This window comes from Methanococcoides burtonii DSM 6242 (assembly GCF_000013725.1).
In the GTDB taxonomy this organism is placed as follows: Archaea; Halobacteriota; Methanosarcinia; order Methanosarcinales; family Methanosarcinaceae; genus Methanococcoides; species Methanococcoides burtonii.
In genome coordinates this window covers 1,495,926-1,609,755 of the sequence record NC_007955.1, presented here as the reverse complement: position 1 = coordinate 1,609,755, position 113,830 = coordinate 1,495,926, and the positions used below count along the sequence as shown (strand labels likewise).

At 42.3% G+C, this 113,830-nt stretch carries 130 protein-coding genes, 3 tRNA genes, 1 other RNA gene and 2 pseudogenes (1 of these 136 running past the window's edge); 71 read left to right on the top strand and 65 right to left on the bottom strand.

The window, feature by feature from the left end:
• The 3 genes in view from MBUR_RS07915 to MBUR_RS07905 are tightly spaced (each overlapping or abutting the next) and all read right to left on the bottom strand, a layout consistent with a single transcriptional unit that may run on beyond the window.
• Positions 1-185 carry the 5' end (the start) of a DEAD/DEAH box helicase family protein gene (locus tag MBUR_RS07915; protein ID WP_011499587.1) on the bottom strand. Its footprint begins 2,014 nt before the window's first position, so the window shows 185 of its 2,199 coding nt (coding positions 1-185); its start codon is at positions 183-185; the stop codon falls past the left edge of the window.
• Positions 178-918: a YkvA family protein gene (locus MBUR_RS07910; protein WP_011499586.1), complete on the bottom strand. Its 741-nt coding sequence runs from the start codon at positions 916-918 to the stop codon at positions 178-180. Before MBUR_RS07910 ends, MBUR_RS07915 begins: the two co-directional genes overlap by 8 nt.
• Positions 911-1,585 (bottom strand): DUF1232 domain-containing protein, encoded by a 675-nt coding sequence (locus MBUR_RS07905; RefSeq protein ID WP_011499585.1) that lies wholly within the window; start codon positions 1,583-1,585, stop codon positions 911-913. Before MBUR_RS07905 ends, MBUR_RS07910 begins: the two co-directional genes overlap by 8 nt.
• A gap of 122 nt (positions 1,586-1,707) precedes the next feature.
• Here MBUR_RS07905 and MBUR_RS07900 point away from each other — a divergent pair, with 122 nt between their 5' ends.
• Positions 1,708-2,151: a very short patch repair endonuclease gene (locus MBUR_RS07900; RefSeq protein ID WP_198003717.1), complete on the top strand. Its 444-nt coding sequence runs from the start codon at positions 1,708-1,710 to the stop codon at positions 2,149-2,151.
• 474 nt (positions 2,152-2,625) lie between these two features.
• On the opposite strand, the gene MBUR_RS13510 is transcribed toward MBUR_RS07900, so the two are convergent.
• Positions 2,626-2,772 (bottom strand): HIT family protein, encoded by a 147-nt coding sequence (locus MBUR_RS13510; protein WP_083754957.1) that lies wholly within the window; start codon positions 2,770-2,772, stop codon positions 2,626-2,628.
• Positions 2,773-2,935: 163 nt separating this feature from the next.
• Between MBUR_RS13510 and MBUR_RS07895 the strand changes: the two genes are divergently transcribed.
• Positions 2,936-4,225: a Fic family protein gene (locus MBUR_RS07895; protein ID WP_198003716.1), complete on the top strand. Its 1,290-nt coding sequence runs from the start codon at positions 2,936-2,938 to the stop codon at positions 4,223-4,225.
• Positions 4,226-4,268: 43 nt separating this feature from the next.
• Here MBUR_RS07895 and MBUR_RS07890 read toward each other — a convergent pair whose 3' ends face one another.
• On the bottom strand, positions 4,269-4,679 hold the full coding sequence (locus MBUR_RS07890) for an HIT family protein (RefSeq protein WP_011499582.1): 411 nt from the start codon (positions 4,677-4,679) through the stop codon (positions 4,269-4,271).
• Between the two features lie 381 nt (positions 4,680-5,060).
• A complete protein-coding gene (locus MBUR_RS07885) occupies positions 5,061-5,618 on the bottom strand; it encodes a hypothetical protein (protein WP_011499581.1) in 558 nt (185 codons plus the stop codon).
• 440 nt (positions 5,619-6,058) lie between these two features.
• Between MBUR_RS07885 and MBUR_RS07880 the strand changes: the two genes are divergently transcribed.
• Positions 6,059-6,469, top strand: a complete 411-nt coding sequence (locus tag MBUR_RS07880) for a universal stress protein (RefSeq protein WP_011499580.1) — start codon at positions 6,059-6,061, stop codon at positions 6,467-6,469.
• Positions 6,470-6,482: 13 nt separating this feature from the next.
• Here MBUR_RS07880 and MBUR_RS07875 read toward each other — a convergent pair whose 3' ends face one another.
• Positions 6,483-7,292: a sugar phosphate isomerase/epimerase family protein gene (locus tag MBUR_RS07875; RefSeq protein ID WP_011499579.1), complete on the bottom strand. Its 810-nt coding sequence runs from the start codon at positions 7,290-7,292 to the stop codon at positions 6,483-6,485.
• 93 nt (positions 7,293-7,385) lie between these two features.
• Here MBUR_RS07875 and MBUR_RS07870 point away from each other — a divergent pair, with 93 nt between their 5' ends.
• The 10 genes from MBUR_RS07870 to mtrH all read left to right on the top strand — a co-directional run bounded on the left by MBUR_RS07870 (position 7,386) and on the right by mtrH (position 13,910).
• The gene (locus MBUR_RS07870) at positions 7,386-8,420 is read left to right on the top strand and encodes a peptidase U32 family protein (RefSeq protein ID WP_157196679.1); all 1,035 of its coding nucleotides are present in this window, start codon (positions 7,386-7,388) and stop codon (positions 8,418-8,420) included.
• Entirely contained in the window at positions 8,417-8,803 is a 387-nt protein-coding gene (locus tag MBUR_RS07865; RefSeq protein ID WP_011499577.1) for a DUF5402 family protein, read from the top strand. Before MBUR_RS07870 ends, MBUR_RS07865 begins: the two co-directional genes overlap by 4 nt.
• Before the next feature lie 187 nt (positions 8,804-8,990).
• Positions 8,991-9,896 carry a tetrahydromethanopterin S-methyltransferase subunit E gene (gene mtrE, locus MBUR_RS07860; RefSeq protein WP_011499576.1) on the top strand — a complete coding sequence of 302 codons (906 nt, stop codon included), beginning with the start codon at positions 8,991-8,993 and terminating at the stop codon, positions 9,894-9,896.
• On the top strand, positions 9,893-10,612 hold the full coding sequence (gene mtrD, locus MBUR_RS07855) for a tetrahydromethanopterin S-methyltransferase subunit D (RefSeq protein ID WP_011499575.1): 720 nt from the start codon (positions 9,893-9,895) through the stop codon (positions 10,610-10,612). The genes mtrE and mtrD overlap by 4 nt, the downstream gene beginning before the upstream one ends.
• A 1-nt stretch (position 10,613) precedes the next feature.
• Complete coding sequence (mtrC, locus tag MBUR_RS07850) at positions 10,614-11,423, top strand: tetrahydromethanopterin S-methyltransferase subunit MtrC (protein ID WP_011499574.1); 810 nt, start codon at positions 10,614-10,616, stop codon at positions 11,421-11,423.
• Positions 11,420-11,743, top strand: a complete 324-nt coding sequence (locus MBUR_RS07845; protein ID WP_011499573.1) for a tetrahydromethanopterin S-methyltransferase subunit B — start codon at positions 11,420-11,422, stop codon at positions 11,741-11,743. Before mtrC ends, MBUR_RS07845 begins: the two co-directional genes overlap by 4 nt.
• A gap of 1 nt (position 11,744) precedes the next feature.
• A complete protein-coding gene (gene mtrA / locus MBUR_RS07840) occupies positions 11,745-12,470 on the top strand; it encodes a tetrahydromethanopterin S-methyltransferase subunit A (protein ID WP_011499572.1) in 726 nt (241 codons plus the stop codon).
• A 5-nt stretch (positions 12,471-12,475) separates the two neighbouring features.
• On the top strand, positions 12,476-12,715 hold the full coding sequence (locus tag MBUR_RS07835) for a tetrahydromethanopterin S-methyltransferase subunit F (protein ID WP_011499571.1): 240 nt from the start codon (positions 12,476-12,478) through the stop codon (positions 12,713-12,715).
• A complete protein-coding gene (gene mtrG, locus MBUR_RS07830; protein WP_011499570.1) occupies positions 12,712-12,939 on the top strand; it encodes a tetrahydromethanopterin S-methyltransferase subunit MtrG in 228 nt (75 codons plus the stop codon). The genes MBUR_RS07835 and mtrG overlap by 4 nt, the downstream gene beginning before the upstream one ends.
• A 14-nt stretch (positions 12,940-12,953) precedes the next feature.
• Positions 12,954-13,910 carry a tetrahydromethanopterin S-methyltransferase subunit H gene (mtrH, locus tag MBUR_RS07825; RefSeq protein ID WP_011499569.1) on the top strand — a complete coding sequence of 319 codons (957 nt, stop codon included), beginning with the start codon at positions 12,954-12,956 and terminating at the stop codon, positions 13,908-13,910.
• Between the two features lie 557 nt (positions 13,911-14,467).
• Here the strand turns inward: mtrH and hdrB are convergent.
• The gene (gene hdrB / locus MBUR_RS07820; protein WP_011499568.1) at positions 14,468-15,388 is read right to left on the bottom strand and encodes a CoB--CoM heterodisulfide reductase subunit B; all 921 of its coding nucleotides are present in this window, start codon (positions 15,386-15,388) and stop codon (positions 14,468-14,470) included.
• Entirely contained in the window at positions 15,381-15,875 is a 495-nt protein-coding gene (gene hdrC / locus MBUR_RS07815) for a CoB--CoM heterodisulfide reductase subunit C (protein WP_011499567.1), read from the bottom strand. Before hdrC ends, hdrB begins: the two co-directional genes overlap by 8 nt.
• Positions 15,876-16,116: 241 nt before the next feature.
• Between hdrC and xseA the strand changes: the two genes are divergently transcribed.
• The 3 genes from xseA (at position 16,117) to MBUR_RS07800 (ending at position 19,097) form a co-directional block, all read left to right on the top strand.
• Positions 16,117-17,340, top strand: a complete 1,224-nt coding sequence (xseA, locus tag MBUR_RS07810) for an exodeoxyribonuclease VII large subunit (protein WP_011499566.1) — start codon at positions 16,117-16,119, stop codon at positions 17,338-17,340.
• Between the two features lie 6 nt (positions 17,341-17,346).
• A complete protein-coding gene (locus MBUR_RS07805; RefSeq protein ID WP_011499565.1) occupies positions 17,347-17,616 on the top strand; it encodes an exodeoxyribonuclease VII small subunit in 270 nt (89 codons plus the stop codon).
• Positions 17,617-17,717: 101 nt separating this feature from the next.
• Positions 17,718-19,097: an ATPase domain-containing protein gene (locus tag MBUR_RS07800; RefSeq protein ID WP_011499564.1), complete on the top strand. Its 1,380-nt coding sequence runs from the start codon at positions 17,718-17,720 to the stop codon at positions 19,095-19,097.
• A gap of 50 nt (positions 19,098-19,147) precedes the next feature.
• On the opposite strand, the gene MBUR_RS07795 is transcribed toward MBUR_RS07800, so the two are convergent.
• Positions 19,148-19,387: a hypothetical protein gene (locus MBUR_RS07795; protein ID WP_011499563.1), complete on the bottom strand. Its 240-nt coding sequence runs from the start codon at positions 19,385-19,387 to the stop codon at positions 19,148-19,150.
• 115 nt (positions 19,388-19,502) lie between these two features.
• Here MBUR_RS07795 and ffs point away from each other — a divergent pair.
• The 3 genes from ffs (at position 19,503) to MBUR_RS07780 (ending at position 20,290) form a co-directional block, all read left to right on the top strand.
• Positions 19,503-19,817, top strand: an RNA gene (ffs, locus tag MBUR_RS07790) — signal recognition particle sRNA.
• A 78-nt stretch (positions 19,818-19,895) separates the two neighbouring features.
• A tRNA-Ser gene (locus MBUR_RS07785) sits at positions 19,896-19,980 on the top strand.
• A gap of 67 nt (positions 19,981-20,047) precedes the next feature.
• Entirely contained in the window at positions 20,048-20,290 is a 243-nt protein-coding gene (locus MBUR_RS07780; RefSeq protein WP_011499562.1) for a hypothetical protein, read from the top strand.
• Between the two features lie 4 nt (positions 20,291-20,294).
• On the opposite strand, the gene MBUR_RS13505 is transcribed toward MBUR_RS07780, so the two are convergent.
• Positions 20,295-20,615, bottom strand: coding sequence for a ribonuclease P protein component 4 (locus MBUR_RS13505; protein WP_232221883.1), 321 nt, complete (start codon positions 20,613-20,615; stop codon positions 20,295-20,297).
• 35 nt (positions 20,616-20,650) lie between these two features.
• Entirely contained in the window at positions 20,651-21,307 is a 657-nt protein-coding gene (locus MBUR_RS07775; RefSeq protein WP_011499560.1) for an MBL fold metallo-hydrolase, read from the bottom strand.
• 256 nt (positions 21,308-21,563) lie between these two features.
• On the opposite strand from MBUR_RS07775, the gene MBUR_RS07770 reads away from it, so the two are divergent.
• Positions 21,564-21,959, top strand: a complete 396-nt coding sequence (locus tag MBUR_RS07770) for a DUF1699 family protein (RefSeq protein WP_011499559.1) — start codon at positions 21,564-21,566, stop codon at positions 21,957-21,959.
• A 239-nt stretch (positions 21,960-22,198) separates the two neighbouring features.
• Here the strand turns inward: MBUR_RS07770 and MBUR_RS07765 are convergent, their stop codons facing one another.
• Positions 22,199-22,468, bottom strand: a complete 270-nt coding sequence (locus MBUR_RS07765) for a hypothetical protein (RefSeq protein WP_011499558.1) — start codon at positions 22,466-22,468, stop codon at positions 22,199-22,201.
• An 11-nt stretch (positions 22,469-22,479) separates the two neighbouring features.
• On the opposite strand from MBUR_RS07765, the gene MBUR_RS07760 reads away from it, so the two are divergent.
• Together MBUR_RS07760 and MBUR_RS07755 are read left to right on the top strand one after the other, a co-directional pair.
• Positions 22,480-22,980: a hypothetical protein gene (locus tag MBUR_RS07760; protein ID WP_011499557.1), complete on the top strand. Its 501-nt coding sequence runs from the start codon at positions 22,480-22,482 to the stop codon at positions 22,978-22,980.
• Positions 22,981-23,000: 20 nt separating this feature from the next.
• Positions 23,001-24,386, top strand: a complete 1,386-nt coding sequence (locus tag MBUR_RS07755; RefSeq protein WP_011499556.1) for a DHHA1 domain-containing protein — start codon at positions 23,001-23,003, stop codon at positions 24,384-24,386.
• A gap of 3 nt (positions 24,387-24,389) precedes the next feature.
• Here the strand turns inward: MBUR_RS07755 and MBUR_RS07750 are convergent, their stop codons facing one another.
• Complete coding sequence (locus MBUR_RS07750) at positions 24,390-25,148, bottom strand: DUF128 domain-containing protein (RefSeq protein WP_011499555.1); 759 nt, start codon at positions 25,146-25,148, stop codon at positions 24,390-24,392.
• Positions 25,149-25,234: 86 nt separating this feature from the next.
• Positions 25,235-25,966, bottom strand: coding sequence for a glucose-6-phosphate isomerase family protein (locus MBUR_RS07745; RefSeq protein ID WP_011499554.1), 732 nt, complete (start codon positions 25,964-25,966; stop codon positions 25,235-25,237).
• Between the two features lie 184 nt (positions 25,967-26,150).
• On the opposite strand from MBUR_RS07745, the gene MBUR_RS07740 reads away from it, so the two are divergent.
• The 9 genes from MBUR_RS07740 to thiC all read left to right on the top strand — a co-directional run bounded on the left by MBUR_RS07740 (position 26,151) and on the right by thiC (position 40,025).
• Positions 26,151-27,608, top strand: a complete 1,458-nt coding sequence (locus MBUR_RS07740) for a metallophosphoesterase family protein (protein WP_011499553.1) — start codon at positions 26,151-26,153, stop codon at positions 27,606-27,608.
• Positions 27,605-30,271: an AAA family ATPase gene (locus MBUR_RS07735; protein WP_011499552.1), complete on the top strand. Its 2,667-nt coding sequence runs from the start codon at positions 27,605-27,607 to the stop codon at positions 30,269-30,271. Before MBUR_RS07740 ends, MBUR_RS07735 begins: the two co-directional genes overlap by 4 nt.
• 106 nt (positions 30,272-30,377) lie before the next feature.
• On the top strand, positions 30,378-31,154 hold the full coding sequence (locus MBUR_RS07730) for a hypothetical protein (protein ID WP_011499551.1): 777 nt from the start codon (positions 30,378-30,380) through the stop codon (positions 31,152-31,154).
• A gap of 19 nt (positions 31,155-31,173) precedes the next feature.
• Entirely contained in the window at positions 31,174-34,698 is a 3,525-nt protein-coding gene (gene smc / locus MBUR_RS07725) for a chromosome segregation protein SMC (RefSeq protein ID WP_011499550.1), read from the top strand.
• Entirely contained in the window at positions 34,695-35,552 is an 858-nt protein-coding gene (locus MBUR_RS07720) for a segregation and condensation protein A (protein WP_011499549.1), read from the top strand. The genes smc and MBUR_RS07720 overlap by 4 nt, the downstream gene beginning before the upstream one ends.
• Positions 35,553-36,656 (top strand): SMC-Scp complex subunit ScpB, encoded by a 1,104-nt coding sequence (scpB, locus tag MBUR_RS07715; protein ID WP_011499548.1) that lies wholly within the window; start codon positions 35,553-35,555, stop codon positions 36,654-36,656.
• A 174-nt stretch (positions 36,657-36,830) separates the two neighbouring features.
• On the top strand, positions 36,831-37,382 hold the full coding sequence (locus MBUR_RS07710) for a TATA-box-binding protein (protein WP_048063593.1): 552 nt from the start codon (positions 36,831-36,833) through the stop codon (positions 37,380-37,382).
• Positions 37,383-38,309, top strand: a complete 927-nt coding sequence (gene aglJ, locus MBUR_RS07705) for an S-layer glycoprotein N-glycosyltransferase AglJ (RefSeq protein WP_011499546.1) — start codon at positions 37,383-37,385, stop codon at positions 38,307-38,309. It begins immediately after the preceding gene.
• 432 nt (positions 38,310-38,741) lie between these two features.
• Entirely contained in the window at positions 38,742-40,025 is a 1,284-nt protein-coding gene (thiC, locus tag MBUR_RS07700) for a phosphomethylpyrimidine synthase ThiC (protein WP_011499545.1), read from the top strand.
• Positions 40,026-40,352: 327 nt separating this feature from the next.
• On the opposite strand, the gene MBUR_RS07695 is transcribed toward thiC, so the two are convergent.
• Positions 40,353-40,613: a hypothetical protein gene (locus MBUR_RS07695; RefSeq protein WP_048063315.1), complete on the bottom strand. Its 261-nt coding sequence runs from the start codon at positions 40,611-40,613 to the stop codon at positions 40,353-40,355.
• 271 nt (positions 40,614-40,884) lie between these two features.
• A complete protein-coding gene (locus MBUR_RS14155; protein ID WP_048063314.1) occupies positions 40,885-41,202 on the bottom strand; it encodes a hypothetical protein in 318 nt (105 codons plus the stop codon).
• On the opposite strand from MBUR_RS14155, the gene MBUR_RS07685 reads away from it, so the two are divergent.
• Complete coding sequence (locus tag MBUR_RS07685) at positions 41,201-43,567, top strand: vWA domain-containing protein (protein WP_048063313.1); 2,367 nt, start codon at positions 41,201-41,203, stop codon at positions 43,565-43,567. The two genes, MBUR_RS14155 and MBUR_RS07685, sit on opposite strands and share 2 nt — an antisense overlap.
• A gap of 39 nt (positions 43,568-43,606) precedes the next feature.
• Positions 43,607-47,383: a DUF7594 domain-containing protein gene (locus tag MBUR_RS07680; RefSeq protein WP_011499542.1), complete on the top strand. Its 3,777-nt coding sequence runs from the start codon at positions 43,607-43,609 to the stop codon at positions 47,381-47,383.
• Between the two features lie 171 nt (positions 47,384-47,554).
• Here the strand turns inward: MBUR_RS07680 and MBUR_RS07675 are convergent, their stop codons facing one another.
• The 5 genes from MBUR_RS07675 to MBUR_RS07655 are packed head-to-tail and all read right to left on the bottom strand — an operon-like array spanning position 47,555 to position 50,624.
• Entirely contained in the window at positions 47,555-48,295 is a 741-nt protein-coding gene (locus tag MBUR_RS07675) for a DUF7289 family protein (protein ID WP_011499541.1), read from the bottom strand.
• Positions 48,276-48,722 (bottom strand): DUF7266 family protein, encoded by a 447-nt coding sequence (locus MBUR_RS07670; protein ID WP_011499540.1) that lies wholly within the window; start codon positions 48,720-48,722, stop codon positions 48,276-48,278. The genes MBUR_RS07675 and MBUR_RS07670 overlap by 20 nt, the downstream gene beginning before the upstream one ends.
• Positions 48,719-49,177, bottom strand: a complete 459-nt coding sequence (locus tag MBUR_RS13020; RefSeq protein WP_011499539.1) for a DUF7261 family protein — start codon at positions 49,175-49,177, stop codon at positions 48,719-48,721. Before MBUR_RS13020 ends, MBUR_RS07670 begins: the two co-directional genes overlap by 4 nt.
• Positions 49,165-49,680 (bottom strand): DUF7288 family protein, encoded by a 516-nt coding sequence (locus MBUR_RS07660; RefSeq protein WP_011499538.1) that lies wholly within the window; start codon positions 49,678-49,680, stop codon positions 49,165-49,167. Before MBUR_RS07660 ends, MBUR_RS13020 begins: the two co-directional genes overlap by 13 nt.
• Positions 49,677-50,624, bottom strand: coding sequence for a DUF7287 family protein (locus MBUR_RS07655; RefSeq protein ID WP_011499537.1), 948 nt, complete (start codon positions 50,622-50,624; stop codon positions 49,677-49,679). The genes MBUR_RS07660 and MBUR_RS07655 overlap by 4 nt, the downstream gene beginning before the upstream one ends.
• A gap of 257 nt (positions 50,625-50,881) precedes the next feature.
• Between MBUR_RS07655 and MBUR_RS07650 the strand changes: the two genes are divergently transcribed.
• On the top strand, positions 50,882-51,307 hold the full coding sequence (locus MBUR_RS07650) for a peptidylprolyl isomerase (protein WP_011499536.1): 426 nt from the start codon (positions 50,882-50,884) through the stop codon (positions 51,305-51,307).
• Positions 51,308-51,456: 149 nt separating this feature from the next.
• Positions 51,457-52,182: a hypothetical protein gene (locus MBUR_RS07645; RefSeq protein WP_011499535.1), complete on the top strand. Its 726-nt coding sequence runs from the start codon at positions 51,457-51,459 to the stop codon at positions 52,180-52,182.
• Positions 52,183-52,433: 251 nt separating this feature from the next.
• On the opposite strand, the gene MBUR_RS07640 is transcribed toward MBUR_RS07645, so the two are convergent.
• Positions 52,434-52,790 carry a winged helix-turn-helix transcriptional regulator gene (locus MBUR_RS07640; protein WP_011499534.1) on the bottom strand — a complete coding sequence of 119 codons (357 nt, stop codon included), beginning with the start codon at positions 52,788-52,790 and terminating at the stop codon, positions 52,434-52,436.
• Between the two features lie 86 nt (positions 52,791-52,876).
• On the opposite strand from MBUR_RS07640, the gene MBUR_RS07635 reads away from it, so the two are divergent.
• From MBUR_RS07635 to MBUR_RS07610, 6 genes are all read left to right on the top strand, one after another.
• Complete coding sequence (locus tag MBUR_RS07635) at positions 52,877-53,536, top strand: NAD(P)/FAD-dependent oxidoreductase (protein WP_011499533.1); 660 nt, start codon at positions 52,877-52,879, stop codon at positions 53,534-53,536.
• A 112-nt stretch (positions 53,537-53,648) separates the two neighbouring features.
• On the top strand, positions 53,649-54,401 hold the full coding sequence (locus MBUR_RS07630; protein WP_011499532.1) for a DUF166 domain-containing protein: 753 nt from the start codon (positions 53,649-53,651) through the stop codon (positions 54,399-54,401).
• A 25-nt stretch (positions 54,402-54,426) separates the two neighbouring features.
• Positions 54,427-54,768, top strand: coding sequence for a CGGC domain-containing protein (locus tag MBUR_RS07625; protein ID WP_157196678.1), 342 nt, complete (start codon positions 54,427-54,429; stop codon positions 54,766-54,768).
• A 14-nt stretch (positions 54,769-54,782) separates the two neighbouring features.
• The gene (locus MBUR_RS07620; RefSeq protein ID WP_011499530.1) at positions 54,783-55,151 is read left to right on the top strand and encodes an ATP-binding protein; all 369 of its coding nucleotides are present in this window, start codon (positions 54,783-54,785) and stop codon (positions 55,149-55,151) included.
• Positions 55,152-55,158: 7 nt separating this feature from the next.
• Positions 55,159-56,130, top strand: a complete 972-nt coding sequence (locus MBUR_RS07615) for a hypothetical protein (RefSeq protein WP_011499529.1) — start codon at positions 55,159-55,161, stop codon at positions 56,128-56,130.
• 95 nt (positions 56,131-56,225) lie between these two features.
• Positions 56,226-56,651, top strand: a complete 426-nt coding sequence (locus tag MBUR_RS07610; RefSeq protein WP_232221882.1) for a metal-dependent transcriptional regulator — start codon at positions 56,226-56,228, stop codon at positions 56,649-56,651.
• A 19-nt stretch (positions 56,652-56,670) separates the two neighbouring features.
• On the opposite strand, the gene MBUR_RS07605 is transcribed toward MBUR_RS07610, so the two are convergent.
• Positions 56,671-56,988, bottom strand: a complete 318-nt coding sequence (locus MBUR_RS07605) for a cupin domain-containing protein (RefSeq protein ID WP_048063311.1) — start codon at positions 56,986-56,988, stop codon at positions 56,671-56,673.
• 245 nt (positions 56,989-57,233) lie between these two features.
• Here MBUR_RS07605 and MBUR_RS07600 point away from each other — a divergent pair, with 245 nt between their 5' ends.
• From MBUR_RS07600 to MBUR_RS07570, 7 genes are all read left to right on the top strand, one after another.
• A complete protein-coding gene (locus MBUR_RS07600) occupies positions 57,234-58,409 on the top strand; it encodes a hypothetical protein (protein ID WP_052286219.1) in 1,176 nt (391 codons plus the stop codon).
• Positions 58,410-58,540: 131 nt separating this feature from the next.
• Positions 58,541-59,002, top strand: a complete 462-nt coding sequence (locus MBUR_RS07595) for a DUF5806 family protein (RefSeq protein ID WP_011499525.1) — start codon at positions 58,541-58,543, stop codon at positions 59,000-59,002.
• A 316-nt stretch (positions 59,003-59,318) separates the two neighbouring features.
• Complete coding sequence (locus MBUR_RS07590) at positions 59,319-60,596, top strand: UbiD family decarboxylase (protein ID WP_011499524.1); 1,278 nt, start codon at positions 59,319-59,321, stop codon at positions 60,594-60,596.
• A 67-nt stretch (positions 60,597-60,663) separates the two neighbouring features.
• Positions 60,664-61,851 (top strand): aconitase X, encoded by a 1,188-nt coding sequence (locus MBUR_RS07585; RefSeq protein WP_011499523.1) that lies wholly within the window; start codon positions 60,664-60,666, stop codon positions 61,849-61,851.
• On the top strand, positions 61,838-62,251 hold the full coding sequence (locus MBUR_RS07580; protein ID WP_011499522.1) for a DUF126 domain-containing protein: 414 nt from the start codon (positions 61,838-61,840) through the stop codon (positions 62,249-62,251). The genes MBUR_RS07585 and MBUR_RS07580 overlap by 14 nt, the downstream gene beginning before the upstream one ends.
• Before the next feature lie 27 nt (positions 62,252-62,278).
• Complete coding sequence (locus MBUR_RS07575; RefSeq protein WP_011499521.1) at positions 62,279-63,388, top strand: site-2 protease family protein; 1,110 nt, start codon at positions 62,279-62,281, stop codon at positions 63,386-63,388.
• Between the two features lie 10 nt (positions 63,389-63,398).
• Complete coding sequence (locus tag MBUR_RS07570; RefSeq protein ID WP_011499520.1) at positions 63,399-64,505, top strand: TIGR04013 family B12-binding domain/radical SAM domain-containing protein; 1,107 nt, start codon at positions 63,399-63,401, stop codon at positions 64,503-64,505.
• 2 nt (positions 64,506-64,507) lie between these two features.
• Here MBUR_RS07570 and MBUR_RS07565 read toward each other — a convergent pair whose 3' ends face one another.
• The 3 genes from MBUR_RS07565 to MBUR_RS07555 all read right to left on the bottom strand — a co-directional run bounded on the left by MBUR_RS07565 (position 64,508) and on the right by MBUR_RS07555 (position 68,086).
• The gene (locus MBUR_RS07565; RefSeq protein WP_048063310.1) at positions 64,508-65,209 is read right to left on the bottom strand and encodes a YkgJ family cysteine cluster protein; all 702 of its coding nucleotides are present in this window, start codon (positions 65,207-65,209) and stop codon (positions 64,508-64,510) included.
• 253 nt (positions 65,210-65,462) lie between these two features.
• Positions 65,463-67,277: an excinuclease ABC subunit UvrC gene (uvrC, locus tag MBUR_RS07560; RefSeq protein ID WP_011499518.1), complete on the bottom strand. Its 1,815-nt coding sequence runs from the start codon at positions 67,275-67,277 to the stop codon at positions 65,463-65,465.
• Between the two features lie 47 nt (positions 67,278-67,324).
• Complete coding sequence (locus MBUR_RS07555) at positions 67,325-68,086, bottom strand: ribonuclease H-like domain-containing protein (protein ID WP_011499517.1); 762 nt, start codon at positions 68,084-68,086, stop codon at positions 67,325-67,327.
• Between the two features lie 153 nt (positions 68,087-68,239).
• On the opposite strand from MBUR_RS07555, the gene MBUR_RS07550 reads away from it, so the two are divergent.
• From MBUR_RS07550 to MBUR_RS07525, 6 genes are all read left to right on the top strand, one after another.
• Positions 68,240-68,512, top strand: coding sequence for a PRC-barrel domain-containing protein (locus MBUR_RS07550; RefSeq protein WP_011499516.1), 273 nt, complete (start codon positions 68,240-68,242; stop codon positions 68,510-68,512).
• Between the two features lie 7 nt (positions 68,513-68,519).
• On the top strand, positions 68,520-69,251 hold the full coding sequence (locus MBUR_RS07545) for a tRNA(His) guanylyltransferase Thg1 family protein (RefSeq protein ID WP_011499515.1): 732 nt from the start codon (positions 68,520-68,522) through the stop codon (positions 69,249-69,251).
• Between the two features lie 91 nt (positions 69,252-69,342).
• Complete coding sequence (locus tag MBUR_RS07540; RefSeq protein WP_011499514.1) at positions 69,343-70,296, top strand: tyrosine--tRNA ligase; 954 nt, start codon at positions 69,343-69,345, stop codon at positions 70,294-70,296.
• A 98-nt stretch (positions 70,297-70,394) separates the two neighbouring features.
• Entirely contained in the window at positions 70,395-71,531 is a 1,137-nt protein-coding gene (locus MBUR_RS07535) for a hypothetical protein (protein WP_011499513.1), read from the top strand.
• 121 nt (positions 71,532-71,652) lie between these two features.
• Positions 71,653-73,650 carry a cation:proton antiporter gene (locus MBUR_RS07530; RefSeq protein WP_048063591.1) on the top strand — a complete coding sequence of 666 codons (1,998 nt, stop codon included), beginning with the start codon at positions 71,653-71,655 and terminating at the stop codon, positions 73,648-73,650.
• 21 nt (positions 73,651-73,671) lie between these two features.
• Entirely contained in the window at positions 73,672-74,955 is a 1,284-nt protein-coding gene (locus MBUR_RS07525; RefSeq protein WP_011499511.1) for a methanogenesis marker 16 metalloprotein, read from the top strand.
• Here the strand turns inward: MBUR_RS07525 and comE are convergent.
• From comE to MBUR_RS07485, 9 genes are all read right to left on the bottom strand, one after another.
• Positions 74,918-75,487 carry a sulfopyruvate decarboxylase subunit beta gene (gene comE, locus MBUR_RS07520; RefSeq protein WP_011499510.1) on the bottom strand — a complete coding sequence of 190 codons (570 nt, stop codon included), beginning with the start codon at positions 75,485-75,487 and terminating at the stop codon, positions 74,918-74,920. The genes MBUR_RS07525 and comE overlap by 38 nt on opposite strands.
• Complete coding sequence (gene comD, locus MBUR_RS07515) at positions 75,484-75,993, bottom strand: sulfopyruvate decarboxylase subunit alpha (protein WP_232221881.1); 510 nt, start codon at positions 75,991-75,993, stop codon at positions 75,484-75,486. Before comD ends, comE begins: the two co-directional genes overlap by 4 nt.
• Complete coding sequence (locus MBUR_RS07510) at positions 75,987-76,613, bottom strand: (Fe-S)-binding protein (protein WP_011499508.1); 627 nt, start codon at positions 76,611-76,613, stop codon at positions 75,987-75,989. Before MBUR_RS07510 ends, comD begins: the two co-directional genes overlap by 7 nt.
• A gap of 3 nt (positions 76,614-76,616) precedes the next feature.
• Positions 76,617-77,315 carry a GTP-binding protein gene (locus tag MBUR_RS07505; RefSeq protein ID WP_011499507.1) on the bottom strand — a complete coding sequence of 233 codons (699 nt, stop codon included), beginning with the start codon at positions 77,313-77,315 and terminating at the stop codon, positions 76,617-76,619.
• A complete protein-coding gene (locus MBUR_RS07500) occupies positions 77,312-78,076 on the bottom strand; it encodes an ATP-binding cassette domain-containing protein (RefSeq protein ID WP_011499506.1) in 765 nt (254 codons plus the stop codon). The genes MBUR_RS07505 and MBUR_RS07500 overlap by 4 nt, the downstream gene beginning before the upstream one ends.
• On the bottom strand, positions 78,077-79,330 hold the full coding sequence (locus MBUR_RS07495) for a cysteate synthase (protein ID WP_011499505.1): 1,254 nt from the start codon (positions 79,328-79,330) through the stop codon (positions 78,077-78,079).
• Positions 79,331-79,518: 188 nt separating this feature from the next.
• Positions 79,519-79,752 (bottom strand): cytochrome b5 domain-containing protein, encoded by a 234-nt coding sequence (locus MBUR_RS07490; RefSeq protein ID WP_011499504.1) that lies wholly within the window; start codon positions 79,750-79,752, stop codon positions 79,519-79,521.
• Between the two features lie 47 nt (positions 79,753-79,799).
• Positions 79,800-79,967, bottom strand: a complete 168-nt coding sequence (locus MBUR_RS13500) for a sensor histidine kinase (RefSeq protein ID WP_011499503.1) — start codon at positions 79,965-79,967, stop codon at positions 79,800-79,802.
• A 146-nt stretch (positions 79,968-80,113) separates the two neighbouring features.
• A complete protein-coding gene (locus MBUR_RS07485; RefSeq protein WP_011499502.1) occupies positions 80,114-81,268 on the bottom strand; it encodes an aldo/keto reductase in 1,155 nt (384 codons plus the stop codon).
• A gap of 127 nt (positions 81,269-81,395) precedes the next feature.
• Here MBUR_RS07485 and MBUR_RS07480 point away from each other — a divergent pair, with 127 nt between their 5' ends.
• Entirely contained in the window at positions 81,396-81,992 is a 597-nt protein-coding gene (locus MBUR_RS07480; protein WP_011499501.1) for an IMPACT family protein, read from the top strand.
• A 52-nt stretch (positions 81,993-82,044) separates the two neighbouring features.
• Here MBUR_RS07480 and MBUR_RS07475 read toward each other — a convergent pair whose 3' ends face one another.
• Positions 82,045-82,725 (bottom strand): class I SAM-dependent methyltransferase, encoded by a 681-nt coding sequence (locus MBUR_RS07475; RefSeq protein ID WP_011499500.1) that lies wholly within the window; start codon positions 82,723-82,725, stop codon positions 82,045-82,047.
• 209 nt (positions 82,726-82,934) lie between these two features.
• Here MBUR_RS07475 and MBUR_RS14150 point away from each other — a divergent pair, with 209 nt between their 5' ends.
• On the top strand, positions 82,935-83,165 hold the full coding sequence (locus MBUR_RS14150) for a hypothetical protein (protein ID WP_198003715.1): 231 nt from the start codon (positions 82,935-82,937) through the stop codon (positions 83,163-83,165).
• Positions 83,146-83,403 (top strand): hypothetical protein, encoded by a 258-nt coding sequence (locus MBUR_RS14145; protein WP_198003714.1) that lies wholly within the window; start codon positions 83,146-83,148, stop codon positions 83,401-83,403. Before MBUR_RS14150 ends, MBUR_RS14145 begins: the two co-directional genes overlap by 20 nt.
• Positions 83,404-83,470: 67 nt before the next feature.
• Here the strand turns inward: MBUR_RS14145 and fae are convergent.
• Positions 83,471-83,737: pseudogene (gene fae, locus MBUR_RS07465) on the bottom strand (formaldehyde-activating enzyme); the annotation flags it as partial.
• A 340-nt stretch (positions 83,738-84,077) separates the two neighbouring features.
• Positions 84,078-85,019 carry an IS5-like element ISMbu1 family transposase gene (locus MBUR_RS07460; RefSeq protein ID WP_011498312.1) on the bottom strand — a complete coding sequence of 314 codons (942 nt, stop codon included), beginning with the start codon at positions 85,017-85,019 and terminating at the stop codon, positions 84,078-84,080.
• A 513-nt stretch (positions 85,020-85,532) separates the two neighbouring features.
• On the opposite strand from MBUR_RS07460, the gene MBUR_RS07455 reads away from it, so the two are divergent.
• From MBUR_RS07455 to MBUR_RS14135, 4 genes are all read left to right on the top strand, one after another.
• Positions 85,533-85,724 carry a TRAM domain-containing protein gene (locus tag MBUR_RS07455; RefSeq protein WP_011499499.1) on the top strand — a complete coding sequence of 64 codons (192 nt, stop codon included), beginning with the start codon at positions 85,533-85,535 and terminating at the stop codon, positions 85,722-85,724.
• A 340-nt stretch (positions 85,725-86,064) separates the two neighbouring features.
• Entirely contained in the window at positions 86,065-86,268 is a 204-nt protein-coding gene (locus tag MBUR_RS07450; RefSeq protein WP_048063309.1) for a hypothetical protein, read from the top strand.
• A gap of 157 nt (positions 86,269-86,425) precedes the next feature.
• Positions 86,426-86,590, top strand: coding sequence for a hypothetical protein (locus tag MBUR_RS14140; RefSeq protein WP_198003713.1), 165 nt, complete (start codon positions 86,426-86,428; stop codon positions 86,588-86,590).
• Between the two features lie 135 nt (positions 86,591-86,725).
• Positions 86,726-86,887 (top strand): hypothetical protein, encoded by a 162-nt coding sequence (locus MBUR_RS14135; RefSeq protein ID WP_198003712.1) that lies wholly within the window; start codon positions 86,726-86,728, stop codon positions 86,885-86,887.
• A gap of 277 nt (positions 86,888-87,164) precedes the next feature.
• Here MBUR_RS14135 and modA read toward each other — a convergent pair whose 3' ends face one another.
• The gene (modA, locus tag MBUR_RS07445; RefSeq protein ID WP_011499498.1) at positions 87,165-87,977 is read right to left on the bottom strand and encodes a molybdate ABC transporter substrate-binding protein; all 813 of its coding nucleotides are present in this window, start codon (positions 87,975-87,977) and stop codon (positions 87,165-87,167) included.
• Positions 87,978-88,525: 548 nt separating this feature from the next.
• Between modA and MBUR_RS07440 the strand changes: the two genes are divergently transcribed.
• The gene (locus MBUR_RS07440; protein ID WP_011499497.1) at positions 88,526-88,732 is read left to right on the top strand and encodes a type II toxin-antitoxin system HicB family antitoxin; all 207 of its coding nucleotides are present in this window, start codon (positions 88,526-88,528) and stop codon (positions 88,730-88,732) included.
• A gap of 147 nt (positions 88,733-88,879) precedes the next feature.
• Positions 88,880-89,713, top strand: coding sequence for a DNA-3-methyladenine glycosylase I (locus MBUR_RS07435; protein WP_157196677.1), 834 nt, complete (start codon positions 88,880-88,882; stop codon positions 89,711-89,713).
• A gap of 15 nt (positions 89,714-89,728) precedes the next feature.
• On the opposite strand, the gene MBUR_RS07430 is transcribed toward MBUR_RS07435, so the two are convergent.
• From MBUR_RS07430 to MBUR_RS07380, 11 genes are all read right to left on the bottom strand, one after another.
• Positions 89,729-89,799 (bottom strand) — tRNA-Gly (locus MBUR_RS07430).
• 119 nt (positions 89,800-89,918) lie between these two features.
• Positions 89,919-91,082, bottom strand: a complete 1,164-nt coding sequence (pscS, locus tag MBUR_RS07425) for an O-phospho-L-seryl-tRNA:Cys-tRNA synthase (RefSeq protein WP_011499495.1) — start codon at positions 91,080-91,082, stop codon at positions 89,919-89,921.
• Between the two features lie 79 nt (positions 91,083-91,161).
• A complete protein-coding gene (locus tag MBUR_RS07420) occupies positions 91,162-91,437 on the bottom strand; it encodes a DNA-directed RNA polymerase subunit L (protein WP_011499494.1) in 276 nt (91 codons plus the stop codon).
• Between the two features lie 24 nt (positions 91,438-91,461).
• Positions 91,462-92,175, bottom strand: a complete 714-nt coding sequence (locus tag MBUR_RS07415) for an exosome complex RNA-binding protein Csl4 (RefSeq protein ID WP_011499493.1) — start codon at positions 92,173-92,175, stop codon at positions 91,462-91,464.
• Between the two features lie 74 nt (positions 92,176-92,249).
• Positions 92,250-92,861 carry an METTL5 family protein gene (locus MBUR_RS07410; protein WP_011499492.1) on the bottom strand — a complete coding sequence of 204 codons (612 nt, stop codon included), beginning with the start codon at positions 92,859-92,861 and terminating at the stop codon, positions 92,250-92,252.
• 5 nt (positions 92,862-92,866) lie between these two features.
• Positions 92,867-93,862 carry a diphthamide biosynthesis enzyme Dph2 gene (dph2, locus tag MBUR_RS07405; RefSeq protein WP_011499491.1) on the bottom strand — a complete coding sequence of 332 codons (996 nt, stop codon included), beginning with the start codon at positions 93,860-93,862 and terminating at the stop codon, positions 92,867-92,869.
• The gene (gene hpt / locus MBUR_RS07400; protein WP_011499490.1) at positions 93,849-94,421 is read right to left on the bottom strand and encodes a hypoxanthine/guanine phosphoribosyltransferase; all 573 of its coding nucleotides are present in this window, start codon (positions 94,419-94,421) and stop codon (positions 93,849-93,851) included. Before hpt ends, dph2 begins: the two co-directional genes overlap by 14 nt.
• A gap of 63 nt (positions 94,422-94,484) precedes the next feature.
• Positions 94,485-94,919, bottom strand: a complete 435-nt coding sequence (locus MBUR_RS07395) for a hypothetical protein (protein ID WP_157196676.1) — start codon at positions 94,917-94,919, stop codon at positions 94,485-94,487.
• 9 nt (positions 94,920-94,928) lie between these two features.
• A complete protein-coding gene (locus MBUR_RS07390) occupies positions 94,929-96,113 on the bottom strand; it encodes a hypothetical protein (protein WP_048063306.1) in 1,185 nt (394 codons plus the stop codon).
• A gap of 14 nt (positions 96,114-96,127) precedes the next feature.
• Positions 96,128-97,252 carry an ATP-binding protein gene (locus tag MBUR_RS07385; protein WP_198003711.1) on the bottom strand — a complete coding sequence of 375 codons (1,125 nt, stop codon included), beginning with the start codon at positions 97,250-97,252 and terminating at the stop codon, positions 96,128-96,130.
• A 38-nt stretch (positions 97,253-97,290) separates the two neighbouring features.
• Positions 97,291-97,695: a hypothetical protein gene (locus tag MBUR_RS07380; RefSeq protein WP_011499488.1), complete on the bottom strand. Its 405-nt coding sequence runs from the start codon at positions 97,693-97,695 to the stop codon at positions 97,291-97,293.
• Positions 97,696-97,873: 178 nt separating this feature from the next.
• Here MBUR_RS07380 and larE point away from each other — a divergent pair, with 178 nt between their 5' ends.
• The 4 genes from larE to MBUR_RS07360 are packed head-to-tail and all read left to right on the top strand — an operon-like array spanning position 97,874 to position 100,836.
• Positions 97,874-98,695 (top strand): ATP-dependent sacrificial sulfur transferase LarE, encoded by an 822-nt coding sequence (gene larE / locus MBUR_RS07375; RefSeq protein ID WP_232221880.1) that lies wholly within the window; start codon positions 97,874-97,876, stop codon positions 98,693-98,695.
• 2 nt (positions 98,696-98,697) lie between these two features.
• Complete coding sequence (locus MBUR_RS07370) at positions 98,698-99,132, top strand: GNAT family N-acetyltransferase (protein ID WP_011499486.1); 435 nt, start codon at positions 98,698-98,700, stop codon at positions 99,130-99,132.
• Positions 99,133-99,135: 3 nt separating this feature from the next.
• Positions 99,136-99,693 (top strand): DUF531 domain-containing protein, encoded by a 558-nt coding sequence (locus MBUR_RS07365; RefSeq protein ID WP_011499485.1) that lies wholly within the window; start codon positions 99,136-99,138, stop codon positions 99,691-99,693.
• Between the two features lie 3 nt (positions 99,694-99,696).
• Entirely contained in the window at positions 99,697-100,836 is a 1,140-nt protein-coding gene (locus tag MBUR_RS07360; RefSeq protein ID WP_011499484.1) for a DUF362 domain-containing protein, read from the top strand.
• A 14-nt stretch (positions 100,837-100,850) separates the two neighbouring features.
• On the opposite strand, the gene MBUR_RS07355 is transcribed toward MBUR_RS07360, so the two are convergent.
• The 6 genes from MBUR_RS07355 to MBUR_RS07330 all read right to left on the bottom strand — a co-directional run bounded on the left by MBUR_RS07355 (position 100,851) and on the right by MBUR_RS07330 (position 106,404).
• Positions 100,851-102,332 (bottom strand): phenylalanine--tRNA ligase subunit alpha, encoded by a 1,482-nt coding sequence (locus MBUR_RS07355; RefSeq protein WP_011499483.1) that lies wholly within the window; start codon positions 102,330-102,332, stop codon positions 100,851-100,853.
• Positions 102,333-102,350: 18 nt separating this feature from the next.
• Positions 102,351-103,649: a tryptophan--tRNA ligase gene (locus MBUR_RS07350; protein ID WP_011499482.1), complete on the bottom strand. Its 1,299-nt coding sequence runs from the start codon at positions 103,647-103,649 to the stop codon at positions 102,351-102,353.
• Between the two features lie 66 nt (positions 103,650-103,715).
• Positions 103,716-104,927: a radical SAM protein gene (locus MBUR_RS07345; RefSeq protein ID WP_011499481.1), complete on the bottom strand. Its 1,212-nt coding sequence runs from the start codon at positions 104,925-104,927 to the stop codon at positions 103,716-103,718.
• 23 nt (positions 104,928-104,950) lie between these two features.
• Positions 104,951-105,196: a hypothetical protein gene (locus MBUR_RS07340; protein ID WP_011499480.1), complete on the bottom strand. Its 246-nt coding sequence runs from the start codon at positions 105,194-105,196 to the stop codon at positions 104,951-104,953.
• A 49-nt stretch (positions 105,197-105,245) separates the two neighbouring features.
• Positions 105,246-105,854 (bottom strand): translation initiation factor IF-2 subunit beta, encoded by a 609-nt coding sequence (locus tag MBUR_RS07335; protein ID WP_011499479.1) that lies wholly within the window; start codon positions 105,852-105,854, stop codon positions 105,246-105,248.
• Between the two features lie 31 nt (positions 105,855-105,885).
• Positions 105,886-106,404, bottom strand: coding sequence for a 50S ribosomal protein L16 (locus MBUR_RS07330; protein WP_011499478.1), 519 nt, complete (start codon positions 106,402-106,404; stop codon positions 105,886-105,888).
• 321 nt (positions 106,405-106,725) lie between these two features.
• On the opposite strand from MBUR_RS07330, the gene MBUR_RS07325 reads away from it, so the two are divergent.
• The 3 genes from MBUR_RS07325 to MBUR_RS07315 all read left to right on the top strand — a co-directional run bounded on the left by MBUR_RS07325 (position 106,726) and on the right by MBUR_RS07315 (position 108,517).
• On the top strand, positions 106,726-107,259 hold the full coding sequence (locus MBUR_RS07325; RefSeq protein WP_011499477.1) for a MogA/MoaB family molybdenum cofactor biosynthesis protein: 534 nt from the start codon (positions 106,726-106,728) through the stop codon (positions 107,257-107,259).
• A gap of 205 nt (positions 107,260-107,464) precedes the next feature.
• Positions 107,465-108,166: an RAD55 family ATPase gene (locus MBUR_RS07320; RefSeq protein ID WP_011499476.1), complete on the top strand. Its 702-nt coding sequence runs from the start codon at positions 107,465-107,467 to the stop codon at positions 108,164-108,166.
• A 90-nt stretch (positions 108,167-108,256) separates the two neighbouring features.
• The gene (locus MBUR_RS07315; protein WP_011499475.1) at positions 108,257-108,517 is read left to right on the top strand and encodes a YhbY family RNA-binding protein; all 261 of its coding nucleotides are present in this window, start codon (positions 108,257-108,259) and stop codon (positions 108,515-108,517) included.
• A gap of 2 nt (positions 108,518-108,519) precedes the next feature.
• On the opposite strand, the gene MBUR_RS07310 is transcribed toward MBUR_RS07315, so the two are convergent.
• The 8 genes and pseudogenes from MBUR_RS07310 to MBUR_RS07275 form a co-directional block, all read right to left on the bottom strand.
• The gene (locus MBUR_RS07310) at positions 108,520-108,828 is read right to left on the bottom strand and encodes a DUF190 domain-containing protein (RefSeq protein WP_011499474.1); all 309 of its coding nucleotides are present in this window, start codon (positions 108,826-108,828) and stop codon (positions 108,520-108,522) included.
• A gap of 21 nt (positions 108,829-108,849) precedes the next feature.
• Positions 108,850-109,215: pseudogene (crcB, locus tag MBUR_RS14630) on the bottom strand (fluoride efflux transporter CrcB).
• A 1-nt stretch (position 109,216) separates the two neighbouring features.
• Positions 109,217-109,594, bottom strand: a complete 378-nt coding sequence (crcB, locus tag MBUR_RS07300; RefSeq protein WP_011499473.1) for a fluoride efflux transporter CrcB — start codon at positions 109,592-109,594, stop codon at positions 109,217-109,219.
• Between the two features lie 32 nt (positions 109,595-109,626).
• Positions 109,627-109,911, bottom strand: a complete 285-nt coding sequence (locus MBUR_RS07295; RefSeq protein WP_048063305.1) for a ubiquitin-like small modifier protein 1 — start codon at positions 109,909-109,911, stop codon at positions 109,627-109,629.
• A gap of 280 nt (positions 109,912-110,191) precedes the next feature.
• Positions 110,192-110,268, bottom strand: a tRNA-Pro gene (locus MBUR_RS07290).
• Between the two features lie 159 nt (positions 110,269-110,427).
• Entirely contained in the window at positions 110,428-110,979 is a 552-nt protein-coding gene (locus MBUR_RS07285; RefSeq protein WP_011499471.1) for a UbiX family flavin prenyltransferase, read from the bottom strand.
• A gap of 2 nt (positions 110,980-110,981) precedes the next feature.
• Positions 110,982-111,344 (bottom strand): hypothetical protein, encoded by a 363-nt coding sequence (locus MBUR_RS07280; protein ID WP_011499470.1) that lies wholly within the window; start codon positions 111,342-111,344, stop codon positions 110,982-110,984.
• The gene (locus MBUR_RS07275; protein ID WP_011499469.1) at positions 111,341-112,543 is read right to left on the bottom strand and encodes an HD domain-containing protein; all 1,203 of its coding nucleotides are present in this window, start codon (positions 112,541-112,543) and stop codon (positions 111,341-111,343) included. Before MBUR_RS07275 ends, MBUR_RS07280 begins: the two co-directional genes overlap by 4 nt.
• Before the next feature lie 65 nt (positions 112,544-112,608).
• On the opposite strand from MBUR_RS07275, the gene cofD reads away from it, so the two are divergent.
• Positions 112,609-113,529 (top strand): 2-phospho-L-lactate transferase, encoded by a 921-nt coding sequence (gene cofD, locus MBUR_RS07270; RefSeq protein WP_011499468.1) that lies wholly within the window; start codon positions 112,609-112,611, stop codon positions 113,527-113,529.
• Positions 113,530-113,830 lie beyond the last annotated feature (301 nt).

Genomic DNA, 113,830 nt, shown 5'->3' with positions numbered 1-113,830 from the left:
TCAACGAAAGCACTTATTCCTCGTGCAGCTGCTGCAATCGCTGTTGAAGAGAAAAAACCTGCAATTCGATAGTAATATCTAGATCTACTCAAAGCTGGAACAAAAAAATCTTGTATTAGGTCGTGCGTAGCACTACTATACCTTGTAGACCATGAAAAATCTAGTAATCCCCCTGTTTCAATCATCTAATATATCCTCATTTATCCCAAGAACTATTTTTCTTCTAATTTTATCAAGTTCGATTTCATGAGAATTATCATATTTTGATTCATGGAACTCAGACCTTTCAATGATATTTTGCACTTTTCTCCACTCATCCTCATCAAAAGTCTTCTTTAAGCTACTTAGGGTCCTGAGTATATTTTTGTTACCACTGTATACTAAAATTGTTCTAAGTAGACTTAGTAATTCTTGATTTTCATAATCAATCCTTTCAATCTTTTCATTTATATTCTGGGGAGTTTGGAATAAATGAGAAATACTACTAATCTCATCAAACCTTAACAAGCCTGTAAAACCTAGAATGTCATAACACTTCTCACCAAGTAAGTCTATTGTTTCATCGAGAACAAACGGTATCAGTTCCATTATATTGTCTTCGAATTCCCAATTCTCTTTAATTAAAATTGAGTATTCTGTACTAAGATCATCTAATACATAAACACAGACAAAAAAATCATCGAGGAATCCTTCTGGACCTTCATCATCAGGGATATAATCGTCAGGTATTGCAAAATAACTAAAACAAGAGTTGATTTTAAACTTTGCTTCCCATGTCAATTCTCTTGAAGTGTAAATCCTTTGAAGCAAATTGAAAAAACGGGGAATGTTCCTTAAAAGTGATTCGTATTTTCCTTCGTACCTCGAAAATATCTCATCGACCATCTCAGAATAAACTTTTGTTTCACTTTCAATCATGTATGAACTCCATATACCTTTTTATCTCTCCAAATTCATGATGTGTTCTAATAAGAGATCGAAGTTTCATCATTTGGTAGGTCTCAGATTCAATTTCCAATATCGAATTTGCTTTTACAGCAAGCATGGCATAGAGTAAGCGGCGTTTTTCTTTACGCATCATGAGCCTTTTAGTCTTGTCCTGATCATACAAGAAATCAAATAGAGTGAATTTACTAAAACCTACAATATCAAGGATTTTCTCAGTTTTATCTCCGAGAATATCTGAGGCTCTGTTAACAATATCATAGATTAATTGAAAAATATCATCTTCAAAATCAAGGCCACCCATGTTATCCAAAATAATGTTCTTGGATACTTTATCTCTTATTTCTTTGAGCACATAGGCACATATGTATAAATCATCAAGATATCCATCCTTACTTCTTTTGTCAGTAATTATGTCCTCTTCAAGCACAAGGTAGGAAAGAGCTGCATTAACAAGCATCTTTGTATACCACTGGGATTTATTATTGCAACCAATATTGCACAACAATTGATAAAAATCAGGTAGGTATTTTAAAATATCTTCATCGTCTTGGTAATTATCAACTGCACGCTTAAGACAATCATAATATGACTTGTTTCTAAGAACTTCCTTTCTTTCGAAATCAATATTATTATCCATACAATACCCCCTACAATTAGTAAGAAAATCATGATATGATTTCCAATCTTTATATAAAAGATAATTTAAAATATTGTAAATAATCTTGTCGGTCAGAATCAAAAATATTATAGGTGACATTCGTGAAATACATTAGAGATGGGCGTGCTCCGATACCAAAATCGAAAATAACCTCTAGGGTCATGAGTGCAAACGTTGGGAAGGACACGAAACCTGAACTTTTACTTAGAAAAGCATTGAGATATATAGGGATTCCTGGATATCGACTTCACTGGAAAAAAGTGCCAGGAAGACCCGATATTACATATCCAGGTGGTAAGATTGCAATATTCGTAAATGGTTGCTACTGGCATAGGTGTCCATACTGTAACCTCCCTCTTCCAAAATCACATACCGATTTCTGGGCAGAGAAATTCAAGAGAAACAAAGAAAGGGACGATGAAAATATACGTTTACTAAAGGCAGAGGGATGGAAAATAATCGTATTATGGGAATGCGAAATAAAAAGGGACGTAATGGAATGTGCTGAAAGAGTAAGAAATTTGGTGTGCAAAATAGACAGCTGAGCCTTTGCTAAAGTTGATAATTTTGCTTTAAATCATGAATGAATGCCTATCCTGCTCTTGTTACACAAAAATATTCTTCCAATACCTTATATAGCCAACCTTTTGAAAGTACTTGGTGCCTAATCAAATTATGCTTTCCAACTTTGAATGCAGTTAATGTTGTAATTAAGGCCACAATATTGGCAATGGATACGAAATTATTTTCTCATTCCATCCCGAGAGTAAGGGTTTTAGAAACCTTATATCCCACAACTTAATTTTAGTTCCTTTGTTCAACAATAGTCTAGAGGTTATAAATCATCCTAGGGAATGTATTGTCCTTTCAAATGGTTTCATGCATATGTTTTCACGATATCTCCAACACCGTTTACCCTTGCTGATATAATTAGAAAGAGAAATGGTTACGAAATCGCTCTGTTTTTCAACCAAAAAAGTCACTAGATTATAAACAGTGTCATATCCATCTCTCCCAAATCATCCGCTGCACTGCCGGATGCAATGGAAGGTATGGATTTTCAGTCTTCTTCGATTTTGGGGGATGATGTGGACGTGCACATGTGGCACTAACTGACCGGCAGCATCTTTGTTATTGAGACCGACGTTTGAGCCGTCTGCTGTCAAATCTCAATGAGAACTGTGCAATTTTAAGCAAGTTAAAAATAAACTATTGGTATCTGTTAATATCTATTAAATTAATAGTTAGTATTATTAAGTATTAAATTCTATAAAATGTACTAATTTATTAGATATTGATAATATGAAAAAGATACTCAAAACATCCTCATTGTCCACGGAAGATGGAACTGAGGCAATGAAGTACATTCATGATCAGGATGTGATCAATTTTGTTTCTGAATATAATCGGAGATATCTTCATTGGGAAGAGGTTGGAAAAAGAAAAGACAAAATTCCAATCAAACCAATTTACTTGTGGTACTTAATGAAAATGTTTCGGGTCACGAAGGCTCCCAATAAAGTTGTTTTTGGAAAATATATATTTCATTATACGATGCTTGACGAGTTTCAAGAAAAATTGTACACTCTCGATAAAGGCGCAGCAGGAACTCTTGCAAGCGTCATCGATGCTATCTCTGACAATCGTGAAAAGTACATATTAAATTCTCTTATGGAAGAAGCTATTGCATCAAGTCAGATCGAGGGAGCAACACCATCACGTCGAGTCGCAAAGGAGATGCTAAGGAAAAGTAAAAAACCAGAAAACAAAGATGAGCGGATGATCATTAACAATTATAACACAATGAAATATGTGTTAGAAATAAAAAATGAAGAAATGACCCCTGAACTTCTTCTGGAAATTCAAAAAAGGATGACCGAAGGTACTTTCGACGATCCTGAAGACGAAGGCGTTTTTAGAGACAACGATGAGATCCGAGTTTTTGATAATGATGGTGAAGTTTTACATACTCCTCCAAAAAAAGAAGAAGTATCAGAATTAGTGAGCGAACTGTGCAATTTTGCAAATAATGATGACCAGTTTTTCATCCATCCCATAATCAAAGGAATATTTCTTCATTACTTACTTAATTATATTCACCCATTCAATGATGGAAATGGACGTACTGGCAGAAGTCTATTTTACTGGTATGTCCTGAAAAAGGATTATTGGCTTTTTGAGTATATGTCCGTATCACGTTTGATCTACAAAAAACGCCGGCAATATAAATTGGCATATCAATATACAGAATCGGATTACTTCTTTGATAAAGATAAAGAGATTGGTGATCTGACATACTTTATTAAATTTAATTTGACTGCTATAATAGAATCGTTGCATGAAATTCTAAAATATCTTGAAATTAAGCAGCAGGAACAATATCAGGCACTGAAATACATGAATGAATCTGATGAATTAAACACCAGGCAACGAGAAATACTTAGGCAATTTATAAAATATCCACACAAAACAATGGCAGTAAAAGAAGTCATGAATACACAAGGTGTATCTTATGCTACGGCAAGAAGTGACTTATTTTATCTTGAAGAAATTGGTCATCTCAAAAAACAAAAATCCGGGAAGGAGTTTTTATTTGTTTTAATACACAATGATGCATAAAAGTGTTAAGAACGATAACTCCTCTCTCATACCTTAAGCTTTATCAATCAACCCTCAACCTCTCAGCCAGCTCTTCCAGATCGTTCCCTGCATCGCTCACAGATACTATCGAATGCATTGAACCGCCATTATCCCCATTCATTCTCGGGATGATGTGTACATGCACATGTGGCACTAACTGACCGGCAGCAGCCTTGTTATTAAGACCGACGTTCGAGCCGTCTGCTGACATTGCATCTTCTAACATCCCTGTTAGCATTTTCACGGTGGCGAAAAGTGAACCGGCATCTTCCGTTGGCATGTCGGTAAAGCTGTCGTAGTGCTTTTTAGGGACAACTACGGTATGCCCTCTGGAACATGGGTTTATGTCAAGGAAAGCATAGGTTTCTTCGTCCTCATAGATCTTATGTGATGGGATCTTTCCCTTTATTATATTGCAGAACAGACAATCCATATTTTGACTCCTCCTACATATTTCCGTTTTACTTATTTATAAGATTCTACTGGACATGCATTATTTCCTGTGTTTGTTGTATGTTGCGAGTAATGCTATTGCGAGCAGTGCTGAGGGGAGGGTGAATGCTGGAGTTTGTTTATTCTCTGTTTCTGCTGGGTTTTCGGAGGTTGGTCTGCCTTCGTAGTATTCGGTGGGTATGGACAAATATCGGATTCAGTATTTTTTGCTGTAATAATCCATTTTCCAATATTAGTACCGTTAACATTGCATATAGATTTAGAAGTATTAAACCCTAAAAAATTCAAAATAAAATAATTTTACAATTAAGCTATATGTTATTTCAAAAACGGTGTTTCCTATTATTGTTGCTACCTTTCTTTAACGCATCTTCAAATTTTTTCTTTGCAAATTTTTTAACACGTTCCTTTTCAGTGTACCAACTATCTTTATTATTTTTCTTAAAGCCACAACCAACACATGTCCAACTATACCTCTCCATAAATTCTTATTTTCCTCGAGCTCAACTTCACATTTTGGGCATCGATGGGGTGTTTTTATATCAACGTCTTCTGCGGAATTATCGGTACGAGAAAATCCCCATTCTGGGTTATTAGGTATACGTACATCCCATAATACATTCTGATAGCTTATTTTTGCAATATTTTTCCACCCATTAATAGGAAATCTTGCTACTCCCACCAATGGGTCCATGTTTGCCATTTTGATTTTGTAATACCTTGATTTAATAATAATCGCTGTGTACCATAGTAAAACCAATAAGCACAACACTATCCAATATTTCAACTCGATTTTTTCTATATATAGTAGCCATTCCCTGGTTTTGAGCCAAGAATAAATTGAAAGTCCTATTGGCACTGATATTACTGAAACAATTGGCAAAAAAACGTTCTGCAATAGCAAATCTGTAATTTTCATAAGCTACCATTATCATTATCAATATAAAATATTATTATTTCTACAGATAACCTTCAACCACACGGATGCGTTGAACAGAAATGATTAATTGGTTGCGTGAAATCACCAATACTTATCTCTGAAATGGAGTGAAAGCTGCGTTGTTGTTGAAATAGGCCGATTCAAAGAGATTGTAACAGTACTTGTTATGACTGGGATGAATTTTCACTTGTTCGGAAGTATTCGGAGTTGAGATCTCAATATCCAGAAGTGTTTGAGGAGATTGAGAAAATGGTCTCGAAGCTCCTCTTTCATCCATTTTTATCATGATGTTCTATTTTTGTTTTACATTTATTTTTGAATTTTTTGCGTTTGATTAATTCCTGAATAAATATAGAATAAATTAGCTAAAGGTCGATCTCCAATAACTTTAATACACTTAAAAAGTAACCAAAAATTGTATGAAAATATTACTTCCCACTGACGGGTCAGGATATTCGGAAAACGCTGCAATGGTTGCAGGTCAGATCGCAAGCAAACACGATTCTGAGGTCATAATCGTTCATGTGGTCGAAGACAAAGGGCTTGGGAGGAAAACGTGGCGTGAGAACGGTGCTGAGCATGTGATCAATAGTGTAAGGGAAGAACTTCTCAAAAGAGGGTGTAAAGAGCAGAACATCATCTCCGAGACAGTTGGTGGTCATGCCGCAGAAATGATCGTAAAGACTGCAAAAAAGCATAATGTCGACAGGATCGTTATAGGCACTCGTGGTCATACTGGAATTAAACAGATAATGGGTTCTGTGACACTGAAGGTCCTTCAATTGTCACCAATACTTGTTCTGGTCGTTCCTCCTGAATTTCGGTTATAATGAAAAATGTTGGTCAAAGGCTGATATGTTCTCTTATCATCTCTTTTCCCGCAAGAACATCTTCGATTGAAAAAACCTCCAGATTGAATATCCCTTTGTAACCTTTAAGCGAATTAAGCACTGAATAATCGATCGTGCCGGTTCCGGGTGCCATGTGCTCATCTCCATCGTAATTGGAGGTCCATGTTCCGTAATTGTCATGCAGGTGCACATGTATCACTTGTTCTGATACTGTCCTGATGAACTCGTTCAGTTTCTCATGGTCCCCTCCGCAGGTCAGGTTCGCATGACCGATGTCAAATGTCACCCCAAGGTTCGAAGAATCCACTTCATTGACCACTTTGAGCAGTTCTTCTGCTTCACAACAGAGATTTCCGGGGTCGGTAGCTTCTTTGTTCTCAAGTCCTAGCATGACATTGTTCTCTGATGCAAAAGCTGCAAGTCTTTTCAGATTTGTTGTCATCCTGCCAAGGGACCTTTGTCTGTCATCTCCTACTCTGCCGGGATGGATGACAACTGCTTTTGTTTCGAGCTTTCCTGCGAGCTCTATGCATTCTTCCATTAGCTTGAAATGAATGGGCTCCATGGATGCAGTATCAACCACAAGGCCCTTTGGATATGTTGGAACGTCTGCAAAATAATGTGCATGCATGGATGTATCAAGATCGCATGTGGACAGTTCGTCGAGGATCTGTTCTAACCTGTTTTTCTGAAGGCAGTTTCCTTCATATACTCCAAGTTTTGGCATATAGAGCTCCACGGATCTGACATGTTGGTCCAGCTCTTTAAGACTGCCTGCAAAGGAGGATGCACCTATGATCATATTGATTAGAACGAAAATAGCCTCTAATAACAATTTTGGTCTGGGGCAACAAACCAAAATCCTTATCTAAATTTACCTGATTAGATGGTTTCAATGAAGTTGTATGTACCACATGTAGGTCATCTTGAAGGACTTGAAGACCTGCTTTCAGGATCTGATGATATCTATGCTGTCTATATGGCAGGGTCTCCCGATTATATTGGCACTGGCAGGACCAACCTGAGTGCGCCGAAGCTTGAAGAGATAGCTATACAGACAGAGTACGCACACGATAAGGGCGTGAAGATGGAGATCATCCTTAACAGTTCCTGCATGGGTGGACAGCAACTTACGCCGGAAGGTTACCGAACCATCGATTGGTATTTCGATAAGTTGAACAACATTGGTATAGATTCGATCACTGTTGCAGATCCCTTCTTTGTGGAGATGCTTGCCAAGGATTATGATATGGATGTGGTGGTCTCGGTACTCTCTTTTGTGGATTCTCCTCAGAAGGCCGAGTTCTATGAACAACTTGGAGCAACTACGATAGTTATTGATCCTGTAGTGAATAGGCAATTCGATAAACTGGAAGCTATCAGGGATGCAGTATCATGCGATCTGAAGTTGCTTGTAAATGAGGCCTGTTTGTATCAGTGCCCTTTCAGGTATGCTCACTTCAATTTCTTCTCACATGCCAATGGGCCGGGTCCAAAGCCTAATGTGCTTGATGATTATTACTACTTCAAGTGCTTGTCCTTGAGGATAAATGATCCGCAACAGCTCATAAAATCCCCCTGGATCAGGCCGGAGGACCTTAAGGAATACCGTCATATTACAGACACATTCAAGATCGGTGGCAGAACACAGTTCGTCAACTGGGTCCTTGATGCTGTAGATGCTTATGCCGGTGAGAGCTATGATGGGAACCTCATGGACCTTTTGGATAGCGTAAAGGACCTGAAAGATAATTTCTATGTCCCGAACAGTGAACTGAACGGGGCCATCGAGCAATGGAAAAGATGCGACAAGGTCTGCCACAAGTGTGGATACTGTAAGCGTCTTGCTGAGAAGGTTATTCAGGTATATTCCTACAATGGGGATGAACGTTGTACAATACCATTGGGATCATCAGGAGATAGAAAATGACTATGACACAAGATATGCTGAAAGCACGTGGGGCATTGGAGAACAAATTACGGGAACTTTTGGGTATACCTGTCTTTTTGATCGAAATGGATATTTTTGCCCTTCCATGTGGTTGCAGTGGTGTTACAATAAATACACGCGGGCTCCAATTGGATGATCTGGAGATATTCGAAGAACATATTATTAAATACTTTACGGAAACGGTTATATCTCTTGAGATTGATCCCGCTTTCCTTTTTGTTCGCCTGATTCCCGGAACTGCTGAGATCGCATCGGTCAATGCACGTATGCTTTGCAACAATTGTTACATGGATTTTAGCAGAGGGAGCGGCAGGCAACCACGGCCTGATATTTATATCTTGAAGTTTGACAGGCGAGAATGAGATAAAATTCTTGCAGAACCCTTTTTTTCCAGATAAGTTCCGAAAGGTTTATGAATGATTTTAGATAATGCTGTCCATCTTACGTTAGTCTATGCTATATTTACTTAATATGTGGCAAAAAATATCGAAGATAGTGTATATTCGCACTTATATTATATTTATTTAGAACTACGAAGGAGGAAAATAAATGGAACCACTCATGGGCATGGGTGTTCTAGCACTTATGGGCGCTGCCGCAACTATTGCTGGCACAACTGAGGATCTCGAATCTGATGTCGGATCTCAGAGTAACCCAAATTCACAAGTACAGCTAGCACCCCAGATGATGTATCCACATAGGATCTACAACAAAGCAATTTCTGGTGAACCACCATCGAATGCATTGATTTGTGCTATTGGCGGAACCGTGGCATCTGTATTGATGACTGCAAATCTGTCTGTGATCTTTGCTATCGCTATTGGTGCACTTGTTGCTTCAGCAGTACACGGAACATATTGTATCACGGCTTACATGGGCCGTACCGCAAGTCAGAAACGTTTCAGACAACCAATCTACCTTGATATTCTCAGATCACATACGCCAGTGATGATGGGATATGCATTTATTACAACATTCTGTATCCTTGTTGTATCATACATTATGGTGGCTGTTCTCGCACATCCTTTCCCACTTACGCTTCTCGCGTTCATTTGGGGAATTACTGTCGGAGCTATTGGTTCATCCACTGGTGATGTTCATTATGGTGCAGAGCGTGAATTCCAGAATGTTGAGTTCGGATCAGGTCTCAATGCTGCAAATTCCGGAAACATTGTAAGGAAAGCAGAATCCGGTCTTCGTAATGGTATTGACAATTCCTGGTTCTGTGCAAAGTTCGGAGGCCCAGTAACCGGTCTTGCATTCGGTATGACCGTTTTCTTAAGTGGCTGGGTAACAGCTGTCTTTAACCCTGCTATTAGCCTTACAATGGGCTGGCTTTCAGTTGCTGCAGGAGTTATTTTGGTGTTACTTTTGATTATCTGGAACAGAAAAATCGAAGTAGCAGCACGTAAGGCATTTGGTCCTTACAAGGAAGAAGAGGAGGTCGCTGCATGATAGATGTAGCAGGAATTTTAGCAGAGAACATTTTATACATCGCAATGGTAACCCTTGGCGGTATGCTTATTTCATGGAGTGTTCACTTCGTGCCTGTAGGTGGAGCACCTGCAGCTATGGCACAGGCAACCGGTATTGGTACTGGTACTGTACAATTGGCTGCTGGAGCAGGTCTCACAGGACTTGTAACCGCAGGAGCCGTTATGGCAGTATCTGATAGTCTCCTACTTGTTGTTGCATCCGGTGGAGTCGGAGCAATGATCATGATCGCTGTAACAATGATCGTGGGTACATGGGTTTACGTTTATGGCGTTGGTGTACCACCAGCATCCGCAAAAGTAGACTATGACCCTATCACAAAAGACAGGCAGGACATCTACGTTTCACAGGGTACTGAGGGACACGGACTTCCAACCGTCTCATATGTGAGTGGTGTTATTGGCGGTGCTCTTGGTGGCATTGGCGGTTCAGCTATCTACTTCGCTCTCATGAGCACCAGTACTACTCTCATCCAGAGTGACCTTGTAGCACTTGCAAGTATTTTCGCTGTAGGTATCTTTTTCGTGAACGCAGTAATTCCTTCATACAACATTGGAGGAACCATTGAAGGTTTCCACGACCCTAAGTTCAAGAAATGGCCAAAGGCAGTTCTTGCATCCTTTGTGGCAACATTGATGTGTGCTTTCGTTGGTATAATCACTATCGGAGGTCTCTAATATGTCCGCAGGAGGAGCTGGTGGAGAAGCCACAGGTGGCATTCCACAGAATCAGTTGATCGCTCTGGGATCTCTCGGAGGTCTCGCAGGAGCATACGCAGGTCATTTCCTTTCCATTACATCACCTGCATTCGCATTCCTTGGTGCGCTTGGTGCTATCTGTGCTATCGTATGGGGAAGTGCAGCTGTCAGGCGTGTAGCAAGTTATGGTCTTGGTACCGGTGTTCCATCCATTGGTATGATGGCACTTGGTATGGGTGTTGTTGCATCCATGTTCGGACTTGCAGTAGGCGGTATTGCCGGACCTATCGTAGCATTTATTACAGCATCAATTATCGGACTTGTCATTGGTGTACTCGCTAACAAGGTACTTGGAATGGGCATCCCTATTATGGAACAGTCCATGACAGAGATCGCTGGCGCAGGTACACTTACCATCATCGGCCTTAGTGTCGCAATGACAGGTACCTTCATGTTCGATGCAGTACTGGAAACCGTTGTTGCGACCGGATATATCGCAGTGATCTTCATCGCTGGTGGTATGGCAATTCTCCATCCATTCAATGCGAACCTTGGTCCTGATGAGAAACAGGACAGGACATTGATGACCGCTTTAGAGAAAGGTGCGATCGCAATGGTAGTTGCAGGTATCGTAGCAACCGTCGTAGATGGTGCATCCGCTGTTCCATCCATTATGATCGGTGTTTTCATATGGTACATTGCATTCACTAAATATGTCAAACTCGTTAACAGAGACGCATATAAGGTTCTTGGAACCGGTCTTCTGCCTACTGAGGAGGAATTAGAATGAGCATGGTACACGTAGCACCAGAAGCACATCTTGTATTGGATCCACTTACATCAGTTCTGGCAGCAGAACGTGAGGACATCATCTGTTACTCAATGGATCCGATCATGGAACAGGTCAATGAACTTGATAAGATCGCTGATGATCTGGTCAATTCACTTTCACCCGACATGAAGCTTTTGAACGCCTTCCCCGGAAGGGAAGAAACAGCATTAAAAGCAGGTTTCTACGGTAACACTTTCTATGGTGTTATAGTCGGTCTTGTCTTCTCAGGTATGATAGCATTGACACTATACATCCTCAGTTTGATCGGAGGTCTATAATATGGTAGATAAAAGAGAACCAGCAGTAGACTGGCCAACCCTAAAAGGTGAATACGATGTAGGGGACGTAAAGAACTGCGTTGCTGTTATCACCTGTGGATCACACATACCTAGCGGCCCACAACTTGAAGCCGGAGCTGCAATTACAGGTCCATGTAAAACAGAGAACCTTGGTCTTGAGAAGGTCGTTGCACAGATCATTGGAAACCCTAACATCAGATTCGTGATCATTACCGGTTCCGAAGTCAAAGGACACATTACCGGTGAAGCGTTCATAATGGTCCACAAGAACGGTGTAAGTGATAATCGTATTGTGGGCGCGACAGGTGCTATTCCTTATGTTGAGAACCTCACTGATGCAGCAGTCGAAAGACTTCAGCAGCAGGTTGAAATGATCAACATGATCGGTACCGAAGATATGGGACAGATCGTTGCAAAGATCAAAGAATGTGTGGCAAAAGACCCTGGAGCACTTGATGTTGATCCTATGGTCGTCGAAGTCGGCGAAGCTGGCGGCGAAGGTGAGGAAGAGGTCGGTGGACTTAAGCCAATGGCAGCTGAGATCGCAACGATCAGGAGCAGGATCCTTGATATTGACCGGGAAATGGTCATTGCCGGTAACTGGAACAAGTACCATGCAGGCGTACACGCAGGTAAGGTCGAAGGTATCATGATCGGTCTTGCAATTACGCTGTCACTACTTGGCCTATTGTTATTCGGGAGGTAATTGACATGGCAGAAGAAATAGAATCTGGACAGGGAGTCCCAATGGTAATCAACCCACAGATGGGTGCCATTGAAAACGTTGTCGATAGAATTCGATACAGGGCTCAGCTTATCGCAAGGAACCAGAAGCTCGACTCCGGTGTTAATGCCACAGCTGCAACCGGCTTCATTGTCGGTTTTGGATTCGCAGTTCTGATGGTATTGATACTCCCATTGATCATCTGGCAGGTAGGTGGTGTAATATGAGCGACGCAAAGAACACAACACCAAGTGTTGTAACAGACCCTGTAGATTTCAATGAGGTTCTTGAGAAGCTCAATTTGATCGACGAGAAGATCGAATTCGTAAACAGTGAGATCGCACAGAGGATCGGAAAGAAATTAGGTAGGGATATAGGCATAATGTACGGAGCAGTAGCTGGTATATTAATATTCTTGATCTACATTTCACTCTCTCCCATACTCATCTGATAAGAGGTAATAACATGTTCAAATTTGACAAAAAACAGGAAGTATTCGAGGTTGGTGGCGTAAAGTTCGGCGGTCAGCCAGGGCAGTACCCAACAATTCTCATTGGTTCAATGTTCTACAACAGGCACAAGATCGTGACCGATGAAGATGAGGGAGTTTTCGACAAGGAAGCAGCAGACAATCTCTGGAACCACATGCTTGAGATGACAGATGTAACAGGCAATCCATGCGTTAACCAGATCGTCGGTGAAACAACACAGGCGATCAAGAAATACATCGATTGGTTCGTTGCAGAAGATGACAAGACACCTTTCCTTATCGACTCATCCGCAGGCGAAGTACGTGCTGCAGCAGCAGAATACGTTACAGAGATCGGTGTAGCTGACAGGGCTATCTACAACTCTATCAATGGCAGTATCCATGACCATGAGATCGAAGCTATCAGAAAGAGTGATATCAATGCTTCAATCGTCCTTGCTTTCAACGCAACAGACCCAACCGTAAAAGGAAAGCTTGAGGTTCTTGAGACTGGTGGTCCAGGTCAGACCATGGGTATGCTCGACATCGCAAAGGACTGTGGCATAACAAAGCCACTCGTCGATGTAGCTGCAACTCCACTCGGAGCAGGCGCTGGTGCATCCATGAGGGCAGTAATCGCTGTAAAGGGTCACTTCGGTCTCCCTGTAGGTGGTGGATACCACAACCTTGCTTCTGCATGGGACTGGATGAAGGATTACAAGAAGGGCTTCGCGACAAAAGAGGAGCGTAAGGCAGTTTACATGCCAACAGATATCGGAACGAACCTTGTCCCGCAGACACTCGGTTCCAACTTCCAGCTGTTCGGTCCTATCGAGAACACTGACACAGTCTACCCTGCAACCGCAATGGTAGATATCATCCTCGCAGAGACCGCAAAAGAACTCGGTCTTGAGATCATGGATGAGAACCACCCAATCAACAAGCTGGTCTAAACAACCAGCTTTTCATTTTCTTTTTTTTCATTAACTTATTTCTAATTTCGAGATCTGTATTTTGAATTCCTTTTCGGTTCATAAGAGTTGTAAAACTCCACAACTAATTATTCTGGCAATAGTTTCTTTATAAAAATAGTCCGCAATATGGGATTTATTTATACTGTTAGTTACAATTACGCCGTATGGATCAAAAATTATCATCAACTCTCATTTTTGCCATCATAATAAGTCTTTCAATTGTATTGTTACTTGGTCTATTGTTATTCGGAAGATAATTGACATGGCCAAAAAATAAAATCCGGGTCGCAAGTCCCAATGTCACTATCCTGCAGACACTCAGTTCTAACTTCCAACGTTTTGATATTATCGAAAACACTGACACAGTCTGCTCTAACGTTATGGTAGATATAATTCTTCAGAGAGCGTGATTGAATTCGGTATAGATCATGGATGAGAACCACTCAATCAAGAAGCTAGTCTAAACGACCCTCCTTTCACTTTTTAAAACCCCTCATGCTTCGCTCAAGAGCAGCATGCATGTAAAAAAGTGAGAATTAAGGTAGATCTTCGATCATCTCAAAAAAAGCTTTGTTCAATGTCGAATTGAGGTCAATGCCCAGTTCCTCTACGGTATATCCAAAAGCAAGCCCTAACAATTGTGTGTAATGTAGCACCGGTATTGAATGCTCTGTACCATCCCTTTCATTAAGGTCCGTTTGTCCCACATCAAGTTGCATGTGGCAGAACGGGCATGCGTTGACAATACAATCAACCTCTGCTGCTTCTATCATTGACAATTTATGCTCTGTGAGGGCAAGGGCCTCATCGCTCAAAGCAGACCTGACCCCTCCGCCAGCACCGCAACATTCCATCTTATCAGGATAATCCACACTTACTGCACCTGTGGCCTCAACAAGCTCATCAAAGAAAGAAGGCCTTTCCACACTCATGCCTACCCGCCCTTTTGAAGGCTTCAGCAGGTGGCAGCCATAATGCACAGCAACCCTGATGTCCAGGGACTGTGTGACAAGCTCACGTATATTCTCAGGCTCTATTTCCTGATACAAGAACTCCGTAATATGGCGAATATCCTGTGTGCCTTTAAATTCCCTGTCTATGGCTGCAAGGTGGGAATTAACACTTTCCTTAAGGTCCTCGTCAGCTTTCAATTCATTATTTGCATCGGCAAGGGACCCATAACATCCATTACAGATAGTAAGTATGTCACGTCCAAGATCTTCGGTTAATGAAATATTCCTGCTAGACAGGGCAAGCCATGTGGTCTTATCGAACGACCGAAGAATTCCCGGTGCCGGACAACATGAAGCTCCTTCAAGATCGACACAATCGATATCCAATTTCTCTAAGCACAACTTTGTACTTTTTTCAATGCCTGGATAACGATTGGGGATCACACAGCCAAGAAACAGCGACAATTTGGGTATTTCGTGTTCCTTCCTTGCAGATTCACTCATTTAGCATCAACTCATCGAATTTACAGTCAGCAAGCAACTTCTTAACTTCATTCAAAGCATCCGGATAACTATGTACTGTGGGTGGCATTTCATCCATCCCAAGTGATATTCTCTTTGTTCTGTTCTCAGCATTTATGGGGACTGCATGCCCATGTTCGATTAACAGTTTACCCACGGTGCGATGTTCCGGGAGGATGATCCCTTCATGTACTGCTATTGCACGTATCTCAAAAATAGCATCAACAATATCAATTCCCCTCGGGCAACGTTCCTGGCAATTATAACATGTTGTACATGTCCAAAGTGTCTCATCAGAAAGCACAGATTCACCTTTGCGAGCTTTCCTGAGCAAATTCCTTACATTCAGGCTCGTATGCCTTCCAGACGGACAACTGCCGGTACAAACGCCACAATGCATGCATTTGAGAATGTCAGTTCCCGTTTTATCCAGCCTGGATAGAAAAGTTGATCCATTTGTAGCAGACATTAAAATGATTTATCCTTTCATGCCTAATAAAAGATGTCGTTGCACTTTAAAAGATAGCAATTTATTTTATGTTCTATTTAGTTATCCTCCATAATAAGTACCATTCTTTTCTCTTTATTAACCTATGCTAGCTCTGAATTGGTTCAATTTATACGTATCATACTTAAATTACTTTCAACCCACTCGCTCTATATACTAATAGGAAAAAGACATAACCGTACATATGATGGAGATTTGAACAATGCCCGCATATACTGTTACAGAACTGAACAACCTCATCAAGAACACTCTGACGAACAATCCGAAACTTAATCAGATCTGGGTGCAGGGAGAGATCTCTAATCTTACAAAGCATAGTTCAGGTCATTATTATTTTACGGTCAAGGATGGAAAAAGTCAGATAAGTTGTGTCAGCTTCAAGTCTGTGAACCGGAATCTCCGGTTCGAGCTGGAATCATCCATGAAGGTCCTGGTATTCGGTTCAGTGGATGTGTATGTGGTACGCGGGCAGTATCAACTTTATGTTCAGGACATTCGTCCCGATGGTGTGGGCGAGTTATACAAGGCTTATGAACAACTTAAGAACAAGCTTGAGCAAGAAGGTCTCTTCAGTGATGTTCACAAAATACCAATCCCTGGATATCCTCTTAGGATCGGAGTTGTAACTTCTCCCACAGGGGCTGCGATACATGATATTCTGAATGTTATCAGGCGCAGGTATCCTGTCAATATCCTATTAAGCCCTACCATTGTTCAGGGGGAGAGGTCCGCGGAAAGTATTGTCAGGTCCATTGAACTGCTTAACCAGACGGATGTTGACGTTATAATTGTGGGAAGGGGTGGCGGTTCCCTTGAAGATCTGTGGTCTTTCAATGAAGAGGTCGTTGCAAGGGCTATTTTCAATTCCAAAAAACCGATAGTTTCTGCTGTGGGGCACGAAACGGATTTTACCATTGCTGATTTTACTGCTGACATGCGTGCTCCTACCCCCTCTGCTGCGGCAGAACTTGTAGTGCCGGATCAGAAAGAGGTAAAAAGACATCTTGCAACGTTGTCCTCGCGATTGGAAAATGAGGTGGAGCATGTTATTTCACAAGGGAAGGGTCGGCTGGAACAGATCCGTAAGAAACTGGAACCGCAACATATCATGGATATGCTGCTGCAGGATTCGCAATATTTGGACGAGCTTACAATGAAATTGACATCTTCAATGGGAAAGACAATAGTGGATAAAACGTTCGAACTTAAATTTCATTCATCTAAGCTCAATGCGGTAAGTCCTTTGAACACTATTCTCAGAGGGTATAGCATAGCAATAGATCCTGTGAATGATCTGTCTATCTCAAGTGTTACCGAGTTGGGGGATAATGATCAATTAGATGTCATTGTCAATGATGGCATATTTGAATGCAAGATTGAAAATATAATCCACAGCAGGAAGAAATACCTGCACTACGAAGGGTGATAAATTATGGGAACTACAAAGAAAGCCAAGGTAGAGAAAGGTGCGGCTGAAAAAGAACAGACATTCGAAGCATCTCTGGGAGAGCTGGAACATCTGGTCGATCAGCTTGAAAAAGGGCAGCTTACCCTTGATGAAAGTATTGAAACCTTTGAAAAAGGTATGAAACTGGCACTACTTTGCAACCAGATGATCGAGGATTCCGAGAAGAAGGTCGAGGTCCTTATGGAAAAAAGTGGAAAGCTTTTGACGGGACCATTTAATGAAATGGGTCAGTAAGAATGTGTGGGAGATGGTGTTATTGACATTGTTGGTGATAACCCCGGTAACTGCTGAAATCGAGAAAGTATAAGTAATCCTTATGCATATAGAAAATTATAATGTCCGAACTTCAGAATTTACCGTGTTGTATTGAGGGGCTCGATGAGATCCTTGGGGGTTTTAAATCACCATCTACCATCCTTGTCGCCGGTACGGCAGGAGTCGGTAAAACTACGATGGCACTTCAGATGCTTTCAAATGCCGCAAAGAGTGGAGAGAAAGTGCTGTACATACCACTTACTACAGTAACATCTGAAAGATTTGAGAAATTGCAGGCGGTTTTTCCGTTTATCTTTGAAAATATCAGTACTCATCCTCTAAACAGACAGGCAGCTGAAAAGGATCCTCTGAGTACGTTGATCGAAATGGGCAATGTCATAACTTCTGAAAATCCCGATCGTATTGTCATTGATCCTATCACTCCTATAGGATTTGGTTTTGTTGAACAGGAAAGAAGGCGTTTTTTCTATACTTTAGACTCCATGCTCAAGGAATCAAATGCTCTTGTGATGCTTACGGGCGAACTTCTCGAAGAACAGATCCATGGTTCAGTGGTAAGTCACCTCACAGATGGTATTATTTATCTGTCAAAAGAGAATTCCGGCTATCATACTGCACATAAACTGAGAGTTCTTAAAATGTTGGGGTCAAATCTCCAAAAGAGCGGCATGAGCACCTCCCGGGAATATAGTTATGATGTCAGTTCTGATGGTTTTGTTATCTATCCCCGTCTGGTAAGCTCGAAACTTGATATCATCTCTGAAACAAAGATACGTTCCGGGGTGGAAAATTTTGATCTTATGCTCTACGGAGGTATGATCGCAGGGAATAGTATGCTCGTTGCAGGTGAGCCTGGAGCGGGTAAGACTATCTTTTCATGGAGTTTTATAATGGAAGGGCTCAGCAATGGTGAAAACGGGGTCATAGTGTCCTATGGTGAAAGGCCGGAGCAGATTATCAGGGAAGCAGCAAAATTCAACTGGAATATGCAACAATATGTCGATTCCGGACAATTACAGTTCATTCATTCAAACCCTGAAGAAATTCATCCTGCCGAGCATGCAATAAAGTTAAAGGGTCTCGTAGAGGAACTTGGCATTACACGTATTGTGGTCGATGGTCTTGTCAATCTGGAGATAACTTTCCCGGATAACATCAAACTCCGCGGCTACTTGCTTAGCCTTATAAATTATCTTAAAAGTATGGGTGTATCTTCCGTTTTCACAACAGAACTTGATCCGCAGACAGGCAGTATAATGAGCAATGAAGCCTCATTTATCATGGATTCTGTTGTAACTCTTGAGCAAATACTCTGTTCCAATGAGGTCAAAAGGTATTTGAGGGTACTGAAATCCAAAGGTTCCCGCCATGGGCTGATCATGAGGGAATATGTAATTTCCGATACGGGCATCAAGCTTCAATGTGATGTGTTGCCTTGAACGGTATAATTTAAAAAAACATGAAAGTAGTGCATGTACTACTTTCATTTTTATATTGATTGTACGCTTCTTTCAACCGTTGTGCCAAGTTCTGTGAGTTTGTAAAACCCATTTTCTTCAACGATCAGATCCTTTTCGGCCAATTCCTCAAGTATCTTATCTGCAGATATCTTTGCAATATGCATGTTCTTGGCAATGCGTACTCCCTCCAATTGTCCTCTGGAGCCGAGTAAACTCAATAATTTCTGTCTGTTCTTGTTTCCTGTAATGAAACCCATTAGTTCTTCCATTTTCTCACCATATACAGTTTACTACTACATCATATAATTATATTCGTACAGTTGCTCCTGCGTTGTTGCGATCATGATAGGAATACTTTTATTAACTGTAAAGCATATCTATGCGTGGCGGGCTAGTCTGGGTAGGCCGGCGTTACCTATAACCCGAAATCGTCGATATGCGGGAGACGAAGCCAAAAGAAGTTGTTTTGATCATATCTAAACCTGTGATCTCAACTGAGAAGCCCCGTCCTGCTTGGATGATGTTGGTAGAAGAACTAATTGGAGAATTGGTTTTCCTATCTTTACAGTGGGAACCAGTCGAGGCCCGGAAGGGAGCAGACCTACCATTGACATTTGTCGCTTGTAGGGCTGCGGGGTGGAGGAGAGGTTGCAGATCATTTGGATTTGTGACAAGCGGCAACTCGCGGTATGCCCGCCACTTTGCACTTCAAATGAAAAGCATTATATAATGCGATTGCCTTTATGGAATCGCATTGGTGTAACAATAACTCTTAATGACGAGATAGCCAAGCCCGGTATGGCGCAGGATTGCTAATCCTGTGGTGCCCGGCACCTCGGGGGTTCGAATCCCCCTCTCGTCGTCCTTTTATCTAATTTATTACGATGTTTTTTTAATTGTGATCGAACAAGTAACTGGTAGGCTGAGAGATGGTCGATGGTAAATTAATAATCCCTGTGCTCAATGAAGTGCCTGTGATGAAAAAAGGAAGTAGCAAGTCAGATGGCTGTGGTGGCTGTTCAGGTGGCACTTGTGGTGCATTTGGAATACGTGCAGGTTCTGAAAAGAATGAAGTGCTCAGGAACATCCTCATATTCGCAATAATGGGAATTGGGATGCTCGTTGGGGTATTCTTTATTGTAAAACTGCTGAACCTGATCTTAGGCAATTGACTACTTATTCTTTTAAATGGTACGGTATCCTCATTTCCCGACCACATTTAAGGCATGTTATTGTCATGTATCTTCCATGAAGTCTCACTCTTGAGCTACTTCCGGGAACAAGGTATGAGCTACATCCTCTACACATTTTACGTTTCAGGGGGGATGGGAATCGTATTCGGTATTTCATCCCGATACGCCTTGCCAGATGGACATACCTGTCGCTTCTTCCGGGGTTGGAACTGTATTCCTCGGCCGCCAGTTTGAACAGGCGTTCTATCCTTTCGCTTGCCACATCTTTTATAATATTTTTTTGCTTCTTTTTCATTCGGGACATGTACATATTACCTATTGTGTATACACATAATCATTTTAAAGAATTATGACTTCTACATTAGGATCCTTTGCATTGATAAGCGCTTTGAACTTCTCTGGGTCTGCATCAGTACCATCAACAAGGCCATAATGCATAGGAATTGCAATCTTTGGCCCTATGGAAACTGTCGCATCAGCTGCTTCTTCTTCGCTCATTGTAAAATCGGCACTTATGGGTAGAAGGGCCACATCTGCATGTATCTCAGCCATTTCGGGGATCAAGTCTGAATCTCCGGCATGGTATATCTTTATGCCTTCCAGTTCGACTATATAGCCTACACCTTCTCCGCGCGGATGGTTTGGCTTATTAAGATTGTATGAAGGCACGACCTCTATATTCACTCCTTTTATCGCCAGATCTCCTTTGAGCTTATCTCCCTCAATGATTCTGCGTGCATCGCCTTTGAACTGTAATGACATATTTTCCGGGATCAAGGTAGTTGTCATGCTTCCGCGTATCTTCCGTATGGAATCCGGGTTGCAATGGTCGAAATGTTCGTGTGTCAAAAGTATGATGTCAGCTTCATCTTCAGGGCTGATCTCATCTGGGATCTGATATGGGTCAATGTATATCACTTTTTTCTGCCCGCGAAATATGAATCCGGCATGTCCTAGCCATTCTATTGATACATTACCAATTGTTGTGGTTCTCATGGTCTGGTCTCCTGAAATGTTCAGTTAAATATGCATCCTCTGAGCTTATGGTGGCATTAATGGTACAATATATCTTAAAACTGCCGAACTCGTGAAAGTATGAATCTTATTCCAATAGTATAATTTTTTACAAACCCCACTGATAATATTTATATAGAAGGGGTTGTGTATATACAAATAGGCGTATTGTGTATGTAAATTTTTACTTAATAATCAAAATATTAACGGCACAATCGAAAAAAGGAAGGGTGAAATTATGAAGATTAGAGTCGTAAGTTCAAAAGAAGAAATTAAAACATTAAGCGAAAACGAAGAGATCGTACACCTTGCATTCAGACCATCAAACACAGATATCTTTTCACTTGTAGTTAAATGTCCAAGTGTCAAAGCACTTCACATTCCAAGCTCATACAAGAAGACAATATCCAAGTCTGCAAAGATGTATCTTGAAATGCAGGGCATCAACCTTCTCGAAGGCGATGTATGGGGTCACAGAAAGGATATCAACGAATATTCTGAAGTATCTCAGGGTGTCTATGATCGAATAAAAGAGTACCGTGACAGTGGTATCTCCGAAGAAGAGATCAATGAGAAGATGGTCAGAGAAACCAGGCTCAGCCCGGATTTTATTGAATTTCTGATGAAGCAGTAATTTACTGCACTTGAAAAACGAAACCCCCAAGAAGAAGGTCGGTATTTATACCGACCTCTCCCCACACTTTTTACATTTATTATTTTTACTGATCATTCATCAGATATTTGAACTACCAGTTCATGTGACCTCAACCGGTGGCAAGTGCCTGTTTTATATCTTAAATAAAACCTGGTCCTATTCAATAGTTGAGATGGCCACTATTGAAACAACTGCGTGATCAGCTATTTTGAAATGTCTTACTCTATACTTGTCAATTTAATGCCTGCAAGGGATACTGTCAGTACGAACAGTGCCAAGGCCCCTAAGAATCCATAACCCTGTGGTTCCATATCAGTTGCGTGGACCATAATAAGAAGCACTACGAATACAACTACCGAACCAATAGCCAGTAAGATTTCCATTGTTTTTTTGTTCATTGTACCTACATTATAAGCTTGATACATCAATGTAACGCCGGTGGAAGAAGGAATATAAGAGAAGCCAACATTATCTGATACAAAATTCATATGGTAAACACATGACAGAATTCGAAAGGGAACTTGTACTATCTTTCAATGCTTTTTTTGAAGCTACTGATGTAAGAGGGATCGCACATAGGCTCAAACAGCACCGATTCACGCCGCAGTTCCTGGATGTTTTGGTGGATTCCCTTAACCCTGATTACTATCTGGGTATAGAATGCAAGAGCATCTCTGTAGAAAAAGGTGCAAATGCACTTTATTTTACCCAGCATTTCACGGTTGACAAAAAGGGTGCTCATCAGATAGACCGCATATCTGACTTTCTGAGGAGGTCGGGACGCACAGGATACCTTGCAGTCGAATTAAGGATGGGTGTCGGAAAGTCCAGAAAAGCACATATAGTTCCCTGGGATGAACTGAGGGATCGATACCATGATGATACATCGTTGAAATACACTGTTAAAGAGATACAAACCTATCCTGAAATGGAAAGGAAAAAAGGACATTATCTTATCGAGCCTGCGAAATGGAGAGGCGGAGTAAGAATTCTTGAGTAATGATACAAGGTGGTTTATAAATGTTGGAACGAATTCAGGAGATCAGGTCAAAAGCTAGGGAATGTTCATCCATTATTAAAGCGCAGGTTTCTGTATATGTGGTCTCGCATATCGATGCGGACGGTTTAACATCTGCAGGGATAATCTGTAAAGCACTGGAGCGGGAAGGGATCGAACATTCCATCCATTTTGTAAAACAGCTCGATGAGGTGGAGATCGAATCAATAGCGAACCTGAATCCGGAACTTGTCATTTTTACTGACCTTGGAAGCGGAATGATCGATTCTCTCAATTCTCACGGGATAAATGCAGTTATTGCTGATCACCATCAGCCAAGGGGAGAACTGGATTACCATTTGAATCCTCATCTTTATGGCTTCAATGGCTCATACGAGCTTAGCGGTTCTGGAATGACCTATATTCTGGCAAATGCTCTCGGTGACAATAAAGATCTTGCAGACCTCGCTATCGTGGGCGCAGTAGGGGACCTTCAGCATCTTAAAAAAGGCCATCTTACCGGTCTAAATCGATATATTCTCGAAGAGGGTGCCCAGGCAGGGGTTCTTAGTTTTGAAAAGGACATCATGCTTTTTGGAAAACAGACCCGCCCGGTCTTCAAACTGCTCCAGTATGCGTCAGACCCATATCTGCCCGGACTTACCGGTAATGAAGATGCCTGTATAGGATTCCTTCATGACCTTGGGATGCAGTTCGGCGGAGATGAGCGGTGGAGGCGCTGGATCGACATTGAGCAGATGGATAAACAGAAGATCGTATCAGCTCTTGTCCAGTACTGCCTTCGTGCAGGGCTTCCTCCATATAAGATCGAGCGTCTGATCGGGGAAGTGTATCTGCTCACCAATGAAAAAGAAGGCACTGAGATGAGGGATGCTTCCGAATATTCCACCTTGCTGAATGCAACCGCACGATATGGTCATGCTGATATCGGACTGGCAGTGTGTATGGGTGACAGAGGGGAAGCATACGAATCTGCAAAGAAGCTTCTGAGCGAGCACAGGCAGAACCTTGTAAATGGACTTATGTTCGTCAAAAAGCAAGGTGTGACCCAGCTCGACAATCTTCAGTATTTTGACGCGGGTTCGAGCATACTTGAGACCATCGTGGGCATTATTGCAGGTATGAGCACATCTGTTATAGGTAATCGGAATCTGCCCATAATCGCATTTGCAGATGCAAAGGATGGTGTGAAAGTGTCGGCGCGCGGTACGCAGGACCTGATCCGCCGGGGGCTCAATCTCTCTGAAGCCATGTCAATGACCGCTGCAGAATTTGATGGTGCAGGAGGCGGGCATGACATTGCAGCCGGAGCTACGATACCTGAAAGTGCAAAAGAAGAGTTTATAATGAAACTTGATGCCGTTATTGGCAAGCAACTAAAAAAATAAGGTTCAGATAAGGTCCTCGATGTGCTTCATACTGTCAATGCCAATAAGCGCTGACATTGCACTGGTGCTGATCTCAAAACCTTGTTCCTTTGCCATTGCCATGGGGTTGGTTCCACCAATAACAACAACGCCCAAATGGTCACGTTCGACAGGAACATCCAGAACGCGTGTATTTGGTTCTCCTACCTCCATTATTCCGCTAAGGCCGGCTTCCATCAGGTCTGAAAGGATATGGTCGATATCATCCCTTGCCACTAGAGGAGCTTCCCTGAGATTTGCAAGGATCTTGCCGGAGCCTGTTCTCAGCATCTTTGTGACCGATGTTATGTCCTGTGACATGAGAACTTCGAGAGGGTCAATGGTGGTACTGGCGTAAGTGACCACATCAGTAAAACGAACCGGTTGCCCGTTCTTTATCTGTACCACTCCTCCAAAGCGAGGATTTATCATAACGCCGCCCTTCAAAAGAACTCCATCAATGGTTATACTGCAAACAGTAGCAATTCCAACATCTCCTTGTGCGATCTTCAGATCGCCGATGGTCTCTCCGCTTTTTATTATTTTCAAGAAAGGGCTGACCGATAATCCGCTTCTGATGACGAGGTTATATACTTCCAGAACGGCTTCGAGATCTTTTTCCTTTACAAGGGACTGGTTCACTATCAGTTCACCAGTCATATTTACCGGATCAAAAGTGGTCCTGTACATAAGGTCTTCAATGCGGGAGGAAGTGAATTGTACGCGATTGGGTTGTTTGATCATAGGTAGCTCTCGTTTCTCTAAAATAGGGAAATTACTGTATTAGAGTTTTGTGTCTGGGCTACAGTGAAAAAAAAGAAGTTGTATTATCAGACATTGATAATACTTTCAAACAAACCTGCAAAATTTTGTGGACTTTTAAGGAATTCAAGTTTTTCAGTATCATTCACAAGGTCGTACATGTCCCTGCCACAGAAAAGGCCAAATTCAGGAATATCTGTCGGAGTTATGTACCTTATTTCCGGAAGGTTCTCATAACGGTGGTTCTTCATGAATCCGGACTCTAAAAGATAATAAGCCCCTCCTTCCATATCTCTGAAAGGTGCATAACTGGAAGAAAAATCACAGCAGACCCAGTTTGCCATCTTAAGGATCTCATCGGAAGCGTTTACTGTCACATGCCCGTAATCAGGGGGGATAAGTGCAATGTCGCCTTTTTTTGCTTTGATGACGACCGTATCCACAACGTCATCTCCCACATGTTTTTGCAGAATGTATGTCGCTTCGCCTTCAAGCACCTGATATACTTCAGGGTATGATATCTCCTGTCCCGGTACATTTGGATGATAATGGCCGGCTGTCTTGATGAACTCACTTCCGAACATAGCCGGAGGAATTACTGTGATGTCATAACGAAGATGGGACTTGTTAATTATTTTCAAGTCTTCCTCAGACAATGAAAGATGCCTGAACATATAGTATAGTTCCATATCATCCACAGACCTGAACCATTCGTGGTCATAAACGACCTCTTTCATATCATGTAACATTCGTATGTTGGGCTGTCTTTCCACTCCCCCGAATTCAATTGTATATCCCATTATATCACCTTTTCAAGTAAAGCTGCAGCCAGCCAAAAGTTGTTCAAAGGCTACATTCCCCGCTTTCTACTGTCTCAATATGTGTGTACTACATTTTAAATTTAACTCTTGATAAATAATAATCAAAAGGGCGCAATGGCACCAAAACAGCAACCTTAAGATACAAAAGAGCATACAATGAGGCATGGAGAGGGAGATCAGAATACTGCATACTGGTGACACTCATATTGGTTATCGTCAATATCACAGTGAGGTACGCAGGCAGGATTTCATCGATGCCTTTTCCAGTGTGATCGATGATGCCATTGATATGAAAGTGGATGTTGTTGTCCATGCAGGCGATCTTTTCGATTCAAGGAACCCTACACTGGAGGATATTCTTGATACTATCAAGGTCCTTTTAAAATTAAAACAACAGAAAATTCCTTTTCTCTCCATCGTAGGTAATCACGAAAGCAAACAGCACACCCAATGGCTGGACCTTTTCGAGAGCATGGACATTGCATCAAGACTTGGTACTAAGCCATTTCTGATAGATGGTGTTGCTATTTACGGTATCGATAATGTTCCACGATCTAAGATACCTCTTTATGATTATTCCGATTTCACTGCTGAGAATTGCGGGAAATGGAACCTTCTCGTCATGCATCAGCTAATGGCACCGTTCCCATTTGGGGAATGGGATTGTGAGGATGTGATAAGTTCCCTCCCATTTGATCTTCATGCCATACTTCTGGGTGATTACCACAAGCATGAAAAAACAAAGGTAGGCAGTACCTGGGCTACCTATTGCGGAAGTACTGAACGCAATAGTGCATCAGAGAGTGATCCACGAACCTATAATATCATTACTATAAACGATGATGGTCTCGATATCAGTCGGCGTAATATAGTCACAAGGGACTTCCTTTTCATTCCTGTGGAGCTCAGGGGAAAAGACGCCGCTTACGAACTTATCATTAATACCATCAAAGGTTACGATGTTGCCGGGAAGGTCGTCTTCCTGGATATCTCCGGCAATTCCGATGTATCCATTTCTTATAATGAGATAGAGGGCCTCCTTGCAAAACAGGAAGCTCTTGTGACGCGCATACGGGATATGCGGCATAGCGAGGGAGTCTCTGAAGATATGGATGTAGAAGTCTCTTTTTCGGATCCTGACGAAGCTGTCAAAAGGGAAATAAAGAATATGACGCTTACCAGTGGCGGTATCCTCATCGATGAGGTGGTAAGGGACAGCTCAGTTCCGAAAACAAAGGTAGATCTTGAAACAGAGTCTAAAATAGGTGTTTTGCTGTCCACGATCGATTTTTCAGTTCCTGTTTTGAATATTGGTCTTCGGGATAGTTCTCAGGTAGTGGGTGGGTACGAAAAGGCAGAACTTGATGTGGAAAATGAAAATAACCATGGCGAAACAATAGCTGAAACGGCTGAAAAGTACGTCCCTGATAATATTTCCGAACAGGTTTCGGAAGTTAAAGATTCCAATATGATCACAGCAAGCACGACTGAACGTGTTTCTAATGACGAAACGTCGAAAGAATCTGATGATGAAATCCTTCAAGACACTGAAAAGAAGCCTGTGGATAAGGGGGATGTGCATGCAAAAGCACGTCAGTACAATCTGGGGGATTATCTGTGAAGCTTAAAAGAGTACGTGTTGAGAATATCAGGAGTTACATTGACCTTGATATCAGCTTCGATGATGGGGTTACTGTTGTATCCGGTGTGAACGGCAGTGGTAAATCCAGTTTACTGGAAGCCTGTTTTACAGGGCTTTTCGGAAGTCGTGCTCTTTCAAAGGATTTTGTAATTTCGGATATTATTCGAAAAGGGGCTACAAAAGCATCAATTGTTGTGGATTTTGAGAATCAGGGAAATTATTACAGTATCGAGCAGGGGTATAAGGTCGATGCAAGGTCCGGGAAGGCATCGAACAACAGGTCTGTTTTCAAGGTCAATGATGAAGTGATGGTGGACCAGGCAAATCAGACATATGAAGCTGTAAAGGCACTTCTGAAAATGGATGAGGAAGCCTACACTAACTGTGTGTACATCAGGCAGGGGGAAATTGATGTACTCATCAACGCCAAGACAAAAGACCGGCAGCGTATGATCGATGGTCTTCTTCAGATAGGCAAACTCGAAGAATACAGGGAGCGTGCAAGCAGTGCAAGGGTCGGGGTTGGAAGACACCAGAGGGAAGCCGATTCACGTCTTAAGGATAATATTGCTGACATTGAGGTGCTTGAAGATTCAAAACCGTATCAGTTACTCAACGGCCTCAGGACCGAAGTTACTGGGATTGAAAAAGCAATTCTGGACCTCGGGTCAAAAAAAGAACGGGCTAAAGAGCTGATCGAATCTATCGGTGATCGTATCGGGAAGTATTCTGAGATTTTGGAACAGAAAAAAAAGGCAGATTCTGAGATCAAGGATTTTAAGACCAATATATCAAAGGAGCATGCCAACATCGAGAGTTCCAGGGATCAGGTGAACTCAGGGAACAATGATATTTTGGCCCTTCATAGTTCCAATGTCTCCCTTTTTGGAGTGGTTGAGGTCGCAGATGGTTCCGATATCGAGGGATGTGTTACTGATCTTGAAAAGCAGGAAGTTTCTGCGCGGGATGGGTTTAGTGGTGTTGTCAAAAAAAGAGAGCTCGCGTTGAACAATGAGGCAGCACAAAACAATTTCCTCCTGAATCTGAACAAACAACTAAATAATTCGGTTGGTAGCATACGAATCCGGAATGAGAAGGTCGTATTTGCCAAAAACGATCTCAAAAAGTATCTGGAAGATGTCGAACAGATCGGATCGTTCATTCAAAATAAGTACGGTGATGCAAAAGAACTTGGATTTGTGGAAGATAAGCTGGATCAAATTGATGATATTTCCGGTTTCGTGAATGAAAAACAAACGAAGCTCCATGGTAAGGAAAAAGAGATCTCCGCTACAGTTGTGGAACTTGAGAAAAAGATACAGAAGAGCAAAGATCTTCTTAGCAAGGGTCTTTGTCCTACCTGCGGGCAGGACCTTCAGGGTTCAAAAGTATGCGAAGAGAACGCTGGGGATGAAGATCGGAAAACTGAGCTTATCAATGAACTGGAGTTGATAAGGGCAGACCAGGACAAAATTAAGGTGAAAGTGGAACTTATCCGGAATGTACGTGATATCATTAAAGCTATAGCTGAGGCTGAAAAGCTGTTATTGCTTAAGAAGAACGAGATCACTTCCATTGAGAAGGGCATAGAGGAGCATCTAAGTTCCATCAAGGAAGAAAATGATAAGGTAATAGATATTGAAAAACAGATCGATGAATGCAAGCGTTCGATAGGTGAGCTGAAAAGTGGGATGGAGTCTCTTAAAAGTGAGGAGACCGCTGCACAAGAATTTCATGGGAAGTTATTGCATAAACTGGAGGTGGCAAGGCAGATACGCTCCAATATTCTGAAGGCCCGGAATATACAAAATAACATCAACCGTCTTCAGGACGGGGTGAAAAACGGACTGGAAAAGATAGAACTGTTCGAGTCACAGATAAATGAACGTAAGCAACGCATCCTTAAACTTGATGAGGCATTGGGGGGCGTTGATCTGAAGGAGCTCCAGGCAGATATGTCTCAGTATGAACGTGCATATAATGGGATCGTTTCTGAGATGGGAATGCGGGATATGCGTAAGGGTGAGCTCCACAAAGAGATTGGACGGATCGAAGGGAATATCCAGAGACTGAACGAGCTTAAGATAAAGCAGAAGATGTTGGTGAACAAGAAGGATTTCCTTGCAGCAGTATATGGGGATGCAGAGGAACTTGAAACGATGTATCTACGTCTTCGTGTGGAGCTTCGTGCAAAGAACATTGATGCTCTTGACAGGTTACTTAACGAGATCTTCTCTTTTATGTACACCAACAATGCCTATTCTCATATCAGCCTTGATCCTGAATACAATCTGACGATATACGAGAAGGATGGCACGCCTCTTGAACCCAAGTTGTTGAGTGGGGGGGAACGGGCAATATTCAATCTGGTCCTTCGGTGTGCCATATACCGTTTGCTGGCACACGCGCCGGGAAGCACGGGTAGTGCAGAGCTGCCGCCACTGATCTTTGATGAGCCTACTGTTTTCCTTGACCGGGGTCATGTCCATCAGTTGATCAAACTTATCGATATGATGAGGGGCATTGGGGTTGGTCAGATATTGATAGTGTCCCACGATGAGTCATTGATCGATTCAGCAGACCATGTTTTTGTCGTTGAGAAAGATCCTATCACAAATAGCTCTTCAATATCCGGTAAATGACATTATTCGAAAAAACGCAACCATAAGATATATTATAGTTTTTAGCCTATTGAAGAGCAGGATAATGGTTTGATCATAAGGGGATGAACGGTTTGCGAGGGATCTAATGAGCGCCGAGGACAGAGACTTTGTAATAGAGAGGCTTGAGCGGAAGCTATTTGAAAAAGAAGGTGAGATGGAAGTTATGAGTACTACTCTTCGTGATTCTATCATGAGGGAGCTTCGTAATGATCTCAAGAATGACCTGGATATCAATAATCGGCTCAACAAGATCGAGCAGGACGTAAAGGAGCTTTCAAGCAATATAAGTGGAATGATGGATGAACTTCTCGACCAGAAATCCCAGTTGAGGTCTCTGGGGAAGGATTCTCCAAGATCGGACATAGGATTTGCAAAGTCTGTCACTGATATGGCCTTTGATGCACCGGCACAAAAACCTGTTGAAGTGGTCCCTGAAACCAAAGCACGTCTTACTGACTCTCTTTTTAGTCGTAGGTCAGTTCCAAATACTGTGGTCGGGGGATCAACTTCTGATCAAAAGATTCAGGAAGCAAGATCACCTGTGTCACAGACCTCTTCAGGTTCGAATTGGGGCAACCTTATTAATTCTGGCGAAGTCAATATGAATATCCGTGAAATAAAGGCAGAAGAGCCAGTGCAAGGTCAGCAGGATAATATTCCTTCTGAATACATTGTTGCAAATGATATGAGGACCCCATTTAAAAGAAGTGCTCCTCCGACCCCAAAGAACGATGACTGTGAATATATTGTCGCTGAAGAAGGGGAGCCATTGCGCAGGCGTTCTGAGACCGAACTTGAGACTGTGGAAGATCGTGATGGTGAAGATACGGTGATCACAACGACTCGCAGAAGATCTTTATAATCCATTACCGGGGAATGTTGTGTATATTAAGGAAATAGAATTTATAAATTTCAAATCTTTTGGCAAAAAAGTTAAGATACCTTTCTTTGATGATTTTACTACTATTTCCGGTCCGAACGGAAGTGGAAAGTCAAATATCATCGATGGTATCCTTTTTGTTCTTGGCCTTTCGAACTCACGAACGTTAAGGGCTGAAAAACTTACCGATCTGATATATAATGGCGACAAGGCAAAAAGGCCGGATTTTGCACAGGTTACTATTAAATTCGATAATACTGACCGCGAGATGCCGGTGGATGCGGATGAGGTTATCATTAGTCGAAAGATCAGGGAGACTGATAATGGCTATTATAGCTACTTTTATTTTAACGGCAAGGCTGTGAGCCTTACTGAGTTGCATAATTATCTTTCAAAGGCAAGAGTAACTCCGGAAGGGTATAATGTTGTCATGCAGGGGGACGTTACCCGCATCATTACAATGACTCCGAACGAGCGGCGTAAGATAATCGATGAGATCGCCGGTGTTGCTGAGTTCGATAACAAGAGGGACAGGGCACTTAATGAACTTGAGATCGTCAGGGAACGTGTTGAAAGGGCAGATATACTGATCGAAGAAGTGGAAAAACAGCTCGAGAAGCTCAAGTTGGAGCGTGATCAGGCGGTCAAGTATCAGGCACTCAAGCAGGAGAAGATGAAGTTCGAGGGTTTTGTACTTCTTTCCAAGCTCAAGGATGCAAAAGTTGAACTTGAGAATGTCGACAAGGATATTTCTTTCAAGAAAGAAGTGCAGGAAAAGCTGCAATTATCTATCGAGGAGAGGAAGGAGAAGCTTGCAGGGATCGAGAAGGAGCTCACTGAGCTCACATCTGAGATCCAGAGGATGGGTGAGGACGAGCAGATACAGGTCAAAAGGGACATAGAGGAAATAAAGGGTGAAGTGTCCCGATGTGTCAATAGTATCGAGCTTGCGGACAATGAGATAGAGGATATTGATTCCAGACGCAAGAAGGCGTTCCTTGATATCGAGGGAACAAAGAACAAGATAAATGATGTTAATTCAAAGCTGTCTGAAGAATCGCTTCGTAAGGACAGTATCCTTTCTGAGATATCTGAAAGGAAGACCGAGAGAATGATCCTGCAAAGCAGGATCTCTGATGTGGATGAGAAGTTTGCACAGACGCGTGATGAGCTTTTGGTATTCAAGTCCGAACTTGAGACCGTGAAGAACGATAAAAGTGAACTTATGCGCCAGGAAGACCGTTTGCTGGATTCGTTGAGGAGGAAGTCTGCTGAGGTAAGGGATATCGAGAACGAGATCACGGATGCCAAGGGTAAATCCGAGTCCTCTGACAGTGATACGAAGTCTGCGCAGTATGATATAGAGAAGCTTACGGAGCAGATCAATGCACATACACGCGATCTTGATGATCTTGAAAGTAACTGTTTCCAGATAAAGAGTGTTGTTACTGATCTTGATGTCACATTACGCAAACATCAGCAGGACTATGCGTTGCTTGAGGCGCGCGTGCGTGCTGCAGAGGATACCAGTAATTATTCAAAAGCTGTTGACATGATCATTGCCGAGAAGAAGCATCATGGTCTTCCCGGGATATATGGTACGATAGCAGAACTTGGAAGTGTCGATCAAAAATATGCAAATGCTCTAAGTGTTGCTGCAGGTGGGCGTATGCAGGCAGTGGTCGTTGAGACAGACGAGGATGCATCAAGAGCTATCCATTTCCTGAAACAGCAGCGTGGGGGGCGTGCGACCTTCCTTCCGCTGAACAAGATGGAATCAAGGAGGCCGTACAAGGACCTTTCTGACAGGAAGGGTGTTGTGGGCTATGCTATCGATCTTATTGATTTTGAGTATAAGTTCGAAGCTGCGTTCTGGTATGTCTTTAGGGATACGCTTATCGTGGATACGCTCGAGAACGCACGTCGTCTTATTGGCGGACTTCGTATGGTGACCCTTGAAGGAGAGGTCATTGAGAAAAGCGGGGCTATGACCGGTGGTTCAATGGGGCGAAATTCCGGTCTCTCATTTGCAGCTGCTGAGAAGGACAAATTGTTCAAGATAGCAGAACAGCTTACCGAATTCGAATCAAGGCGTAATACAGCTATCAAGAAACTGGATGCTGTCGAGGGACATATTGCTGATATCAATCGTGAGATCCACGAATTTGAAAAAGAGATCTCGAAAAAGGAAATGATCTTTGAAGAGATCGGCGGCAGGGCTGAACGTCTTACGCAGCTTATTGAAGCTAAGAACAATGAGCTTGAGCAGATCGAAGGTGAGAGGGCCAAGCTTCGTGAAGAGATGGAGCAGGTCGCTTCAAGGAAGGTGGATGTGGAAGGGCGTTCCAAAGAGCTTGAAGCTGAGATTGCTGTCCTTGATGAGAAACTGTCTGATTCTGAAGTTCCTGAGCTTAACAAACAGGCTGATCGTATCGATGAGGAATTGCGCAGGCTGGATGGGCGTATACGTGATATCGAGGCGGATATCAATGCTCTTAACCTCGATCACGAATATGCTTCTAAGAAGATCGAAGATGATCGTCAACTTATAAAGGAGATGGAAGAGAAGAAATCTACTCACCGGGTACGTGTTGCTGAGTTCAAGACCAAGATAGCCGAACTTGAACTCACTCTTGAGGACAAGCAAAAACGTGAGGAAGAACTTACCGAAGAGCTCAGGGATATGCAGCAGAAGCGTGCTCTGAAGCAGACCGAATACAATCTGGCCGAGAAGGACTTTGCTTCTGTTCGATCAAAACTCGATGATGCGGACAAGGCGATGATGGTACTGGAAGCTACTCGCAATGCTCTTGTGGACCAGACAAAGGACCTGAAGGAAGAACTTGTGAGACGAGGTATCGAAGAGGTCGAGGATGTTCCTAATTATGAGACCGTTAGCACAAGGATCGCATCCATCGAGAAGGCTATGGAACGTCTCGAACCTGTTAACATGAGAGCCATTGATGAATACGATGAGGTGGATGGAAGGGTCGTGGACCTTAAGACCAGAAGGGCCATTCTCTTTAATGAACGGGAACAGATCCTTACTCGTATCGATCAGTATGAGACGCTTAAGAAAGATGCTTTCATGGAAACTTTCCATGGTATCAACGAACCTTTTAAGGAGATCTTCCACGAACTTTCTGATGGTTCCGGGGAACTCGTACTTGATGATAATGACGAACCCTTCAATGGTGGACTGACCCTTCGGGCACAGCCAAAGGAGAAGACCCTGCAGCGTCTGGAAGCGATGTCCGGTGGGGAGAAAAGTCTTACTGCACTGGCATTTGTCTTTGCTATCCAGCAGTATCGTCCTGCACCTTTCTACGCATTCGATGAGATCGATATGTTCCTTGACGGTGCGAACGCTGACCGTGTGGCACAGCGTGTTAAAAAGGCAAAGGGTAAGGCACAGTTTATTGTCGTGTCCCTGCGTAAGCCGATGATAGAGGCGGCTGAGCGTACTATTGGTGTGGCTATGCAGGAGAACAACATCACGAGCATTACGGGTGTGAAATTACGTTGAACGATATTCCAGAGGTGCCTGAAGGGATCGATGCAAGTGTGGATAAAGCAGGCGCTGGCATCGAGGAGATCGTCAAAATATCCAGTAGTTCCATTGATCCCGAGTTTCTTGAGACCCTTCGCTCCCTCGGTGTCGATGAATCGCAGATCGAGATCTCCGATGATGTTCTCTGTGAGCCTGTGGAGATATTCGTCACCCTTGCGAAGAACGGGGATATTAATCCCTGGGATATTGATATTGTCGAAGTTACGGATAAGTTTCTCGCATATATAGAAGATCTTAAGATAATGGACCTGAGGATATCGGGAAGGACCCTTCTATATGCATCTATTCTTCTCAGGATGAAATCAACAGGTCTTGCTCAGGAAGAGGTGGAATTGGATGATGATCTTCTGGATGATGAAATGGATTTTTATGACATCGAAGAATATCCAGTGCCAAAGCTTCCTATACGCCGTACTGCGACTCGGCCGGTCACTCTTCAAGAGCTTATAACTGAGCTTAAGAAGGCAGAAAAGGTCGAGACCAGAAGGAAAGACCGCAGAATACGCCGCCGTCTTGAAGTATTTGACAGGGTCACTACAGATGATGTGCTCGGGATAGCGCATGAGGAGGATATACGCGGCAGGGTGGACACCCTTTATACTTCTCTGGAAGAGTTGTTTAGAACCAGGGATGAAGTTATGTTCTCGGACCTTGTAGACTGGTCCGGAAGCCGTTCGGAAAGATTGATGACGTATATCTCACTGCTGTTCCTTGCTTCTGAGAAAAAGGTATTGTTGGCACAGGAAGAACTTTTCGGGGAATTATTTGTGCACCCCCCATCTGTCATTGAATTATTTGAAGAGGAATAAATGAGCGAGAGAGAGATCATAGAAGCCGTACTTTTTGCGGCAGGGGAAGCTGTTGACACACAGACGCTTGCCAAGCTCATCAATAAGTCTGCAAAGAATGTCACACCTGTGATCCGGTCACTGATGGAAGAGTATTCGACACGCGAGTCCGGAATGGAAATAATTGACCTCGGTGGACGTTATGTCATGCAGGTCAAACCAAAATATACTGATGTTATAAGTCCCATCGCACCAAAGGAATTGAAAGCGCCTATACTTCGTACGCTTTCCATGGTTGCTTATCATCAACCCGTTGTCCAGTCGGAGCTCGTTGATATGAGGGGCAATTCCGTTTATGATCATATTCGGGAACTTAAGGACAGGGGCTTCATTGAAGCAGTGCCTCATGGGAGGACCAAACTTCTTCAAACGACTCCGCTATTTGCAGATTATTTCGGTCTTGATAGGAATGAACCGGAATCGATCAAGAAAAAGATCGTTGAACTTTCACGCCAGCAAAGCGGTAAGGAAGGTCTTGATAGGTGGCTGGGACGTAAGTTCATTGGTTTTACTCCGATGTACAGATCCCTTGTGGACCTTTGTGGAATAAAGGATTACAGGACGATCAATGCCTATGATCCTACTGAAGATGAACTGGACGAGCTTGCTGATGTTTATAAGCTTGTAATATCAAAAGGTTACGTAGAGAAAGTAATAAATAATTATGATGGAGAGATAATAGAGGTACGGTCTACCACTTTTGATGATCTTCTCGATGCCATAAAGTTACTTGAGAACGTGGCTGATCCGGAAAGGGTGAAAGAAAGCATCGAACTCATCACGGAAATGAGGGAGAGGTATGTGTCAAAAGCACTTGTGATCAGTAAAAAGGTTAGGCCCGCAACAGACATGATCGCACGGATCGTTAGTGATCTGCGCCTTGGTATTTCAGCAGAAGGGGTAGTTATAGCACCTGATTATGGTACATCAAGTGAAGGCATGAACGTTACTGAGGGGGCTGACATTCTGGTTCCTACTCACTCCTCTATCGAAGGCGATCTCATTGAGAGGGTATGCAAAAAATATGATGCTATCATCGATGGATTGAAGAAGCTCGAAGACTAAAATTTCATTGATATAGTTTTTAAGTAGATATATAAAGGAAAGGGTATAAGTATATATACTGCGCTTGCGAATATACCTTTCCTTATAATACTGAAGGTCAAAGAAATGTCGGAATCTAATATCAAAATAGAAAATGTGGTCGCATCAACTGAACTTGCAGAAGAGTCCAAGAACATGTCGGAATATAATATCAAAATAGAAAACGTGGTCGCATCAACTAAACTTGCTGAAGAGTTCGACCTTATAAAGATTGAAGCGGAATTCGAGGGTGCAGAATACAACAAGCAGAAATTCCCCGGGCTTGTCTATCGTGTTACTGACCCAAAGGCTGCATTCCTTGTATTCACATCCGGTAAGGTCGTATGTACCGGTGCTAAGAACGTTGCTGATGTACACATCGTAATTGGTAATATGGCAAAGAAGCTCAACGGTATCGGCATAGAGACCATTGCAGACCCTGAGATCACTGTACAGAATATTGTTGCTTCAGCTGACCTTCATGCTACCCTCAATCTCAACGCAATTGCTATAGGACTCGGTCTCGAGAATATCGAGTATGAGCCTGAGCAGTTTCCCGGACTCGTTTACAGGATAGCTGATCCAAAAGTTGTAGTACTTATTTTCAGCTCAGGCAAACTTGTGGTCACAGGCGGAAAATCACCTGCGCACTGTGATCAAGGAGTTGAAGTTGTAAGGCAGCAGCTTGACAACATGGGACTTCTGTAAATGGATATTCAGGCTTCACTGAACAAAAACGATGTTTGTATCCTCATTCCTACCCTGAATGAGGAAGTGACCATCGTACAGCTTATCAAGGATTTCCGATCGGAAGGCTTTGAGAACATTCTTGTTATAGATGGCCATAGTTCCGACAATACTCGAAAGCTTGCTGAAGAGAACGGTGCAAAGGTAATTGTTCAGGAAGGTAAGGGTAAAGGGCAGGCTGTTCAGGAAGCATTCCAGCTTATCGAAGACCCTTACATCGTCATGATTGATGGTGACGGAACTTATCTTGCAAGTGATGTTCATGCTGTGCTGCAACCCATTCTCGATGGTCATGCTGAACATACTCTTGGGAACAGGATGGCTAATTTCGAAGCCGGTGCTTTTACAAAATTGAATCTTGCAGGCAATAAGATACTTAACAAGCTTTTTGGGTTTGCATACGGTATCTGGCTGGAGGATATACTGACCGGTTATCGCGGGTTCACACACCATGTGATAAAGAACCTTTCTCTGACCGAGATGGGTTTTGAGATCGAGACCGAAATGACGGTCGAGAGTGTTAAGAACGAGATGAAGGTCAAGGTTGTTCCCATCACTTATGTGGCAAGGCATTCTTCGGCAGCTACAAAACTAAATCCGCTAAGAGATGGCTTGAAGATCGCTAAGACCATATTCAGAATGGCAAGATTGCATAATCCGATGTTCTACTTTGGAATATTAGGTACTGGTTTAACACTTTCAGGGATTGCTGTTGGTTTGTATGTGGTTAATGAGTGGATGAATGGAGTTACTCGTATCCCTATGACCATTTTGACGGCATTGTTGATCCTCACCGGAATTCAGATGTTTATTTTCGGAATGTTGAGCGATCTTATAGTTTCTCTCCACAGGGAAACAATGCGTATGCTCAGAAAAAGAGATGATTGAAACCGATTCACTTATTTTTTATGTTACTATAATATTATGGTCTATTATCCTTTGATCATGCCTCTATTGTTTTTTTGTTCTATCCATATTATGCTTTGGTAATGAGATGTAAAACCATTGCAAATATGGTATCTATCTGAATATTTCATCAAAACAAGTAATCTTTTCTTTATTTGAATTCAACAAAACTTGAATCGTGCCAATTTTATAGATATATGTTTATCTGCATCAGTCTTAAAATTATGAATAAAACAGCACTGTAATGGCCTATAATTTTTTTATTCAAATATTTGATAATTAGATGATAGTTAACGTCATTGGAACAGTTTCTCCTGTATTCAACTTTACTTGATTAGCTCTCAAGTTCATTTTTTGACAATACTTAAATAAAATACCTTCTTTTTTGGGATAACTAATCACGAGGTTTAAATCATGTCAATTGTAGAAGATGCAAAAGCTGGTAAAATTACGGAAGCTATGAAAGTAGTCGCAAATGTCGAAGGCTTAGAGCCAGAGTTCATTATGCGCGGAATCGCTGCAGGTAGGATCGTAATCCCAACTTCACCATACAGGGATGTTAAGCTCTGTGGTATCGGCGAAGGTCTGACAACAAAGGTAAATGCATCTATTGGTGCATCTTCCGATATCATCGATGAAGATATGGAAGTTGCAAAAGCAAAGGCTGCAGAAGCAGCAGGTGCTGACACCCTTATGGAGCTTGGGACAGGTGGAGATTTCCTTGGCATCAGGAAGAAGGTATGTGACGCTATCTCCCTCTCCGTTGGTTCAGTCCCACTCTACCAGGCTTTCATTGGCGCTGCAAAGAGAGACGGTTCTATCATCCACATGACAGAAGATGATCTGTGGAACGCAACTGAGCAGCAGGCAAAGCTCGGTACCAACTTCATGGCTATCCATACTGGTATCAACAACATCGTTCTCGACAGGCTCAAAGCACACGGTCGCTATGGTGGTATCTGTTCACGTGGCGGTGCGTTCATGACTACATGGATGCTCCACAATGAGAAAGAGAACCCACTCTACGCTGAATTCGATTATCTTTGTGAGATCCTTAAAGAGCACGAAGTTGTTCTTTCCACAGGTAATGGAATGCGTGCAGGTGCTATCCACGATGCTACTGACAGGGCACAGGTACAGGAGCTCATCATCAACTCTGAGTGCGCACAGAAAGCACATGACAAGTACAACCTTCAGGTAATTGTAGAAGGTCCAGGTCACGTACCACTCGATGAAGTAGAGATGAACGTTAAACTCATGAAGTCCATGAGCGGACACAAGCCATTCTATATGCTCGGTCCACTTGTAACAGATATCTCTCCGGGAAGAGACCACATCGTAACAGCTATCGGTGCAGCAACATCCGCATCACACGGCTGTGACTTCCTTTGCTACGTAACTCCTGCAGAGCACCTTGCACTTCCAAACATCGAGGATGTTATTGAGGGTGTCCAGACATCCAAGATCGCAGCACACGTTGGTGACATGGTCAAACTCGGAAAGAGGGACCAGGACCTTGCAATGGGCAGGGCACGCAGAGACCTTGACTGGAAGAAGATGTTCAGTCTTGCACTCGACCCGGAACTCGCAAGAAAAATCAGAACCGAGAGATCTTCAGCAGATGAAGATGCATGCACAATGTGCGGTGACTTCTGTGCTGTGAAGATCGTAAACCAGAACTACAATCTCGCAAAGTAATGCCATTGGCATTACTTTTAACCTCTTTTTTGGTTTCGTTTTTTGTCGTACATTTCCATATTGTTTTTAGAATTTAACTCCCTTATTTCTGATACTAGCTATATATAGCAGTATTTACGAGGATCGACCATCAACTAAGCAGAGTTCATGGCTAGTAAAATGAAGTGCCAGCTAGTAGAATAGGGTAGAATGGATGACAGTTGGTAGAAACAGCAACAGCTAGTAAGGTCTTGTCTAATAATTCATGAAAATAAGATATTATTCACCATTCTGGTGTAGAATGGTGCCATTAAAAAATTTCAATTATCTTTTATCCCATCTAATTAATCAGTATTTTGTCTTTGTTACGTACGAAAGGTCAAGTTTTGATACATTCGACTTCTGAACTACAAGGATCGATGATCCATAGTCAGGATTTTCATATTTGAAGATTAACCAAGTAATATCATCTTCTTCCACTTGGCTGCAATCTGTAATGTTATCATACCAAATGATAGAGGATGATGCACTGTCAAGCAAATAGATATACCCTGACAGTTCCTGTCCCTCTGGAACAGTTTTTATCATTTCGAGAATTGAATTAATCATTTTAGTAACACCCATTTTAACAACCCTTACACATATAAAATGATTTTGGTAAATATCGATATTGAATACGGTATTGGCATTATATATTTTTAATTGGTGGGGCATTATTAAAATAAAACTGTATAATAATTAAACCATCCACATAAACCATCCCGATATTGTAACCTTGTATCTATCTATATTATACTTGCTTAAAATCCACGTATTATTATTAATCATATTTATATACTTTCAAATCTAATATTTATACTGGTGGATAATGAAGGGCAAATCACATGAAAATATCAGCAAAGTTCGCGAGCATTCTACTTCTATTATTTTTATTCACAACTCCTGTTATGGCTGTAACACTGGAATTTTCAGCCAGTGATACTTCGGCACAGGTAGGGGACACAGTATTATTAACTGGCCGTCTCATGAATGGGACACTACCTCTTAACAATACCTCGGTTAATTTTTCTACCAATTTTGGAATGCTTAGTTCCTCTTCTTCCACAACGAATGATTCCGGTTTTGCTACAGTTTTCATCAATTCAACAATTTCCGGCAATTTGGTCGTAAATGCCAGTTCGGGAACTGAAACGAACATGACCAACATCTCCTTTTTACCTGCTCCTATAGAGGACATAATCTTCGAGGTCAACAAAACCGATCCGTCTGCAGGAAATGCGGTAGATGTGAATGTCACTCTTCGCGATCAGTATGGCAACATCAACAACACTCCAACCATCAACCTCTATCTTACAATGGTGGATGTACTTTCAGAACTACATGATGAGAACATTGTCCTGTCTGAATGGATGGGTAATATGTTCGAAATATCCATTGATCATAACAATATGACCTCTGTCAAATCGACTGAAGGTACAGGTCTTTTGTTACGAATAAATTCCACTCTCGCAGGAACACTCTCAATAGGATCGGATGCATTGGGAATTATAAATAATACATCTGTAGTTTATGCACCATCCACTCCCTACTCAATGGAAGCACTTTATGATGACGAGTATGTTGTCAATACAACTTCTGAGATTGTTGTAAGTTTACATGATCGTTATGACAATCCGATAGAAGGAGCGACTTTAATTTTCAACGCAACATATCCGATAGACACCATATACAACAGTCCGGTAACTTATAATTCATCATGGCTTTCTTCTTCACTGGAATCCACGCCGTTGGGTGGTAAAGTGACTGTTTATCTTAGAACAGACAAGCGTGCCGGAGAAAATATTGTAAATATAGGTGCGTTAAATACATCTCTGTTCCTGAGGCTCAGCATAACCGGTACTCCTGACATTGCAACGGACCTTACACTCTCATCAACACCTTCTTCCTGTTATGCAAACAATGAAGATGCATATCGACTTTCTGCACAGATAATAGATCAGTTCTTGAATCCTTTGCTTCCAGGTAGTTTTCAAATAAAGGACCAAGTCCTGTTTGAATCCAGTTTAGGTTCGACCCTGATCCCTTTAAATGACTATGGGGTTGCAACCACTGTAGTTGGTCCGACTCCCTATGTGGAAAATATTTCTATCACAGCGACCTACAAAAATGAGACTGGTACTACTAATATTAATACATCGAAAGAACTTTCATTTACAGAAGGGCCTCTGTCAAGATTTAATTTTTATGCCAATCCAAATGTTGTGCTGGCAAACAATCTGTCAGGAAATCATGACTCAACTGTTACATTAATAGCACTTGATGCATGGGGTCATTCTCTTCAGAATATTAATGTAACTCTTAACAACACAGCTCCTTCTTTAGGAACTCTTTCATTGGATGGGTCCAATGAATCGAATCTAATAAACTTCACAACTGACCAATATGGGCGAGTGATCACCGAGTTCACAAGTTCGAACTTTGTAGGGAACTGTACAATAATTGGATTAAGTGATGCCATAAATGATAGTCTTTCAATAGAGATAAGGAACCAGCCTTTCATCAGTGCTTCCATCGATGCAGAACCTTATGTAGTAACCTCTGGTGATATTGTAAATATTACAACGGTCATTACAGTGGAAGGGGAATTGCCTGTCAGTAGGTCGGCTGCGACATCAATGCTTATTCTTGACCGTTCTGGAAGTATGGACCCTGATTACTATGCAGGCACGGCACTTGACATAGTTCTTGTCCTTGATCGTTCAGGAAGTATGAAATTCCTTGGAAATGCGCCGGAACAACCACTAACCGATGCCAAGTCAGCAGCAAAGATATTCATGGAGAATCTGCTCTCGAATACAGAAGTTGGAGTTGTCTCTTTTTCAAGTACCAGCACTGTGGATCGACAACCCGTATCCCTTAATATTTCCGGAAACAAAGATCTGTTGCATAATGCGATCGATTCCATGGTCGCAGATGGGGGTACTGCAATAGGTGATGCGATGGCAGATGCAAATAACCTTCTTATCAATGGTCGGCCGGACGCCAAAAAAATAATGATAGTTCTTACTGATGGTGTAGCAACTGCAGGATCCGATCGAGATGGTTCAGATGCAATAAGTACTGCGAATCTAAACAATATCAGAATATACTCTATAGGTCTTGGAAGTTCTGAATATATCGATGAGCCTATGCTAAAGCGCATTGCGTCCGAAACCGGTGGTAGCTATTATAACGCCCCGAGCGGTTCAGAACTGCAAACAGTTTACAATACCATTTCAAAAGAGATCAGTGATTTCGATGTAACCGAGATCGATTATGGTACTGAAGGATTTACTCCTTACAGCTATGTATTTGCAGACGACCTTAACCTGACATCCTCAGATGCACCATATATTTTAAAATACGATGCATGGGACATTGATGATTCCAATGAAGATTGTAAGGTGTGTGTTAATGGTAACTATAGTTTCGAACTATCTGTTACCGGGGACAAAAGATGGTCGACCTTTGAGTATGATATCTCATCAGTGGTTCTGGGTGGGATGAACACTATCACTATTTAGAATACGCATGATTATACCAATTCTATCAGAAATCTTGAATTGTTTGCGGATGGGATACTTGTAGCATCCGATCTTTCAGAAAGCACGTACACAAATGCAGCGCCATATGTGATTAATTTTAACACTTCCTATTATGGATATGAAAAAGTATTTCAGGTGAACGAGTCAGTCAATGATCTAAAGGCAATGGCGAGCTGGAGCTCCATAAGCAATGATCTGGATGTCAGATTAACGTCACCATCTGGTACCTCGTATGGAAGGGCAGAATCTACTTCTGGATATTTCACGGATGAAAGATTCTCTGCAGACATCAGCATTAGAGATACAGAATTCGATACTTTCATCGACTCCTCTTCCCCGAACACCAATTTTGGATCATCGACTTCACTATATGTTACCAGTGATATGAACAATGCAGGTGATCAGGCAGCTTCTATTATGAAATGGAGCCTTCCTTCAGCACCTACTCATAACACGACGATCCAAAGCGTTACTCTTTATTTAAAAGGAGTGAATGAACCTTATGTTGGATGGGATGCGGGTAGTGATTCCAGAAGCATTACAGTTTATGATGTTTTGACACCATATTCAGTTCCTACATGGAACAATAATGCAACATCACAGACATGGGAGTCTGGTTCCTTTAGTGGTTCTGATTACAACAATTCATACGCTATTGATACTCTTTCACGATCTTCTTCCATTGCAGGTGATGTCGTTGAGTTTAATATAACTGATTCAATGTGGGGTACGGATAGAGTTCCTGAATGGGATGATGAATGTAGTATCGTACTTGTGGGAAGCGGTTATGCCGGAACAGATGCAGATCCTAGTATTGATCGTTTTGCATCATCTGATACTAATGAAAATGACCATCACTATGATCTCAATGGTTGGAGGCCTTTGATAATCGTGGAATATTCGATAACCAAAGAAACTTCTGAATTTGTGTGGGTGCAGCCTACATTTTATGAGTACCCTGATACTGATATGGTCGAGGCCGGAAACTGGACCTTACAGGTTAGCAGTTCTTCCAGTGATGAGCCTTTCACACTTACTACTTTCATAGACAAAAAAAGTGCGACACAAATTGCATCAAAGGCATTTATATCAAGCTTCGATGAAAGTCGTGGCGATCTCTCCGGACTTGTTCTCTACAGTGACAATCATGTTGTTACTTCGGACAACCAATCCAGCTACATTCGCAACAAAAGCGAATGGTTAAGCTATTTCACACCAGAAAAAGATGCATTTTACAGTTTTGAGCTATCATGGAACGATAGTTCAACTATCGACATGTCATTGTATGAAGGGACTGAACTCTTATCATCATCGAACGGCATAGATCCCAAGGTGGTGAATTCATCTCTGCTTACAGGGAATGATTATCACATTATCGTGAACAAATCAGCAGGCACTGAAAATGACACATTCTTCACGATCAATGCAACGAGCAGACAACTTAGTGGTTTGATGTCCGCTTATTACGATAGTGGGAGTTCCGGTGTTCCAAGATATCGTATATGGGAAGGCGATCAATGGTCAGTTGAGCGATCAGCTAACTACGTTGGTGGGTCAATACGTCAATTGATCTTAGCAGAATCTCCTGTTGAAGAAGAAATAATACTCGGTACCGGAGATTACAACCGTGATTTCAATGTGCAGGTTTGGGACGGTTCTGGCTGGAGTGGAGTAGAACAATTCACATCCTATATGGATTCATCTACTACCCGTGGTTTTGATATTGGATATGAGTCGATATCTGGGGATGCACTTGCAGTCTATATGGATATGACCCTTAATGAGGGAGTTGCTCGATACAGGGTTTGGAATGGAGCACTCTGGTCTCCGGCTTCATCAACTGATGCTACCAATCCCGGCGCAGGGAATGTTTGCTGGGTCGAAATTGTTTCAAAACCATATTCTGATGAAATGATGCTTGTCACTCTCGATGATGACAATGATATTCGTGCACAGGTCTGGAATGGATCTGGCTGGGGCAATCTGATCACAATAACGAATTCTGCTGCAGCTTATGGTTATTATCAGTGTTTTGACGTGGGCTATGAGCAGCAAAGTGGAGATGCAATGGTCATCTGGGCAGAAAGCAATGGGGATATACGTTCGCGCGTCTGGAATGGGGTATCATGGGAAAATGAAAGCACTATCTTTGATCTTGGTGTTCCCATTGGATACTGGATAAAGATCGCGACAGATCCGAATTCAGATAATGCTATTGTCGGTGTCGAAGATGACGGCATGGATATCCATGTTTCTATGTGGAACAGTACGTCATGGACACCCCTTACTGAAATAGAAGACGATTGTTATGAATATTCCAAACGTATTTTCGATGTGGCCTTTGAGGGTAGCAGTGGGGATGCTATGGTCGTTTGGGGCGACAGTACGAATACGCCAAAATATCTGGTATGGAATGGATCTAACTGGGGGGCTGAAGGATCGTCATCCAGTCTTGCAAGTTCGGGTTACACTCGATGGGTGAACTTAGAATCTAATGTTGATTCTGACGAAATATCTCTGATTACTTCTGATGGAAGCTCGGATATAAATGTCCAGAAATGGAATGGTGATTCGTGGAATGTTCCTTATGAGGTGGAGATATCATCTTCACGTTATTACGAAGTATCTGATATTGTGTATCCATGGAAAGATACGACATATTCATCTACGGAGTTGAACTGGAAGGAATGGAGGGCGACAGTCACTTCATCATTGTCAAATAATTCTCTTGTTCATCTTAGTAATTCAATCGATACTATTACCGCAGATGGGCTTACTGCAATTGATGAGGGGCTGTATGAAGCCAATAATGAACTCTCAGCAATTACAGGTAATTCAACAGTTGTCCTTATGAGCGATGGTCTGGATAACGCAGGACATCACTCGTTAATAGAAGAAGCACTTCGCGCAAAAGAACACAATACTGTCATCTATACTGTTGGTCTCGGGAACAATGAAGATGAGGTAGATCCTATCCTTTGTGAGATCGCCAATATCACTGGTGGTAAATATTATTTTGCACCCAATTCTACAGTATTAGAAGATATTTTTATAGGCATTGCATCAGAGATAACAAATTTTACTGCAGCAGGTCCTACACTTTCAATGCACATACCTCACAATTACATAACTGGATTGTATATAGCTACGGCAACTTACATACCAAATAGTACGAATTCTACGGTTGGCAACTCAACTCAATATTCAATACCAATGGGTGCCTCGCAAGGCAATGCAGAACCAATTCTAAGTACTGAGGGAGATAGGTCGGAATTACTTTGGAATTTACCCTCCATGAGTCCGGGGGATAAATGGGGTGTATGGTTCCAGGTTAAAGTTCAGGGTGCAGGTTCGGTTCCTTTGATATTACCTACATCATCGATAAATTATACCGATGTCAATGGAACGAACATTGATGTTAAGATAAGTTATGAAGGTGAAACAGGAATTTCCGGATTTGGGGCAAGTGTTGATTATGTATCTCTTGGAAATATCTCAATTATTCCCGAGTCTCCAACAGTGCTTATTGGAGAGGATGCGCTATTGGATCTAAAGGCTGTCTATTCTGATGGGAACCCAGCCATTGCTAACATGCAGATATATTCAAGTATCGGGACCTTCAATGAAACTGAAAACCCAATAAACATAACGATCAGTGGGTCGGATCAGATCAACTTGATGAGCATGATGGCAGGTACTGCACACATAAAGGCTATAGGAAGCAATGGAAACAATTCAGTATCTTCGAATGCTGTTGTTTATATCAGGCCAAAAGGTGTAATAACGCTTTCATGAAAACGTTATTACTTTTTTTTGATAATACTATTGGTTCAGATCATCATCATGTGGTTAGATTATTTATTCAAAAAAATATCGTTCAATGACCGATGACAATTTTAAAAAAGGATGAGGATGTGGTCTTAAATTACCACCTCCCTTCTTTTATTTATCTTGCGACGCTCATATTCAAGTAATTCTGGTGTCCACGATGTTGTGACCTATTATCAGGAATGTGTCGTTCTTATATGCTTCAAAATAGGTTTCATTGATGACTGGAGATGTTGCAAACCCGATGTCTTCAAAGTAATCTCTCCAGACATATGCATAATCGCTGTTCATTTTTAAAGATACATTAACAGGTATATCTGTTCTTGTCAGAACGGTGTCATTGTGTTCCATCTTCAAAGTAATCACAGAACTTCCGGATGAACCGCCATTACCATTGACCTGCACGATGCCAATAGTGGTTATGTCATCGCCTCCAATAATCGTTGAGTAGATCCGGGGATCCGAAAGCATGATCTTCGAGCCGGTATCATACTGGGCCATTACAGCGCCGTTCTCATAAGCTAAAGACCGTTCCCCTTTCATGTATTCTATCTTTCCTATGGGATAATGTGTACTTGTCCCATTATATGTTATGTCCATGAAAGGTGTACTATCGATCCACATTCCTGCCGAATGAAGCTTGAGGTTCATGTTCTTGACAGGAGTCTGGTCAAAAGAGACCATTTTCATATCACTTTGCATAACAATGAAACTTTGTTCAGCTCCTTGAAAGATGCTTGAATCCATGTTCGATTGTAAAATGGGATAGCCCGTTACATAAATGAAGCTCATTCCTATTACAACTACACCAAACAGAAGTATGAATCCTACTGTTTCAGATACGGCTTTATCTCCTCTATCATTGTCTTCTTGAGTCATAACTGATCATATGCTCCATTTCACCACTCAAGGCAGTTCCGTTAATTGGGACCGTACTTGCGATCCCGCTGATCGTTACATCTACTTTCCTTTGAGATGATTGGGATTCCACTTCAATTAGCTGGTCTGTAGTAGCCACGTCTGCATTTATTGTATAATATTCATTTCCAATGGTCGTTGGTATCATGTACTTTGTATCGATCCTGCCATTTTCCGGTGCGATAAGGTACATATCGGTGAGTGTAGTGCTCATCATATTCCCTATATCACTGAATCCCTCTTCGACTACAATATCACTTTGTCTTTCCAGTAAAACATCGTTCACGCTAAAATGGATGACTACGAAGAACATTATGAATATGGATGAATACAACAGATAACCGGTTGTAGAAGATACTCCTTTTTCATCTTTGAATAATAATCTCATACTCTGACCTCCACTATCTCTGGTTCTGAAGAATAGAATGTATTACCATCATTATAGCTGATGTTCAACCAGACCATATCACCAAAAGATGATGCTGATTCGTTTATTGTGATGTTCGATACACTTATAACAACCGTTTGGCCATGTGAAGCATACAGCAAACTTGTCTGGCGGTTAAAATCATCAATAATAGAAGTAGTGATCTCTGGAATGGTCTGATTAGATGACTGGTTTATCTGATGTGCAATATGAACTGCCTGGGATGTAGCATCTCTTGACTGGGATACAAGATCCCTGATATCATCTTTTGGAAATTCCAGGGCATTGTTAGATGAGTGATAACCGGTAACTGCCGCATTGTTCATGAGGGTTACCAGGAAGACCAGGGCAATAGCTACCACAAGACCTGAGAGCAGGATCCACTGTCCCTGATCATTTTCAATTATACGTGCCATGCAGTTAACCTCACTTCTATTACTTTGAGTTCATCATCGGCTACCACCCATGTTCCGCCATAAGAGTTTACAGTTGAATTGCTCAACGCTACAAGTCGGTTCGCAGTGATCGAATTCTCTGTGGGGGCACCATTGAATACAGTGTTTTTCACTACCACACTGTTATTTTCCACATAGGCAAATTTAACATTGTACATGAGATCCGGCAACATTATTGCCAATTGCTTATCGAGTGCTACAAGTTGATTTTTTCCGTAAGAGGCTTCTGTGCTTGTGTTCCAGCTGGCAACGCATTCCGTCAGGTTATTCTCAATTGTAGTATCAGGAGTTACATCGAGTATCACAAGCGCATCATTTATTTTCTGCTTCATCTGCACTTCAAGGAAATTCTCCGTTTGAGGAATGATCACCACTGAACTTTGTGCAACAGCCAGTACTGTTAGGGTGATCAGAACTGCTGCCATAAGTCCTTCAAGAGTGTATATTTGTGCTTTATCGTTCATTTCCAGACCTTCACCATCATTTGTGCCAGTTCATAGAACGGTTCTTTGCTAGCTGTGTATTCCACTGCTGGCCCTGAAATAAAGGTAACATCATCGAACTCAATTTCTACAAGGCTTGAATTTTCAAAAGCCATTGGATAAATTTCCAGACGAAGCATATTATTGCTCATTATAGGAGGGGAATAGGGTTCAAAGCCATTGCTACTATTTTTAAGATAAACAACATAATCATTCGAGCTGTTCAATAGCGTTCCATCCATGGATATATTCTCGAAACTTGAATTTGGAGAGGTCGTCGTAAAGTTGTTGATGTCAATTACCATCTTGCCTTTTTGTGACTCACTTATAGATATTCTTGTAGTGTCCGCAGTTCCATTGGAATAAAGGGAATTGGCATCATAGTCGACAAATGTACCCGTTTCCACTAATGCAAGGCGCTCGATCTTGAATACGTCTACAGAATCTGTATTTATCTCTCCCCTGACAAATAAAGTATCGTTCAGTAAAATGGGGTTACCGTCCCGATGAAGGGAGATGTTGTAACCATATCTGATATGTTTTCCATTGATATTGTCATAAAGTCCTAATTTCGTTATCAGGGTATCTTCATCGAGGTACATTAACTGCAACGATTTGTCCATGCTCAACAGATTTATCGTATCCGTTAGTCGGGTTTCCGGAACAGTATCTACTGCAAGCCCTATTCTTGTTGCGTTGGATACATGATCTTCCCAATCCGTACCCCTTTGGGTGCTGTTCTCCCACCAGCCCGGATCTTCACTGAGGATCGTAGCAGTGCGATATGCTGTAAAAGCAATACCAGTCTCATCGGTAGAATCAGAAACGAACAAACCCGGTACAAACTGCATTGTAAAAGTAAACGCAACTAAAAATAAAGCCATTCCAAAGAGGAAATCAAGAGCAACTTGACCGCGATCATCCATTCTTATCACTTTATATTTGTATATCCTTTATATAAAACTAATATGTATAATTTGTTTCAAACAAACGCTATTATAATCATTACATTTTATAAATATATATGTATATGGTGTTTGGGATGTATATATGTATCTTGGTCAATGACCTAAATTTGTATGCAACACATTAAATTGAATGTCATATACATATATATTTTTTCAATAAGTAATACGGAAACCCTTAAATTATCGATTGCCATAATTTCGGGAGGAGACCAATAATGAAAAAAGCAATAATTGAGACAAATAAAGGAACTATAGTACTCGAACTTTTCGAAAAGGATGCACCAAAAACGGTTGCAAATTTTGAGAAGCTTATTAAGCAGGGCTTTTACAACGGCCTTACTTTTCACAGGGTAATCTCTAACTTCATGATCCAGGCAGGATGTCCAAAAGGCAATGGGACCGGTGGACCTGGCTATTCTATTAAATGTGAGATAAATCCAAAGAAGCATACAAAGGGCGCCCTTTCAATGGCACATGCTGGAAAGAACACTGGTGGAAGTCAGTTCTTCATCACTCACTCTCCTCAGCCACATCTTGATGGCGTACACACTGTATTCGGAAAGGTCATCGAAGGCATGGATGTTGTCAATGCTATCAAGCAGAGCGATGTCATGACCAAATTAACAGTAGAAGAAGAGTGATACAGATAGTATCTATTCTTTTTGTTAAGGAATAACGTGGGCAATAGAGGGCATGTTCAATTGTTTGGGTATTAATATACATATTAACAATTTGCCTTGATATTGTTCCTTTTTTCATATTTACTACGTAATTTAATATAAGGTGTAACATGGATCAAAAGACGTTCAATCGGGTAAGGTTAGCAAGTATTGTGCTCAATGAGATCGAAGATCTTGCTCCTAAAATGTATCCATTCCTCGAATTTGAGAAGAACAAGGATGAGTCGGAAGGGAAATACAGGCTGCTCCCACTTGTGGGCGAAGCTAAAGAGTCGCAAGCAATTTTTTCGGTGAAATACCAGAAATGGGCTGTAGAGGTTCTTGATCTGTTACAGAGATTCTATCCTCAGAAAGTGGATGAATTTACTGCTGCATATCAGTCAGCTCTTCCTTATGTCACGCTTGAACTTAAACCAAAGATGGCAAATAGCCATAAACTGAAGTTCGAATTCACGAAGTATTTGACAGAACAGAGAACCATTCTTTCACACCTGTTCGCGAAAGTTTCAGCTATGGAAATTACAGATGATGAATGTGATATGAATGAGGATGTCGAATGTGGCTTCACAGATAATTGCCTGAGGGTTTTCAGGGCTGCTGTTCAGCCGGTATTGGAAACTGAAATAAATACGTTCAAGGCAAACCTTTCCGAAAGGAACGGTGACTTCAAGGAAATTATTGATATGGCAGATCTGATAAATGATGCCGCTACAAATGATGTCAGCAAATTGATTAATAAGTGTAACAGTCTTAGAAAGCTGTGTGCGGAAAATGTTGAATGCGAGGATGCTATCAGATCATTGACACCCGTATTTGATATTATTGGCAGGATGTGATCCCGCCCTTTTTTTAATTCGGCTATCTATTATTAGGATAAATTATAATTTGCACAGATTTTGGGATTAATTTTAACTTCATTGCAAGCGGTAGCCATAGCTGAAGCTGATGGTGTTATATAAAAAAGTGCAGTTACATATCAAAGAAGACCCTGAATCTCTTTATGATGAGGTCTTGCTGAGATAAGGTCACTTATGTCCGTTCTTTTGAGCAGAGGTTGTGGCTGCGGAGCCCTTTGATATAGGTACGTTCACAATTTACAGTTCTTGCATTTAGAGAGCCCGCATGCTTTATTCTCGAATTTCCATTCAAGACCCCATTTTTTGATAGACTGGATGATCTCCATGAACTCTGCTCCACTTTCTGATAGGGAGTAAGTGTATACCATGGGGTAAGTAGCCTCATCAAGAGTCCTTTTAATAAGACCGTCTGCCTCAAGTTCTTTAAGCCTGGTGGAAAGTGTCTTTGGGGTAATACCTGCAACTTTTTTCTTAAGTTCATTGAATCGTTTTTCACTGTTATTTCCTTTGTACAGTTCAAGAAGTATGCACATAGTCCACCTTTTGCCAATGATATCGATCGTTTTATAGATGGTACAATCCTTCATAGTATCCACCAAGAAACTGCCATTATATATAGAAGTATCTCAAATATACTTGATACCAAAAAGATATCCATCGGAGTGATCAAAAAATGTCAAAAGATATACTTGAAAAGGGAGCTATTGTTCAGAGAGACAAGGAAACATTCGCTATCGCACCACATATTACTGGTGGTATTGCGACGCCTGATCTTCTTAGAAAGATCGCAGATGTTTCTGAAAAATATGGAGCTGCTGCAATTAAGGTCACATCAGCACAGAGACTTGCCATCGTTGGACTTAAGGAAGATGACCTGGACAATGCCTGGGATGACCTTGGGATGAAACCAGGGGCAGCAATAGGGCTTTGTGTAAGAAGTGTGAAGATCTGTCCGGGAACCACATTCTGTAAGAGGGGACAGCAGGACTCTGTCGGGCTTGGGATCAAACTCGATGAGAAATACCATGGAATGGAGCTTCCATCAAAGTTCAAGATCGGTGTTTCAGGTTGCATGAACTCATGTGCGGAGAATGCCATAAAAGATGTTGGAATAATGGGTACTCCTAAGGGATTCACAGTAATGGTCGGAGGCAGTGCAGGTCTAAAACCACGCCTTGCAGATACTATCGCTGAAGAACTTGATGAGGATGAGGTTCTTTCACTTGTTGATACTATCATTTCATTCTATAAGTCACATGCAAAGAAACAGCGTATTGGAAAGGTCATTGAAGAGATTGGACTTGATGCTTTCAAGAAGGAAGTTGGACTTTAAGTTGTTAGGATCTTTCATAAACTGAGGGCTTCAAATAGCCCTTTTTTCTTATTTGTTTAGTTTATATTGTTTTTAGATCAGCTTGATTCCTGATGGCTTAAGGGGGTTAACAATGAGGATAAGTTTCTATTATAATGGTGAGTTCGGTAAAAAGGTCATAGGCAATATCGTCAACTCAAGCACGTTCTGCACCTCGTGTGGAGACCTGTGTGACCACTGTCGTGAACTGAAAATATCGCACGCGGATAGTATTGTCGATCTCTATGAGTTCCCTGATGATCTTCCTGAGTTTATAGATGATCCTTTCGATCACATCCCGAAAAATGTGGGTGAATGTGACCTCCTCATAGCCATGGACCTGCATCCCGACATCTTTTCGGTGCTTCCTGAAATAGCAGCCAATGCTAAAGCAAAGGCAGTTATAGCACCTGTGGAAGTGCCAAAACTTGCACCTGCAGGACTTGTACAGCAGGTCAAGGGAAAGCTGGAGTCCGCTGGTATTGACTGTGAGTTCCCCAAGCCTTTCTGTTCACTGACAAAAACAGGCAAGGCCCTTATCGATGAATTTGTTGATATGGGATTTGGAAGGCCCCTGCTGAGGATCGAGATCGATTCTGATCGGAGGATATTCTCCCATGTGCAGGTGCTTAGGGATGCACCCTGCGGCTCCACATGGTATGTTGCAAAAAAACTAAGGTGGACCGATATTGAAGATTACAAAGAGATTGTATCGGGTGCACATCATGCATACCCATGTACTGCCAGCATGGATAAGGATACCCAACTGAAAGATACAATATTGCATGAAGCCGGATACATCATAAGGGGAAGTGTGGAAGAAGCTTCGGGTTTCAAAAAGGAGTGAAGAGCACACTTGAAAATGAGGCGATATCATTATTGAGGAAAGACCTAAAAAAATAGCAGTACTTCGATGCGACATTGTTTCCGAGGCATGTCCCGGAGTTGGGTGCTTAAAGGCGTTCAATGCCAGGAAAGTAAAGTTTGCAGACTACGATGATAATACTGAGATGATCGCATTCTTCACATGCGGTGGCTGTTCAGGAAGAAGGGTCTTCCGACTGGTGCGTTCCCTGAAAAAACACGATATTGACGTGATACACCTGAGTTCATGCATGATCATGAAGAACTATCCGGAATGCCCGCACATTGATTCGATCAAGAAGACCATCACTGATGCAGGTATCGAAATTGTTGAAGGAACACATCACTAAAGGAGATATAGAGAATGGTTAAAAGAATGATCGTTAAGATAGATGAGGATAAATGTACTGGCTGCGGACAATGTGTTTCACCTTGTGCCGAAGGAGCTATACAGATAATTGATGGAAAGGCAAAGGTCGTTTCTGAAGATCTTTGTGATGGTATGGGATTCTGTATCGGTATCTGTCCTGAAGGTGCTATCACGATAGAGGAAAGACAGACGGTGGAGTTCAATCTTGAAAAGGCAGAGGCTCAGCCAAAGAGCACGGATATCTCTATCTCCTGTTTCAGTTGCGGTGCCGGAGAAAATGAAAGATACCTCCTGCCCATGAGGCACAATTTGGAAAGCCTCTGGGTCTGCACACGCTGTCTGCCTCAACTTATCCATGGGTGAGCGGTAAATGGAGCTTGAACTGACATCTGTACCGGACAACGTATGTGATTATACGTTCAATTTCTACTGGTATGAGAAAGAGCTGGAGCCATCTGCTGTCATACCTGGTCAGAATGGTACGGAATATACCTATCAGCAACTTGTGGACGAGCTTAAGAAAGGAAATGATGTTCACATTAAAGGGAGTATTGGAAGTCGTTTTGCCTATTCTCTGGGAGTTGACCTTGCCCATTTCGGAGGTAGCGCCAAGACCGAAGCTGCCGGTAACATCTTCGTTGAAGGAAATGTGGGGCCTGAAGCAGGTATGGGGATGTCGGCAGGATCGCTTTACATCACAGGTGATATTGAACAGCCGTTTGGCAACATCATTGAGGCCGTATCCGATGTTGAGGGATACAGGAAGTTCATTTCCATCACTGAACTTCTGTGTGGCAATGGAGTTGAAGAGCTTTGCAAGAACGAGTTCGATGCGGTAAATGGGAAACTGATACTAAATGATGGTATTCTGCGGGGAACACTTGCCTCAAGATGTAATTGCGATGCAGAAGTTATCGTAAAAGGTGATGTTTACAACGGAACAGGACTTCTTATGGAAAGGGGTAATGTCAATGTGCAGGGTAATGCCGGGCTTAACACTGGCGCTCATCTGAATGGTGGCTCTGTTGTGGTAGAAGGTGTGGTGGGGGAATTCTCCGGTGCTTATATGAAAGCTGGAACTCTCATTTTCAATTATGCTAAGGGGTATGTAGGTGCCGGTATGCTCGGTGGCACGATATATTCAAAAAAGAAAGTGACACCTGCTCCTCCTGCTGATAAAGTGCGAGTGGGTGGTCAGGATATCTCTATCGTTCGAAAGTTGACCGGTGCAGGGCGAGTGGAGTCCATGTTGTATAACAAATATGAGGTCGGTGAAGAGAAAGAACAATATGTCAAGGTAAAAATGAGGGATGGTTCTATAGTAATGCGTAAATTGGACTGATGTCTATTTCTTCATCTATTTCTTCTTATGATCTATTTAAATAACAAACATTGTATCTCCATTATATTTGTTATACCTAAAAAGGTTGGATGTACTTGACTACGGAGAGAACTGAAGACTACCTTAAGGCTATTGATACCATTATTGAGAAAAAGGGCTATTCTCTGGTAAAAGATATCGCACGATTCCTTGATGTAAGTCCGTCCAGTGTTACGGGAATGTTCAAAAAGCTGACAAAGGAAGGATTCATCAATTGCGAGAAATATGGTGGTGTCACTCTCGCCCCTGATGGAAGAAAGCTTGCGAAAAGCACGAGGAAAAGTTCAGTGTGTTGCATGAGTTCCTCGTCCTCCTTGGTGTGGATGAAGATACCGCAGATGATGATGCTTGCAATGGGCGTATTGCCTGTGATTCCTGTAAACTTTGTACAGTCGTATCCTTCATATGTCTTCGACCTGAACCATACTAGATATGCGGTTGACAGGGAGATTGCGGAGAGTATATTTGTCAGGCTCGAATGAGACAGATAACTTATTTAGCTCAATAGTGTACCGCCAACCAGAGGGTTTCTGTCGTGTCACTGGTCCAAATGACTCTGTGTTTGCAGTGGGCAGGAATATTAATATGATCGCCAGGAGCGAGGTGCACTACCTCCAAATCTTCAAACACCAACTTCGCCTCCCCCTGCAACACCATTACCCATTCACTGCGGTCTTGATCGTACCATTGTCCCCCTGGGGTCACATGTTTCTTTGAAATAATACGCTCGATCGATACCCCATGTTGATCCACCAAAGGCTCGAACACTTCATGGGTTAGATCGACTGGTATTTGGTTAAATATATTATGTTTTTCCATGGTACACCTCATGGATTCGATCAATAAAAAGGACACCTTAAGGTACCCTTACATTGTCAGTTACCAAGGCCTGCATGATGCAAGGCTCGAATTTAAAGACCAGTGGCGATACCCACCTATTCATGGATATAGTGGATGATCATACCTTCACTCCTGTCATCAATAACTTTATCTTATGTTCCATACAGACCTCTGTCCTATGAAAATAGGATCTGAACGACCCCTATTCAAAGGAAGTGGACAGTTTGCGTGATATTATCATGCATATACACGACAGCCCCTGTCAGCTCGTTCTTGCGGCAACAGGAGGCGGTGCCGGAGCCATTGATCAACTGTTGAGGTATGGTGGCGGTTCTGCTACAGTTCTTGAAGCGCTCGTGCCCTACAGCTCTAAAGCCCTCGATGAACTGATTGGCAAAAAACCTGAAAAATATGTTTCACCTGTGACTGTAAGGGCCATGGCCATGGCTGCATACCGCCGTGCGTTATCTCTTGCAGGCAATGACGACGGGGTGGCAGAAAAAAGATTGATGGGCGTGGCTGCTTCCTGTAAACTTTCTGTGGGGGATGACGAGCGTGAGGGGCGTGAACATAAGATCTTCGTTGCTATACAGTCCTTTGATAAGACCCTTGTAAGAACGCTCATACTCAGAAAAGAGCGGTCAAGGGAAGAAGAGGAGTATATTGCAACTTGCATGGTAGTCGATTCCATTGCAAAAGAATGCTCTTGGACTGGTAATCTGCTCCTTGAAGAGCTTTTATGTGGGGATGAGGTCGTTGAAGAAAGGGAAGCCACCGCTTCTAAAGAAGTGGCTCAGATGCTCGCCCTTCCTGATAATATAATGAACAGTTTGGACCTTGTATCAGATGTTGTTCAATTCGATCTGGGCGGAGAAAATGTTACTGAAAAGCCGGAAGTTATATTCTCAGGTTCTTTCGATCCGTGCCATAAGAATCATATTCAAATGGCTGAGCAGGCTTTTAATAAATTAGGGAAGAAGGTTCACTTTGAGATCTCTCTCACAAACGTAGACAAGCCATCGATAGACCTTATATCGCTTCAGGAAAGGCTGGATTCCCTCAGGAAGTACAAGGATTATGTATTTTTTGGTGGTGTTCTCCTAACGGTTGCACCATTGTTCATTCAGAAAGTAAATCTTTTCGAGAAAGCCACTTTCATTGTTGGCGCGGATACTGTGAACCGTTTATTCAAAACCCGATACTATCGCAATGTTGAAGACATGAGGGACATGCTGCAATATTTCAGGAATAGGAACACTCATTTCCTTGTGTTCCAGAGAAAAGGGGTTGACCTCGAGCTTGAGCCTGATATATTAGATCTTTGTGAGGTCGTTCCTCTTGATGACTACCTCGATAATGGTACTTCTTCAACTTCGATTAGAAATGTTGTGCAAAAATGAATGATATTGTTAGTTAGCGAATGGATCAAGTTTGATATTGTGTTCTTTGTATGAGATGCAACATATATGTGTAGGAAAGTATTTATCTGGTTGCAATACATTTTTGAACATAGGTATTTCGAGGGAATATTTTGAACAAATATGAGAAATTCACTAAATTGGAGAACAAAAGTTACTCTGATGTCACACGTTTTCTGAAAAAGACCACTCATCTTACTGCACGCGAATGGGTGATCGCACGTTTGTGTGCTGATTTCAAGAATCTCTCGAACCGTTCCGAGATGACCTGGATAGGAGAGAACCTGCCGGAGCTTGTTCCTTTTGTTGATGAACCATATACTAGGCAGGAAGTGTCCAATGCACATGCTGCTTTCAAGCACAAGATCGAGAGAAGCGGTACCACTTTCTTTTATGCATACTATGCGGGGCTCATCGGACAGGAGGAGATGATAAAGATAATACACAAGATCGTATCCGACCTGCAACTTCTGATCGAGACCGAGAGCGGTGAGATTTCCGATGACCATATGACAGATGTGCAAATGCTTGTGGCAGATACCCTTCACAGGATAAATGAGTCTCTGGACTATTGAGCGGTATAAGTACCATTGCAATAAGTTATCATTTAAGATAACATTCATTATCTAAAAATAATACTATTTATGGTATAAGGCAATTCTAATAATTGCTTCGAAGATGTTGTCGCACAAAAACCCATTACAACTCCTTTACATCTTGATTTCCCAAAAATGTTGATGTTTAATTGGGTCAACCTCCTCCTTTGACAACATTTTCTTCCTTCCTTTGCCAGCATTTTCTTTTTTTGTGTTCCATAACATCTGCCGGACAAGAAAAATGAAAGGTACGACAATGTATTTAACATGAGACATTTTCTTATACATCGATACAATGAGCTTCAGAGATTTTATCGACCATTTACGAACCAGTGGCAGGTTAGTTGAGGTCACAGAGCCTGTTTCGAAAGTATTCGAAGCACCAAGACTTGCAAAGAAGAGCAATGCTCCCATACTGTTCCACGATATTGACGGACAAAAAGCCATCATGAACTTATTGGGTTCAAGAGATGAGCTTGCCGATATGTTCGGGGTCCCTAAGGATGGTATTATACAGAGGCTTTCAGATATAAGGCCGGACGGGGAAGTAAAGATAGTAGATACCTCTCCGACCATGGAGGTCATTGAGAACGATGTGGACCTTTCAAAACTTCCTCTGATGACACACTTTGAGAAAGACGGTGGTCCTTATATCACAGCCGGAGTTGTCGTTTCCGAATATGGCGGAATGATGAACGCATCCATCCACAGACTGATGGTCGTTGGCAAGGACAAGCTGGCAGCACGTCTTGTTCCTCCACGGCACTCTTACGTACTCCACAAAAAAGCAGCTGAGAACAACGAGCCTTTACCGGTAGCTATTGTGTTGGGTGCTGATCCGGTAATAACATTCGCTTCCACCACCCGTGTTCCGGCAGGAAAGGAATTCGAGTACGCAGCAGCTCTCAGGGGTGCTCCTGTGGAACTGTTCGAGTGTGAGAACGGTGTAAAAGTGCCACATGCGGAGATAATCCTTGAAGGATATGTGGACCCCACAGAAAGGGTGGATGAAGGCCCTTTCGTTGATATCACAGGCACCTATGACCTTGTACGCAAGGAACCGGTGATCACAATTACAAAGATAATGCACAGGAAGGATCCAATCTATCACGGCATCCTTCCGGCAGGTGCAGAGCATCTTCTCATGATGGGTGTGCCTTATGAGCCAAAGATATACAATGCAGTGGCAGAGGTCACTACCGTAAAGAACGTAGTGTTGACTGAAGGTGGATGTTGTTATCTCCATGCGGTAGTACAGATAGAGAAACAGACCGAAGGCGATGCCAAGAACGCAATCATGGCGGCATTTGCAGCTCATACGAGCCTTAAACATGTTGTTATAGTGGACGAGGATATCGATATCTTCAATATTATGGATGTGGAATTTGCCATTGCAACAAGGGTGAAAGCTGACCTCGATGTCATGATCATCCCGAACGTGCGTGGAAGTTCCCTTGATCCAAGAGGCTCTCCCGACGGGACCACCACCAAGATGGGCATAGATGCCACAAAGGTTCTTGCAGAAAAAGAGATATTCGAGCGCGCGAAGATGCCCGACGTTCTTCTTTTGTAAGCTGCTGGTGTGTGGTGAGATATTCGAGCGCGCGAAGATGCCCGAATGATAACTATAGGAAATTATAATGTATCTGACATCAGAAGAAGAAAATATACTTGACGGCGAACAGGGGGAGACCCTGCGCAAAGCCATGGAGATCCTTGTTGCACTTGGAGATATCTATGGTGCGGATAGTTTGATCCCTGTCAAGAGCGCCCAGATAGCAGGCGTGTCCTACAAGACGATAGGGGATGCCGGACTTGAATGGATATCCGATCTCGAAGGGACGGTGAAGGTCCCTTCAATATTGAATCCCGCAGGTATGGACATGGTCCGGTGGAAAGAGATGGGCATCGAGCCGGAATTTGCGGAAAAACAGTTGGAGATAATAGCTGCCTACGAAAAGCTCGGTATAAGTTCAAAGTGCACTTGCACTCCCTACTATCTCGAAGGTTTCTCGGCGACCTGTGGCGACCATCTTGCATGGAGCGAGTCTTCGGCTGTCTCCTATGCGAATTCGGTAATAGGTGCACGTACCAATCGTGAAGGCGGTCCGTCCGCATTATCTGCTGCACTGGTCGGGAAAACAGGGAACTATGGTTATCATCTTGATGAGAACCGTGTTCCTACGGTCTCCGTGGTCGTGGACCATGAGCTCTCAGGCTCTGATTATGGTGCCCTTGGCTATATTGCAGGTAAGGAAATTGGTAATCGCGTACCGATGTTCCATCTGGCCTCCACACCTACCTCAGATGAACTTAAAGGATTGGGTGCTGCAATGGCGGCATCCGGCGCAGTTGCATTGTATCACGTGGAGGGTGTCACGCCTGAAGCAAAGCAGGTCCATTTCGATAAGCCCGATGAGACCATCACCATTCAGAGAAGTCAGCTTGATGAGGTCTACGAGACCATCATTGGCAATGAGGATGACCTGGAATGCGACATCGTAGCGGTCGGTTGTCCGCACTGCTCTCCTGAGGAATTGAACCGGATCGCCGATCTGCTGGAAGGCAAAAGAATAGAAAAGGAACTCTGGGTATGCACTTCAAGGGAGGTTGCTCAAAGATATCCCGATGTTGTGAAAAGGATAGAAGAGAGTGGCTCAAAGGTGTTGTGTGATACCTGTATGGTCGTCTCCCCTGCAACGGAAGGCCACAATTGTATGATGGTCAATTCAGGAAAAGCACTGGCTTACGTTCCGGGAATGTGTAAGGTCCCTGCAAAGATCGGGAGTCTGGAAACATGTATCAAAAAGGCAGGTGGTGACAATTAAGATCGAATGCAGGACCATTGCAAGGGGGGTTGCGGAAGGTGAAGTGCTTCTATCAGAGGATGCCCTCTCTTTCTTAGGTAACGTTGACCCGAAAACAGGGGTAGTTGTTGACCCCGGCCATGCCATCTACGGAGAATGTATCAGGGACAAGATACTTGTTTTCCCTCATGGGAAAGGTTCTACCGTGGGTTCTTACGTGATATACCAGTTGAAAAAGAACAACGTATCCCCCGCTGCAATGATAAACATCGATTCTGAACCGATAGTTGCAGTGGGAGCTATCATCTCCGATATCCCTCTCGTGGACAGGCTTGATAAGGACCCTTTCACCATTTTTAAGAACGGTGATCGTGTAAAGGTCGATAGTACCAGCGGCTTCGTTGAACTAATGGACAGATAAATTCAGACATGGGAAAAAATAACGGTAATGTCTTCAATAAATAAAGCTCCGGATGATGCAGAAGTGGAGTCTATGATAATAGACCTGTATGATGACATTCACCCATTTTTCAAAGCCTATGAAGTGGGCTATGCTGACAGTGCCATTCTTTTTTACGGAGTTCCCCAAATTGACCCTAAACTGATCTATCAGGATCTCTGGCCAAAGTTATTAGCTAAAGGCTATAAGCTATCCTTTTCCAAGGAATTTGGGGAAGATGTATTGGTCGTTTCTCCGATACAAGAGGTCCCTGAACGCATATGGATAAATGTCCTGCTCGCCGTAGCAACGGTATTTACTACCATGTTCGCAGGGGCTACGATGTTCGGGGTGGATATCTTCAGCGAACCGTCTCAGTTCATCAAAGGGCTTCCCTTTACCCTTGCCATAATGTTCGTTCTCGGCTCACATGAAATGGGGCATTACATAGTTGCGAAGATGCATGGCATGCGAACATCATTGCCATATTTCATTCCTTTTCCCACGATCATTGGCACAATGGGTGCTGTTATTAAACACAGGGGTGTCATACCTGACAGGAAAGCATTGTTCGATGTGGCTGTTGCAGGTCCACTTGTGGGTCTTGTAGCATCTGTTATCGTGACTTTCATCGGTCTTTCATTACCGCCTGTGGAGTACATAGTCACACCCGGTAATATGGTGCTCGATATACAGGTCCCTCTTCTGTTCCAGGCTATAAATACGATATCCGGCAATACTGTCGAGACCATGCATCCTGTGGCATTTGCAGGCTGGGTCGGTATGCTGGTAACGGTGTTGAACCTGCTACCCTCGGGTCAGCTTGATGGCGGGCATATCGTTCGTGCAATGCTCGGGGAACGCGCAAAGCATGTTTCTATGGCAATGCCCTTCATTTTGGGATGCCTAGGTCTTTATGTCATCTTCGTGCTTCAGCAAAATGGTGGCATCTGGATGTTCTGGTCTATTTTCCTTCTGCTTTTTGCACTGGCAGGTCATCCAAGGACCTTGAATGATGATATTAAGCTTGACAAAAGGAGAATGGCACTGGGGATCGGGACTTTCATCCTTGGTCTGCTATGTTTTACTCTGGTGCCTTTCACACTGGTAATTACTTGAGGTTGAAAAAATGGATGTATGTTTCAGGTTGATGCAGAAGAACACTTACAGCCTTGCGGCCCTTCTCCCCCTTCTTCCCGAAAGCAAGCTTGTAAAAGAGATCCATGAGGGCATCATGATTTATAGCTTTGCCACCAAACAAAAAGAAAATGTGTTTGCAGAGGTTGATTCCCGCCCTTCCGGTACTATCTGTATAGCAGGTGGTCCGCATCCTTCAGGTTCTGTTGAGGATACTCTGGATCACTTCAATTTTGTAGTTATAGGGGAAGGCGAAGAGACCCTTCCGCATCTTGTAAATACGCTTCTTGAAGGCGGGGATGTCTCAAAGGTCAAGGGGATCGGATACAAATGCAATGGGAAGGTCGTGCTTACTGGAAAGCGTGACCATGTGGACCTTGATAATTATCCTTGTTTTGACTCGAAAGCTCTTCGCTCACCCATAGAGATAAGCAGGGGCTGTCCGTGGAATTGCAAATACTGTCAGACGCCCCGCATATTCGGACATGAGATGAGACATCGAAGCATCGATTCCATTGTCAGTTTCGCTAAATATTACAACGATCTGCGCTTTACTTCCTCAAACGCATTTGCTTATGGCGGCAATGGTATTCAGCCAAGGTTCGATAAGGTCGAAGCTCTGCTTTCAAAGTTGAGTTCCATTGTAGGTAAGAACATCTTTTTTGGTACATTTCCTTCCGAAATACGTCCTGAATTTGTTACACATGAAGGGCTGGACCTCATTGATAAGTACTGCAGTAACAGAACGATAAGTCTGGGTGCCCAATCCGGAAGTGATATTATATTGAAAGAGATGTTAAGGGGACACACTTCCGAAGATGTCAATATAGCTGTTGAACGGTGTTTTGAGCATGAGATCATACCGGTAGTGGACTTTATCTTTGGCTTTCCCAATGAGGCCGAAGAAGACCAGCAAAGAACACTTGAACAGATAAAATGGATCTGCAAAAAAGGTGGAAAAGTGCGAGCCCATTACCTTTCCCCTTTACCTTCAACACCTTACGAGAACATCGTTCCCTCACCTATCAGTGATCCTGTTAATCGGGTGCTGGGTAAAATGGCAAGGGATGGTAAGCTCAGCGGTAGCTGGAATGAGTGATCTCATTTCTCTTTTGAGATGCGGCAAAGCTCCAATCCGTTGTTGTGGAACACGTAAACTACTATCTCTTTTCCCTTTTCAAAGGCTCGTATCTGGCGGTCATAGACTGATTTGACATGCCTTGATCCATTCTCTTTGAAATGTTCCTTTACTTTTTTAAAGAAAGCTATTTGCTGCTCAAGGTATGCTTCTTCGTATTCTTTAATATCAGATGCTATAACTTTCGTATCTTCATCCGTGATCTCATTATGGTAACATCCATGCTGGTCCAGACCGGATATCTGCCGCCAATCAAGGTTGCCTTCTTCATCTGTCTCCCGGTGGAGCATGTACGGGTAAAGGCTGCATATGGTAGGCCTCTTATCATAGATGGTGCACCTATTGTTCTCAAGAAGAACGCAACTTCCATCCTCTTTTGTTCTCAGTGAGTATCCGGAAACATAAAAATTCCCTTTCTGGTCACAGAACTCATAGTATGGTGCAGGGGTGATAAGAGATGCATCTATCTGTTTCATTGCTTCCACATCTTTTTCCAGCAGGAAAACGTGGTCGTTGAACTGTCTGGTGCAGCACATCCCGCACAGATCGCACTCGAACCCGACCTCCTTTATTATCTCAATAAGCTTGGCATCGGGATATTTTTTCAATGCCTTGAGCTCTTTTTCCGTTTCCCTTATCATTTCGTCTATCATTTTAAAGGTCATCACCTGCTTTTTACCATGAGTTTGTTCTTTGAACGCTGTGTTCCTTAATCTTAATTATGGTATTTTCCTTTATCAAAGTTTCATGTCAGAATACCTTTCTCTCACTTTTTTTGTTGCAAATGGATGCCAGTTTCTGCATCATATTCAAATTGTGGAGCAAATGCATGTCTGTACATTAATGCATCAATATCTCTAAAAAAGCAGGCAAATGTTTGCGATCAAGTGTCGCATATTGCAGTAAAAAAGATCAAATTTACTGGTTTTCAACTCTCTCTTTATTAAAATGAGCAACGATCCTTTCAGCAAGTCCTTTACTGATACCCTCCACTGCAGTAAGCTCTTCGACGGATGCATGACGTATCTGCTCAATAGAACTGAAATGGTTCAACAATGCCTTTTTTCTTGAGGCTCCTATCCCCGGGATAGTGTCCAGTTCTGAGTGGGAGAGCCTTGCAGTGCGTCTTCTTCTGTGGGATGATACAGCGAACCTGTGGCTCTCATCCCTTACGCGCATGAGCACTTTGAGGGCTTCGGATGTGTGGGGTAATATTACAACCTCATCGGTGCCATCCTTTGGTACGATGATATGCTCGAATCGTTTTGCAAGTCCCACAAGCGGGATGTCCAGTTGCAGTTCCTTTAAAGAGCCCATGGCAGCACTGACCTGTCCGGGACCTCCGTCTATGAGGATGAGATCTGGTAGTTTGTCTTTCTCGGCTTTCTGGTGGGTATATCTGCGCTTTACTACTTCTGCCATCATGGCAAAATCGTCTATTCCCTTTACCGTTTTTATGTTGAAATGCCTGTATTTGCTATTTGCAGGTAGGCCGTTCTCAAAGACCACCATTGAACCAACAGCATCAGTGCCTGATATGTTGGAAATATCAAAACCTTCGATGTGTGCAGGCAATGTGGACAATGCAAGTGCATCTCTTAGCTGTAACAATGCTTGTAGCGCCTGTTCCTTATCACTTTGTTTGAGGTGTGATTGCTCCAGGGTCATTTGGGCATTTTGCTCGGCCATTTCCATTAATCTTTTCTTGTTACCTCTTTGAGGTACCTGTATCTGCACACTTCTCGCGGCTTTTTCAGAAAGCCATTTGATAACGAGTTCTTTTTCAGGTATCGGGTACTGTACAAGTATTTCTGGAGGTACAGGTGCATCCTGATAGTATTGCTTTATGAACTCCTCTGTGACACGGGCTATATTGCCGGTGGCATCTCCCCACGAAAGGGACATATCGGCTTTACCTACCATGTTGCCATCCCTGATGTAGAAGATCTGTACGAAAACGGTCTCATCGTCAGAGGCAGTTGCAATTATGTCGCTGTCATCATTTCCCGCAGTGGCCGTCTGTTGCCGGGAAAGGCTTTTCAGAGCATCTATCTGGTCACGTATCACAGCAGCACTCTCATATTCCTGTGCAATAGCATGGATGTTCATCTTTTCCTGAAGCTCTTTTATTGTACCGGATGTTTCGCCTTTAAACAACTTCACTGCTTCCATCACATTATTGCGATATTCTTCAGGAGTGATCGAGCCATTGCATGGAGCATAGCATCGGTCGATATGATAGTTCAGGCATGCTCTTTTCCCTTTACCGTCTACTCTACGGTTGCATCTTTTTATCCTGAATATCTGTGAGATCATGTCAAGGGTTTGCCTGACAGGTTTCACATTCGTATAGGGGCCAAAATAGAGAGCTCCATCCATAAGTCTGCGACGCGTTATGAATATCTTCGGAAATTTAGTATTGACAGTGACCTTCACGTAAGGATAACGTTTGTCATCTTTCAGGTCGATGTTGTAGTGCGGTCTGTTCTTCTTCACCAGATTTGCTTCAAGTATCAGTGCAGCGACCTCGGATTCCGTGACAATATAGTCTACATCCGCTATCTTCCTGACCATTGCTCTTGTTTTGGAAGAATGGTTCTTGCTGGACTGGAAGTATTGGCTGACCCTTTTTTTAAGGGACTTCGCTTTTCCGATGTAAATAATATTGTCAGAGATGTCCTTCATAAGATAGACGCCTGGCAGCTCAGGGATATTGGATATATCCGGTCTCAAGTTTGCTGTTCCCTCCGATCAAAGTCGAAAATGCTGCATATTTTCTGTCATTTTTCAAGGGTCTTCTGGAATGTTCTCTCGATGAACTGGGGATACGTTTTTTCAATTATTGTTTTTAGGTTGACGATATCTTCCCTGTTATATTCCAGCAACAGTTCTAAGGATGCTTCATTGCCGCGTTCATATTCATGCCAGAGCCTTACAGCATCGAATCCGGTGATACCTACGGTCTCATCGGTTCGGTTTATCTCCAGTTTCTTCTCAATTGCTTTGAGGCCACCGGAAAGGCCGATACGCCTTAGAGGATACATCAGATCGATGTGAAGCTGGTTGAACTCTATCTGTGGATATTCCTTTTGTATAAATGGCAGGTCAAACCGGGCACCGTTGAACGATACGAGGAGCTCATATTTCTGTAACTCTTCTACAACGTCTTCAAGGTCTATGCCTTTGACGTACGTTTTTGCATCTTCCCCATCGTATATTCCTATCACTGTGATGTAAGAACTTGAAGGTGAAAGTCCGGTTGTCTCTATATCCACATAGGCTACCGAATCGGAGAAGTGTTCAAATGCCCTCCATTGTTCCGCACCTGGGAGGCACTTGGCAAAATATTCGAAATCCTTTTGTTCCAGGTGTTTTTTAGATTCAGCTATCCCATTTGCTATCTTTTCTTTTCTGGTGGCTGGAATGGATATTTCATCCTGATGTTCAAGGTATTTGTCCCATGTGCAATATCCGCTCTCCCATATCCGTTTTTCAATCGTTTTTCCAATTCCGGGAATGTGTGTATAAGTGCTTGTAAGCATTTTGTTTGCCCCACTGGACTTTCATCTATACTTCTATTTAATGATGGTGAGTTGGCTATTTCTTTAGAAGGATTTAACATTAAGAATATACATTTTATATATAGCATCAACATATAACTTATATTTATTATTAAGGATACAACAGGGACTATCATGCGCGCAGATATAACTTCACTGTTTGGATTAAATGTGTATACGAACCAGGGTACATATGTGGGTAAAGTGAACGACCTCGTTTTCGATGTAGATGAAAGATTAGTATCGGGGCTTGCTCTTTCAGACATCAATCGTGATATTTTTGATGTCCAGACAAGAGGCGTTATCCTTCCGTACCGCTGGGTAGTCACAACCGGGGACATCGTCATTATCCGTGATGTCGTCAGCAGGTTCAAGAAACCTGTAAAAGAGGAAACAAAAGACGATTGATGTTATTATGAAAAAACGGGAGGTCTATTCGGATCTACGCTGTATTCCGCCTGTCATCGTACGTTTAGATGGGAGGACATTTAAACACACACTTTCCCGGCTTGGATGTGAAAAGCCGTATGATGAAAAGTTTGCATCTGCAATGGCAGATTCGCTTGAGCTTTTTTTCAAAAAAAGTGGGATCAATGCAGCGTTGGCGTACACATTTTCTGATGAGGCAAGTATCCTCTTCTTTGATCTGCCTTTTGATGGGCGGGTCGAGAAATTGGATTCTGTCATATCCAGCTATCTTAGCAGTGCTTTTACCATAAAGATGGGTCTTGATGAACCTGTGTCCTTCGATTCGAGGATCGTTCCGGTAAACAAGGAGAATGTTGCTGAATATCTTATCTGGAGGCAGAGTGAGGCGTGGAGGAACTGTGTAAGTTCATACGGCTATTACACATTGCTTTCGGAAGGTATGAGCAAAAAGGATGCTGCATCGGCCATTAAAGGCAAGAAGGCGCAGGGGATACATGAATTGCTCTTCCAGCGAGGTATAAATCTCGATAAGGTTCCTATGTGGCAACGCAGAGGGATTCTTGTTTACAAAGATGATTACAAAGTAGCCGGATTTGACCCTGTACGCAAGGAAATAAGATCAAGTACAAGGAATAAAGTGGTTCAGGACTGGGAAGTCCCTCAATTTTCTTCGGAAGAAGGTACTGATATTTTGAAAAAACATCTTATAGGTTATTGATGTATCGTAACCTATATTGTAATGGTTTGACCTTAATGTTTTATTATTCATAATAATCCTAATCTAACGGATGATATAGAGCGGTGAATTCATGGAAAATATGGATCTTATAAAAAGGAACGTGCAGGAAATAGTTACGGAAGAGGAACTCACAAAATTGTTGGAGACAAAGAAACATCCTTCAGCATATACCGGCTACGAACCAAGCGGAAAGATCCACATGGGTCACGTTCTTACTGTTAACAAACTACTTGACCTTCAGAAAGCCGGATTTGAAATTACAGTCCTCCTTGCGGATGTTCACGCTTACCTCAATCAGAAAGGAACAATGGATGAAGTACGCAAGACTGCTGATTACAACAAGAAATGTTTCCTTGCACTTGGTCTTGACCCGGAGATGACAAATTTCGTCTATGGTTCAGACTTCCAGTTATCTCCTGAATACATGCTTAATGTTCTCAAACTTACCCAGGCCACTTCACTCAACAGGGCAAAGAGAAGTATGGATGAGGTAGGCAGAAAGATGGAAGACCCAAAGGTATCCCAGATGGTCTATCCAATTATGCAGGCAGTAGATATTGCCCTTCTTGGTGTCGATGTTGCAGTTGGTGGTATTGACCAGAGGAAGATACACATGCTTGCAAGAGAAGGTCTTCCAGGGCTTGGCTTTAAGGCACCTCTTTGCATCCATACACCTATCCTTCTCGGACTGGACGGTACGAAGATGTCCTCTTCAAATGAGAACTACATCTCTGTTGACGATGATGAAGCAGCTCTCAAAAAGAAGTTCAAGAAAGCATTTTGTCCGGCAGAAGATATTGAGAACAATCCTGTCCTTGAGCTGTTCAAGTACCACATAACCCCACGTTATGATGAGATGGTTTTCGAAAGACCGGAAAAGTTCGGTGGCGACCTTGTCTGCAAGAGCTATGCTGAGCTTGAAAAGGTGTTTGCAGATGGCAGTCTTCATCCAATGGACCTGAAGAACGGTGCGGCTAAATACCTCAATGAGATACTTGAACCGGTACGTTCAGTCCTTGAATGATGGCACTCTGGCAGAAATTCGTTTCTGCCTACACAACCTATTTAATGCTTGCACTCTATCAATTAATTTAACGAATATATATTAAGATGGGGAGTAATATGAAATACACGTTTCAGGACTCTACCGATCTCCCTCTTCAAAGAGATATTATCAAGGATGTTCAGAATTTCGTTGATATATCAAGAAAGGTCCTTCCGATAGAGAACGCTTCCATTGAAAAGAACGACGATCTCTACAGAAGGCGTATCTCTCTGGAAAAAGGGGTCGATGAGCTCGAGTCTATTAATGGTAAGGTTCTTGAGGTCATAAACGGTCTGACAGAAGATTCCGATATGAAAGAGATCCTCGATTACAGAAATTCTGTTTTTGATGAATGTGATGCTTCATTCAGTAAAAGTACAAAGACAATGCTGTCTGAAATCGAAAGCATCAATAAGAGCATCGAAGATGAGAATCTGGGTGAAAGCAAACAGATACTGTCTGCTCTCAATTCTCTTTTTGAAGGTGGCATCTATGGAACGACAGACAAGTTCTCCATTTCAATGAACAGGGGAGTTATGCGTGGAAGACTTTTAGCTACGGTAGCTGGAATGGAGTATGAGTCTGAACTCACTTTCAAGGATGATTTGCTAACTGTAAGGGGCACCTATGGTAGCCTTTTCCTGCCTACATGGTCTCGGTCTGGGATATTTTATAAAGAAGAAAAGGTAAAATTAGAAGAAGTATCTGATTTCATTTTAACTTCACTGGATTTTGATGAATTCATCCTTAGTGCTAGTTTTGAGAACAAGAAATCTACCAAACGTTTCAAGATCGAAATGGACGGTAACTCCTTTATATTGCATTACCACGGGAACGAGGTGACTGCAGACCCTACTTTGATGCAGTCCCTGAAATCGGAACATGTGATAGCTTTGCTTGATGCATTTAAAGAACACATTAGTTCCAGCATCCAAAAACACACTCTTGTCAAATTAGTGCTTGATGGTGATGATGCTATCATTAACAATCAGATATTTGATTGTTTGAAACTTATTGCCGAGCAGTTTACAGATTTTATCAACGAGTGTCTTGAAAGGGGCTATGCTAAGGATGAGATCACTATAAAGATCGAGGAGAGCGATGGTACTCGCACTGAAAAATATGTGAGCAAGACCGATCTGTTCGACCAGCTTTCGGAGCTTGGTAGTGAAGGTCTGGAACTTGCAAGCCTTCTCGGCGTGGACAACATTTGATCTTAACTCCCGGTACTTTCGTACCGGTAGTTCTTTATTTTAGTTCCTTTGTTTTATCTTCATATATTTGTCCTAGGGAATTTTGATTAACTTATAATATGAACCAAATGGAAAATGATTGGTGGTATCTTTGATAATAAACGATCTTACTATAATTTTCGGTCTGTCCATAGTGGTCCTTTACTTATGTCATCGCCTTCGCATTCCCATGATCGTCGGTTTTCTTTTTACCGGAATGCTCGTAGGTCCTCATGGGTATGGTTTTATAGATGCTGTTGAAGAGGTCGAGGTGCTTGCGGAGATAGGTATTGTCCTTCTTTTGTTCACTATTGGTGTGGAGTTATCCATTAAAGATCTCTGGAAGATGAAAAGAGCGGTCGTGTTCGGAGGCTCTATTCAGGTATTTCTTACAACTATTGCTGTTTTTTCCATTGCTAACTACCTGGGGTATGGGATAGGCGAATCGATCTTCATTGGCTTCCTTTTCTCTCTGAGCAGTACTGCCATCGTCCTTAAACTGTTGCAGAACCGGGGGGAACTTCAGGCACCTCATGGTCGCTTTTCACTTGCAGTTCTATTGTATCAGGATGTCATTGTCGTACCAATGATCCTTATCACTCCTTTCCTCGCAGGCGCTGGTTCCATGTCAGATGCTGCTTTCATTCCCATCCTCGCAAAAGGGATCGGTTTGGTAATTCTTGTTTTTGCAAGCGCAAAATGGATCGTTCCACAAGTACTTTTCCAGATAACAAAAACAAGGGACTCCGAATTGTTCTTTCTCAGTATAATAGTCATTTGCCTTTCTGTCGCATGGCTAACGTCAAGTCTGGGTCTGTCCCTTGCTCTGGGCGCATTCCTTGCAGGGCTTATAATCTCTGAATCTGAATATAGTCATCAGGCACTCAGCAACATGATCCCGTTCCGTGATATTTTCATGAGCTTCTTTTTCATATCCATAGGGATGCTGCTCGACCTTGATTACTTCTTCAATGATCCTTTCCTGTTCATAATTATCGCAGCCTGTGTACTATTGCTAAAATCGGTAATTGCAGGGCTGTCTTCGTATCTGCTTGGCTTCCCTTTGCATACGGCTGTAATAGCAGGACTTGGTCTTGCACAAGTAGGTGAGTTCTCCTTCGTTCTCTCCACGTTCGGTGTGGAGTATGGGCTGCTCACCGATGAGGTCTATCAGCTTTTCCTTGTGGTCTCCATTCTTACAATGGCGGTCACATCCTCAGTGATGTCCATATCCCCGAAAGTTGCGGATAAAGTTGTGAACCTTCCTATCCCTTCAAAAATGAAATGTGGCTTTCATTCCCGTAAAATGATGGCGGTGCTTGACAAGAAAGGGCATCTGGAAGATCATCTTATCATTGCAGGATTTGGTTTTAATGGCAGAACAGTTGCAAAAGCTGCAACGATTGCAGGTATTCCTTATCTTGTTCTTGATACGAACCCTGAGACTGTAAGGAAGGAGCAGCTAAAAGGTGAGCTCATTTATTATGGTGATTCATCCCAGCGAGGTGTTCTGGAACATGCGGATATCAAAGACGCGAGGGTAATGGTCGTTTGTATCTCTGATCCTGCAGGCACAAGGAGGGCTATTTCATTAGCACGTAAGATGAATCCCAATATTCATATTATCGCACGTACCCAGTATCTTCAGGAAATGGAACCGCTTTATGAGCTGGGTGCCAACGAAGTAATACCTGAAGAATTTGAAACGTCGATCGAGATATTCGTGCGTTTGATGAAGCGATACCTCATTCCTAAGGATGAGATCGAGAAGTTCATTTCGGAGATACGTTCAGATGGATATGAGATGTTCAGGACACTTTCAGGTGCTATGAGCATCTATGACATGGAGATCGATCTGCCGGAAATGGATATTACCAATCTGAGAGTGCGAGCATCCTCCTTTGCAGTTGGCAAAAATCTATTACAGCTTGATCTCAGGAAAAAGTACAGTGTCACTTTGCTTGCTATCCGAAGAAATTCGGAGGTCATAGCAAATCCTGATGCTGATGCTGTTTTGATCTCAGGTGATGTGCTTGTACTTATGGGTTCGCCAGAAATGATATCAAAGGTAACACCTCTTTTCGTAGGTGGGGATATTTAACAGAAATGATCAGGTGATCTCATGGAACAAAGCATTGAACAGATAAATCGCAAGATCGAAAAAGGAGATGCAGTTGTGCTTACCGCTCAACAGGTCTGTGATCTTGTGGATAGTGGGGAAGATATAAGAGCTGAAGATGTGGATGTTGTGACAGCAGCCACGCGTGCCATAATGAGTGGCACATACGCGATACTATCATTTCCTGTGAAGTCTTCTCATAGTTTCTTACGTGCAAAAGAAGTCTATATGAATGGTGTGCCTGCACACGTTGGACCATGCCCGAACGAAAGGCTTGGCATTCTTGACCTGATGCTTTTCGGTACAGACCACAGTGTAGATGACTCACGATATGGTGCAGGTCATCTTTTCCGTGACCTTGCAGAAAGGATGACTGTGGAGGTCAAAGTAATTACTGATAATGGTGAGTCGTTCAAGACGCAGGTAACACTTGATGGTATGCCGTATGCTATGCTTTACGGCACAAGGCATGCTTTCAAGAACTATTCTGCATTTGTGAACACTTCGGATGAGCCAGCAGCCAGTATATTTCATGCCATGGAGTTTGGTCCAAGGCTTACAGAGGCTACTATTTCCGGTTGCGGTCAGATAAATCCGGTTAAGAACGATCCTCTCCTGGAATCTATTGGGATTGGGACACGTATGCTCATGAACGGCTCCGAAGGTTTCATAATGGGGTCCGGGACCCGCAGCAGTGCGGAAAAACCTAACCTTACTGCCTTTGCGGATATGCATGAGATGAAACCTGAATACATGGGCGGCTTTTCCACTTCAGCCGGTCCGGAATGTATTGTTTCCTGGGCTGTGCCTGTTCCTGTGACAAGTGATTCAGTGCTCGAATCGATAAAGGAACGTGACAGGCAGCTTAAGATGCCGGTAATGGCCGTTGATAATAGGGCATGTGTTGGTTATTCCGACTATGGCGATGTGTGGGAAGGCACGGACCTTGCGATAGACTTCAGCCCGGATGAATGCATTGGCTGTACTTTGTGTGAACCTGCGGAGATGTGTCCCATGGCTTCTATCAGTTTTGGGGACGGTGAGGTAAAACTTGATCGGTACACATGTTTCAATTGCGGTCTTTGTTCCACTCTGTGTGTGACCGATGTTTTCACTGCCAATCTTGGCTCCATCAATTTTGAGCTTGGAGGGGAGTCCACAAATGTTCCTATCGTCCTGCGTCAGTCTGATAAGAAAAGGGCTCTGGAATTATCTGAAAAGTTAAAAGAACAGATACTTGATGGTTCCTTCAGGATGACATCGATGGTCGAGCGCATTCGGACATGAACCTTTCGATTATCTTTTCAGGGGTCAGGTGAATCACAGGAACTTTTGAATTTCCTGCATCAACGTGCACCACAATTACTCCCCTGTCAACATTTTTTAGTTTCTCCCTGAATTCCTCTTCGCTGAAAGTATTATGAACTTCATCGATACCAGCTCCTTTTGCAACGATTGCAAGGTCGGTGCCAAGAGCTGTGGCTGTGAGCTGGTTTCCGGTAGAACCGTAGGCTCCATTGTCTATCACTACCAAAAGGTAATTTTCAGGATGCTGGTGTGCAATGGTGGCAAGACTTCCCATGTTCATCAGGACCGAACCGTCCCCGTCTATTGCTATGACATGTCTGTCGGGAACTGAAAGGGCAACTCCAAGGCCGATGGATGATGAAAGTCCCATTGAGCCCAGCATGTAGAAATTCGCACTCCTGTCTTTCAGGTGATGTAGTTCGCGGGAAGGGTATCCAATATTGCAGATGAGGAGTGAATCCTTGTCTTCTGCCTTTTGAACTATCGCTTTAATGGCATCGAAACGTCTCATTCTGCCTCCCAGAACCCGATCTCAAGAAGAACTGCTACAGGTCTCTTTTTTTCAATGGCTATTCTCCACGCATAGTGTATTGCATCTTCCACAGTATCGATGGTGGGAACGACATATGGTATGCCAAGGGTATCGAGTAATGAAGGTGTCATTTGTCCCATTGGGTATTGTGCACAGATCGTCTCCCCTTCACAGCCGCGGTGGCTCATTATAAGGAGTAACGGGATATGAAAAAGGTTGTTCAATGATGCCAAAGCATTGATCGAGTTTCCGAGTCCCGAATTTTGCATTAGCATTACGGGGATCCTTCCTCCCATGTAAGCTCCGGCACAGATGCCCACGCCCTCCTCTTCACGTGTGACCGGAATATGTAGCATCGTAGGATCGTTATCGATCATGGTGAGTACATCTTTCAGGTTTATGCATGGGACACTCACTACGAGGTCCACTCCTGTCAGTTTTAGACTGTCAAACACTGCTGTACTGGCATCTATTTGTATCACCACACCTTAAGATCGATAGCTTCTATCCTTATGTTCCTGTCCTCTATGCCGACAACAATGCCGGAGTGAACCTTTTGCATCATGCAGTGTGTGGGGATGAACTTCACGGTCTCGGCGACCTTTGGGATACGCCCTTGCTCTATCTTTCCGTCAAAAGCGAATATAAGGCAGATACCTCCATCGATGAATTCAATATCCTCATTTCCGAGACGCTGCTGTGGGCCTACCATGTGAATCGTGGTCATCCCTCTTCCTGATGCAATCACCTTTGCAAAATGTGTTATCGGACAGCCAAGGGGTCTATATCTTACAAAGTCGCCTGCTTTAAACTCGGTGCCGTCTATTGGGTGAATGTCTTCTCTGCAGGTCGGCTCACCCTCAAGCGGTGCAAGGGTGAAATCAGCTTCAATTCCATCAATAACGCCAACAATGTCCAGGCGTTTGACCGTTGTCTTCAGAAGGTCTTTCAACTTCTTCCTGTTCTTTGCGAATTGCTGTTTTCCCATGAACGGGCAACGACTGATATCATCGGCTGTTCTGATGTTCTCAGCAAGGTCCCTGCATTGCTGGTATCCACATTTGCCGCAATTATATCCCGGAAGGAGTTCCAATAGGTCATCCAATGCTCATTCCCCCTTGTATTCCATGAAACCGTCCAGATGCCGGAGAACTCCCATGTGATACTTACGTCCCACACGTTTTTCGCCACTGCAAAGAGTACAGATGGCAAGCGGTGGATTGTATCTCAACTCCATGTCCTCTACTGTTTCGACGCTGTTCTCTATAAGTTCGGCAAGTTCGATGGCACCCTTGCCTGTAAGTCCATTGGCTTCTATGACCATACTATCAGGATTGACTTCCAGTACTCTCTCTCTGAAAACCTCACGTTCTGCCTGTGAGACAATATCTCCCTTTGTCATTACCACAACATCTGCGGTTGTCAGTAGTGGTCCTACTTTTAAAGGCGTGTTCGGCCCGGTGGTAACATCGATCACGCAGACAGCAAGACAGGAGTCTGGATATGGTGCACACCTCAGGCACAATCCAGCAGTCTCGTTGAGCAACACATTTGCACCTTCTCTTTCAGCCCATTCTATCATTGGCTCGGTGTTATATATGGTAAAATGGTCAGGACACATATCCTTTGCAAGGCCTACACGTATGGGAACTCCGAGCCTTCCAAATCTTTTATCGTCATCTGTCCAGAGACAATCCACCTTGACAACAGCCGGCTTGTTTTCCCTTCTTATCAATGCCTTTATTGTATGCAGTAATACTGACGTTTTTCCGGAACCCGGGGTTCCTGCAACCACTACAAGTTTCATGCCACACCTTCCACCAGGTCTCCGCGCCGTATGATCTCACGCAGGTCCATCAGCCAGTCATCTACCTCTGAAACACGGTTACACATCTCTTTTTCTTCAGCACTTGTGGTTATGATATCACACATTCCGCCATTTCTGATGACTATCCTGCGGGATGCCATCAGTGCAAGTACCGGATCATGTGTCACTACCACGACTATCTTTCCTTCACCGGATAGTAAGCTCAGTGCTTCCTGCTTCTTTATTCCCGCATTCTCAATCTCATCGATAAGCACGATGGGTGAATCACTTATGACCGCAATATCCGCTGTCATAAGGGAGCGGGATTGACCTCCGCTTAAGACCGTAAGCTGCTCATCTTCATGTATTGGCTCTCCTGTTAGGCGGTTTGCCAGTTCGATGACACGATGCATGAGTTCCGGGTCCTTTCCACGACTCCGGGCATGCATCTGGAGAAATTCCGAAACGGTCATATCAGCAAGGAAATGCATGTTCTGGGAAAGCTGTGCTATCAGTTTCCGGCGTGGGTCTACCCTAAGCCCCATCTCAGGCTCGGTATCATTTATCAATATCCTGCGCTGTGTCGGAGTATCACCCTGTGCGAGCTGCTCAATGTCATCGATAAGAGTGCTCTTTCCGGACCCTGTAGGTCCGACTATTCCCAGAATATCTCCGGGGTTCATTTCAACGAGCTTTACAGGTTCTTCGATCCCTGCTTTATCAATGCCGCCCATGATGGTCAGTTTGATGGTATCGTTCATTCAATAACCTCCGTTCTTTAAAAGTTCAGCGACCTTTTCCAATATCTTGTTCTCTGCGTCCTTATCATCTGGGGATAGTGCAAGATCAACACTCAACTGTCGGGTTGGTAATTCCTCTTCCAGACGTTTCTGCCCTCCTCCTGTAATGTTCAGAACAATATTTTCATCAGCCTTTATCTCGCCTTTTTCCAAAGCTTTCATAATGGCCGCACAGGCAATTGCAGGAGCAGGTAATATGTCAATGCCTTCGTTCTCTTCAAAGATCTTTCTTGCTTCGTCAGCTTCTTTGTTCGTTATTCCGTAGATGATCCCATTAGTGTCATCAAGGGCATCTTTCACGCCACCGGTGGCTAAGTATGGTGGTTTTCTGTTGAAAAGCACATCATCGTACATCTCTTCCGGACAGTTCCCATTGGTCTGTTCCCCGGTCCATGTTGAATAAAGCGGTGCACATGGAAGGTTTTGTGCAAGATGAAGGCGTGGCATATTATTGCCGAAACGACCATCCTCTATGAGCCTCATGGCTGCTTCCCATGCGGATATTCCGCCAGTACCGCTTCCGACGGCCTGGAAATAATGCTGTGGGAGGCTCTTTGTCGTGAGGACTGCATCAAGCATCACGGTTCCCATTCCATCACGTCTGGCAACGTTGCGTGCTCCGCCTTCGCTGACAAAACCATCCCTTGCTGCTATCTTTTCCGCCATTGCGATGGCCTGGTAGTAGTCACCATCTACCGTTACCGTACAGACCGAAGATGTGTCCTCTTCAGTTGTCCAGAGCCTATGGGTGCTGTTCTTTGGAACTATGAGCAATAACGGATATCCTGTAATTGATGCTACATGGGCGAATGCCCTTGCAGTATTGCCTGCAGATGCCACAACAAGCACCCTCCTTTCATTGTTTTCCAAAAGGCGCTGCATGGTCGGGAACGATTCAAGGTCTTTAAAACTGCATGTTCTTATGAAACCTTCATTTTCAGGCCAGTATCCATTGAAAGTTATATTCAGATCGCTTAATCTCAGTTCTTTTGCAAACCCTTCACTTTTGTAGGTCACAGGTCTGCCGGATCCTTTCTCGATTATGCCGTTCACAGGCAGCCAGTCGTAATATCTCCACATTCCCGGCATATCCGCTGGCACGATCTGTTTTTTGAAGTATTCGGTACGTGGTAAAGCATCATCATCAGGACAGTGTAATGCGTATTGATCACGAACTTCTCCGCATCCGGGACATTTCACAATATATTTTTTCATGTGTTCAAGTCAGAAAATATGTTTATATATCTTTCCATTAAATGGGAATAATTTGCCGCATTGTGTATTTATTGTGGCACGGGATGTACATTTCGGACACAAAAATCTAAAAAAAGCTGTTTACTCTTGAGCTTATCATAAGGTAAAAAGTTAAATGAGGCTACCAAAGCCTCGAAAAAATGAAGGCTTCAGGCCTTCAAAGTTCCCACTACTGGGAAATCTTCCAGCACATCGTCATCATGAGGTGCATCTTCGTGATCAGCTGTAAGGTCAATTCCTCCTTCATGCATTCCCTGATGGTCACCGTCCTCCCATAGCATGCTTTCAGTTACATCATAGACTTTCCCCTTATATGCAAAATAGCATTTTTCTCCATCTTTGCCGTTGTATTTTGCAAGTTCTTCTGTTGTGAATTCTTCCATTTGATTCCTCCCATTTTTCTATACCTTTACTATGTCCTAATAATTATTTATGCTTTTTTCAATGTGACCCAGAAAACACTGCCTTGTCCTTCAGGATTATCTTCCACACCAACTTTTCCTTTATGCAGGTCAACTATCCTTTTTACGATTGCAAGGCCAAGTCCGCTTCCTTTTATGCTACTGTTTCCGACACGTTTAAAACGCTCAAATACCAATGGTTTTTGATGATTATGTCCCCTTTGTTTGCAACGTCTTCAATAGATGCAAAAGAATTATTTTCTTTCATTGGTGTAGCCTGCTTTTCGTTGAACGATATGGTTAGAACTATTTCGATCCAAGTATCATTAATATATATGCGCAATTATATATTAATGGGATGTCGATTATTCTCCAAAACTGTTACTGCCCTCTTCAGCATCTCCTGTATCCGAATGTGCTGTGGGCAATGTTCTTCACAAAGACCACATTCCGTACACTTCGAGGCTGCTTCTTCGGGGGGTACGAACAGACCATATTGAAAACTTGCTTTCTCAACATTGTCATACATTGAGGCACTGTTAAGATAGGTAAATGCGGCTGGGATATTCACTCCTGTTGGGCATGGCATACAATATTTGCAGTTAGTACAATTGACTTCCATTTTCTCATTGTAGAACTTGCGTACCTTCTGGAGAACTTCTTTGTCATTGGATGTAAGCGAATTTGCTTCTCCTCTTTCAGCATAGGCAATATTCTGCTCTACCTGCTCAAAAGTGCTCATTCCGCTAAGAACTATGCTTATTTCCGGCTGGTCCCACAAATACTGGAAACACCAGTTCGCAGGGGTGCGTTTTATCTTGGCACTGTCCCATATGCGCTGTACTGTTTCAGGTACCTGTACGAGATTACCTCCCCGTAATGGTTCCATTATAGCTACATCTATGCCTTTCTGTTTGGCATATTGAAGGCCCTGTTTTCCTGCCTGGTAGTCCTCATCCATGAAATTGTACTGTATCATGCAGAAATCCCAGTCGTAGCCATCTATGATCTCTTTGAATACCGTTATGTCGTCGTGGAACGAGAATCCGATATATTTTATCTTTCCACTGGATATGGCATTTTCAATAAATTCGAACATGCCGAGTTCTCTCATTTTGTTCCAGTATCCTCTGGTAAATCCATGCATGAGGTAAAAGTCAATATGGTCTGTCTGAAGGCGCTCCAATTGATCATCAAGGAATCTGTCCATATCCTCCCTTGTTTGTACAAGCCATAACGGGAGCTTTGTGGCAAGGAGTACCTTGTCCCGATAGCCTTTCGCAAGTACCTTTCCAACAAAGGGTTCGCTCATTCCGGCATGATACGGGTAAGCGGTATCAAAATAATTGACCCCTTTTTCAATGGCAAATTCGATCATTCTGGTCGCTTCTTCTTCATCGATCTGATCTTCTTTTCCATCGATGACAGGGAGTCTCATGCAACCAAATCCAAGTATAGAGACCTTTTCATCTGCATTGCCAAATTTACGATATAACATGTAATCCCTCTATTTTATGTATCATAAATTAATTCTTGGTTATAGTTTGTTATAGTTATCGATTGTATGTATCCCGTCCTTCTAAATATTTGCAGTTATTTCCATTCATAATTGCGATGGTGTTGAATTGTACAAAACAGTAGGTTCTTTTGCAGTTGTCCGAAAAGAGTTCAGGAACTCTACCTTCGTAGGTCATGTGAGGTCTATCGATAGTGAGGCGGAGGCAAGGGCCTTTATTGATCATCTCAAAGGACAGTACAGTGATGCCAATCACAATGTTTCGGCTTATCTGATAAAGAATGACAATGCCCTTGTAGCGAAATATGATGATGACGGAGAACCTGCTGGCAGTTCGGGGAAGCCAGTTTTCAAGGTGCTGGAGCTTAAGGGGTTGAGCAATACGGTTGTCGTTGTTACACGTTATTTTGGTGGCATCAAACTGGGATTTGGCGGGCTTTCAAGGGCTTACAGGGAAACAGCAGTTGCTGCAATTGAGGAAGCAGGAATCGTTGAGGTTCATGAGATGGTGGACTTGTTGGTTCGCTTTGATTATTCTGATATGCATTCGATCAAAAGGCTGGCTGAGGAATATGGGCAGGTCACAGGGGAGAGTTATTGCGATGTGGTCGAACTATCTGTTAAGGTGAGGAAGGGTGAGGAAGATGGATTTGCAGACAAGCTCACGAATCTGACAAAGGATAGGGCAAAAATAGTGAAAGGGTGAGTGCTGTCCGTGAGGCTGGGATATATTTACCGGTGGGGACTGTTATGCTTTTTCATTTGATGGCATAGAAACCTGCCTGCATGTATGATGTCCAGAAAAGCTCGCATGTTGTGAATCCGGTCTCTTTTAGCAGTTCAAGGTGCTCAGCGATGGTTATCGGGAAATACGCGGTATTAAATCGCTTCAGGTTCTCTTCTACAGCAACACTGTCCTTTCCACATTCGAGCTGGAATCTTCTCAATCTGTCCATGACGATCTCTATTCCTTTCTCTGTCTCCGGGGCCGTATTTTCGAACGTTACGAAAATACCTTCCTTTTTCAGTATTCCGTAGCATTTTGCTGTGATGCTTGCTCTTTCTTCCCTGTTCAGGTAGTGATGAGATTGTATCGCTGTAACAACATCGCATTCCGGTACACCTGACAAAGGTAGGTCTGCAGTGGTGTAATTTGTAAATTTGAACCTTTCAGCTTCATATTTTTCAAGTCTGGTCTTTGCATATGACAGCATTTCTTCGGAAGGGTCGTTCAGGTAAAAGTTGCATTCATCAAATGTCTCATTTGCAAGCTCAATTAAAGATCCTGTGCCACACCCGGTGTCAAGCCATAACTCACAATCAGGTTTTGTTGTTCTGATAAGGTCGATGATCTCCCTTTGGAAGCTGGAATAATGTGGTATTGTCCGATGTATGTTCTTCTCATAGTGCTCCGGTGTGAATTTTGTGTTGTTAGTCATGGTATCCCCTCCTTTCTTCTTGTTATCAATGATGTGCGATATTATTTATGACTATTTTTAAAAGGATATTAGCGAGCATTTATTATATATTCTATATATGTACCTCACATTTCTATATTCTATACTGATAAATAATATATATCTCTGTTTATTTAGAAATTAATCTCAGGTCAAAGAAGGTCCTTCATTTTTCTTCTTCAAGTAGTATCATGATAGACAACAATAAAATATTTAGAAAAATAATCGCTTCAATTACAACGTTATTCCTGTACATACTTATGCTGACCCTTGTTGTGGGGATGATCAAGACCGTATTCGATCTGAGATTGACACTTTTCACTTCACTGGATATAGGTTTTAATCATATGGTATCAAGTGTTCTCACTATATTCATACTGATAGACCTGTTCAACACTTTTGTTGATTACCATGGAACATGAGAGAATTAAGCTGACCTATGTTACTGATGCTACAATACTGATAGTTATGTGTGAGATAGCTGTGGGGATGTATGCCAGAGAGTTCGATCACAATTTTATATTTGCTCTTTCAGCACTGATACTTGTGCTTGGTATTGTGCGTGTGCTGGCGATAAAGCATTCACCAGAACACGAAAGTGGTAGTTTCAAGTTCCCGAATGTTTCAGTTATAAAAGATGTTTCGGGATCAGAAGAGTGATCTCTATATTTTTTATTTTTTTGAATATAGTAAGGCTGTCCTGCGATCTAACGCAGGACGTGTTCATTTAAGCGAATGGATGTTTTGCACTGTCCTTTTTAACAATTGCTTTATCTACGGTAGGAGTTCCGTCGATAGCACGTTTTAATGCAAGTGTTGTTGCTTCGTAGTTGTATTCGTAGATCTTTTTTTTGTCTGTTGCATCCCATTCGATGAACACTGAAACGATGATCAGTATATTCTCTGCTTCTTCCTTTGGGATCACGCCTTCTGCCACACTGTCCATTACAGCTTTTGCAACGGATGCCTGGGCAGGTCCGAACATAAGGGTAGCCCGGGATGCATTTGTTTTGTGTCATATATTTTACAATGTAAGCTGATATTTTAATTTGTTTCGATTTTATTTGTGTAAATTTAAAATGTTGACATGGTGGGGATTGAATTTGAATTACTAATGATTACCAATTTATTCGGTGTAGGATGTTAGGATGGTAGAATTTATAGAATTTATAGAATATGAGATAAAAGGGATAATTCTGGAGAATTGCGATTAACTGCTGATTTTTTTCAAAGCAAATATTTCCAGCTAAAATTTTGAGCTTTTCTCTCTATTTCCAGCAGTTTGCTAGTATCTATTTATATACTTTCCAACTTTTTTGAATAGCTACCGCTATTCATCCTAATGATTTTCTTCTTATTGTCCTCAATTGATAGAGATTATAGCTGAATGCTGTAATCGCCATTTTGACATTTACTCTTGCCAACGTTGTTACTCTTACAAATCCTGACGTAAACACATTTTTGATAACAGCATAAGGTCTTTCTCCCTTTGCTCTTTTCCTGCTTATTCTTTTGTTTCTCATCTTATCCCTAATACCAATAGGGTGCCCTCGTACTCCCCTTTGCATAGTTGCATCATATCCTTTTGAAATTGCACCAAAGTAACCTCTATCTCTGTAAACAACTTCGCCTTCTTCAGAAAGATCCACCTGACTATCATGAACTGAGGCAGTAGTTGTCCTATATCTCCTTATCAGATCATATTCGGTATCTTCAATGGTATGTAGTTTATATCCAAAATGTGACTTAGATGCCTTTTTTGTCCATGTACCGTCCTTACATCTTCTGGTCTTTGCTTCATTTCCACGAGGAGTATCAAGATTTGCATGTCCTGGATCAGCATGTATAAATGTTGCATCCTGAATCATACCTTGCTTGATCTTCAGACCTTTCTTATTAAGTTGTCTTTGCATTTCATTCCAGATTTCATCTTCTTTTCCTGCCTGGGAAATTCGTTCTCTAAATGCCCAAACAGTAGTATGATCTGGAATTTTTGCAGGAAAGCCCAAGAATTTCCTAAAGGAAATTCTATCAGTAGCTTGTCTTTCAAGTTCAGGGTCAGATAGGCCATGCCATTGTTGCAATACTAACATTTTGAGCATGACGATTTCATCAACGTTTGGTCTGCCACCGAACTCTGTTTTATTGATATACATCTCTGCTATAATTGGACGAAATGGTTTCCAATCGATGAGAGATTCAATTTCAGAGAGCTTGTCACCGAGATTTTCAAGACGTTTGTACTCTTCTTTAAAAGCAAAGTTTGTTAAGGACATAATACAAAATTATTGTAATAGGTTATAAATATTGCTTCTGTTTGAGGGGTTTATCGGAATTCTCTCTGATATGTTGAATGAAGAAGATAGGGTTCTCTAAGGGTATATTGCATTACATGAAGCAGAATACCAAGGGTGATAAGTTGTTTACATTGAAGACACGTGTTAGAGAAAAGTTGGAAAAACGATCTACATAGATGGAGGTATGATCCAGATATGTTTAAGAAGAAAAAGAAAACAATTCCTCAAAACCAATTATTATTTCAAATTTTTAATTGTCGTGAAAATATTGGGATCATTAATTATTAGTGTGAAATATAAAAATTGATGTACAAACAGATTTATATGGGATACCTTCGTTATTAAGATTGCTTTTAGAGTTTAAAACTAATTTACTAAATTATAGGTCTAGATGGTATTTCCTTAATTGTATTTACTATTTTTTCGTATGTTTACTAGCTGGTTATTATCTTTTTAAGCAGTTTAAAGGAAGTGAAATATTTGTTCAACAACATGGAATCAACTGCTCCAGTAGAAGCTGGCGAATCATACGACGTAACAATTGAAGATACCGCAAGAGAAGGCGATGGAATCGCAAGAGTAAGCGGCTTTGTAATTTTTGTACCTAACACCTCTGTCGGTGACGAAGTGACAATCAAGGTCACCAAAGTAGCTCGAAAATTTGCATTTGGCGAAGTAGTTTAATTACTACTCTTAATAGTTAATTAAGCACGTGATTGGAAGACCACGTTTTGGTTTTCCATTCTTACTTTTTATTCTCTCAAAAATTAATAAATCATTTGAAAATAATTCAATTTTTTAGGTATTGTAACTATCACAATTTTTCTTTCCTAAATAATGATTATTAATTGCTTGTGAGAATTTGCTTTAATGTAATTTGATACAAACCACATTAAAGGTGGAGTACACCATATACAATAAACCTTTTTTTAAGGTTTATGGTAATTGGTAAAGATTTCTTTTTCATTTGTGAATAGGTGAATAAACGTTCATTCATTTTATTATATTTGTTGTGGGATCTATAATGTGCGATAAACCAAAATGTACTTTTTACGGTGAAACTAATGACATCAATGCTTTGATTGGTTGTGTTATTAGAATATTAGATAAGGCTGATATGGGTAAAGAGAAACTCGAATACATCAGGAAGATCAATCGTGATGGAAACATGTTCGATTCAGCTATCAAAATATCAAGTAATTATGTAGAATTTGTGAAAATTGAATAAATCTTCATGAATAAATTTTATAAAATGCTACCATATTATTAAACAATCAAAAAATTGGACTTGGTATTTTACTAATCTATTTCCAAAAGATGTTGAGGATTGGCAAGCTGAGATCTGGGAAGATATTCTCAAAGTTCATTATGGAACGATCTCTGAATTGGATATTGAAGAGAAGTATTCAGGATTGTATGCTATCTCAAAACTTACCGTTTCAAATGCTAATGTTTTGAGAAGGTTTAAGGGAATTAATATTGGTAAGGATTGGAAATACCAGATCAAGCCATTCAATTTTTATCTTGTAGGATTCCAGGCACTTGAATAAATCGGGACGGCAGTCAAGCATTTAGCTCCTTTTTTTAATAATCCTCTGAGTATTGTTTATGAACTGTTTATTGATTATGGAACTAGTGAGATTAAGAAAGGATCTCATTATTTCAAGCCATTAAGCAGGACAATAATGCAGTATGTGGACCATCTTGAATCTAAGTTCAATTGTGAGGTTGGAGTTCTTGAAAGAGAACATGTTCATGCTGATGGTGTGGTTTGCATTGGAAAAGAAGCTAACAATATTGATGAACAGGAATTGGTTGTTCAACAGTCTCAGGTATTTGTTGATTAGAAGTAAGTCTATGATTTAATCCTGAATCTCACTCCTGATGCAGCAAGAGAGATTGGAATTAAACATAGGAGTGCTTTGGATGATTTGAAGAAAAAAGCAAAAGGAGGGAATTTGAACTTTAAGTCAAAGAATGTTAAGGGGATAATGAAAGCACTACAATAGAACTATAGATCATTTTGAATAAACCTAAAAAAATTAATATATTTGAAGCTTTATCGTTATTTAGTGAAAAACGTTGTATTGCAGGAAATCCGGATAACCACAAAGAAGGGCCTTATTAGGCACCTTCTAAATCATGTTTTGGAATTGTAAAACCGTATTGTTCCAATATTGAGCTACCTTTTTCTCCCGTAACAAAATCGACGAATCTCTGAGACTCTTTCTGGTGTTGGGTTGATGTAACTACAGCTATGGGATAATTAATAGTTTCACTCATCGGTACAGAAGTTATCAATTCTATGGTATCTGGTTTTGCAGTCTTGACATCTGTCATGAAGACAAATCCGGCATCAACTTCTCCTCTCTCTACATGAACCATCGCATTTTTTACCGTGTCACCTATTATCATCTTATTTTGCACGCTATTCCATAGGCCTTTTTCAATAAGCGATTGCTTTGCATACTTACCCACTGTTGAAGCCTCTGTATCGGTGAACGCTATCCTTTTTACTTCAGGCTTTGAAAGGTCCTCCATTGTTGTTATGTTAAGAACATTACCTTTTGGAACTATTATCACAAGGTAGCTACCTGCAAAGTCTTTCCGGGAATCGTTGTAAACGAACCCAGCAGAAGTCAGAATATCCATTTGGACTCTATCTGCTGGAGCATACACATCTATAGGTCCCCCTCCTTCAATTTGCATCCTTAGAGAACCAGCATTTGCAAAGTTCATTATGACATCTATATCAGGATTTTCAGCTTCAAACTCTTCTTCCATATCTGTGAAAACTTCAGTTAACACCGCTGATGCAGATATGATGATGGAGGTCGGTGTCTGTTCTTCATCATTCGAATTAATTGAGAAAGCCGAAATAACTATGAGAATAATGATTGCTGTGACAACCATTAACGTTTGATTTCTTTTATTCATAAAAAGCACCTTCATTTTCATATACTTATAGCATCGGAATTGAAATTTTATTCATCAGACTACATACTTTATTTCTATAAATGGAATCAATAGCGTTATGTTCAACTGAACCGAACACTAATTGGTAACTGTTCAGTAGTATATAAAATGTTTGAATTGTATCTGTGTTTATATAATATTCAGTGGCTTTTTTAATGTAACTTATAGGAATAAATTTGAAAATTACTAAACAAACTAGAAAATGAGTAAAATGAGTAATATGTAAAATGTTCATACAGTTATTATTGTCAATCTAGCGTACAAAAAAATTGACTTACTTATATCTCCGACATGCTGTGCGTAGAATTGAATTTTAACTCCAAAATAACTCTAAATTTATAAAGAACTGACTATTTAGCCGTTTTAGATTAAAGCAAAAAGCCAATTTGAGTGGCTCTCAAAAGGTCTATCGGATTGAAATAGAAAATATCTAGGTTCTTGTTGGCAGGGTTCACAAAGAGATGCTGTTTGGATTAATTTTAATGTACCAGAAACAACGATGAGTAATTATGAAATACACAATAGCTCTTGAGGCAGCAGAAGAAGGTGGATTTACTGCACGTTGTCTGGAACTTCCGGCAGCTATCAGTGAGGGTGACACTAGAGAAGAAGCACTTGAGAACATCAAAGAAGCTATTGAACTGGTGCTTGAGGTTACTCAGGAGCAAGCCCGAATTCTCGGGGAAGTTGCAAAGGTGGATGTTTCAAGTGCCTGAATTACCGATAATTTCCGGGCAGAAAGTTATAAAAAGTGGTTTTCTTTAACATTGAGTGGGTTAACTCAATATTGTGGAAACCCTTACTAATCGCCACTAATTTTGTTAAATTAGTAATTAAGACTGTTATCTATAGTTTCCTATGGTATGGAAGATTTAGAATCAAAATCAGGATCTTATGAAGATTTAGGAGTAGAGTACATGATTTCGTATAAAGAAATTTTCTGTAAAGTTGAATCTACTTTAAAAAGCCAAAGCAAATTGTCAGATGAAGAATTTGATATTCGATTTGGAGAATATAAAAATTATGAAAATCGTGATCTATCAGATGATGAGTATTTTGATAAACTTACAAAAGTCGTGTTTTATTCAGGTTTTAAAGCAGAAACTGTAACAAAAAAACTGGATATCATTAAATATCATTTTCCCGATTTTGAGACTATATCTAATTATGATGAAGGGAGGATTAATGAGATATTTAATGATGAGAGCATGATAAAAAATAAAAAGAAAATTTTAGCATGCGTGAACAATTCAATCGTCTTTAAAGGCATAGTTGAAAAATATGGTTCATTCAGAAGCTATGTAGATTCATTCGAAATAGATAATTCCTTTGAAAATCTGATGCTGTTCAAGGAAGAAATTCAATACAGGTTTGCTTTTTTGGGCGAGATTACTTCATATCATTTTATGACCGATATTGGGCTCCCTGTTTTAAAACCTGACAGAGTGATTGCCAGAATTTTTAAAAGACTTAATCTAATTGAAGATGAAAAACAATTGTTAAAAACTGTAATTCATGGAAGGAAGTTTAGCCATGAAAATAGATTCCCGATAAGGTACGTAGATATAATTTTTGTGAAATATGGACAAATGGGGACAGATGATTATTTTGGTTTGGAAGATGGCATATGCTTAAAAAATAATCCGAAATGCCATATTTGTGGAATCAAAGAATATTGTAGCTATCCAATAGCTTAAAATCTCTTACTAAAATGCGGCTGCCGGGATTCGAACCCGGGTTCTAAGCTTGGGAAGCTCAGGTCATACCACTAAACCACAGTCGCACACTGTACTATCTTCCTTTATCCGTTTTGTATTATAGCTGTTTTGGTCTTCTGTAATTGATTTGAACAGCGTTGGCTCTCTTGGGTTCGATCAGAAAAAGAAAAGAAATGAAAGACCATCACTCGTACTTCTTAATGATCTCGTCGAAGGAATCTACTATGTAGGAGAGGTTCTCTCTGCCGACTTCGAAGGTGCTGAGCTTGAAGAACTTGGTAAGGCCGGCTTTGATGCCGTGTATGTTTCGGCTCTTGAGTTCTTTGTAGAGGAAGTACCTTCCCTTCTTGACCCTTGTGGAGATCTCGTAGAGGTTGGGGGCTTCGAAGAACATCAGGTCGTGGTTGTGGGGTTTTTGTCCCATCTGTATGAGTCCCATGGTTTCCAGCTTTTCGGAGAACCATCTGGCATCGGCCACTTCATTGCCCCAGTTCCGGGTGCGTTTCACAACCTCGGGGAACGAGGCTATCATGGTCATCAGGGTCGCACTGCGGGCAGTACAGCCGAGAAGTTCTATTTCCTTGTTCTTGTTGGTGGGGGACTTTCGGAATATAATATCGGAATAGTCGCCATTGTCATTGTTCACGCCAAGCACACCTATGGGGCCACAGCTCGCCATGGACTTGTGACCACTTCCTGCAATGAAATCCACGCCCAGCTCCTTTGCATCCACTGGCATCCTGCCAACGGAATACGCACAGTTCAGGAGCAGAGGGACATCGTACTCATGGCAGACGGAAGCTATTTTCTTAGCATCGGCAAGATTGCCGTAATTTCCATCAGGGTAGGTCAGCAGTGCAAGAGCAGGAGCTTTCCCGGTCTCGCTGATGGTCTCCTCTATGGCGGTGCCGTAGGCTTCAGGATCGATATGATAATCTGGTTTCTCCGAATGCGGGACCTTTCTGATCTCCAGGCGTGCGCGTTGAGCTGCCACAACAGAAGAATAATGGGCAAGGCCATCAAGGATGACCGTATCGCCTTCCTGGGCAATAGCATGCATCACAGCGAACTTCGATTCACGCGCACCGTGGGTTATCCGTACCTCATCCACTCCCAGGAACTCCGGAAGGGCCTCGTGGATGAATTTCTGCACAGGTGGCTTCTTGATGAGGTCCAGAACGCCTCCACAATTATCGCAGATGGAATATCCGTCTCCCCACTCGACCAGAGCACGTCTGGCATCCTCTGTCAGTATCCCTCCAGTCTGCAGAGGATCGATATTGATCATATTCTTTGTAGGGCGTTCAATGAATCCGAAACTCTTTAATGCAGCATCGTCAAGTGTCATATACTCACTTCTGTTTGGTCACTTCTCTTTTTCCAAAGTAGCAACTAATGGGTCAAAATAGTAATAAAGTGTGGAAATATCATTCCACAGCTTTATTGAAGACTGTAACGAATTCTTCACATTCTGTGATCAATTTAGCCACTGCAGCCTTAACAACATCTATAGGGTCAGCATTCTCTGTCTTAATGAAAAGAACGGGCTCACTGATCGTTACGTGTTTCATATCATAGGACGCGGTATGTACGCGCTCATCTTCAAGAAGGATGATCTTGAGCATGTTCAAGAGTGTATGACTCTCTCCAGCTATCTCCATTTTCATCTCATCATCAGATTTTTCTAAGATCTTAAGTTCCATATTGTAATCTCCTTATTGTTGAACTTAAATAATACCAGTGCCGTAATCGGAGGATATCTTACGTGACTCTGTACGTCCGCATTCAGGGCACTTCAATACCTGATCATCTTTCTTCAACGTACTTCCACAGTTGGCACATGTTGAGACCATTACTCCAAGTTCATTTCCGGAAGTGGTCATCCTCATATTCTCAAGGTTGATGACCTTCGCCTTAACAACATCAGCTACAGCGAATTCCTTTGACATTTCTTTAACGTATGATTCTTTCACATTGGACACGTGAATAGCAGCAATTCCGGGTTTGATGAACTGGCGGTCAACGACACCCTTGATACCTTCTATCTGCACAAGTGCCATAGAATCGCGAACATTAACAACCGTTCCTATCAATATGTCACCCTTTTTTATAGTTGGTGGCATGCTTGTAGTTGGTTTTACTGATATCATCCTGCGTTTATTGTTCACCATTACGAATCCGGTCGCAAGTGAATGAATGTCGCCTCTGACATTGTAAGTATTAGCCCCTGCTTCAAATTCCTCGGTAGTGCCGATAATGTCTCCAGGCATTACCAGGACCTTATCTCCATGTTGTTCCTCTTCCACGTGATCATCTTCCTTATCGGTCTTAGTTACCTCGGTTTTCCTCTTCTCTACCTTCTTTTCTGCCACATTTACCTTTTCACTGGCAGTGCTTAATACTTCCTCTTCGACCTCTGGCTTCTCGCCCAAGGAGTTCATGTTCCTTCTGGTCGTTTTCTTTCGGTTTCTTATTCTAATAGGAATCCCTCATCTAAATTTAAATACGCCAGCAATTAGTTTTTATCGGACTGGCAATTATCTGTAATGATCCTGTATATTTCAATCTCAATTCTTTCTACATCTTTTTTATGGAATTTAAATGTTCGTTTTATCGGAAATCCAGTATTGTACCATTCTGTAATAATCGCAGGTTGAATGAACTTTTTTACGAACGCCAGACTTCCACTATTGTGTATGGAATATGTCACATCCGCCACTCTCATTGCGGTTTTAAGGAACGGTCTGTCACTTCCCTTAACCTGTGCACCAAAAGGTGGATTCATGACCACAGTATCTGCATGTCCCCTTACCTGTCTGATATCCTTACACTCAAATTCCACATCCACACCGAAAATCTCTGCATTCTCTCGGGCGATATCCAGTGCGCCTGAGTCTGAATCGAACCCTACGACCTTCTCAGCTCCAAGCATTGCTGCACCTATGGCAAGCATTCCTGTACCGCACCCCAGATCATAGACCGTACCTTCAAGATCTCCCTTCATGAATGCAAAATGTAGCATCTCTGCCGCAAGCAAAGCCGGTGTTGGGTATTGTTCAAGAGTTATATCAGGATTCTCGAACCCCTTTACCTTTTCAAGAACTATTTCGAGCTTGCGTTGCTTCATGATCTTCAGTCTCCTCTTATCTCATCAAAGACCATGTCTTCCCACTCACGTTTTCCGAGAACGATCTCGAATTCCTGTGGGGTAAGCATTGGTGCGGAGAACCTTCCCACCTCATCTACAGCAAGCCGCGGACATGCAGTGCTCACAAAAGCATCCACTTTGAACTGTAGCATCTGGTCAGGCGTGATAAGATCAAGTATCAATATATAGGCGGTCTTCCCCTTCTCCTCGGCAAGTCCTTTAAGTTCCCTGGCAAGTTCCATTCTGTACTGCCCTGGTTTACTGGAAACAATGATCCCGAAAGACTCGGCATCCAATGACTTCGCAATTGCTGCACTACGCTGACGCATGATAAGGGAAGGATCGACCTCCCTCACATCCTTTGAGAAAGGATCTGCAATAAGTACCCTCTTTCCAGTGGCAAGCGAAACACCAAGTGGATGGAATCCTCCACTGCCAATATACAGGAACTCCTCACAGTCCAGGTCGTCAGCAACCGAGAAATTGCATCCAAGTACCTGTCCTGCATATGCTATCTTACTATCGCCTCTTCCTATGGCTACGACCTTACCGTTGTTCTCAAGTATCTCCCGAACCTCCGGTAATTTATGGACATGCTGTACAGTTGTCAGAAGTCCCACTTTCTTCCCCTGGAGTTCCTCTAAGGCCTTGACAACAACACCCTTGACATCCGCATCGGAGCGTGTCTCTATAAAAATGACCTTGTCGCTATACCTGTTATCATCAAGTTGTGCATGTCCGAAATGGAAAAGCAGGTCAACGTTCTCAAGTATGGGTATATCGAGGTCACAAGCACCATAACAGGGATTCGCAGAAATAATTATTTCCACTCCTGTAGCTTCACTTATCTCTGAAGCAATAGCAGGACTTCGCCTCTTAAAACCCTCTGGAAATTGCAGTCCGATCATCTCAGGTTGGACTTTCCTTATTACCTCAATTATATAGTCTATCTGAAAATTGAAAGGCTCACTGCTGCTCACCTGCCACCTCCAGAATAGAGACTCCGTCCATATCGACATCTATCTTCACAAGGGTATTGACATTATAGCCCATATCGCTCATCTTTGCAGCACCATCGCCTCTGCTGATCACTACGATGACATTACAGATGTTCGCACCCATGTTCTCAAGTGCCGGGAGAAGGGCTTTCAATGTACCGCCTGTACTGATAACATCGTCCACAACAAGGACAGTCTCTCCTTTGCTAATGCCATTGATGTAAAGCTCGCCTTTTGAATATCCTGTGCTCTGTGAAAGGATTACCTCGCCCTCAAGTCCGTACTGCCTCTTCCTGACAATGGACATGGGTTTTCCTGTCTTCATTGAAAGTACCGTTGCCAGTGGAATTCCCATTGCTTCGATAGAAACTATCCTATCGTAATCTTTTCCCGCAATATCTATCATATGGTCTGCGATCTCATCCAGCAGCTCCGGCTCAAGGGATGGGATTCCATCTGAGATCGGGTGTATGAAATATGGATATTCGCCTCTTATTACAATAGGTGCTTTACGGAGTGATTCCTGAAGAACTTCTAACATGTTATCCTGCCTTTTATGTTTAAAAAATAACTGCGCTTGCAGTCCGGTGGTAACGACCCGGCCTCATCGAAGATTGGAGGCAGAAGATGTAATATCTGTCAAATCGTCACGCTCTCCTTTTATAGCAGAATAAAGTGTTTCTTTACTTAAAAGTACTGGATGGTAATATTTACCACAGGCAACATCTGCCAGCTTTTCCGCAAGCTCACTTCCATTTCTACTGATATCTACAACAAGCATGTTTATCCTGTAATCAGTAACACCCTTGCATACCTGTAGCAGTTCCCTTTCTATGCTTCCGCCACGATTCAATGGGACGTTGACAGTACCATCTGTCACGAGTATCATAATAGGAACAGCCGAAGGTTCGCGCTTCAATTCCTGAAGGATGGTCTGAACTCCTGTCAGTATTCCTGAGGCCATTGGTGTGGTTCCCCCAAAAGGTACCTTTTCCAGATATCTCTTTGCAGACTCCACTGACGAAGTGAACGGTAGCACGAGTTCTGCCTATCTTCCGTTATATGTGACAAGAGATACTCTGTCTCTTCTCTGGTATGCATCTTTGAGAAGTGCGAGAACAACATCTGTGGTGATCTTGATCTTCTCTTTTTCATCCATCGAATCGGAAGTATCAAAAACGATATTTATAAGCGTGGATATTCTTCGTCGCCTTATCTTTTCCCTGATATCGCTCTTTTTAATGCGTATCTTCCCGTCCTTGGCGTGGTATGCTGCTGCACGCACAGTGGGCGCAATGGCGATATCTGTTATCTTATCTTCTGGCATCTTATATCTGACATATCGCCCTCTCTTACCCTTGGTGAGAACCTCCGCCCGTCTTCCCGATTTCAACCTTCCGGAAACGACCTTCTTCTTCTGCTTGTTCTTTGCAAAATCCGTAAGTATCTTGCTTACCGCTTTCTCATCTTCGAGGGGGTCATCTTTTTCAGGCTTTGCTTTTGTCTTTAGTTCTGTTTTTGGTATATTTTCAGAAACACCATCCTGTTCCCTTTCACATTCAGCAGTATCTTTTCCTGTCTCAAAAACCGGGGCAGATTCTTCGATTATCGGAGTGTTATATACTTTCTCTTCTGGTTCCTGTAATCCCAAATTATGCCTTTCCTCTGGAATTATCTGTGGAATCTCTTCCCTTGGTCTGGGGATATCCGCTACCACGGTCTGCTTGTTCTTTTTGATAAGTATGGGAGTTTCTTTCTTTATCCGTTTAGGACCGGATTCGATCTTTGGTTTATATTCCTTTGGAACAAGATGGACCTCTATCTCATCGATTGCCTCCTCTACAGGCCCATTGACCCCTTGCTTGGCAATTTTCTCAGGAACAGTTATCTTCATAATAGCATGGTCATCATTCCTGGAAAATTCCTGTTCTTCCTCTAAGACCGTTTCCATCTCTGACTCTTTCTTAAATGAATCGAAGAAATTCTTCGGATCAACTATCACATGGTCGTTATCAGCTATAATAAATATCTCTTTCACATCTTCCGGTTGTATCGACCATGTTCCCGATGTGAGCTTTTCATGAACTGCTTTGGTATCGGTTCCACTTATCTGAGATAGTTCTGTAAGGGGCAGGCGAATACCCATTACAGGTCTGCCTGGATTGAATACCCCGACATCATAGTTTCTGTCAAGGCTTTTTCTCAAACGAAATGCAGTAACTCCATCCTTCATTCGATATACCTGTCTTATACAGTTCCGTTAACTACAGCCCGAAGTTGTTCCGCACTGAACTCCTCTTCCTCGAATGGTTTCTTTCTCATTCTATGAGGCAGTACCATCTCTGCGGCCTCTATGATATCCTCGTTGGTGATCCTTTCTCTGCCTTCATAGGCTGCATTTGTGCGTGCAGTACGCTCTATCATAATATCGGCTCTATGACCATCAACATTGAAAGCGACACATATTTTCGCAATTGTTCGCAGATTATCTCTTGTTGCGGATATTCTGGCGATAGCCTGTTTTGCTTTGATTATCTTGGTACGCAACTTATCCTGTTCAGATTCAAAATCCCTTCTGAATCCTTGTGGGTCATCATTGAATTTGTTCCTTCTTTCAATGATCTCTACCCTTTGCTCAATATCGGTAATTCCCTCTACTTCGACCTGAAGGGCTATTCTGTCAAGAAGCTGTGGTCGAAGTTCTCCTTCCTCCGGGTTCATGCTACCTACGATAATGAAATTGGCAGGGTGGCTGACACTTATACCTTCTCTTTCCACCGTATTTACGTTCATTGCAGCAGCATCAAGCAATGCATCCACTACAAAATCATCCAGAAGGTTGATCTCATCCACATAAAGGATATTTCTATTTGCATTGGCAAGAATACCCGGTTCAAATGCCTGTGTACCTTCCTTTACAGCTTTCTCAATATCGAGACTTCCAACAACTCTGTCCTCAGTAGCTCCTACTGGAAGGTCTACAACTTTCATCGGTATTTTTTCTACCTTTATCTGGCCCTTTCTCTGTTTGTCCACACATTCCCAGCAGAAAGTGTTTGGGTCAAGCGGGTCACAGTTGTATTGGCATCCATCTATTACTTCAATATCCGGCAAGATCTCTGCTAATCCTCTCACTGCGGTTGATTTTGCCGTTCCTTTCTGACCTCGTACCAGAACTCCTCCGATGGATGGATTAATGGCATTCAGTATCAATGCCCGAAGCATCATTTCCTGTCCCACAATTCCCGAAATTGGGTACATTACCCTTTTAGTTTTAGTCGCAATTTTTTTGATATCATCAAAGGTCGTTCTCTTCCTTTCGATCGGTTTTGGCACTTCTTTTATGGTGCCTGCAATATTGGTAAAGCTCATGGTATCCCCTCTGTTAGATTATTTGTATGTCTTCCAGATCACATATATCTCAGGATCAATGCTGAAATGAGTGCTATGATCAGCAATATCATTGCAAGTATGAAAAGCAGGAATATTATGTTCATCCTTATCTTCTTACTCGGGTCCCTCACAGCATTCAGTTCTACCAGTGAGTAGAACATTGTTATCAGGAACATCATTGAAGAAAGCAACATCAACGATCCCGCAACAATAACGAATTCTGCGGTCCATGTGAGTGCTTTTGCATTGATAAGATCGATAAAGAAATTTTTTCCATGTCGTTCATACGCAGAGGTGATCCACAACATCGTGTAAGCGATCTCAGCAGCACCCATTATTGCAGAACATATTGCAGTTGCCATCAGTGTGGCCATTGCAGGTATGTCTGGTAATTTCAGGTCTATCTCCCATTCATTATCCACTTTTTCACCTTTCTCTCTTATTGTAATGCATCAATTTGTCCACTAACCAATATAACCATTATCATGATAATAAGATATTCCATCTATATTGATGCAAAAGGCTAATAATAAATTCTCGATTTTGACCAGTTTTTCATTATACAGTACTTATTTATCTGTTCGATACTTTGGATTTATCGTGGACTCCTCAATTGAATTGACACTTCCCAATAAAATTGGTATTATAAAAGCGGCTATAGCTAAGAAAGAAAAAGTGCTTGTTGCTTTTTCCGGAGGCGTGGATAGTTCGACCCTTGCTGCACTGGCGTTTGCTGCATTGGGAGACAATGCTCTTGCAGTGACCCTTTATTCACCTATGATACCACAAAGTGAACTTGAATATGCAAAAAGAACAGCAGAAGTTATTGGGATAAAACACATTGTTCTTGACCATGACATTCTTTCCGATGAGCGTATAAGAATTAACGATCCTCAGAGATGCTATTATTGCAAGAAGCAATTTGTCAAGAAACTAAAGGGTGTAGCTTCAGAGGAAGGGTTGAACGTAATCATGGAAGGGACAAATGCTTCCGAAATAACCGGTCGCCGACCCGGGCTGGAAGCCCTGAGGGAAGCTGGCTCCTCGATCTTCACTCCCTATGTCGATTTCGATGTAAGTAAAAGGGAAGTTCGCCAGATGGCATCCTATCTCGGACTTGATGTTGCTAATAGACCTTCAAATTCCTGCCTTCTTTCAAGACTTCCTTATGGCACCGAAGTGACCTCTGATCTCCTTGGAAAAATTGAAACTGCAGAAGATCTCATTCACTCCCTGGGAATCTCGTCTGTAAGGGTGAGGGTACACGATGATATTGCCCGTATCGAGGTACAGCCTGTGGATATTCCTATTATCATTCAAAATAGAATGCCGATACTTAGCTGCTTGAAAGAAATGGGCTATCCATATGTGACGCTTGATCTGGAAGGTTTCAGAAGTGGTAGTATGGATGAGGTCCTCTGAAAATGAATGAAAATGTCGGTGTGGCGATAAGGGATGCAGAAATATCTGAAGGTGGTTCCATCGAAGGTATTATGGGTACATATTTCCTTGATATTGATGATGTTCCCATAGAGGATTTCATAGTCGCTGAAGTGGAAGGTAAGATCGTTGGGGTGGCTGCAGTATCGGTAAAGGAATGTTGTGAAGTTCATTCCATTGCAGTCCATCCCACCTATCGTGGACTGGGGATCGGATCAAAAATGATCTCTAGGCTCATTGAAGATGTGTCTCATGAACGGCTTTATGTAAGGACTACATCTCCTCTCTTTTTCAGAAAAATGGGCTTTGTGGAACTTCCTATGTCGGAAAAAACGAGTTTATGGCAGGATTGTTGTGAATGTGGCCGATACGACAACTGTAAACAATATGTTCTATGTATGGTACTGAAAGAGGTTTAAATTGTGTTAACACTTGGTCTTATAAATACTTATGACAAAATAAAGGTGCTTGATGCTCATTATCGCGCGATTGCAAGAGCTGCACCTATCTGTTATGCTTACGGTCTGACACTCTGTCTTTTTGACTTTCCTTTTAAGATGACCCCTGAGGAACTTGTGGAATATATCATGGATAAGACAACCATTGGCGGGTCTGGTAAATATCTAAAGGCATTGCATGAGAATAACCGTCTGTTCATTTTCGATCTTCCAAAAAAAGGTTTCCAGTCCCAGTTCGGAACTGCTGTGGTAACCACCTCAATGCCTGAAGATAAGTTCACCGTCACACCAGAAGATATTGCTGGAGGTATGATGCGCAACCGTTCCTATCTTCTGCTCATTGGTCTTGGCAGAAAAGGTCTTCCGAAGAAATTGTACTCCCTTACAGATCATCACCTCGACATTACCTGTGATGGTATCTCCCTTGAGACGTGTACTGCCATGGGTATCATTCCAGCTTACATTATGGGTATAGTCAATACCAGAAAGAAGCTGGAGACTAAACAGAACAGGAGATATTGAAAAATGGGATCTGGACCTCGGGTATCGATTGTAAGGTGTACTGATTATTCAGACGCAAAGGACGCGGTCAGAGAGGCTATAAGCCTTATAGGTGGTCTGGAATCTATTATTTTTCCGGGTGCTAAGGTCCTTCTAAAACCAAATGTCCTTGCAGCTGTTCCTCCTGAAAAAGCTGTCACCACACATCCGTCCATTGTTGAGGCTATGTGTGAACTTGTTATTGAGGCCGGAGGTGTCCCTATTATTGGGGATGGTGCTGGTATAACTCATCCGGGTGTTACTGATGAAGCTCTTGATATATCCGGCATAAGGGAAGCTGCACAAAGGGCAGGTGCCGAGGTCTTGAACTTTGAGACTTCAGGTTATATTTCTGTGGATGTCGTGAATTCAGTACAGCTTTCACATATATATTATGCAAAACCGGTTCTGGAGGCAGATGTGGTCATCTCTCTTCCAAAGCTTAAGACTCATGAACTGACAAAGTATACCGGTGCTGTAAAAAATATGTTTGGTGGTCTTCCGTTAAAGTTTCGGAAACAGGCACATGTACTTGGGAAAATCGATCTGTTCGCGGATGCGCTTGTTGATGTTTATTCTGTGAAAGTACCTCATCTTGCTGTAATGGATGGGGTTGTCGGGATGGAGGGCAACGGCCCTGCACTTGGTCACCCTGTGAACTCTCATCTTGTGATGGCAAGTTTTGATCCTGTTTCTCTTGATATCGTGGCTTCAAAAGTGATTGGTCTGGATCCCATGACAGTTCCTACAAATACTGCTGCCCTTGCTCGGGGATTCGGTCATCCTGATCCTGAGGTAGTGGGTTTGCCACTTGATGAAGCGAGGGTCGAGTTTGCAATGCCAGGGGTTACACTTGTTGGGAGTGCTCCTCCTTTCCTCGTGAGCCGTTTTGGGAATCTGTTTACCATAAGGCCATTTATTAATACTTCTTCATGTACCCTTTGTGGTTCTTGTGTTCTGAATTGTTCTCCAAAAGCTATTGAACAGGAAGATGGGAAACTGCAAATAAATGATGAAAAGTGTATACTATGCTATTGCTGCCGCGAACTGTGCCCTTCAGGTGCAGTTGAAATGAAGAGTTCCCTTTTTGCAAAGGTATTGTTAAAAATAAGAAATAGGGATTAAGCGGGAATGTCTGCTTAATCCTTTAATTGACATACCTGACTTTTGCGTAACCAGTCAATGTCAGCCTGATAAAGTTCACGCAGGTCTTTAAGCCCCAGCTTTAACATTGCCACGCGGCTTACGCCAAGACCCCATGCCAGTACTGGCTGCTTGATGCCTAGGGGCTCGGTAACTTCTTTGCGGAACACTCCGGCTCCTCCAAGCTCTACCCAGCCAAGTCCTTCGATGTATACTTCAGGTTCTACACTTGGTTCGGTGTATGGGAAATAGCCCGGTCTGAATCTGACATCCTCGAATCCCATCCTGTGGTAGAATTCTTCAAGACATCCGAGAAGGTTTGCAAAGGACATATTCTCGTCCATGATAACGCCTTCGAGCTGTTCAAATTCCGGTGTGTGAGTAGGGTCGATGGTCTCGCGACGGTATGCTCTGTCGATACAGAATGCTTTTACAGGCGGGTTTGGATTGTCTGTAAGGTACTTGATGGTAACCGCAGTTGTGTGGGTTCTCAGAACATCTCGTTTTGCTATATCTTCGCTCCATTTACCGCCCCATCCGGTGGATTGCAGGTCTCCTCCATGCTCATGCATGTCGCGTATTCCTTCTTTATATTTTTCCGGGAGTTCTGACTTTGTGTCCAGATGGAACGTGTCCTGCATTTCACGGGCAGGATGGTCCTGTGGCTGGAACAGTGCATCGAAATTCCAGAATGAACTTTGCACGACATCGCCCTTTATCTCTGTAAATCCCATTTCCAGGAAGATCTGGCGCATCTGATCTATCAGACGCTGGTATGGGTGTATCTTTGCACCGTACACTGGTTTTGGCGGGGTCTGGATGTTGTAAGGTCTGAACTTCTTTCCTTTCCAGTCTCCGCTCTTCAATAATTGGGATGTTATCTGTGTGATCTCTTCCTCAATGGTGATGCCGGTTTTGACAAGCTGGCGACCCTCATCGGTGATGGACACTGTACGGTATTTGTCTTCGGTCTTTGATAATAGTTTTCGCTTGATGAGGTCGTTTATGGTGTTCTGGTCAGTGCCTATCTCTTCGAGGGTATGTTTCTCTTCCTTAAAGTTTGCAATGGCTTTTTCGTCTTCGCCAATATCGGAATTTCCGGTAGGGACTACCATTCCTTTCTCGATGTTCGCCCAATTTTTCCTGCGAAGCCATCCTGTTGCGATACCCACCATTTTTGGAGATAGCTTTTCTTTAAGTTCGTCCATGTACGTCGGCTCAGAGAGACAGTTCATTATCTGTCTTTCAGGCAGTCCTTCTTCAGCATAGGTACGACCTTCGGACGTGAGTGAATATATCTCGGTGACAACATCGGTCACTTCGGTTAGTCCGTTCTCTGAGAGAGAAAATGCGGATTGCATTGCAGTTTCCACTTTCATGGATGTTTTTTCTGCAAGCTCTTCCGGAGTCGTGGATGAGAGTTCATCCATTGCGATAAGCACATTCTTGTCATTATTTGTAAGGTTATAATCGGTCATAGGGATCATTTCCTTTCTTTATAATCCGTAATCGTCAAGTCTGTCTTTTGCAAGCTCACGTTTTTCCTGATGGTCTGTCAGGAATTCTTCCATGAGCTCTGATGCAAGGGCTTTGCATGTACCACACATACGCTTGCCACAGACACATTCATCGTATATCTCTGCCAGCTCGTTATCGTTTTCCACAAGGTGGAACATCAATAGTTCGTACACTGAACATTTATCCGCTTCACCACCGAGCTTTTTCTGCTCTTCCAGGCTTACCCTTCCGCCGGTCTTTGCACGTTTTACTTTCTTTGCAGCCAGCTTCGGGTCTTCTTTTAGTGAAATGAGGCTTTCTGGAACACTGCTGGACATTTTACCGCCCTGTAAGCCTGACATGAACCTATGGTAGGTGGAGGAAGGTGGCACAAAAGCATAACCTCCGTTCTCGATCTCGACCTCTCTTACCGTCTCAAGGAGCTTATTATAGTCATCTGCTCCGTAGATATCGATGTGTCCTTCGAAAAGCTTGGTGTCCCAGGGTAATCTTTCTGCTATTTCTGCAAGGGAACCTTCGGGTGCGGCTTTGCTGCGTACACTGAAGAACTTGTTCTTGTTCTTGTCTTCGCGTCCTTCTATCCTGAACATGTTCATTTTGTGTGCAAGTCCACGGGTGAGACGCATATGTGGGTCCTGGTCAGCTCCCACTGGAATAACCGTAGGTTTAGGTCCGCCGTACTCGGAAAGTTGCGGCTGGAGGATATCAGCACTTTGGGTGATCGCACTTACCATGTGTGCTACATTGGTCTCTCCGCTGAATCCATAGATGGCACTTAGTTCTGAGAAGTTCGCCTTTGCACTGAGTTCGAATGCAAGGTCCTTCACATTTTCGGATTCGGACTGGAAGTAAATATGTCCGTCTGGCTCGAATCCAAGGGCAATGAGGCTTACAATGTAATCTTCTATACCGATCTGGCGACACTTATCCCATGAAATGCCTCTTACTGAATATGCTTCTCTGTCAGCAATTCCTACAAAGGCATCTGCTCCCATCTTCTGATGCCAGATTATCTCTTCCATGACCATTTTATGTCCGAGATGTCCTCCTCCCGTTGGCATGAAACCGCTCATGACCGAGAAAGGCTCTTTGTTCTTCATTGCATCTTTGATCAGATCATAACTTCGGTGTCCGAAGATCATTTTTCTGCGCATGTATCGGTGGGGGTCGGAGAGTTCTGCGCAGATGTCCTCAAAGGGCATTATGCCGAATTCATCGAATAGTTTGGAATAATCATCGATGTTCACAGAACCCCATGGGTCAAGTTTCATATTCATGTGCTGCCTCTGTAATTTTTTGCCGCTTATAATATCAGTATTCTTGAATTTGAACGTATATACCGCTTACCTGATGAGCTTGAAATCATAAGGTTTGCTGGCTTCCTCAGGGATCCTTGAGACGAGTTTCAGATATTCCTTCTCCTGCATAAGACAGGAGTGTCTTTCTCCCTTGAAATCACTGACCTTGCGTATCTTGCTCCATATCGATCTCAGCGAGTCTGTCTGTATATTGCCAAAACTGAATGGGATGTATGGGCAAGGTTTTACAGAACCTTCCACGCACACGTGTAGCCAGCGTTGACCTGCCATGCAGCCAAGCATTTCTCCTTCGAAATAGGTATTCGCAAATATTCGGGGTCCGTCCTTGGAAGCATTGATCCTGTGATACATTTCCATTATGTGATCCCTGTCCTCGTCGGTGATGATGGGGTCTTCGGGGCTTTTAGGAACTGATTCCCATAGGGAGAACTCGTGTACTCCCAGTTCTGTTGCAAACTGGTACATCGATTCCAGTTTTTTCATGTTCTTCGGAGATGCATGGGTGCACATGGTAACAAGAAGTCCTGCATCCAATCCGTATTTTATTGCTCCGGTAGCTTTTTCAAAAGCACCTTTCAGTTTTCTTACGGAATCGTGCTCTTCCGGTACAGTGGAATATATGCTGACCAGGAGATTGTGAAGTCCTGTGTCCTTTAGTTTTTGTGCAACCTCGGGCGTCATTTCCGTGCCAGGGGTATATATATTGACTATTGCTTTGTCTTTGTCCACATATTCGATAAGTTCGAATATATCCTCGCGAAGGAGCGGGTCCCCTTCGGTGAAAGTGATGACTACTGCACCCATATCCAGGGCTTCGTCAATGGCCTTTTTGATGGTGGCAGTATCGAGGTCTCCTTCTCCTCCACTCATAATACAGTGTTCACAGTTGCAGTTGCAGTTCCTTGTAATCTCAAAAGAAACGGTCTCTGGTACGTATTTCCCAAGAGCTATCTGGGTCTCTGCGAACAACAGGCGTTTGAACACATTACTGGGGATCGGGGGCAGCCATGTGGAGGCAATGACCCTGTCCTTCTCTACAAGTGCCGGTTTTTCAGCTTCAAGGGTTGCGTTCATTTTTTTAAGGAAAGGGGAACAAATGCCGCGTAAATGTCCTTTTGCTTCAAGTTTTAAAAATCCGTTCTGATGTTTCAGATCGATGGTAAGTCCCGGGATGGAGAGCACTGTTATCTCTTCTTTATCCGGGGATGTATCCGTATTCTCATCCACATTTCCCATTTTGGAGTCCTCGTATTATCATCTTATAGGTTTGGTGCATCCTCTCCGAGAGTCTGCTCATCGGGCTGAATACGATGCGCTTCTTTATTTTCTATGGTCCTGTAAGCCTTTAGCTCCCCATTTCCGATAACGCCTTCGTATAAAAATTGAACCTTGAAAGTGGCAATTCCACTTTCAAGTCCTCCTGTAAGGAGAATTGCATCATTGTCGAGAGCTTCGTTACCAATAAGTTCATGGAACTCTGGTATTGAAGTCGAATCTCGAGACATCTAGACCCTCTCAAGGGAATAGTTCAATGATGATGTGGGATGAACGCGTTTAAACGCGTTCTGCAAATGCGAGGTTCCCACTGATCCTCTTGATCTTGATCTTCAGGACATCACCTTTTGTGGCGCCAGGTACGAATATGGTAAATTTAGCAAGTTTAGCAATACCATCGCCTTTTGAACCGACAGCATCTATTCTTACTTCATATTCCTCACCTTCTTCAACTGCGTCACGTGGTGTGGCAATTGTAGTTCGCCTCTTCTTGACAGGGCGATGTGCTCCACAAGCAGAACACTTTAAAATAATGACTCTGTCAGATTTGACAAGCTGGGTATCAGGGCGGTTACATTCGGAGCATATTACGTACTCTTCCACATATGCATCGATGTTCGACTTTATGTTCTCTTTCGGGAACTTTCCCTGGAATATGGCACGGCTGCCTTCGAGTTTGGCCGCAGTACCCATTTCTCTGGTAAGGTATTTCATAAGATGGTCTGGGTCCCTGTTCAGAACATCTGCGATGTTGGCAAAGTTCTCCAGCACGGTGGTTTTACCTTCTATGAAGATCCTGGGTTCTGGAATTACGAAACGGACGTCCGTAGTTTCCACATCAGGGAGATTTTCAATAGCCCTATTCAACATCGTTTCGTAATCATCCATTTTGATACCCTCTTGTTATATTGAAATATATTTATCTTACCAGTTCCTGGCCTTGATCTACTACGATCGTGACAGGAGTTGGTAATTTTTGGCCAGCCCTTCTCAAAGCATCCTTTGCAATGATGAAGTGCTCTTTGTTGACTGAGATCGTAAAGATCTTCTGTCTTGCGGATACCCTTGCAGCAGTACTGACATTCTTTCCGTATGCAGCTCTCATTCCACTTGATACACGGTCTGCTCCTGCGCCGGTTGCCTGCTTGTTCTCTCTCAGAACCTCGTGTGGGTAAACCCTGAGCTTCATATGGAAGCCGGAACGTCCTGCTGCTGTTGTCATTGCTCTGTTAGCAGTGATACGTGCAGCTTCAAGAGCTGTGTGTCTTATCTGGCATCTTTCATCTGCTAAAAGTGTTATCTTTACTGGGAAGTCAGCGGTCTTGTTTCCCATATCGAAGTGAATGACCTGACTGCCCGGTACACCGCCCATATATTTCCTTCTGGTGAATGAGCGTGACTTCACATTTCTATACATACTTGCTGGTTTTCTTACCATGAGTTTAAGCCTCCTTGAAATAGATTATTGTGATTTATTGTGATCTAAGAACGCACTGTCAAATTCTTATCTTTTTTAGAAGGTTATCCTGACCTGAAGTAGTGCGTCTTGAAATTCTTTAAATTGTTAATGTGTCAATGGTGCATCCCCCTATTACTTAGGGGTTTATAAGTCTTATCAATAGAATCATGATATATTGTTTTGATGAATTTTTCATTATGGCGCATCAAGTATAATTAGCTTTTGAAATGACCGTTTCTGCTTATATATGGAATGACGTTCCTGGAAATCCATATATAGCACATTATACATACTTTTATTATGAATACTGTCTCCAATCAACACAAGAAAGACGCAGTTAAAGCCTTTAAATTTGCGATAATCTCCATTTCTACCTCAAGGTATGAAAAGTATGGTTCAGGCACATCTCCTGTGGGTGCTGATGATATTTCCGGCAAAATTATGATGGACCTGGTCGAAGAAAATGGACACAATTTAGTTGATTATTGTCTTGTTTCGGATGAAATGTCTGCTATAAAAGAAGCTGTCACTGAAGCGATACTAAAAGGTGCAGATATTGTAATTACTACTGGCGGAACTGGGCTGACCCCTTCTGATGTGACCATTGAGTCCATAGTACCAATGTTTGAAAAGCAGATGCCTGGATTTGGTGAACTTTTCAGGTACAAAAGCACTGAACAGATCGGACCAGCAGTTATGCTGACGCGTGCTGATGCAGGCATTATGGGTGGATCTGCTGTATTTTGTTTGCCAGGATCTCCTGGTGCTGTCGAATTAGCACTATCCAAAATAATTCTTCCGGAAGTCGGTCACATCATTAAACATATTAGATAAGAATTTTATATAATAAGCTTATATCGTATGATTTACAATAGATAATCTTTCTATATAGTATATAGGATGCTTATATTATTTCGATGTTCAAACATGAGCCTATCTCTACGTTACTATTAAGTAGTTTTAGAAAAATGCACATGTTATACAGTTTCAGTGTTAACTCATATTATTGTCAGGGATTAATTCATCATAGGATATACACATGGTTGAATATTTGTTAGGTATAAAGGAACTTGATGACCTTATCGGGGGGGTTAGAGAGGGAACCAACCTGATGTTGATCGGTCCTCCTATGTGCGGAAAAGATGAACTTATCAATAAGATTGTTCATACTGGCCTGAAGAACATGGAATCTTCTATCATAGTTTCCACTCGTGAGACTGGGGAGCGTATCCTTGAATGGTTCTCTCTTAACGATTTTGATGTTGAAACGGCTAATCTGGGCATTGTGGATTGTGTGACCAAAACACTTGGAATTTCTACTCAGGATACGGCCCAGATCAAAAGGGCAGCAAGCCCGGTGGATCTTACTGGCATAGGTGTGAGGATGGGTCAGTATCTTGAAGAATTCCTTGTGCAGAAAGAGTCTCCTGGTCTGAGGTTATGCATAAATTCATTATCTACTATTTTGATGTATTCCAATCTACAGACAGTTTTCAGGTTCTTGCATGTCTATACAGGACGTGTCAAAGCAGCAAAGGCATTTGGTATTTTTGTAGTCGAGGATGAAACCCATGATCCTCAGACGGTGGCAACTCTGAAACAGCTGTTCGATGGTATGATCGAGATAAAAGAAACAGATTCAGGTCATGCTCTCAGACTGTTGGGCATCACGCCAAAACCGACCAAATGGTATGATTTTGAAATAAACGGCACGGATGTAAATATTTCCTCTCTCGAATGAACAATATCCTTACAAATATAATGATTTCAAAATATTGTTTACATGTGCTGCCGAAAGGTATAACTTAAATAAATTTTCTGTAGGTTCATCATGGATAAAGAAAGACTATACAAACTCAGGTCTGAAGCCACTAATATCAAACCTATTATTAATGTTGGCAAAGGCGGCATCACTGACCAGCTCATCATGGAACTGAAAAAACACATTAAAGAGAGGCATCTGGTAAAGGTAAAAGTTCTTAAAAGTGCTTCTTATGAAGATGGAATTGATGCGATAGCTGAGAATCTTGCTGAGGCCACACGGACAACTGTCATTGATGTAAGGGGAAGTTCAGTAGTACTTTACCGTTGATATCAGTGGATTATCTCCACTTCCTGAAGAGTGATCAGTCCTTCAGGGACCATCTTTCTTATGTTTGGGAGTATCTCCCTGATTTTTTCTTCTGAATCAATAGCTTCTACTATTATGGGAAGCTGGGTTCCAAGTCTAAGTATGCTTGCAGTATGTATCTTATTATGCACGCCATATCCTTCGATACCATGGAGGACTGTTGCTCCTGATACCCTGGCTTCTTTGAGTAGTTCCAATATGGCCTCATGTGCTACTTTTCCATCAAATATACAATTTTCATTAAGGAATATCCTGAGAATTTTTGATACCATGCTATCTAATTTTCTCTTAAATTAGATTAAGCTTGCTAATTGGTGGCCTATTAACACTCCTGATAGACACAAAAAAACATTTAATACTATATTTGAAATGAAACTGTTTCTTCTTCCTTCTTCAAGCATTCTGGAAGTTTCATATGAAAATGTGGAAAATGTGGTGAAAGAACCAAGCAACCCGATATTTACAAAGTGCAGACTAATATTCTAGGATGGCATAAAAGTGAGGGTTGAAAGAATGGTACTTCCGATCACGTTGACAAGGAGTGTTCCTGTGGGGATGTTCTTCACTTTTGGTACTATGCCCGACACTATGTATCTTAATGGTGCTCCCAGTGCCCCTCCAAGTCCTACAAGCAGGATCTCTTCCATTCCTATTGTCATATCACCTCTTCCTCCTTGAGATGTGTATGATCATACCTCTCCCTGCGAAGACTGCGAGAATGGTCATCAGTATGTTCGCTAAAATATTCACTATGGCCGGAGTTCCTCCGAGTGAATATGTTTGTACTACAAAAGTGGAAAATGTAGTAAAAGAACCCAAAAACCCTGTCCCGATGATCAAACGTGTTCTCTGGTCAACGTATCCGATGTATTCGTTGTCGTACATCAACATTCCTATGAGCAGACTTCCCAATACATTCACAATAAGTGTTCCTGTTGGTGATACTATGGTCGATGTTATGAGATACCTTGAGATAGCACCCAGGAATCCTCCTGCTGCAATTCCCGACAGTTCAATGATGGGGTTGGGAGTTCTCATTACCAGGGTCTGCTGTTCATCAATAAATTGCTTTAACCGCCGGACACCGGTGGAAATATGGCAATCTCATCGCCTTCGTTCAAAACAGTGTCCGATCCTTCAAGGTGCTGGATATTGTTTCCATTGATCAGGATATTAATGTAGGCTCGAATTTCCTTTTTGCCTCTATCATCATCATAAATAAGTTCCTGTATCTGTGGGTGATCGTTCTGAAGTATGTCCAGTATTTCCTGAATGTTCTCTCCTTCTAGTTCAAGTTCGGAAACACCTGCGATCTCCCTTAGGTTTGCGAAAAGTTTTATTTTTACTCCGACCATGGCAATTTGTGTGTACTGCATATTTAATAAAACTATCCAGGATGTTTGGTACATCGTTCATGTGCCTGAGATTCATGGGGAGTGCTCGGGTCTGATCTGATTCTCCTGGTGTATGGTTTTAGACCGTATGGTTTTGTTGCTACTCGCAGATCTAATGGTGGTGTAGTTCGTACAATGGTTGTAGTGTGGATGTAAAACTAGTATGTGCTGTATAGTGTGGGTACAATCCAGGTGCAAACGGTATATCAATAAAGTTGTAAAACAATTGTATAAAAGATTCTGGTGGGATAGCGCGGATTTGAACCGCAGTCCAAGCGTCCCAAACGCTCGAGGATGACCAGGCTACCCTACTATCCCATCGTGTGAATCACATGCACAGAACCTCGCATGCAGCGTCTTTCATGACACGATTCCCTAAATATGACTTATTATAGATATACTTATCTATTCAACCCCTGGGTCTTATGTTATATTTTATGGAAGTTGGACGGCAATTATGGCTACAATGCCAAATTATCATTTCCAGCGACGATATATGCTATTTTCTATCTTCATTAGGTCAAGTGCCCTTCCTGCCATAAAATCGATAAGTTCTTCCATTGCGTTTGGTCTGTTATAGAATCCCGGGCATGCGGGCAACAAAATTGCTCCTGCATTGTGTGCTCTTAGCATGTTCTCTATATGTATTCCGCTAAGGGGAGTTTCGCGTGTCATCAGTATCAGTTTTCGCCTTTCCTTAAGACAAACGTCTGCCGCACGTGCTATCAGGTTATCAGATGTTCCATTTGCCACAGATGCCAGTGTTTTCATGCTGCAGGGGGCAATTATCATTCCTTCGAACGGGTGAGAGCCACTTGCGATCGGTGCTGTAAAATCCTTCTCATCGTAAACTGCAGTTGCCATGTCCTCGATGTCTTCCGTGGTGTAGTCGGTTTCCACTTTGAGTATTTTCTTAGCTGCTTCTGTGAGGACCAGGTGGGTATCAATATCCATTTCAGAAAGGACTTCCAGAAGCCGAATGCCATACTGGGCGCCGGATGCTCCACTTATCCCAATAACTATCTCCATTGTTATGCTTCCTCCAATGCTCTTATTAGATCATTAATAAGTTCATCAGCTTTTGAAAGCACTTCTCTGATCTCCTCATTCGTTATATCCGGAAAATGTATCCCTGCGGTAAGTATTGTTGTGTTATGGGTGGCAGAAGTTATCTTCCTTGCTGCATCAAGTGCAATAGCATCATCTCTGTGGGAAGGCAATGTGATGACTGAAGAGGATGCATGTCCTCCAGTGTTGTCATAATGCCCAACAGCAACTGCGCCCACATGGCCGTCTCCTCCGGTGAGTGTCACAATGATGTCGTCCCCGATATTCCTATGTTCCAGTACAAGTTCTCCCCGACTTGTTAGTTTTGTAAGTATTGGCAAATTCATTCCTCAATGTCGCTAAAACGGTATTGTGTAGTTTCTTTTTTAGCACCGAAGAACTCGCGTGCAGCTTTACCCACTGCATCTCTGTGCTCCTTTATAGTATAAACTCCCATCTTCCAATTGTCAAAATGTGCTTTTTCAAGGGTTGCAACGATATTGGATGCTTCATCAAGACGTACCATTTTCCCGTTCATATTGATCAATGCTTTCATTTCGGCAATTTCCGGTCTTTTCGGAATATCGATGAGTATCTCCTGACTGTCGATGCCCACCATGTCTGCAATTTCGGCTTCGACCCTTTCCACTTTTCCTCGATACCGCATAACTCCTTCTCCTACCACTTCATGACCGACATGAAGGGCACGTTTGTAGAGCCTTCTTTCATCAAGCCTTTTGGCGATCTTTCCTGCGTAATCGTCATCTGCCCTTATCAGTTCAAATAATTGATCATCTTCCATCATTCTTAATTTGAAAGGATCCAGGGCACCTTTGTCAATAAGATGTTTCACTGCCCGTGTGAACATTGTCTCAGCGATCCTTGATACGTGATGGTAATAAACAGATGGGTGCATCAGAAATCGGGATACTAGTAGTGACTCTGCTGCTTTCAGACCGCCTGCGTTCACAACAAGATTATTTTCGTAGAACCTCATCTCATGTATGAGGCGGACATAGTCTACAAGTCCAAATGCTACTCCTGTATAATGTGCATCCCTTACAAGGTAGTCCATGCGGTCAACATCGATCTCACTATTGACTATTTTCCCAAGGTCTGTCTCACCTTTTATGTGGGCTGCGATGGTCATCGGGTCTAATCCGTTATCCTCCAATATCTCAGATATCTCTCCTTTCCTGAGGATCGATTTGACATCTTCATGTCGTTCTCTGGTATAATGTCTGATAAGGTTCTCAGTTGCGTGTGAAAGGGGTCCATGCCCGATGTCGTGAAGGAGTGCGGCTGCACGAAGTTCCTCTTTCTCTTCATTTTCAATAGAGTCTATCTGTGAGGTCAGCATGGTGGCAAGGTGCATGACTCCCAAAGAATGTTCAAAACGAGTGTGGTTCGCTCCAGGGTACACTAGATTCGAGAGTCCTAGTTGCTTTATTCTTCTTAATCGCTGCACTTGAGGAGTGTCTATCAGCGGCAAGATCAGTTCGTCCAGTTCTATATAGCCGTGTATCGGATCCCGGATAACCTTCATACCCTTTAAATATACCTCATTATATAATCATGTTCCGTTAATGCATAATACTGAGGTTATATTATATGATAATATTTTCAGGTGGGACCGGTACTCCTAAGTTGCTCGATGGTCTAAGGCACATTGTTCCGGAAGACGAATTGACCGTTGTTGTGAACACTGCTGAAGATGTATGGGTCTCGGGAAATCTGATAACTCCTGACATTGATACTATACTCTATCTCTTGTCCGGCCGAATTGATCGGGACAAATGGTGGGGCGTCAAAGACGATACTTTCCAGACCCACAGGGAGATGAAAGAACTTGGTCATGATGAAAGTATGATGATAGGTGATCTTGATCGTGTCACTCATATTATGAGGTCGGATCTATTGAGACAGGGACTGTCTCTGTCAGAATCTATACATGAACTGCTTTCTGTATATGGGATCGGGGTAAATGTACTTCCAATGTCTGATGACTCTGTTCGTACAATAGTCGAGACGCCTTCTGGTCATGTCCATTTTCAAGATTTTTGGGTAAAACAGCACGGTGTGCCGGAAGTTCTGTCCGTCGAACAGGAAGGCATTGAAGAGGCTTCCATATGTTCGCTGGTGCTAGAAGCGCTTGAGAGCGACGATGAGGTTCTGATAGGCCCAAGCAACCCTATCACAAGCATAGGTCCAATTATTTCCCTTCCCGGTATGTCCAGAATCCTCCGTAAGAAAAAAGTGGTTGCAGTAAGTCCTATTATTGGGAATGAAGCAGTCAGTGGTCCTGCTGGTAAGTTTATGACTGCTCGAGGGTTTGATGTGTCCTCCAGGGGTATTGCTGACTGTTATCGTGAATTTCTTGATGTCCTTGTACTTGATGATCGTGATACTACTTCCCCTGAACAGTTTCAAAAAATGGGGGTAGATGTCGTTTCTACAAATACGTTGATGAAGTCTCTTGAAATAAGTAAAGATCTATCAAAAAAGATCGTCTCCATTTTCGCCAATATATAAATTGAAAACCTGTTATTTTCAATTTAACGATCGTCAAAAAAGTGTCAATGGAACGTTTGCTTAATGAAGGTGGTATGAGCGGGTTGGGGAGTGGGGGTACTTTAAAAGAATTAATTTCCCGCTCATCTAATTAAAATAAATCATTTATTGTATATACACGTTGCGCCTTAAAATCCGAAATTTTACTAATTTTTCAGTAAAATTATAAATTTAGTAAATAAGTGTTGCAAACATTTTGCTCAACAATAACTCGATTCTCAATTTGATAAAATTGCTTCTACTGGATTGAATCTTGCTGCAC

Coding starts and splice junctions, on each gene's coding strand:
- MBUR_RS07650 (WP_011499536.1), top strand. CDS start 50,882: ATGAAAAAAGCAATAATTGAGACAAATAAAGGAACTATAGTACTCGAA.
- MBUR_RS07640 (WP_011499534.1), bottom strand. CDS start 52,790: ATGAAGGATTGTACCATCTATAAAACGATCGATATCATTGGCAAAAGG.
- MBUR_RS07415 (WP_011499493.1), bottom strand. CDS start 92,175: ATGAACTCCTTGGGCGAGAAGCCAGAGGTCGAAGAGGAAGTATTAAGC.
- MBUR_RS07310 (WP_011499474.1), bottom strand. CDS start 108,828: ATGGTATCAAAAATTCTCAGGATATTCCTTAATGAAAATTGTATATTT.
- MBUR_RS07535 (WP_011499513.1), top strand. CDS start 70,395: ATGAAATACACGTTTCAGGACTCTACCGATCTCCCTCTTCAAAGAGAT.
- cofD (WP_011499468.1), top strand. CDS start 112,609: ATGATAATATTTTCAGGTGGGACCGGTACTCCTAAGTTGCTCGATGGT.
- MBUR_RS07345 (WP_011499481.1), bottom strand. CDS start 104,927: ATGGGAAATGTGGATGAGAATACGGATACATCCCCGGATAAAGAAGAG.
- MBUR_RS07780 (WP_011499562.1), top strand. CDS start 20,048: ATGGTCGATGGTAAATTAATAATCCCTGTGCTCAATGAAGTGCCTGTG.
- mtrC (WP_011499574.1), top strand. CDS start 10,614: ATGTCCGCAGGAGGAGCTGGTGGAGAAGCCACAGGTGGCATTCCACAG.
- modA (WP_011499498.1), bottom strand. CDS start 87,977: ATGAATAAAAGAAATCAAACGTTAATGGTTGTCACAGCAATCATTATT.
- aglJ (WP_011499546.1), top strand. CDS start 37,383: ATGGATATTCAGGCTTCACTGAACAAAAACGATGTTTGTATCCTCATT.
- hdrC (WP_011499567.1), bottom strand. CDS start 15,875: ATGTCTGCTACAAATGGATCAACTTTTCTATCCAGGCTGGATAAAACG.
- MBUR_RS07490 (WP_011499504.1), bottom strand. CDS start 79,752: ATGGAAGAATTCACAACAGAAGAACTTGCAAAATACAACGGCAAAGAT.
- MBUR_RS07360 (WP_011499484.1), top strand. CDS start 99,697: ATGGGATCTGGACCTCGGGTATCGATTGTAAGGTGTACTGATTATTCA.
- scpB (WP_011499548.1), top strand. CDS start 35,553: ATGAGCGAGAGAGAGATCATAGAAGCCGTACTTTTTGCGGCAGGGGAA.
- MBUR_RS07280 (WP_011499470.1), bottom strand. CDS start 111,344: ATGAATTTGCCAATACTTACAAAACTAACAAGTCGGGGAGAACTTGTA.
- MBUR_RS07910 (WP_011499586.1), bottom strand. CDS start 918: ATGATTGAAAGTGAAACAAAAGTTTATTCTGAGATGGTCGATGAGATA.
- MBUR_RS07525 (WP_011499511.1), top strand. CDS start 73,672: ATGGAACAAAGCATTGAACAGATAAATCGCAAGATCGAAAAAGGAGAT.
- MBUR_RS07435 (WP_157196677.1), top strand. CDS start 88,880: ATGGAAGATTTAGAATCAAAATCAGGATCTTATGAAGATTTAGGAGTA.
- MBUR_RS07905 (WP_011499585.1), bottom strand. CDS start 1,585: ATGGATAATAATATTGATTTCGAAAGAAAGGAAGTTCTTAGAAACAAG.
- MBUR_RS07755 (WP_011499556.1), top strand. CDS start 23,001: ATGTTGGAACGAATTCAGGAGATCAGGTCAAAAGCTAGGGAATGTTCA.
- MBUR_RS07730 (WP_011499551.1), top strand. CDS start 30,378: ATGAGCGCCGAGGACAGAGACTTTGTAATAGAGAGGCTTGAGCGGAAG.
- MBUR_RS07315 (WP_011499475.1), top strand. CDS start 108,257: ATGGATAAAGAAAGACTATACAAACTCAGGTCTGAAGCCACTAATATC.
- MBUR_RS07675 (WP_011499541.1), bottom strand. CDS start 48,295: ATGACTCAAGAAGACAATGATAGAGGAGATAAAGCCGTATCTGAAACA.
- crcB (WP_011499473.1), bottom strand. CDS start 109,594: ATGAGAACTCCCAACCCCATCATTGAACTGTCGGGAATTGCAGCAGGA.
- MBUR_RS07655 (WP_011499537.1), bottom strand. CDS start 50,624: ATGGATGATCGCGGTCAAGTTGCTCTTGATTTCCTCTTTGGAATGGCT.
- MBUR_RS07575 (WP_011499521.1), top strand. CDS start 62,279: ATGTCTTCAATAAATAAAGCTCCGGATGATGCAGAAGTGGAGTCTATG.
- MBUR_RS07570 (WP_011499520.1), top strand. CDS start 63,399: ATGGATGTATGTTTCAGGTTGATGCAGAAGAACACTTACAGCCTTGCG.
- MBUR_RS07835 (WP_011499571.1), top strand. CDS start 12,476: ATGGCAGAAGAAATAGAATCTGGACAGGGAGTCCCAATGGTAATCAAC.
- MBUR_RS07660 (WP_011499538.1), bottom strand. CDS start 49,680: ATGAACGATAAAGCACAAATATACACTCTTGAAGGACTTATGGCAGCA.
- mtrG (WP_011499570.1), top strand. CDS start 12,712: ATGAGCGACGCAAAGAACACAACACCAAGTGTTGTAACAGACCCTGTA.
- MBUR_RS14150 (WP_198003715.1), top strand. CDS start 82,935: ATGATAGACAACAATAAAATATTTAGAAAAATAATCGCTTCAATTACA.
- MBUR_RS13505 (WP_232221883.1), bottom strand. CDS start 20,615: ATGTCCCGAATGAAAAAGAAGCAAAAAAATATTATAAAAGATGTGGCA.
- MBUR_RS07460 (WP_011498312.1), bottom strand. CDS start 85,019: ATGTCCTTAACAAACTTTGCTTTTAAAGAAGAGTACAAACGTCTTGAA.
- MBUR_RS07635 (WP_011499533.1), top strand. CDS start 52,877: ATGTCAAAAGATATACTTGAAAAGGGAGCTATTGTTCAGAGAGACAAG.
- MBUR_RS07890 (WP_011499582.1), bottom strand. CDS start 4,679: ATGGATTGTCTGTTCTGCAATATAATAAAGGGAAAGATCCCATCACAT.
- MBUR_RS07505 (WP_011499507.1), bottom strand. CDS start 77,315: ATGAAACTTGTAGTGGTTGCAGGAACCCCGGGTTCCGGAAAAACGTCA.
- MBUR_RS07540 (WP_011499514.1), top strand. CDS start 69,343: ATGGAAAATATGGATCTTATAAAAAGGAACGTGCAGGAAATAGTTACG.
- MBUR_RS07875 (WP_011499579.1), bottom strand. CDS start 7,292: ATGATCATAGGTGCATCCTCCTTTGCAGGCAGTCTTAAAGAGCTGGAC.
- MBUR_RS07440 (WP_011499497.1), top strand. CDS start 88,526: ATGAAATACACAATAGCTCTTGAGGCAGCAGAAGAAGGTGGATTTACT.
- hpt (WP_011499490.1), bottom strand. CDS start 94,421: ATGTTAGAAGTTCTTCAGGAATCACTCCGTAAAGCACCTATTGTAATA.
- MBUR_RS07620 (WP_011499530.1), top strand. CDS start 54,783: ATGGTTAAAAGAATGATCGTTAAGATAGATGAGGATAAATGTACTGGC.
- MBUR_RS07750 (WP_011499555.1), bottom strand. CDS start 25,148: ATGATCAAACAACCCAATCGCGTACAATTCACTTCCTCCCGCATTGAA.
- MBUR_RS07330 (WP_011499478.1), bottom strand. CDS start 106,404: ATGGTAAGAAAACCAGCAAGTATGTATAGAAATGTGAAGTCACGCTCA.
- MBUR_RS07565 (WP_048063310.1), bottom strand. CDS start 65,209: ATGACCTTTAAAATGATAGACGAAATGATAAGGGAAACGGAAAAAGAG.
- MBUR_RS07800 (WP_011499564.1), top strand. CDS start 17,718: ATGTCCGAACTTCAGAATTTACCGTGTTGTATTGAGGGGCTCGATGAG.
- mtrE (WP_011499576.1), top strand. CDS start 8,991: ATGGAACCACTCATGGGCATGGGTGTTCTAGCACTTATGGGCGCTGCC.
- MBUR_RS07615 (WP_011499529.1), top strand. CDS start 55,159: ATGGAGCTTGAACTGACATCTGTACCGGACAACGTATGTGATTATACG.
- MBUR_RS07795 (WP_011499563.1), bottom strand. CDS start 19,387: ATGGAAGAACTAATGGGTTTCATTACAGGAAACAAGAACAGACAGAAA.
- MBUR_RS07685 (WP_048063313.1), top strand. CDS start 41,201: ATGACCAACATCTCCTTTTTACCTGCTCCTATAGAGGACATAATCTTC.
- MBUR_RS07485 (WP_011499502.1), bottom strand. CDS start 81,268: ATGTTATATCGTAAATTTGGCAATGCAGATGAAAAGGTCTCTATACTT.
- MBUR_RS07390 (WP_048063306.1), bottom strand. CDS start 96,113: ATGAAGGATGGAGTTACTGCATTTCGTTTGAGAAAAAGCCTTGACAGA.
- MBUR_RS07805 (WP_011499565.1), top strand. CDS start 17,347: ATGGGAACTACAAAGAAAGCCAAGGTAGAGAAAGGTGCGGCTGAAAAA.
- MBUR_RS07550 (WP_011499516.1), top strand. CDS start 68,240: ATGCGCGCAGATATAACTTCACTGTTTGGATTAAATGTGTATACGAAC.
- MBUR_RS07760 (WP_011499557.1), top strand. CDS start 22,480: ATGACAGAATTCGAAAGGGAACTTGTACTATCTTTCAATGCTTTTTTT.
- MBUR_RS07880 (WP_011499580.1), top strand. CDS start 6,059: ATGAAAATATTACTTCCCACTGACGGGTCAGGATATTCGGAAAACGCT.
- MBUR_RS07590 (WP_011499524.1), top strand. CDS start 59,319: ATGAGCTTCAGAGATTTTATCGACCATTTACGAACCAGTGGCAGGTTA.
- MBUR_RS07320 (WP_011499476.1), top strand. CDS start 107,465: ATGGTTGAATATTTGTTAGGTATAAAGGAACTTGATGACCTTATCGGG.
- pscS (WP_011499495.1), bottom strand. CDS start 91,082: ATGACACTTGACGATGCTGCATTAAAGAGTTTCGGATTCATTGAACGC.
- hdrB (WP_011499568.1), bottom strand. CDS start 15,388: ATGAGTGAATCTGCAAGGAAGGAACACGAAATACCCAAATTGTCGCTG.
- MBUR_RS07385 (WP_198003711.1), bottom strand. CDS start 97,252: ATGAGCTTTACCAATATTGCAGGCACCATAAAAGAAGTGCCAAAACCG.
- mtrD (WP_011499575.1), top strand. CDS start 9,893: ATGATAGATGTAGCAGGAATTTTAGCAGAGAACATTTTATACATCGCA.
- mtrH (WP_011499569.1), top strand. CDS start 12,954: ATGTTCAAATTTGACAAAAAACAGGAAGTATTCGAGGTTGGTGGCGTA.
- MBUR_RS07695 (WP_048063315.1), bottom strand. CDS start 40,613: ATGATTAATTCAATTCTCGAAATGATAAAAACTGTTCCAGAGGGACAG.
- MBUR_RS07355 (WP_011499483.1), bottom strand. CDS start 102,332: ATGACCGATTATAACCTTACAAATAATGACAAGAATGTGCTTATCGCA.
- MBUR_RS07335 (WP_011499479.1), bottom strand. CDS start 105,854: ATGGATGATTACGAAACGATGTTGAATAGGGCTATTGAAAATCTCCCT.
- MBUR_RS07275 (WP_011499469.1), bottom strand. CDS start 112,543: ATGAAGGTTATCCGGGATCCGATACACGGCTATATAGAACTGGACGAA.
- MBUR_RS07870 (WP_157196679.1), top strand. CDS start 7,386: ATGAAGTTGTATGTACCACATGTAGGTCATCTTGAAGGACTTGAAGAC.
- MBUR_RS07495 (WP_011499505.1), bottom strand. CDS start 79,330: ATGAAAAAATATATTGTGAAATGTCCCGGATGCGGAGAAGTTCGTGAT.
- MBUR_RS07585 (WP_011499523.1), top strand. CDS start 60,664: ATGTATCTGACATCAGAAGAAGAAAATATACTTGACGGCGAACAGGGG.
- MBUR_RS07765 (WP_011499558.1), bottom strand. CDS start 22,468: ATGAATTTTGTATCAGATAATGTTGGCTTCTCTTATATTCCTTCTTCC.
- MBUR_RS07545 (WP_011499515.1), top strand. CDS start 68,520: ATGAAAAAACGGGAGGTCTATTCGGATCTACGCTGTATTCCGCCTGTC.
- MBUR_RS07555 (WP_011499517.1), bottom strand. CDS start 68,086: ATGCTTACAAGCACTTATACACACATTCCCGGAATTGGAAAAACGATT.
- MBUR_RS07370 (WP_011499486.1), top strand. CDS start 98,698: ATGAATGAAAATGTCGGTGTGGCGATAAGGGATGCAGAAATATCTGAA.
- MBUR_RS07605 (WP_048063311.1), bottom strand. CDS start 56,988: ATGGAAAAACATAATATATTTAACCAAATACCAGTCGATCTAACCCAT.
- MBUR_RS13020 (WP_011499539.1), bottom strand. CDS start 49,177: ATGGCACGTATAATTGAAAATGATCAGGGACAGTGGATCCTGCTCTCA.
- MBUR_RS07630 (WP_011499532.1), top strand. CDS start 53,649: ATGAGGATAAGTTTCTATTATAATGGTGAGTTCGGTAAAAAGGTCATA.
- MBUR_RS07865 (WP_011499577.1), top strand. CDS start 8,417: ATGACTATGACACAAGATATGCTGAAAGCACGTGGGGCATTGGAGAAC.
- MBUR_RS07845 (WP_011499573.1), top strand. CDS start 11,420: ATGAGCATGGTACACGTAGCACCAGAAGCACATCTTGTATTGGATCCA.
- MBUR_RS07410 (WP_011499492.1), bottom strand. CDS start 92,861: ATGAAGCAACGCAAGCTCGAAATAGTTCTTGAAAAGGTAAAGGGGTTC.
- MBUR_RS07325 (WP_011499477.1), top strand. CDS start 106,726: ATGAATACTGTCTCCAATCAACACAAGAAAGACGCAGTTAAAGCCTTT.
- MBUR_RS07475 (WP_011499500.1), bottom strand. CDS start 82,725: ATGACTAACAACACAAAATTCACACCGGAGCACTATGAGAAGAACATA.
- MBUR_RS07420 (WP_011499494.1), bottom strand. CDS start 91,437: ATGGAACTTAAGATCTTAGAAAAATCTGATGATGAGATGAAAATGGAG.
- MBUR_RS07350 (WP_011499482.1), bottom strand. CDS start 103,649: ATGAATATGAAACTTGACCCATGGGGTTCTGTGAACATCGATGATTAT.
- MBUR_RS07670 (WP_011499540.1), bottom strand. CDS start 48,722: ATGAGATTATTATTCAAAGATGAAAAAGGAGTATCTTCTACAACCGGT.
- MBUR_RS07885 (WP_011499581.1), bottom strand. CDS start 5,618: ATGAAAATTACAGATTTGCTATTGCAGAACGTTTTTTTGCCAATTGTT.
- MBUR_RS07455 (WP_011499499.1), top strand. CDS start 85,533: ATGGAATCAACTGCTCCAGTAGAAGCTGGCGAATCATACGACGTAACA.
- MBUR_RS07745 (WP_011499554.1), bottom strand. CDS start 25,966: ATGGGATATACAATTGAATTCGGGGGAGTGGAAAGACAGCCCAACATA.
- MBUR_RS07450 (WP_048063309.1), top strand. CDS start 86,065: ATGTGCGATAAACCAAAATGTACTTTTTACGGTGAAACTAATGACATC.
- MBUR_RS07340 (WP_011499480.1), bottom strand. CDS start 105,196: ATGTCTCGAGATTCGACTTCAATACCAGAGTTCCATGAACTTATTGGT.
- MBUR_RS07770 (WP_011499559.1), top strand. CDS start 21,564: ATGAAGATTAGAGTCGTAAGTTCAAAAGAAGAAATTAAAACATTAAGC.
- MBUR_RS07285 (WP_011499471.1), bottom strand. CDS start 110,979: ATGGAGATAGTTATTGGGATAAGTGGAGCATCCGGCGCCCAGTATGGC.
- MBUR_RS07710 (WP_048063593.1), top strand. CDS start 36,831: ATGTCGGAATATAATATCAAAATAGAAAACGTGGTCGCATCAACTAAA.
- comE (WP_011499510.1), bottom strand. CDS start 75,487: ATGAGACGTTTCGATGCCATTAAAGCGATAGTTCAAAAGGCAGAAGAC.
- thiC (WP_011499545.1), top strand. CDS start 38,742: ATGTCAATTGTAGAAGATGCAAAAGCTGGTAAAATTACGGAAGCTATG.
- MBUR_RS07645 (WP_011499535.1), top strand. CDS start 51,457: ATGGATCAAAAGACGTTCAATCGGGTAAGGTTAGCAAGTATTGTGCTC.
- MBUR_RS07500 (WP_011499506.1), bottom strand. CDS start 78,076: ATGAACGATACCATCAAACTGACCATCATGGGCGGCATTGATAAAGCA.
- xseA (WP_011499566.1), top strand. CDS start 16,117: ATGCCCGCATATACTGTTACAGAACTGAACAACCTCATCAAGAACACT.
- MBUR_RS14155 (WP_048063314.1), bottom strand. CDS start 41,202: ATGTTCGTTTCAGTTCCCGAACTGGCATTTACGACCAAATTGCCGGAA.
- MBUR_RS07775 (WP_011499560.1), bottom strand. CDS start 21,307: ATGAGAACCACAACAATTGGTAATGTATCAATAGAATGGCTAGGACAT.
- MBUR_RS07295 (WP_048063305.1), bottom strand. CDS start 109,911: ATGGTCGGAGTAAAAATAAAACTTTTCGCAAACCTAAGGGAGATCGCA.
- MBUR_RS07740 (WP_011499553.1), top strand. CDS start 26,151: ATGGAGAGGGAGATCAGAATACTGCATACTGGTGACACTCATATTGGT.
- MBUR_RS14135 (WP_198003712.1), top strand. CDS start 86,726: ATGCAGTATGTGGACCATCTTGAATCTAAGTTCAATTGTGAGGTTGGA.
- mtrA (WP_011499572.1), top strand. CDS start 11,745: ATGGTAGATAAAAGAGAACCAGCAGTAGACTGGCCAACCCTAAAAGGT.